Genomic DNA, 102,874 nt, shown 5'->3' with positions numbered 1-102,874 from the left:
CTGACCTACCACGTGGTGCCCGCCAAGGTTCCTGCCGCCAGCGTACCTGTGGGCAAAGCGATCACCTCCGTCCAGGGTGGCGTATTCAAGATCGAGTCGACCGGTGGCCTGAAGATCACCGATGGCCGCAATCGGGTGGCCAACATCACGGCCACCGACGTCGCTGCCAGCAACGGCGTGATTCACGTCATTGACAAAGTCATCCTGCCGGCCAACAAAGACATCGTGGCCACGGCGCAAAGCCTGCCGGACTTCAGCATCCTGGTGGAAGCGGTTGTCGCAGCGGGCCTGGTCTCCACGTTGCAAGGTACCGGCCCGTTCACCGTGTTCGCTCCCACCAATGCGGCCTTCGCGGCCTTGCTGGGCGAGCTGGGCGTGAGCAAAGAAGCGTTGCTGGCCAACAAGCCGCTGCTGACCAAGGTCCTGACCTACCACGTCGTTTCGGGCCGTGTGCTCAAGGCCGATGTGCCAGTGGGTGCCGCCATCCCGACCGTTCAGGGCGAGACCTTCACGGTCAACGCTTCGCTGAAGATCACCGATCGCCGTGGCCGCCAGGCGGGCATTGTTGCCACCGACGTCTTCACCAGCAACGGCGTGATCCACGTGATCGACAAGGTCATCTTGCCCGCAGCCTGAGCGTGCCGCGCGTCCAGAGTGCGCGCAAGCCTATGAGCCGGCCACTTTCCAGGAGTGGCCGGCGCCACTGCGTAAGGCAGCAGAAGCGGTTGCGCTCAAACCAACGGACTGACAGGGCTAAACTCGCGGCATCGACCATCGAAAAGGAGCCCCACCATGAAGATCCTTCTGGCTGTTGACGGAAGCAAGTACACAAAGAAAATGCTGGCCTACTTGACCGTGCACATCGAGTTGTTCGCAGCGGTCAATGACTATACGGTCTTCACAGCTCAGGCGCCGCTACCCCCGCGGGCCCGCGCCGCCGTTGGAAAGGACGTCGCCGATGGCTACCACGCCGAAGAGGCGGAGAAGATCCTGGCGCCGGTGTGCAAATTCCTGGCCCGCCATGGCATCAATGCAAAAAGCGCCTGGAAAGTCGGCCATGCGGGCGAGGCCATTGCCAAATTCGCGGATGCCGGGAAGTTCGACCTCGTGATCATGGGCTCGCACGGTCACAGCGCGCTGACCAACCTGGTGATGGGTTCGGTTGCCACGCAGGTGCTGGCGCATTGCAGCACGCCGGTGTTGCTGGTGCGCTGACGCATCGGGCCGCGATTGCGGCCACGTAACTGCTCCGGGGAGCCTTGCGAGCCACCTGTGGCTAGCGGGACCGCAAACCCTCGAAGCAAGTCGCCATCACCAGATCGACGATCTGCTCGTCGGTGTGAAGGCCAGCCATTTTCAAGAACTCCAGCACAGGGTCGCATGCGCGCGCAAAGAGTGTGTAAAGCACGACCAGCGGCGGCAGGCCGGGGTTCAAGCTGCCTTGGGCTTGCGCTGCTTCAATCCAGCCCCCGAGCTGGTCGCTGATCTCGATCAGCCCGTCCATGTAGTCCCGGCTCTTCATCAGGGTGGCGCGAAGGCTGGAGTTCTGGCTGGGCAAGGATGGCATTTCACCGGCCAGTTGAACCTGCATGGTCCAGCGCGCGACGGCGCGGATGTTGTCCAGCGGCGACGCATCGGCCGGCAGCGACTGCAGGAAGTCCTGGGCACGTCGCATCACCCGCACCATCGCCGCGCAGGCCAGGTCCTCCTTGCTGGGAAAATGCTTGTACAGACTGGCCTTGGCGATGCCCACGTCCGCGGCCACTTCATCGACGGTCATGGCATCGAAGCCTTTCTCGGCCAGCAAGCGGTTGACCGACTGGATGATGGCCGCTTCGCGGGCCTGCAGCATCTGGGCCTTGAATGACAGTTTGACGGGCGTGGGGGCGTTCATTCGCACATTTTATCCGTTTGAGTATTCAATGTGCACGTCAAGGTCAAATATAAACTGGTTCGTCTCAACACAGACTCCAGGTCCAACGCTGCGTCTGCCGCAGGCACTTCCCGTGGTCTCGCATTCGGGCCATCACCCCACGCAAGGGTGCACGGCGGCTGGACGGGCGGCAAACCCACACAGCGCCGTCAGGTGCCGAAACGTGAAGCGACCTCAGTCCGGCAGGTGTGAACCGATTTCAACGTGGAACGTCGCGCCCTGTTCGGGCACGGCCTCGGCCCAGATGCGCCCGCCGTGGCGCGCCACGATGCGCTGGACCGTGGCCAGGCCGATGCCGGTGCCCGGGAAATCATGGTCGCCATGCAGGCGTTCGAACGGCAGAAACAGACGACCCGCAAATTTCATGTCAAACCCCGCGCCGTTGTCCTGCACGAAAAAGGCTGCCGCCGGGCCGGTGGCCCCCGGCTCGCGCCCGATCCGGATCCGGGCCTGCGGCGTGCGGGATGTGAATTTCCAGGCATTGCCCAGCAGGTTGACCAACATCTGGCGCAGCAAGCCGGCATCTCCCGTGCACTGCAAGCCGTCCTCCAGTGACACGTCGACCTTGCGCTGCGGATCGGCCAGGCGCAAGCCTTCGATCACCTCGCGGCACAACGCCGTCAGGTCCACCGGGGCCATGACGAGCTGGGCCCGCGCCACCTGGGCCAGCGTCAGCAGGTCGTCGATCAGGCTCTCCATTCCCCGCACGCCCTGTTCGATACGGGCCAGGTACAGCCGCGCCTGCTCGTCCGCGGTGTCACCCAAATGCGCGGCCAGCATCTGTCCGAACATGCCCACCGCGCCCAGCGGGTTGCGCAGGTCATGCGAGACCGAATAGGAAAAGGCCTCCAGTTCGCGGATGGACAGCTGGAGTTCGCGCGTGCGCTCGGCCACTCGTTGCTCCAGCCGCTCTGCCCCCTCGCGCACCCGCGCCTCGCTGGCCAGACGATCGGTGACATCGGTGACCATCATCAGTTCGGCCGGCCAGCCTTCAAAGACCGTGGGCGAAGCGATCCGTTCCACCAGCCGGATATCGCCGTTCTTGTTCTGATGTCTGCGCGGGCCCGACACCGCGAGGTTCCGCTCGGTCGCAGCGCCGCCTGGACTCGGTTGCGGCGGTGCCTGAATGCCCGGCGGCTCGACATCCTGCAGCGCCATGTCGAGCATTTCCTCGCGGCTGTAGCCATAGAAAGCCAGCGCAGCTTCGTTGACGGCCAGAAAACGAAGCGAGCGGATCTCGTACACAAACATGACCTGCGGATTGGCCTTGAACAGTTCCCGGTAGCGCGCCTCGCGTTCACTCAAGGCCGCCAGCGCCTGGTCGCGTTCGAACCGTTGCGCGTCGAGTGCCATGGCGAGGCTGCCCAGCGAGCGCTGCAGTTCATCGAGTTCGCGCAGGGGCGAGGACGTCCGGTTCAACGCCTGGACATAGTCGCCTGCCTCGACATGGCGCAAGCCCGTGATCAGCCGCTCCACCGGACGCACCACCAGCCGGTAGCCGCCGACCCATACGGCAGCCGCAACGCCCAGCGCAATGGCCAGGATACCCGCCAGGCGCAGATGCAGGCGTCGCAGGCTCGGCGCGATGACCGTCTCCGCGGGCACCGCCACCGCCAGATACAGAGCCCGGCCAACGCCCGCCTTGACTGGACGCACGGCGCGCAATACCGCGGCTCCGCTCCCCTTTTCTTCGACCACCACGCCCACCTGGCGGCGCGCGACGGCCTGGCGCAAGGCGCTATCGGCGAGTGGCCGGCCCAAATGCGCCACGTCCCCGCCGCTGGACGCCAGAACGATGCCGCCCGCATCGACCAAAAGTACCGCGGCACCCGGCATGGCCCTGCCGGCACGCAGGTTGTCAGAGAGTGCCTGCAAGTCCAGGGCGGCATACACGACACCCTTGGCAACCCCGTTTTCCGTCATGACCGGGCGCGCAAACGCGATCGACGGGCGCCCGGTGACGCGTCCGACCTGGTAATCGCCGACCACGAGGCCACCGCCCTCCAGCGCCCTCTGGAAATAGCCCCGGTCCCCCAGATTGAAGCTGGCCGGATGGCCCGTGGCCTCGCACAGCAGACGACCGTCGGGCGCGATCACGCCGAAATTGAGATAGGTCGGCTGCAGGGCCAGGATGCGCTGCAGGTAGCGGGCACACGCCTGCAGGTCATTGCCTGCGATGACCGGTGACGCCGCGAGCGCCAGCAGGAACTGATCGACCCCTTCGACCAACCGGGTGTTGCTGACAGCGATGGCATCCGTCAGCGCATCGATGCTTTCGCGCGCCCGCCGCAATTCCACGTCCTGTTCGCGCTGGCTGCTGAGCAGTTCAATCACCATCAGCGGCACCGCCGCCATGAATACCAGCAGAACCAGCAGCTTGCGCAGAGTCATCCAGGAAAGCGGCCGCTGGGCTTCGACGGCATCCAGGGTGTAGGTCGGCTGAAACTGGGTAGATTCGTCGCTCATGGGGCGCTCATGCGGAAGTCGGATGGGCCATCAAGAAAGGGCGATCGGCGGGCGCGCGGACCACGGGGGCGACATGCGCTCAGTGCAGCGCGCGCGCGGCCGCTGTCGTGAGCGCTGCACTGAGCGCGTCCAGCACATCGGACTCCAGATTCCAGCAATGCCAATACAGCTGGATCGGAAGGACATGGCCCGGGGCCAGATCGACCAGCTGCCCCGCATGGATCAGGTCTTTCACGAGCAGGCCCGGCAGCACGCTGGCGCCCCAGCCCGCCAGCACGGCCCGCACCTGACCTTCCGAACTGGGCACGAACATCTGGCTCAGGGCCACCCGCTTCAGCCCGAAAGCCTTGCTGACGAATCCGCCCTGCATGTCGTCCTTGCGATTGAAGGCCATGAACGGAATGCGGCTGAAGTTGTGCGGCGTGAGCCCTTGGGGCGCTTGCGTCTGCGCATAGGCGGGCGAGGCGACTGCGATGTAGTCCATGGCACCCAGGGGCACCAGCTTGCAGCCACGCAAAGGCTGCTTCAATGTCGTCACGCAGCCCAGCACCTGGCCGGAACGAAGCCACTCGTGGGTGAAGTCCTGGTCGTCGGTGATGATCTCCAGTGGCAGGCCCTGGCGCACCAGGTCTCCCAGCGCGCCGAGCGCCCAGGTGGCAATGCTGTCGGCGTTGATGGCAATCGAGATTCGTTCTTCCTCGCGCCCCCCACCGGTGGAGCTGGGCGCCAGCTCGCGCAGGTCGCGCTCCAGATCGGCGCGCAGCAGGCGCAGCTGCTTGGTGTGTTTGAGCAGCAACAAGCCGGCCGCGGTGGCCTTGAGCGGGCGGCTGCGCACGATCAGCACGGTGCCCACCTGCGCCTCCAGCGCGCGCAGGCGTTGCGAGACGGCCGACTGGGTGATGTTCAGCCGTTGCGCCGCGCGCTCGAAACCGGTTTCCTCGACGATGGCCGCGAGGCACTCCAGGGCGTCGGGATCAAAGGTGCTCATCGATCAGTGGAGGTGATGAATAGTGCTGGAGTTTAGTTTTTCTTTATATTGGCGGCATGACCGACAACCGAAAATTTCTCTTCCTCGTCGCATCGACCCGCGAAGCCGGCCATGTGGGCAACACCGAATGGCTGGCGCGCCAGGCCGCGGCCACGTTGCCGCAGGGCACAACACAACAATGGATGCACCTTGCGCGCATGCACCTGCCGCCCTTTGTGGACCTGCGCCACACCACCGGCCAGTACCCGATGCCGGAGGGCGACCTGAAGACCTTGCTCGACGCCACACTGGCCGCGACCGACATCGTGCTGGTCGCGCCGGTGTACTGGTACAGCCTGCCCTCGACGATCAAGACCTGCATCGATCACTGGAGCGGCTGGCTGCGCATTCCCGGCGTGCCGTTCAAGGACCTGATGACCCGCAAGACCTTGCGCCTCATCACCACCAGCGGCGACCGCGCCAAGGCGCAGCCGATGATGGACTCGGTGCGCCTGTGCGCTGAATTCTTCCCGATGACCTGGGGCGGTGTTGCAGGCCCGGTGCTGTGGGGCAAAGGCGGCCCGCCCGGAGCGATCGAGGCGGACGCTCAAGCAGTTGCAGCGGCGGCCCGGTTTCTGCTTTAGTCGGCCGCGGCAAGCAGCCTGCCCCTGTTCACTTGCCGATGCAGAAGCTGGAAAAGATCACGCCGAGCAGGTCGTCGGACGTGAATTCGCCGGTGATTTCGTTCAGCGCGGTCTGCGCCAGGCGCAACTCTTCGGCCAGCAGGTCGAGCGTCGGCGACGCCGTCGAAAGGTGGGCCGTCGCCGACAGCAGGTGAGCGTCAACACGGCGCAAGGCTTGCACATGGCGCTCGCGCGCGATGAACACGCCCTCGGGCGCGGCCTGCCAGCCCACCGCTTCCAGCAGTTTATGCCGCAGCGCATCGAGCCCCTCGCCGGTCTTGGCCGACAACATCACGCCCGCGCGAGGCGCGGCGGGGAAGGCGGCGTCGCGTTTGTTCCAGACGTCGATCACCGGGATATTTTTCGGGAGTTTTTCGCCTAATCCCAGCGTGATCCGGTCTTCTTCTGCTATGTATTCAGGGGTATCCAGGCGGGTGAGGTCGTGCAGGAACAACACCGCGTCGGCGGTCTCGATATGGCCCCAGGCGCGTTCGATGCCGATCTTCTCGACCTCGTCCTCGCTGTGGCGCAGCCCGGCCGTGTCCATCACATGCAGCGGCACGCCTGCGATCTGAATGGTCTGCGCCACCACGTCCCGCGTGGTGCCCGCCACCGGCGTGACAATGGCGAGTTCCGCCCCCGCCAGCGCATTGAGCAGCGAGCTCTTGCCCGCATTGGGCTGTCCGGCGATCACCACCTTGATACCCTCGCGAAGCAGCGCGCCCTGGCGCGCGCGCGCCATCACCCGCGCCAGCGCCTGCTGCAGGCGCTCCAACTGACCCTTTGCGTCAGCCTTCTGCAGGAAGTCAATCTCTTCCTCGGGGAAGTCGAGCGTGGCCTCGACCAGCATGCGCAGGTGAATCAATGCGTCGCGCAGGGCGTGGATTTCCCGGGAGAACTCTCCCGACAGCGACCGGCTGGCGCTGCGCGCCGCCGCCTCGGTGCTGGCATCGATCAGGTCGGCAATCGCCTCGGCCTGCGCGAGGTCGATCTTGTCGTTGTGAAAGGCGCGCTCGGTGAACTCGCCAGGTCGCGCCACGCGCATGCCAGCCAGCCTTGGCTGGCTCGTGGTGGGGTCGGATTCTGCGCCAGCCGCCAGGCAGCGCGCCAGCAACAGTTGCAGTACCACGGGACCGCCATGGGCCTGCAGTTCCAGCACGTCTTCGCCGGTGAACGAATGCGGCGCGGGAAAGAACAGCGCCAGCCCGTGGTCGATGGGCGAGCCATCGGCATCGCGAAATGCCCCGTAGCTGGCTTCGCGCGGCTTCAGGCGACGGCCGGTCAGCGCCTCGGTCAGGCTGTCCAGCCCCCGACCCGAGACCCGTACGATCCCCACAGCGCCGCGCCCGGGCGCCGTCGCAATGGCAGCAATCGGATCGGACGAGCTCAGTGGCATGGTCTGAAGGCACAAGGGCCGCTTGCGCGGTCCTTGCAGGGATCCTTAGAACTTGGGCAAGTTGAACTGCGGTGGCACCCCCATCCGGGTGTTGATGACCCATTGCTGGGCAATCGACAGGATGTTGTTGGTCAGCCAGTACAGCACCAGGCCGGCCGGGAAGAAGAAGAACATCACGCTGAACACCAGCGGCATGATCCACATCATCTTGGCCTGCATCGGATCGGGCGGCGCAGGGTTGAGCGCGGTCTGCAGCATGCTGGTGACCGTCATCAGCAGGGGCAGGATGTAATAAGGGTCGGGCGTGGAGAGGTCCTTGATCCACAGGATCCAGGGCGCATTGCGCATCTCGACACTGGACAGCAGCACCCAGTACAGCGCGATGAACACAGGGATCTGCACCACGATCGGGAAACAGCCCCCCATCGGGTTCACCTTTTCCTCGCGGTAGATGCGCATCATCTCCTGCTGCATCTGCTGCGGGTTGTCCTTCAGGCGCTCGCGCATCTCCATGATCTTGGGGTTGATCGCCTTCATCTTGGCCATGCTGGCGTAGGCCTTGGCGTTGAGCCAGTAGAACGCCACTTTGAGCAGGAACACCAGTGCCACGATGGACCAGCCCCAGTTGGCGATGACCTTGTGCAACTGGTCGAGCAGCCAGTACAGCGGCTTGGCCAGGATGGTCAACCAGCCGTAGTCCTTCACCAGTTCCAGGCCGGGTGCCAGCGATTCGAGCACCTTTTCCTCCTGCGGACCGACAAAGAAGCGCGCCTCCACCGACTTCGAGCCTCCGGGGGCGATGTCCTTGACGGGGGTGATCATGCCCACGGCATAGAGGTTGGTATCCACCTTGCGCACGAAGTTTTCGCGAACCACACCGTCGGCCAGAAGCCAGGCGGACGCAAAGTAGTGCTGGACCATGGCGACGTAACCGTTGGGCGAATTCTTGTCGACCTCCTCGGTCTTGCCTTTTTCGATGTCGCTGAACTCGACCTTCTGGTACTTCTTGGCGTCGGTGAAGACCGCCGGGCCTGTGAAGGTGGAGTAGAAAGAAGACTCGCCCGGCGGCTTGTTGCCGTCGCGCACGAGTTGCAGGTACAGCTGGGGCGAGACCGGCGCGGAGCCGGTGTTGATCACGTCGTGCTTCACAGCGATGGCGTAGGAACCGCGCTTGAAGGTGTAGGTCTTGACCAGCTTGACGCCGCCGAGATCGGGCGACTCGAACTTCACCACCAACTCGTTGACGCCGTCTTTCAGGACCCGCTCGCCGGTTACGGTCATCGGGGTCTTGTGGGTCGGGAATGCGCCGCCGATCAGGCCGGTCTGCGCGACATAGAAGCGGTCCTTGCTTTCGTCCAGCAGCACGGTCGACTTCTGCGGGTCGGCCATGTCGGCATGCTTGACGAACTCCGACTTGACGATCGTGCCGCCCTCGGAATCCAGCGTCAGCTTGAGCACGTCGGTGGAAACGACCACGCGCTCGCGCGGCGCAGCCGCTTGTGCGGGCGCCGCAGCCGTCGTCGCTGGCAACTGGGCGGTGGCAGCGACAGCGTTCGACGAAGGCACCCCCGACGCAGCAGGCACCGCAGAAGCGCTTGCCGGCGCGGCGCTGGCTACGGTCTTGGCCGGTGAAGGGAAGAAGGTCGCCTTGTTGCCGTTATAGACCTGCCACTGGTCCCAAAGCATGACCATGGAGAAGCCAAAAATCACCCACAGGATGGTGCGCCGGATATCGTTCATGAAGACTTCTTTGTCGAGGAAGGGGAGAGCAACTGGGTAAACAGCCGGGGCCTGTCTGCAGGGACCGGGTCGTGCCCACCATCACACCAGGGCTGGCAGCGCGCAATGCGGCGCACGGCCAGATAGCTGCCGGCGGCGGCGCCGTGCTGCTCCAGCGCCTGAATTGCGTAAGTGGAACAGGTCGGCTCGAAACGACAGGAGGCGCCCAGCATCGGGCTGATCAGCAACTGGTAGGCCCGCACCAGCCGCATCAGCGCGCGCTGGACGATCATCATGCCGCTTGCTCCGCCAGCCCGGTATCGGCGACACGGCCGAACAACTGCTCGAGTTCCGCGCGAACGGCGCGTTTGAGCACGTCCGAGGTGGCGCTGATGAACTGGCTGCGATCAAAGGTGGCGCGCAGGCGCACCACATGGGCCGCCGCCGCCAGGCGCGGCTCGAAGGTCGCGCTCACCTGATAGATCTGACGCTTGATGGTGTTGCGGGTGACCGCGCGGCGGGCCCAGCGCTTGGGCACCATGGCGCCGACCCAGACATCCTGCACGCCAAAGAGCGGCCTGGCGTCGGGCCCCGCGTGATCCGGGCGACTGTCGCCGGCAGGCGAGCGGTCAAGCGGCGAGCGGTGCAGGGCGAAATGGGCCGTCCGGGAAACAATGCCACAGGCCAGCGTGACCTGGAATTGCGGACGCGTTTTCAGCCGCTGCACGATGGGCATCCAACGAAACACGTCACCAGCGAAGACTCGCCAGATCGAGCTCGCGGGCCCGGACTCAGACAGCCAGACGCTTGCGGCCCTTGGCGCGGCGGGCATTGATGACGGCGCGGCCACCGCGGGTCTTCATGCGAACCAGAAAGCCGTGGGTGCGGGCGCGACGCGTCTTGGAGGGTTGGTAAGTGCGTTTCATGATGGAGTCCTTGGGATGTTCAGTATCAGAATTGCCCTGAACACTTTCAGGGAAACCGGCGATTATCGCAAAGTTTCCAACCCCCGGCAATAGAAAGGAAACACCGACGCCGGTCAAACCCCGGGTCCATAAGGACTTTCCAGCATGTGGATAAGTCCTTGACAAAGTAGAATCCGGCGCTCGCCCAATAATAACTATCCACAGAAATCGACACCCATAATGACCGAGGGACACCACTCCGGATCCGATGCGCAGGCGGCGCAAGGACCGGGACACAGCCTCTGGCAGGCCTGCCTCGACCAGCTGGCACAGGAACTGCCCGAGCAGCAGTTCAACACCTGGATCAAGCCCCTGACCGCCCAGGTCGCCGACGACTTCTCCCGGGCCACGGTGTACGTGGCCAACCGCTTCAAGCTCGACTGGGTGCGCGCGCAATATGCCGGCCGGATTTCCGCCCTGCTGGAGAAGATCTACGGCCAGCCCGTGGCCATGGAGTTGGCGCTCACCCCCCGGGAAAGCGTTGCCAGGCCTTACGTATCTTCCGCCATCGCGGCATTTGACGCTGCACCCGACCCCGGCCTTGCGGCGGAAGAAGCCGCTGCCAACGGCCTGCGCAACCGGCTCAACACCGCGCTGACCTTCGACACCCTGGTCGAGGGCACAGCGAACCGCATGGCCCGCGCCGCGGCCATGCACGTGGCCACCATGCCCGGGCATCTGTACAACCCGCTGTTCATCTACGGCGGGGTCGGCCTGGGCAAGACCCACCTGATGCACGCGGTGGGCAACAAGCTGCTGGTCGACCGGCCGGACGCCAAAGTTCTCTACATCCACGCCGAGCAGTTCGTGTCGGATGTGGTCAAGGCCTACCAGCGCAAGACATTCGACGAGTTCAAGGAGCGATACCACTCGCTCGATCTGCTGTTGATCGACGATGTGCAGTTCTTCGCCAACAAGGACCGCACCCAGGAAGAGTTCTTCAACGCCTTCGAGGCGCTGCTGGCCAAAAAGAGCCACATCGTGATGACCTCGGACACCTACCCCAAGGGCCTGGCCGACATCCACGAGCGCCTGGTCTCACGCTTCGACTCCGGTCTGACGGTGGCGATCGAGCCGCCCGAGCTGGAAATGCGCGTGGCCATCCTGATCAACAAGGCGCGCGCGGAAAGCGTCGAAATGCCCGAGGAAGTGGCCTTCTTCGTCGCCAAGAACGTGCGCTCCAACGTGCGCGAACTCGAAGGCGCGCTGCGCAAGATCCTGGCGTACAGCCGCTTCAACCAGAAGGAAATCTCGATCCAGCTCGCCCGCGAGGCGCTGCGCGACCTGCTGTCGATCCAGAACCGACAGATTTCGGTGGAAAACATCCAGAAGACGGTGGCCGACTACTACAAGATCAAGGTCGCCGACATGTACAGCAAGAAGCGCCCGGCCAGCATTGCCCGGCCGCGGCAGATCGCGATGTACCTGGCCAAGGAGCTCACGCAGAAGAGCCTGCCCGAGATCGGCGAGCTGTTCGGCGGGCGCGATCACACCACCGTGCTGCATGCGGTGCGCAAGATTTCCGGCGAGCGCCAGCAGATGACCGAACTGAACCAGCAGCTGCACGTGCTGGAGCAGACGCTCAAGGGTTGACGGTGAGGCAGGCGCTGCACGAAAAAGGGGACAATGCCGGGTGGCGCGCCGGTGCCGGCGGCTCCCCGCTCGCGCGGCCGTTTGAATTCAAGAACAGAGAAGACAAGAGGTAGACATGATCGTCCTGAAAGCAACACAAGACAAAGTGCTGTCGGCGCTGCAGTCGGTCTGCGGCATCGTGGAGCGGCGCCACACGCTGCCGGTGCTGGCCAACGTGCTGATTCGCAAGACCGGCTCCAGCGTGCAGCTGACCACCAGCGACCTCGAAATCCAGATCCGCACCACCGCGGAGCTCGATGGCGACAGCGGCAGCTTCACCACCACGGTGGGTGCGCGCAAGCTGATCGACATCCTGCGCACCATGCCGGCGGACCAGACGGTCAGCCTGGAATCGTCGCAAGCCAAGCTCATCCTGAAGGGCGGCAAGAGCAAGTTCACGCTGCAGACCCTGCCGGCGGAAGACTTTCCGCTGGTCCAGGAAGCGGCCAACTTTGGCCCCGTCTTCAGCGTGCCGCAGAAGACGCTCAAAGACCTGCTGAGCCAGGTGTCGTTCGCGATGGCGGTGCACGACATCCGCTACTACCTCAACGGCATCCTGTTCGTGGCCGAGGGCAAGCAACTCAGCCTGGTGGCCACCGACGGCCACCGCCTGGCCTTCGCCAGCGCCACACTCGACGTCGAAGTGCCAAAGCAGGAGGTGATCCTCCCGCGCAAGACCGTGATCGAGCTGCAGCGCCTGCTGTCTGATGCCGGCGGCGACAACCAGCCCCAGATCGCGATGCAGTTCGCCAACAACCAGGCCAAATTCAGCTTCGGCGGCATGGAGTTCGTGACCAAGCTGGTCGAAGGCAAGTTCCCCGACTACAACCGCGTCATCCCCAAGAACCACAAGAACAGCATCACCCTGGGCCGCGCGCCGCTGCTGGCCAGCCTGCAGCGCACCGCCATCCTGACCAGCGACAAGTTCAAGGGCGTGCGCCTGAACATCGACCCCGGCACGCTGCGCGTGGCGTCCAACAACGCCGAGCAGGAAGAGGCGGTGGACGAGCTCGACATCGACTACGGCGGCGACAGCATCGAGATCGGCTTCAACGTCACCTACCTGATCGATGCGCTGAGCAACATGAGCCAGGACATGGTGCGAATCGACCTGGCCGACTCCAACAGCTCGGCCCTGATGACCATTCCCGACAACGCCACGTTCAAGTACGTGGTGATGCCGATGCGGATCTGATAGTCCTGAATTGATAGCAAACAATGACCAAAACCCGCCGGCACAGGCGGGTTTTGAGCATTAAAGAGAGTGAGAAGAGCCCCCATGACCGACGAAAACAAGCCCGACGACGCCGTGCACACCGGCGAGTCCACCGAGGACAGCTCCAATTTCCAGCCCACGATCGACGCCCACCAGGCGGGTGCTTCCGAAGGCTACGGCGAAGGGGCGATCCAGATCCTGGAAGGGCTTGAGGCGGTGCGCAAGCGCCCCGGCATGTACATCGGCGACACGTCCGACGGCACCGGCCTGCACCACCTGGTGTTCGAGGTGGTGGACAACTCGATCGACGAATCACTCGCCGGCCACTGCGACGACATCCTGGTCACCATCCACTCCGACAACTCGATCAGCGTGGTCGACAACGGCCGCGGCATCCCCACCGGCGTGAAGATGGACGACAAGCACGAGCCCAAGCGCTCGGCTGCCGAGATCGCCCTGACCGAGCTGCACGCCGGCGGCAAGTTCAACCAGAACAGCTACAAGGTCTCCGGCGGCCTGCACGGCGTCGGCGTGAGCTGCGTGAACGCGCTGTCCAAGATGCTGCGCCTGACCATCCGCCGCGAAGGCAAGGTCCACGTGATGGAGTTCAGCAAGGGCTTCGTGCAGAACCGCATCACCGAAGTGGTCAATGGCGTTGAAGTCTCGCCCATGAAGGTGATCGGTGAGACCGAGAAGCGCGGCACCGAGGTGCACTTCCTGCCCGACACCGAGATCTTCCAGCAGAACAACGACTTCCACTACGAAATCCTCAGCAAGCGCCTGCGCGAGCTGAGCTTCCTGAACAACGGCGTGCGCATCCGCCTGAAGGACGAGCGCACGGGCAAGGAAGACGACTTTGCCGGTGCCGGCGGCGTGCGCGGCTTCGTGAACTACGTCAACAAGGGCAAGACGGTGTTGCACCCCAACATCTTCCATGCCATTGGCGACCGCCAGAGCGACCAGGGCACCAACATCGGCGTCGAGGTCGCGATGCAGTGGAACAGCGGCTACAACGAGCAGGTGCTGTGCTTCACCAACAACATCCCGCAGCGCGACGGCGGCACCCACCTGACCGGCCTGCGCGCGGCCATGACCCGCGTCATCAACAAGTACATCGAGGAAACCGAACTGGCCAAGAAGGCCAAGGTCGAGGTCACCGGTGACGACATGCGCGAAGGCCTGTGCTGCGTGCTCAGCGTCAAGGTGCCCGAACCCAAGTTCTCCAGCCAGACCAAGGACAAGCTCGTGAGCTCCGAGGTGCGCGGCCCGGTCGAAGACATCGTCAGCAAGCTGCTCACCGACTACCTGCAGGAGCGCCCGGCCGACGCCAAGATCATCGTCGGCAAGATCATCGAGGCCGCCCGCGCCCGCGAGGCCGCCCGCAAGGCCCGCGACATGACCCGGCGCAAAGGCGTGCTCGACGGCATGGGCCTGCCCGGCAAGCTGGCCGACTGCCAGGAAAAAGACCCCGCACTGTGCGAGATCTATATCGTCGAGGGCGACTCCGCCGGCGGCTCCGCCAAGCAGGGTCGTGACCGGAAATTCCAGGCGATCCTGCCGCTGCGCGGCAAGATCCTGAACGTGGAAAAAGCCCGGTATGAAAAGCTGCTGACCAGCAATGAAATCCTCACGCTGATCACCGCCCTGGGCACCGGCATCGGCAAGGCCGGCGGCAGCACCGGCAACGACGACTTCAACGTCGCCAAGCTGCGCTACCACCGCATCATCATCATGACCGACGCCGACGTGGACGGCGCGCACATCCGCACCCTGCTGCTGACCTTCTTCTACCGCCAGATGCCCGAGCTGGTGGAACGCGGCCACATCTACATCGCGCAACCGCCGCTGTACAAGGTCAAGTCCGGCAAGGAAGAGCTCTACCTGCAGGGCCCGACCGACCTCGACAGCTACCTGCTGCGCATCGCCCTGGTGCACGCCAGCGTGTTCACCGGCGGCGCCGCCGGCACCACCATGGCCGGTGAAACGCTGGCCGAGCTGGCGCGCAAGCACCAGGTGGCCGAGGCGGTCATCGGCCGCGTCGGCGCGTTCATGGACGCCGAAGCCCTGCGCGCCATCGCCGACGGCGTGGCCATCAGCCTGGACACGGTGGCCGAGGCCGAAGCCAGCGCCGTGGCGCTGCAGCTCAAGCTGCGCGAGCTCAACACCACCGGCACGCCGGCCGAAGTGGCCAGCGAATTCGACGCCCGCACCGACAAGCCCATCCTGCGCATCAGCCGCCACCATCACGGCAACATCAAGAGCAGCGTCATCACGCAAGACTTCGTTCACGGCGCCGACTACGCCGCGCTGGCCGAAGCGGCCAACACCTTCCGCGGCCTGCTGGGCGAAGGCGCACGCGTCATGCGCGGCGAAGGCGAGCGCCAGAAGGAAGAAAAGGTCAGCGACTTCCGCCAGGCCATGCAATGGCTGATTTCGGAAGCCGAGCGCACCACCAGCCGCCAGCGCTACAAGGGCCTAGGCGAAATGAACCCCGAGCAGCTCTGGGAAACCACCATGGACCCCACCGTGCGCCGCCTGCTCAAGGTGCAGATTGACGACGCCATCGAGGCCGACCGCGTGTTCACCATGCTGATGGGTGACGAGGTGGAGCCGCGGCGTGACTTCATCGAGACCAACGCCCTGCGCGCCGGCAATATCGACGTCTGATCGCGCGGTCTTTTCGCGCGGCTATGCCCGTGCGCTCGGTGTTGCCAGGGGCAGGGCCGACTTGGACGCTTCGGGCTGAGGCGTCTAGATACTGCATATTCCGGTAATTTCATTTTACCGTCTTAGCCGGTTTTTGATATTTACCGGAAATACCGCTAAGATTCTCCTGCCGGAATAGGCGGTAACTATGCTCAATCGCACCCAACCCATCGTCACCTCAGCTCAGCTGGGCGCGCTCCTCGTGAACGTGCGCAAGAGCCGCAAGCTCACGCAGGCTCAACTGGGCACCCGCTTAGGACTGAGCCAGAAGCGCATTTCCGAACTGGAGCTCGCCCCGGGCACGCTGAGCGTCGACCAGCTCCTGGGGATGTGCGCCCAGCTCGGACTTCACTTCAGCCTGCAGCTGCGCGAGGACAACCCGCCTGCGCAGCCCCCGGAAACCGACTGGTAGCCATGGGAAGACGCGCGCATTCTCGCCCGCTTTCCATCTGGACCAACGGTGAGCTCGTCGGCTACTGGACCCCCGCTGGCAACCAGCCCATGAAGCTGGCCTATGCCGACAGGTGGCTCACATCCGCCGCCGCGCGGCCGCTGTCGCTTTCCCTGCCGCTGCCGCTGCTGGACAACCAGCCCCTGCGCGGCGAGCTGGTCGAGAACTTCTTCGAGAACCTGCTGCCTGAGAGCAGCGCCATCCGAAAGCGCCTGGCGCAACGCTACGCTGCGGGTTCCGAGGGCACATTCGACCTGCTCGCGGCCATCGGTCGCGATTGCGTGGGCGCCGTGCAACTGCTGGACGCGCACGAGGAGCCCACGGGCTTCGACCGCATCGAAGGCGAGCCCCTGGACGATGAAGCCGTTGCCGCCTTGCTCCGCCGCACGGTGACCGGGCTCCCGTTCGGCAAGCAGGAGCCCGAGCACGACTTTCGCATCTCCATTGCCGGTGCCCAGGAAAAGACGGCGTTGCTGCGGCACCAGGGCCAGTGGATGCGCCCACAGGGCGCCACCCCAACGACGCACATCATCAAGCTCCCACTTGGTCTCGTTGGCAATATGCAAGCCGACATGCGCACCTCGGTCTACAACGAGTGGCTGTGCCTGAAGCTGATGGCTGCGCTGGGGTTCGACGTGGCCCAGGCTGACATCGTCACGTTTGCGGACCATCCGCCAGTGCTGGTGGTCGAGAGATTCGACCGCAAGCTGCACCCGTCTGGGCAATGGATTGTTCGCCTTCCGCAAGAAGACTTTTGCCAGGCCCGCGGGGTGAACCCTGCCATCAAGTACGAAGCCGACGGCGGGCCAGGCATCGAGCAGCTGGCGCAGGTGCTGCACGGCTCGCAGGACGCGCGCGCCGACTTGCGCACGCTCCTGGCCAGCCAGATCACCTTCTGGCTGATGGCCGCCACCGATGGGCACGCGAAGAACTTCAGCATCCGGCTGCACGCCGCAGGCGCGTACACGCTGACCCCGTTGTACGACGTGCTCTCGGCCTGGCCCATCATCGGCCATGGCAAGAACCAGCTCGCCTGGAAGAACGCCAGGCTGGCCATGGCCGTCTCCGGAAAAAACCGCCACTACCACCTGTCTAACGTCATGCGGCGCCACTTCAACGTGACCGCCGCACGGTCCGGCTGGGGCGACAACGCCGAGGACATCATCGACGAGTTGCTTGCCAAGGTGGAGGACGCCATCGAAGCCGTCGCCCAGCAGCTGCCACCGGGCTTCCCGGAAGATGTCGCCAGCGCCATTTTCGAGGGGTTGCGAACCCAGGCGAGGCGCCTGCATGAACAGCCCGAAGCCTAATGGACCGCCCTACACCCTCCCACCCTTGCGGACGCACCTGACATGACCCCTCCGACCTCCACCCCCGTGACCCCCAATTCCCGGGTCGCCCTCGTCACCGGCGCCAACTCCGGCATCGGCCGCGTCACGGCGGTGGAGCTGGCGCTGCGCGGCTACCACGTGTTTCTGGCCTGCCGCGACGCGGGCAAGACCGCCGAGGTGCTTGACGAAATCGCCCAGCGCAGCGGCGGCAAGGCTAAAGCCGAATTCATCGCGCTGGACCTCGGCGACCTGGACAGCGTGCGCCAATGCGCACAGGCCTTCAACGCCCGCGAGCTGCCGCTGCACCTGCTGGTCAACAATGCCGGGCTGGCCGGCCAGAAGGGGTTCACGAAGTCCGGGTTCGAACTGGCCTTCGGCGTCTGCCATGTCGGCCACTTCCTGCTGACCCGGCTTTTGCTGGATCGCCTCAAGCAAGCAGCGCCGTCGCGCGTCGTGGTGGTGGCCAGCCGGGCGCACCGCCACGCCAAGGGCATCGACTTCGCCGCCGTGCGCCAACCCAGCCGCAGCCGCGGCGGCCTGATGGACTACAGCGTCGCCAAGCTGGCCAACATTCTGTTCGCGTCCGAATTGGGGCGCCGTCTGGCGGGCACCGGCGTGACCACCTACGCGCTGCACCCCGGCGTGGTGGGCACCAATGTGTGGCGCTCCGTGCCCTGGCCGCTGGATGCCCTGGTCAAGCTGTTCATGATCGACTCGGAAGAGGGCGCAAAGACCACGCTGTACTGCGCCACGTCCGATGCGGTGGCGCAGCAGACCGGCCTGTATTACGACCAGTGCGCCGTGGCCACTCCCACGCCCGTGGCCCGGGATGCCGCGCTGGCGCAGGCGCTCTGGACGGCCAGCGAAGGCTGGACCCAGGACTGAGCCCTGCCCGCCGGCGGCGCCCAGGGGCCCCGCCGAGCGTTCACTCGATCCGCGCCCCCGACGCCTTCACGATCACGGCCGCCTGGTCCCAATCCGCGCGCAGCAGCTTCTGGAAGTCGTCCGACGGCATCGTGCCGGCTTCCACGCCGAGGCGCACGAAACGCTCCTGCACCACCGGGTCGGCCATCACCTTGATGACGGCGGCGTTGATGCGGTCCACCTCGGCCTTGGGCGTGCCGGCAGGCGCCAGCAGGCCGATCCACGAGTCGAACTTGTAGCCCGGCACGCCCGCCTCGGCCACGGTGGGCAGCTCGGGCATGAATTTGGAGCGCTGCGAGCCGGTGTAGGCCAGGATCTTGATGCGCGGGTCGCCCTTGAAGGCCATGATGCCGATCAGCGAGCTGGTCACGCCCTGCACGCGGCCGGCCAGCACCTCGTTGACCGCGTCGCCGGTGGACTTCATCGGGATGTGCTGCATGTCGCCACCGGCCTTGGCCAGGAAGTAGGCCATGCCCATGTGGGTGGCGCTGCCGCTGCCGGCCGAGGCGTAGTTGAGCTGCCCCGGCTTGGACTTGATCAGCTTCACGTACTCGACCAGGTTGTTCACGCCCAGATTGCCCGGCGCGGCGATCGCATAGCCCGAATTGCCCAGATAGGACACGCCCACGAAGTCCTTGATCGGGTCGTAGGGCAGCTTGGCATACAGGTGGCCGGCCAGCGTGTGGCTGGCGGCGGCCAGCACCAGGGTGTTGCCGTCGGGCGGGGCCTTGGCCACCATCGCGGTGCCGATGGTGCCGCCCGCGCCGGCGCGGTTTTCCACGATGACCGACGCGCCCAGCACCTGGCCCAGCTCATTGTTGAAGGTGCGGGCGATGGTGTCCTGCACCGCGCCGGGGCCGAAGGGCACGATGATGCGGATGACGCGCTGCTGCGCCGTTGCCGAGGCGGCGGCCAGCAGGGCCAGGGTGGCGGCCACGGCGGCGCGGCGGGTCCAGTTCTTCTTGTGCATGAAAGCAAACTCCTTCAGGGTTGGGCCAGCCAGCGCTGGGCGAGTCGGACGAAATAGCTGGCGCCAACCGGAATGATGGCGTCGTTGAAATCAAAAGACGTGTTGTGGATGATGCACGGCCCCGGCCCGTGGTCGGGCAGGCGGTGCGCGCCGTCGCCATTGCCGATGAAGGCATAGCAGCCCGGGCGCACGCGCAGCATGTGGGCGAAGTCCTCCGCGCCCATCACCGCGGGAAAGGCATCGTCCACCGCCGCGTCGCCCACCACCTCGCGCATCACGCTGGCGGCAAAACGGGCCTCGGCCGCGTGGTTGACCACCGGTGGCGAGGCGCGGCGGAAGAAGATGTCGGCGGTGCACCCGTGCGCAGCCGCAATGCCGTCGGCCAGGCGGCGCAGGCCGGCCTCGATGGCGTCGGTGGCGCTCTCCGAAAACGTGCGCACCGTGCCGCCCACCCAGGCCTGGTCGGGGATGACGTTGGGGGCGTCCGAGCCCTGGAGCTGCGTGACGGCCAGCAGCGCGCGCTCGTTGGAGTCGATCACGCGCGGCACCAGCCCCTGCAGCTGCTGGCCCAAGTCGATCACCGCGCCCACCGGGTCCAGCCCGGTGTGCGGCAGCGAGGCGTGCGTACCGCGCCCCACCATGGTCACGCGCCAGGTGTTGCTCGATGCCATCAGCGCGCCCTCATTCAGCGCAAAGTCGCCCGGCTTGCCTTTGTCGCCCAGCGCGAAGTTGTGCAGCGCAAACACCGCCTGGCAGGGGAAGCGTTCGAACAGGCCGTCCTGGATCATCTTCAGCGCGCCGGCCTTGCCCATCTCCTCGGCCGGCTGGAAGATGAAGTTCACCGTGCCGCTGAAGTCGCGGGTCTGCGCCAGGTGCCAGGCCGCCGCCAGCAGCATGGTGGTGTGGCCGTCGTGCCCGCAGGCGTGCATGCGCCCGTCGTGGGTGGAGCGGTGGGGGAAATGGTTTTCCTCCTGCAGCGGCAGCGCGTCGAGGTCGGCGCGCAGGCCGATGGTCCTTGCCCCGTCGCCGCACTTCAGCACGCCCACCACGCCGGTGCCGGCCACACCGGTGTGCACCTCGATGCCCCACTCGCGCAGCAGGCCAGCGACGATCTCGGACGTTCGGTGTTCTTCAAAGCCCAGCTCGGGGTGCGCATGGATGTCGCGGCGCAGGCGCACGAAGCGCGATACATCGGCAAAACTATCAACCAGGTTCATCGGGGTTCCTTGCGTGCGGATCAGGCGCGCGCCTTTGGGTGGCGCGACGCGCGGCAACGGCCATTCTGACAAGAAACGCCGAACCAGGCGCCACCTGCGCGACAGTCCTGAAACCATAGCAATCAACGACCATTCCGCGCTGGGAAAGCAGGGTTTTTGTTCAGATTCTTGCCTCAACAGCCTTAGCAAGGCTCACCCGTGCCCGAACGGCAACCCCTCAAGCCGTCTCGCGCTGCTCAAAGCCGGCCAGTGCGGCCTCGGCCTCTGCGGCGATGACCTGCACCCCCTCGACCCGCGCCAGCTCGGGCCCACGATGTGCCCAGTCGATCAGCGCCTGCACCGCAGGGGCGGGGCCGTGCGCCAGCGCCTCCACGCTGCCGTCCAGCCGGTTTCGCACCCAGCCCGCCAGCCCCAGCGCACGCGCCTGGCGGGCCATGCTCCAGCGGTAGCCCACGCCCTGCACGCGGCCGGTGACGCGCAGGTGGCGGGTGAGGGTGGGCGGGGGCGGGGTGGACATGGACGCATCGTAAACCGCCGATTTCTCGCCGCTGTTGTTTAAGCTTGCGCGATGCCAACCAAGCCCTGCCCCTTCTGCCACCTGGGCCCCGAGCGCATCGCCGGCAGCAACGCCGCGGGCCTGATCGTGCGCGACGCCTACCCCGTGACACCCGGGCACACGCTCATCATCCCGCGCCGGCATGTGGGCAGCTTCTTCGACCTCACGCCCGAGGAGCGCACCGGCCTGCTGGCCCTGCTGGACGAAGCCCGCGCCGGCCTGGCGCGCAGCCACCAGCCCCAGGGCTACAACATCGGCATCAACGACGGCCCCGCCGCCGGCCAGACCGTGCCGCACCTGCACATCCACCTGATCCCGCGCTACGCGGGCGATGCGGAAGACCCGCGGGGCGGGGTGCGGTGGGTGATGCCGGGGAAGGCGCGGTATTGGTGAGCCATGAACGCCGACTACTCGTCTAGCCTTGCGGAGTTTCTGAATGGTGAAGTCATACGGCAGCACCGTCATCAGCCCTTGGTCATACGCGCGGTCGTGCAGCGCCGACAGGCACAGGCCATTTTGCGGGTTCAGGCGGTTGTGGGTGTCGTGGCTCCACGGGACGATGTGGCTGGCGATGACTGCTTGTCATGACGCAGGCCGCTCACGCAACAGGTGGCGTTGTAACTGGCCAGCACCGCCTTTCGAAAGCGCTCCTGGTTCACGCGCACCTGCACGAGGGAAGTCGGCCGTCTGTGCCCCTAAGGTATAACGATTAGAGCCGGATCATCAAAATTCCATGCCAAGGACTCAACGCCAGTGACCAACCGCGCCTACTACGATGATTCGATCAGAGACTTCTTGCCCCGCTCGTCTGACGAAATACTCGGTGCGCTCGTTCGAAGTAGCGCCTTCGCGGTGGAAGAGACGCAACGAACTGCATGGCTTGAGCAGATCGCGCTGCTAAAAGATTCGTTGAGCACCTACGGTGGCCGCGGCAAGGTTTACTTTGAATATGCAGTTCCCCGCCTCGGCAAGCGGATTGACGTTGTGGTGTTGCTGGACCATGTCATCTTCATATTGGAATTCAAGGTCGGTGAAAAGGAATTCCTGTCGTCCGCGCGAGACCAGGTTTGGGATTACGCGGTCGATCTGAAGAATTTTCACGAAACGACCCACGACAAGACGCTGGCGCCCGTCCTGCTCCCAACGCAAGCACCAGAACAGAATTTTCTGGTTGCGACAACAGCCCAAAACGACGGTGTGTTGCTTCCCATCAACGCCTCAACCCGGCAACTCAAAGACGTCTTGGAAACGGTCTTACGTTTTTGCGACGGCCCACGGATAGACGCTGAAATTTGGGAGGCTGGCGGCTACCACCCGACGCCCACCATCGTCGAGGCGGCGATGGCTCTCTACGGTGGTCACTCCGTCACCGACATCTCTCGCAGCGATGCCTCAGCGATCAACTTGAGTCGCACGTCTTCAGCTATTTCCGGAATCATTGCTTCATCTCGTGAACATTCGGTCAAATCAATCTGCCTGGTCACCGGCGTCCCCGGCGCCGGAAAGACCTTGGTCGGACTTGATATTGCCACGCAGCACACCGACAAGGACAGCGCCCTTCATTCCGTGTTTCTTTCTGGAAATGGACCGCTGGTGGCGATCTTGAGAGAAGCACTTGCGCGCGACAAGGTTCGCCGCGAAGCGGAGGCCGGGAGAAAGCAGAAAAAAGGTGAGGCGATGAGTGAAGTCAAGCTCTTCATTCAAAACGTCCATCACTTCCGTGACGAATGTCTGATCGACTTGACCCACCCGCCAATCGAACACGTTGCGATTTTTGACGAGGCACAACGCGCTTGGAATCTTGAACAGACCGCAGCGTTCATGCTTCGTAAAAAGCAGCGCCACGGATTTAATCAGTCCGAGCCGGAGTTCTTGATCTCGTGTCTCGACCGACATCAAGATTGGGCTGTAGTCATTTGTCTGGTCGGTGGCGGCCAAGAAATCAACACGGGTGAGGCAGGCATCGAAGAATGGGTTCAAGCGCTGCAGAAGTCTTTCCCTGACTGGCACATTCACATTTCACCGCGATTGCATGAAGAGGAATATGGGGCTGGCCGCGTGCTCGAAAAGCTGAAGGAGCGACCGAACGTAAATTTCAACTCGGATCTGCATCTTGGTGTGTCCATGCGTTCCTTTCGCGCGGAACACGTCTCAGCGTTGGTCAAACATATTCTTGACCTCAATGTCAACGAGGCCCGAGACGTTCTCGCGGAACTAATCACCCGATATCCTTTCGTGATTACGCGCGATTTGGGCCGCGCCAAGGCTTGGCTCAAGATGCAGGCCAGAGGCACTGAGCGGTTCGGGATGATCGTCTCGTCCCAAGCGCAGCGGCTAAAGCCCCATGCCATTGATGTGAAGTCCCCCATGGACCCGATTCACTGGTTCCTTGACGGCAAAGAAGACGTTCGATCGTCGTACTACCTTGAGGACGTCGCGACCGAGTTTCACGTTCAGGGTTTGGAAGTGGACTGGGCATGTGTTGTGTGGGACGGAGACTTTCGCTACGCCCACACTGAATGGCAGCATTTTTCGTTCGTTGGCGATCGCTGGCAGCACATCCGAAAAGCAGAACGTCAGGTCTATTTGAAGAACGCCTACCGCGTGCTGCTCACGCGGGCCCGTCAAGGCATGGTGGTCGTGATTCCGGAAGGCGATGCCAATGACCCGACACGTGCCAGCGCGCACTATGACCCGACTTTTGAATATATGAAAAGCATCGGGTTCGCCGTTCTTTGATCAAATGATGTGCTTGCGGTGGGCAAGTAAATCATTCACCCGCCGTGTTTCTCGAAACGTATCTGCAGGTCGTTCGCAGTCGTCTGATTTGACGTAGTAGACCGTCCAGTCTCCGTAGTACATACCGCCGAAGACCAATAAATCGTCATTCACCGCAATTACAAACTGCTCCTGCGCGACGCCGAAGTACTCCAAGGCGTCCGCGGCATCTTCAAATTCGATCTTGATGTCGAAAGCATAGGTGGTGTGGCACCACCGTAGTGGCCCGATTGTTGGGCCATTGAAGCCCCAGTCGTTCATCTGCTCACTCGGAAGGTGCCGGCCGTGGAACAGTCCGAGGTACAGACCCGGCTTCTTGGGCTTGCTGCCGTATTGCGGTAACGCCGAGTTGGCGGCTTCGGCTTGCGTTTCGTGGGTGATTTGCATGTTGGGCTCCTTGGTGAAATGGAGCCTCAGCGTAGGCGGCAGAATCGCTTTTGTGACCCAGGGCATAGCCTGGGGTGACAAGACGTCTGCCAACGGAGAAGATAGGGTGCCGGGCGGCGTTCAAATTGGTAAGCATGAGAGAAACTGGCCTCTTCCCAGCGTTAAATGGTCATAGTTTGCTATCGCTGCGATAGCAAATCGGCGGGCATCGTGGGCGCCAGATCAGCCCGTTTGCCGCACCTGCGCATCAAAGCCGGCGTCGGCCAGGGCGGTGGCGATGTCTTCGGCGGCGATCATGCCGCTGTGGCTCACCCAGGCGCTGCGCTCGGGCAGGTTGACGTCGGCCTGGTGGATGCAGGGCAGGTCGTGCAGCACGAACATCACGGCGTCGGCGGCGTCCTGGTCAGTGAGGCTGGGGATGTGGAAGGTGGTCTCAGGCATGGCGCGATGATGCCGGCGCACGGGTGTCCTTGGTGGTGGTGCGGGTTGGCGGGGGAGGGGCGGACGGATCCCAGGGGGTCGCCTCAGCGCTCCCCCACCGGCAGCGCCGACGCCGGCAGGCCGAAGATGCGGTCGAAGGTCCAGTTGAAGACGAAGGTGTAGACCAGGAAGAACAGCAGCAGGCCCAGGTCGAGCACAAAGGCCTGCCACAGCGTGATGTCCAGCCACCACGCGAAAAAGGGCACCAGCGTGACCACCAGTCCGCCCTCGAAGCCGATGGCGTGTGCCGCGCGCCGGGCCAGGCTGCGCCCGCGCACGGTCTGGCGCGCCTCCCAGCGCTCGAACAGGGTGTTGAACACCACGTTCCACACCACCGCCACCGCCGACGACACCACCGCCGCCACGCCGGCGCGCTGCAAGCCGCTGTCGGAAAACGCGGCCAGGCCGGCGCTGGTGGCGACGATGGCGATCAGCTCGTAGAGCGTGACGAAGACGATTCGGCGGCGGATGCCTTGCATGGGGTGGATGCGGTGAGTCAGAGCACTGATTGTGGGCGAGGCACTGGTAGGCACATTTTTCCTCACGGGTAGCTAAAATGTCGCCCAGAGGTATGACTCCATGAAGCTTTCGGTATCCCTGGAACCCCCGCTGGTGGCCTTCCTGACCACCTACCAGCAGCGCCACGGGCTGAAGAGCCGCTCGTCCGTGCTGGAGGCCGCGCTGCGCCTGCTGGCCGAGCGCGAGGCCGAGGCGGAGCTGGCCGCCGCCTACGCCGCCAGTGCCGAGCAGGACGCCGCCCTGGCCCGCGAGGCGCAGGGCACCTGGAACGACGGGCTGGCGCATGAGGCGTGGTGAGATCTATTTCGCCGCGCTCGACCCGACCGTCGGCGCCGAGGTGCAGAAAACCCGCCCGGTGGTGGTGGTGAGCAACAACGCGGCCAACCGCGCGTCGTCGGTGGTCACCGTGGTGCCGCTGACGTCGAACGTGGCGCGGGTGTTTCCGTTTGAGGTGCTGCTGCCCGCTGCCCGCACCGGCCTCACCAAAGACAGCAAGGCCATGGCCCAGCAGGTCCGCACGCTCGACAAGGCGCGGTTGAACGCCCGCGCCGCCGGGCAGCTGCAGCCCGCTGATGCGCAGGCGCTGGACGCCGCGCTGCGCCTGCACCTGGCGCTCTGAACCGCCACCCCATGCGCTCGTCCATCCGCATCGTCGATGTCGACAACCCCGGCACCTGGACGCGATACCGCGCCAGCTTGTGCGACAGCTGCCAGGCCAACTGCTGCACCATGCCGCTGGAGGTGCGCCTGCCGGATTTGGTGCGCCTGGGCCTGGTGGATGCCTTCGAGGCTGAGCACGAGGATGCCGGGCGCATTGCCAAACGGCTGCAGAAGGCGCGGCTGATCGAGCACTTCAACCACAAGCACGCCATCTTCACCATCGCCCGGCGCGCCGGCGGCGACTGCCACTTTCTGGACGCGGCCACGCGCCGCTGCACGGTGTACGACCAGCGCCCCGACACCTGCCGCCTGCACCCGCAGACCAAGAGCCCGCGGCCGGGCTGGTGCGCCTATGGGGCGAAGGCGCTGGGCCGCTGAAGGGCCTGGGCAGGGCATGAAGCGGCGGGCATCGCCCCGAGGGGGGATTTCAGGTGATTTTTGAGTCAAAATGGGCTCTTCCCAGCGTCAAATGGTCACAAGGCGCTATGAATTGTGAAGTTCAGCATGGCCCTCTTGTCAATCGCCCGCCAGCCGGCTGCACACCGCCCCGACAATCAAGCCTGCCGGCAAGCCGCCTCTTTGCCCGCTGAACCGCCATGAACCTGCCCAGCCCACCCTCTGTCGCCGCCCCCGCGCGCCTGTCGCGCAGCGCGGTGGCGGCCATGGCGCTGGGCGCGGCGGTGGATGGCGCGCTGACGCTGGCGCTGCTGGCCCAGGGCTGGACGCAGGGCGGGGCCCACATCGCCGGCTGGCTGGCGGGCTCGCTACTCTGGCTGCTGCTGGCCACTTGGGCGGGCCGGGGTGGGCCGGCTGCGGCGCTGCCCCGGGCCTCGCGCGCGGGCTGGCAGGTGGTGGCGGGGGTGCTGGCGCTGGGCCTGCGCGGCGGGGTGCTGGCCAGTGCGCTGGCCTGGGGGCTGCCGGCCTGGCTGGCCGTGACGCTGGGGCTGGCGCTGGCCTGGGGCCTGCGCGCGGCGGGCGAGTGGCGCATCCTGATGCGCCTCGCGGCGGCGCCGTCGGGCCTGCGCATGCCAGGGGCCGCCGGCACGCTGCTGCTGGCCATCGCACTGCTGCACCTGGCCTATCTGAAGGTGTTTCCGCTGCTGCCCGAGGAAGCCTATTACTGGAACTACGCCGCCCGCCCGGATTTCGGCTACCTGGACCACCCGCCGATGGTGGCCTGGCTGATCGCGCTGGCAGAGGCGCTGTTCGGCCACGGCGAGGCCGTGGTGCGCCTGCCGGCGCTGGCCTGCGGCGTGGTGGTGGCGGTGTTCGTCTGGCGGCTGGCGCGCCGGCTGGTAGACCCGGCCGGTGCCTGGATGGCGGCGGCGCTGTCGGTGACGTTGCCGTATGCCTTCTTCGTGGCCGGGCTGCTGATCACGCCCGACGCCCCGCTGGCCGCAGCCTGGGCGGCAGCGTTGTACTTTTTGCACCGCGCACTGGTCGGCGGTGAGGCGCGGGCCTGGGTGGGCGTGGGCGTGGCGCTGGGCGCGGGCATGCTGTCGAAGTACACGATCGCGCTGCTGGGGCCGGCGGCGCTGTTGTTCTGCCTGCTGGATGCGCGTGCGCGCGCCTGGTTTTTGCGCCCGCAGCCCTACGCGGCGGTGCTGCTGGCGGCGCTGCTGTTTGCGCCGGTGGTGGGGTGGAATTACTCGCACGACTGGGTGTCGTTCCGCTTCCAGGGCGGCGAGCGCTTTGTGGAGCCGGCGCGCTTTCAGCTCCATGTGATGCTGCAGAACATCCTGCTGGTGGCCACGCCGTTGCCCCTGCTGGTGCTGCCGCTGCTGTGGGCGCGGCGCTGGGCGGCCGAGCCCGCTGCGCAGCCCGCCCACGCCGAGGCGCGCAACCGCCTGTTCGTGGCCTGCGTCAGCGGCGTGCCACTGGCGGTGTTTGCCTGGAGCGCGCTGAAGCACGAGCCGCGCCTGAACTGGACCGGCCCGATCTGGCTGGCCACGCTGCCGATGCTGGGGTGGGCCATCGTGCACGCGCACACGCTCGCGCGCCCGTGGCTCGGCACCGCGCTGCGCAGGGCGGCGGGCCCCATCGTCGGGCTGCTGCTGGTGGCGTATTCGGCGGCCAGCTACCACCTGGTGCTGGGCGTTCCGGGCCTGCCCTACACCGGGGCTTTTGCCCGCTTCATGGGCTGGCAGCAGGCCACGGCCGAGCTGCAGGCGGTGCAGGCGCGGCTGCAGCAGGCCACCGGCCTGGCACCGGTGGTGGTGGGCCTGGACAAATACAACACGGCCAGCCAGATCGGCTTTTACGGCGCGGCGCCCTTTGTGGCGCCAGGGCAGGCCGCGCTGCAGGCGACCTCGCTGGAGACTTTCAACGGCAACGCGCTGATGTTCACCTACTGGCATCCGCCGGCCAGCCTGGCGGGCCGGCCAATGATCCTGGTGGCGCGCGAGCGCGAGGATCTGGCCACCGGCAAACTCGCCGCGAATTTCACGGCGCTGGACGAGGCGATCCACCCGCTGGCGCTGGGCAACACGGCGCCCGCCGGCAACCAGCGCCGCATCGATACCTACTACTACCGCATTGGCTACGGCTTCAAACCATAATCGGTGCTCGCATTCAACGGGGGTTCCGACATGGGCGTGCTGATTCTGGGTCTGGTTCTGTTTCTGGGCGTGCACTCGGTGCGCATCGTGGCCGATGACTGGCGCACGCAGGTGCTGGCGCAGCGCGGCGAGGGGGCCTGGAAGGGCCTGTATTCCGTGCTCTCCATCGTCGGTCTGGTTCTGGTGGTCTGGGGCTACGGCCTGGCGCGCCAGCAGCCGGTGGTGCTGTGGGTGCCGCCGGTGGCCACACGGCACGTCGCCGCGCTGCTGACGCTGGTCGCATTCATCCTGCTGACGGCGCCCTATGTGCCGCGCAACGGCATCAAGGCCCGGCTGCACCACCCGATGGTGCTGGGCGTGAAGGTCTGGGCCTTCGCCCATCTGCTGGCCAACGGCAACCTGGCCGACGTGGTGCTGTTCGGATCGTTCCTGCTCTGGGCCGCGCTGAGCTTTCGCGCCGCCCGTGCGCGCGATCGCGCCGCCGGCACCGTGTATGCGCCAGGCACCGCCAGCGCCACGGTCATCACCCTCGTCGTCGGCACCGTGGCCTGGGTGGTGTTCACGCTCTGGCTGCATGTGCTGCTGATCGGCGTGCGGCCATTCGGCGGCTGAGCGATGCGAGCCCCCACGCTCACCACTGCGTGTGTTTCGCTGCCCCCCGAAGGGGCTGGCCTTGCTTGGGGCGGCCCGGCGCGGCGGCCTGCATGACCCGCATCGCCGTCATCGACTTCGAGACCACCGGCATCTCGCCCGCGATGGGCGACCGGGCCACCGAGGTGGCGATCGTGATGATGGAAGGTGGCCGCGTGGTGGACCGGTTCCAGAGCCTGATGAACGCAGGGGTGCGCATCCCCTCGTTCATCACGCAGCTCACCGGCATCACCAACGCGATGGTGGCCAACGCGCCGCCGGCCGCACAGGTGATGGCCGAGGCCGGCCGCTTTGTGGGTGAGGTGCCCATGGTGGCGCACAACGCGGCGTTTGACCGCAAGTTCTGGGTGGAGGAGCTGGCCCGCGCCGGGCTGGACGCGCCGCAGCCTTTTGCCTGCACCGTGTTGCTGTCGCGCCGGCTGTACCCGCAGGCACCCAGCCACCGACTGGGCGCGCTGGCGGATTTCCACCGCCTGCCGCGCACCGGGCAGGCGCACCGGGCGCTGGCCGATGCCGAGATGGCCGCCGCGCTGCTGGCGCGCATCCAGGCCGATCTGCGGGAACGTTATGCGGTGCCCGAACCCACGCACGCGCTGCTGCGGGCGCTGCAGACCTGGCCGCGCGCGGCCGTGCCGAAGCGGCTCAGCGAGTACCTCTGCGAGGCGTGAGGACGGGGGTGCAGTCGGGGGAGCGCGCTCAGGTACGGCGCACCACGACGCTGCCGATGGAGTAGCCCGCGCCGAAGGAGCAGATCACGCCCAGGTCGCCGGCCTTGAAGTCCGCGTTGTGGCGGTGGAAGGCGATGATGGAGCCGGCCGAGGCGGTGTTGGCGAATTCGTCCAAGATCACCGGCGCCTCTTCGGGCGTGGCGTCGCGGCCCAGCATCTTGCGCACGATGAACTGGTTCATCGACAGGTTGGCCTGGTGCAGCCAGAAGCGGCGCACCTGCTCGGTCGTGAAGCCCAGGTCGGCCAGGTGGCTGGTCATGTGCTGCGCGGCCAACGGGCAGACTTCCTTGAAGACCCGGCGGCCTTCCTGGTAGAAGAGCTGGTCGCGGTCGTCAGGGTCGCGGTCTTCGGCGCGTGACATGAAGCCGGCGTTGTTGCGGATCGCGTTGGAGAAGGTGGTGAGCAGGCGCGTGCCCAGCACCTCGAAGGCGCCGGGGGGCGCGTTCTCCAGCCGCTCGACCAGGATGGCGGTGCAGACGTCGCCGAAGATGAAGTGACAGTCGCGGTCTTTCCAGGCCAGGTGGGCGGAGGTGATCTCGGGGTCGACCACCAGCACCGCGCGGGCCGCGCCGGACTTCACGGCGTTGACCGCCATCTCGATGCCGAAGGTGGCCGAGGAACAGGCCACGTTCATGTCGAAGCCGAAGCCCTGAATGCCCAGCGCGGTCTGGATCTCGACCGCCATGGCCGGGTAGGCGCGCTGCATGTTGGCGCTGGCGCAGATCACGCCGTCCACGTCGGCGGCGGTTTTGCCGGCGCGCCCCAGCGCCTGTTTGGCCGCCGCCACGGCGATCTCGGCCATCATGGAAATCTCGGTGTCCGGGCGCGGGGTGAAGCGCGGGCGCATGCGCTTGGGGTCCAGCACACCCTCTTTTTCCATCACGTAGCGGCGCTTGATGCCCGAGGCTTTTTCGATGAACTCGACGCTGGACATCGGGATCGCAGCGCGCGTGCCGGCGGCGATCTCGGCCGCGTGGGCGGTGTTTTCCTGCTCCGCGAAGGTGTTGAACGCAACCACCAGTTCTTCGTTGGTGATGACGTGCGGCGGGACGAACAGCCCGGTGCTGCTGATGGCAACTGAATACATGGCAAGCTTCCGAAAAGGTGGGGGACAACGATCCGACAATCCCGCGATTATCGGATCAAGCGTCCCGGCCTGCCACCGGGCCCGGCTTCAGGCGGCCACAGGGGCGGCCTTGGCGCGCGTGCGCCTGGACGCGGCTTTGGCGGGCGCGGCCTTTTTCGCGGGGGCGGCTCGCCGCGCGGGCTTGCGCGCAGGTGCCTGCATCTGCTTCGCCCGGGCCACCAGTGCCAGCTCACGCACGCGCTCGATGTCTTCGTCGCTGAACGGGCCGTTCACGCCGGAGATTTCGGCCAGCTTCATGCCGTGCTTGATGCCGAGCTTGTAGATCTCGCGCACTTTTTCCCATTCGATGGCACGGCCGACGGTGAAGTTCTCGAAGCGGCCTTCGAGCGCCAGCACGATGGTCTCGGCCAGGCAGGCGTAGGCCACGCCCTTGGGCAGGCCGATGTTCTTCATCTCCACGTTGCCGGGCAGCTGGATCTCGCCGGATTCGATCACCAGCACGTCGGGGCGCTTGGCGACTTCCTCGGCCGGCAGGTCCAGCGGGCGCGCCACATCGGTGATCACGCAGCCGGGCTTGACCTTCATGATGTCCAGCACCTTCTTGCCGGCGCCGGAGGTGGCGGTGACGATCATGTCCATGTCGGCGATGTCCTTGTCGGCCTGGGCGGACAGGAACAGCTTGGCGCCGGGCGACTCCTTGAGGATGGATTCCTTGAGCGCCAGCAGCTTGGCCGTCTCGGGCGAGACCATGTAGACCTCTTCGGCCGCCTTGGCCATCAGGCGCGCGCAGACCGAGCCGATGGCGCCCGTGGCGCCGACGATCATGGCCTTGAACTTGACGCGCTCCTTGCCCTTGGGCGGGGGCAGCAGGCGCATGCGCAAGAGCGCGTCGTGCGCGGCCCACAGCGCGCCCGAAGCGCTGTAGCTGTTGCCGGTGGTGATGGGCAGCGGTGCGCGCTTGGCCACGGTCAGGCCGGCGTCGCCGACCACCTTGGTGAACGCGCCCAGGCCCATGATCTGCGCGCCCAGGCGCCTGGCCATCGCGGCTGCGTCGAGCAGGCGGCGGTAGGTGAACTCGGGGCTGTGGGCCATGATCTCGCGCGGCGTGCCGCCGACCGAGATCAGCCAGCCCTCGGTCTCCACGCCGGTGGGCGACTGGATGCCGGTGACCTTCGAATACACGAAGGGCGGCGCGTAGGCCATGATCTTTTCCAGCGAGTTCATGAACATCGGCGGCGAGACGTGCGACAGCAGCTCGATCGGCTTGACCTTCTTGAAATACTCCTGCGACAGCGGATGGATCACGAAAGCAAAACGGTTCACACGCTTGAAGCCGTTGGGATAGATGATGCGCGGCTCCAGGCCCAGGCTGGTGATGATTTCGAGGTAGTCGTCTTCCAGGATCTCCTGCGGGAACTTGCCGGTGGCCGCGACGATCATCGCGTCGAGCAGGCTGGGGCTCAGCACGTGACCGAACAGCACGGGCGCGGCGTCGATCACCATATGCACGCCCTTGTCCTTGAGCTGGGCGATGCGCTCGTCGTTAACAGTGGTGGAGATGATGGTCTTGCCGGCCAGCTCCTCCAGCCCGAACTGGTCGAGCTCATGCGGCGCCGCCACGAGCACCGTGGCCTTCTGCACCGCCTTGCGCAACACGAAGCGGGTCCACTCCTTGATCGGGCCGGTAGCCAGGTCGACCGGAAGCGACCAGTCCTTCACATAGTGCGCGCCGGTGCTGTAGAGCTGAAGCGCCTCGATGGAGGTCAGGAACTTGGGCACGCCGAGCTGCAGCAGCGGGTCGGCGAACATCACGTTGTCGGTGTACTCGGCCATCGACATCGCCAGCTTGTAGTTCGTCATGCCCGACAGGAACACCACGCGTGCGTTGTTGAAGTAGTTGCCGAGCTGAATCTGAGCGTGGCGAACCGACCATTCCTGCAGGATGTCGCTGAGCCGCCCGCCGATGGTGGTGAGTGCCTGTTTGGCCACCGCCTTCAGCTTGGCGCTGTCTTTCTCGACGAAGCGGTGCGAGCCCGCACGGTAGCGGTCCTTCAGCACACCCAGGCCGATGGCGTCGGCTTTGCTGTCCCACTGGCGAACCAGGGCCACCGCGCGGGCGGTGCTGCCGTCCGTGCCCAGGCGCTGTACGTGAAGCTTTTCTCCGAGGAAGGTGGCCGTGAACGCGAAGTCCTGGGCGGCCGCGCCCAGGCTGATGCCGACAACTGATTTCATGATCGTTCCGATTGAAAAAGGGGACTGGTGAAATTATTCATTGACGAGGTCAAGACCGACCCCGATTAGCTCAAGAAAAATCGACAAAACCGGCCTCCTAAAGGCGCGCGGCCGCCTGGCGTTCCCACCGTAAATACTCCTGAATTCATAGCTCAATACGACCATTCGACGCTGGGATGATGCCAAAAAGACCGATAATCCGACCATGAACACCCATGTCCACGCCACGGCGACGCCGCCTTCCACCCACGACACCACCCGCATCGACGACACGCGCATCGGCGCGGTGCGCCCGCTCATCAACCCGGCCCTGCTGAACGAATGGCTGCCCACGCCGCCCGAGGCGCAGGCGCTGGTGGAACGCAGCCGCGCCGCGCTCTCGCGCGTGCTGCACGGCGCCGACGACCGGCTGATCGTGGTGGTGGGGCCGTGCTCCATCCACGACCACGACCAGGCGATGGAATACGCCCGCGCGCTGAAAGAGCAGGCCGACGCGCTGCAGGACGACCTGCTGATCGTGATGCGCGTGTACTTCGAGAAGCCCCGCACCACCGTGGGCTGGAAGGGCTACATCAACGACCCGCACCTGGACGGCAGTTTTGCCATCAACGAAGGGCTGGAGCTGGCGCGCAAGCTCTTGCTGGACGTGCTGGAAGTCGGCCTGCCGGTGGGCACCGAATTCCTGGACCTGCTCTCCCCGCAGTTCATCAGCGACCTGGTGAGCTGGGGCGCCATCGGCGCGCGCACCACCGAGAGCCAGAGCCACCGCCAGCTGGCCAGCGGCCTCTCCTGCCCAGTGGGCTTCAAGAACGGCACCGACGGCGGCGTGAAGGTCGCCTGCGACGCCATCCAGGCCGCGCAGGCCAGCCATGCCTTCATGGGCATGACCAAGATGGGCCAGGCAGCGATCTTCGAGACCCGCGGCAACGACGACTGCCACGTCATCCTGCGCGGCGGCAAGGCGCCCAACTATGCGCGCGCCGACGTGGACGCCGCCTGCAGCCTGCTGAAGGCCGCCGGCCTGCGTGAGCAGGTGATGATCGATGTCTCGCACGCCAACAGCAGCAAGCAGCACCAGCGCCAGATCAACGTAGCGGCTGAGGTGGCCGCCGAGATTGCCGCCGGCGACCGGCGCATCACCGGGCTGATGATCGAAAGCCACCTGGAAGAGGGCCGCCAGGACATCGTGCCGGGCCAGCCGTTGAAACGCGGCGTGTCGGTAACCGACGCCTGCATCAGCCTGGCGCAGACGGTGCCGGTGCTGCAGGGACTGGCGGCGGCGGTGCAACTGCGGCGCAGCCACGCCAACCCGCACACGGCAGCCTGAGAGGCTGGGCCCGTCAACGGGCGCGCGGCCCGCGGACCTCAGCCCAGCGGTGTGCAGCGCAGGCTGCGACGGGCGGCCTCCACCGCCTCGCGCTCGGCGGCGTAGTCGCCCACCAGCACGCGCATCAGCAGCAGGCCGCGTCCGCTGGGGGCGGTGACCACTTTCGCACCGGCCGGCAGCGCGCTCGCCTTGCCCGTCTCGGGGCCGACCAGCACCAGATCCACCGGCGCGCCGGCGGCCTGGCGGTCGTTGAGCACGAAGAAATTGTCGGAGTTGGCCGCGTACAAGGCAATCGACCAGTAGCCGGGCGGATGCGGGTCGGCCTGGATGCGAAACGGCTGCTGCCGCACATCGAAGGGGCACAAGGCGTACAGCAGGTCGGGGCTGGGCATGACCACGCGCCGGGAGGTGGCGTCGGTCATGGGCGGAAGCAGCGGCCCGGTGCCGCGTTCTTCGGCCGGGCGCGAGGCCGACAGCGCCGCCATGATGACATAGGGAATGGCCCAGACCACCAGCACATGGGTGAGCAGCGCCACGGCGGCCAGAACCTCCAGCCGGCAATACCAGGGGTTGCGGATCCGCAGGTAACGAAGGAGGTTCATTCGCAGCTCCCCAGTCGCTCGATCGTGGGCGCGGCCAGCGAGGCTGGCGCCGCGGACAGGCCCGCGGCCGGGTTGTACAGGCGCAGCGTGAAGCTCAGGCCCCGGTCGCCGGGTGTCGGCAGCCACGGCGCGGCTGGCGCCGCTCCCGCGGGCGCCGTCGGGCCGGTCTCGAAGGCGAAATGCCCGCGCCCATCCAGCGGAGCCGAGCCGCCGTTGATGCTGTAACGCCGTTCGGCGTTCGGAAACAGGAAGCGGTCTTCGGCGTAGGCCGTCACGCTCCACCAGCGCGCGGCCGGGGCCGCTCCGCTGATGCGGTAGCGGCAGCGCGAGCGCAGCACCTGGCCCGCGCTGTCCGTGGTGGCGACGTAGTACATCGTCTCGTCCCGGTTGAGCGCCAACAGCGCACCCACGGCGATCACCGCGCGGGTGTAGAGGTCGGCGTCGGTGCTGCCCGCCAGTGTGCTTGTGCGCCAGACACCAGCCGACACCCCGCCCGAGTCGAGCTGGCTGCGCACCGCCAGCCAGGCCGAGGCGGCACCGATTGTGATGGCGAGCAGGTACAGCGTCAGCACGCCGGTCCAACGGGGTCGAAAAGCCGGGTTCAGGTCATTGGCGGGAGACATGCGGTGTTCGGTCGCGAGGGTTCAGGAACTGAAATGGCCTCAGGCGCCGGCCTGGCGCTTGCGCCGCGCCAGGGCCGACAGCCAGGGCGCAACCCGCGTGGGCCAGAGGCGGTACAGCAGGTCTCCCAGTTTTGCATCCGCACCGATCAGCAGCCGCGTGCGCCCGCTTTGCAGCGCCTGCCCGATGGCCAGCGCGGCCTGCGGCGCGGTGGTGCGCGCGGCCTGGTCGAACTGCGCATGCAGCGCCTGCGGCGTGTCGGCCACGGCGGAAATATCGCCCAGGCGCGCCTGCTGCGCAATGCGGGTCTGGATGCCGCCGGGGTGCACGCACAGCACCCGCACGCCACTGGCGCGCAGCTCCTCGCGCAGCGCGTCGGAGAAACCGCGCACCGCGGCCTTGCTGGCGTTGTAGATGGATTGGGTGGGCATCGACACCATGGCGAAGATGCTGGAGATGTTCACGATCACGCTGCCGGGGCGAGCCTGCAGTTGCGGCGTGAAGGCGCGGCTGCCGTGCACCACGCCCCAGAAGTTGATGTTCATGAGCCAGTGCGCATCGGCCAGATCCAGGCTGTGCACCGGGGCCACCAGGCCCACGCCAGCGTTGTTGATGAGCACGTCGGCCCCGCCCCAGGCCTGCAACGCGGTGTCGGCCAACGCCTGCACGGCTGCGACATCGGCCACATCGCAGGGCTGCGCCAGGCAGTCGGCGCCGCCGGCACGCAGCTCGGCGACCACGGCGTCGAGCCGCCCGGTGTCCACGTCGGCCAGCAGCAGCCGAGCGCCTTGCGCGGCCAGGTTTCGCGCCAGTGCCTCACCGATGCCGGAGGCGGCCCCGGTGATCACCACGCCCTTGCTCTTGAAGGTGTTCATGGCGCGGATTGTGGCACCCCGGCGTCGCCGGCGCGCGCGATGGGTTCAGCGCGTGCGGCGCACCATCGGGCCGCGGCCCTCGATGTGGCGGAAGGTGATGCGGCCCTTGCTCAGGTCGTAAGGCGAGAGCTCCAGCGAGACGCGGTCGCCCGCGAGGATGCGGATGTGGTTCTTGCGCATCTTGCCGCCGGCGTAGGCGATCAGTTGATGGCCGTTGTCCAGGGTCACGCGGTAGCGCGAGTCAGGCAGCACCTCGTTGGCGATGCCCATCATCTCGATCAGTTCTTCCTTGGCCATGGCGGGGTTCTTTCGGTAGGGGAGTTCGGGGAAAGCTTCATTGCGTGCGGGTGGTCTCATGCACCCAGACGATGCCCTGCGCCAGCGCATAGTGGGCCGCCGCTTCGTGCGTGAGGAAGAGGTCGTGAAAGCGCATCACGCGGTCGGTGGTGCCGCGGCCGCTGCCGCTGGCGATCGACACCTGAGCGGCAAAGCGCCCGCAGTCCAGCGGACGGGGGCAGGCGGCGATGCGGTATTTGCCCATGGTGATGGGCGATGTGGAAGGGTTCGAAGTGGAAGTCGTCATGTCGTTGTAGTTATGAATCATTGATAAGAAAGGTCCAGGGCGCAGGGCCGGGCGCACGAGGGCACCGGGCCGAACAGAAAGGAAAAGCGCCCGAAAGCGGGGTCGTTGGCAGCCCAAAGCGCCGGGGTGCCCGCCTGAACCACCTGGCGAGCCTGCGAAGGCCGGGACCAGGGCACGCGCCACAGCAGGGGCCACGTGATCAGAAGGGAGAAGAGCCGCTGCGTCGTGAGAGAAGCCAGCCGGCTCGCATTTGAAGGGCTGGACTGGCGGCCCCTCTGCCGGGGGTTGTGGCCTCACTGCGGATTGCGGCGAGGCGGCCAGTCGCCAAAAGCGATGCGGGAATGTAGCACAGATACAACATTCGTGTGCGTGCGCTGGCGCACGCCCAGGCTTGCCGTGCCACTGGAATCACCTGGCCGGCAGGCGCCAGCCCCCCATTCCGGACAAGTTTCCCCAAAGTACATCATCGAATGGTCACTTGTTGCTATCAAAACAGGTTTGCCCTACGAGCGCGGCACAGGATGTTCCGGTCGTTGATTGCAGGCAAGCGTTCCCCGCATAATCACCGTCATGCACATCGCGCCAGCCCAGTTTTCGCGCATCGCCGACATCTGCAGGCGTTACCACGTGCGCAGCCTGCAGCTTTTTGGTTCGGCTGCAGTGGGGGCCGAGCGGGCCGACAGCGACGTGGACCTGCTGGTGGAATTCATCCCCGGCGAAGCGCCCAGCGGTTTCGGGTTGGTGGACATGCAGGACGAGCTTTCTGCTGCCTTCAATGGCCGCAAGATCGATCTGGCGTTTCCATCGGTGCTGAACAACCCCTATCGCCGCCGCGCGATCGAGCCGCAGCTTCGGACCTTGTATCAGTGACCGTAGATCGCACCCCTGCGCATCTGACAGACATGCTTCAGTTTGTGCGAGAGCTGCGTCAGCTGGCGACCGGGCAAACGGCCACCGAGTTCGCCAGCAACCGAATCCTTTGCCTGGCCGTCGAGAAGCTGTTCATCAACCTCGGCGAGGCAGCTTTCCGGGTCGGTGAGGTGCGCGCTGGGGCGATGCCTGATATTCCTTGGCGTCGAATCATCGGCCTGAGGAACCTTCTGGCGCACGGCTACGAACAAGTAGCACACGAGGTCCTGTTCAAGACCATTGCTGAAGACCTGCCTGCCCTGGAGAGCGCGCTTGTCCGTTGGGTCGACAGGCTGGAGACGACCTGAGACCTTTGCGCCAATACGTCGTTGGCCAACGCGTTCGATCGCCTTGCGTACTTGATGGGACTCACCCCACCCACAGAATCCACGGCGTGCCGACCACCAGGAACACCACGGTACAAAAGACCGTGGTGATCAGCCCCAGCCGGTACAGCTCGCGCTGCGTCAGGTAGCCGCTGGCGGCGAAGATAATGTTCTGGCTGCCGCCCTGCGGCGTGAGCGTGGAGAAGTAGCTGCTGGCAAACAACAGCGCAAAGCCCATCAGCGGCAGCGGCACGCCGGCCTGGATGCCGACATCGAGGAACACGCCCAGCAGTGCCAGCACCTGTGCCGACTGGCTGACAAACATGTAGTGCATCAGCACGTACAGCCCGAGCAGCGCCACATACGCCACCGGCCACGAGATGCCGCCCAGCATCGAGGCCAGGCGCTGGCCCACGTAGCCCATGAAGCCGAGCTCGTTGAGCTGCCCGCTTAGCGCGAACAGCACCGCCAGCCACAGGAAGGTGGCCAGCGTGCTGCCCTGCAGGTAGATATCCTCCAGCGTGAGCACGCGCAGCGCCAGCAGCGTGCCCAGGCCAGCGATGGCCACGGCGGTGAGGTTCAGCTTGAGGACACCAGCAAAGATCCACGCGCCGACCATGAGGGAAAAGGTCACGGCCGTGACCCACTCGTCGCGCGACAGCGGGCCCATCTCGAGCAGCTGCTGGCGCGCCGCCGCGGGCGCCGCGGGCGTGTCGGTGACGCCGGGCGGAAAAATCCAGAAGATCAGGCGCGGTAGCAGGGCGATGGTCACCAGCGCAGGGACGGACGCCACCAGGAGCCACTTGCCAAAATCGACCTTCAGCCCGTGTTCGGCCGCGAGCGACACGCCGATCGGGTTGGCCGACGTGGCGGTGAGCCACAGTGCCGACGAGACGGCCAGGCTGGCCATGCCGCAGAACATCAGGTAGCCGCCCAGGCGCCGCTTGGCGTCATCGTCGGGCACGGAGCCGCTGCTTTGCGACAGCGCCAGGATGATGGGGTAGAGCACGCCGCCGCGCGCCGTGTTGCTCGGAAAGCCGGGGGCGATCAGCGCGTCGGTGATGAAGATGCTGTAGGCCAGGCCCAGCGTGGACTTGCCGAACAGCGACACGACTTTCAAGCTGATGCGCTGGCCCAGCCCGCACTTGACCACGGCCTGCGCGACGAGAAAGGCCACCACCACCAGCAGCACGCTGGGGTTGGCAAAGCCGGCGAAGGCCTTGGCCGGGTCGAGCGTGTTGCTGAGCACCGCAATCGAGCCCGCCAGCAGGGCCGAGGTCAGCAAGGGATAGGCGTTGACGATGACGGCGAAGATCGCGGCGGCGAAGAGGGCAAACAGATGCCAGGCCTCGCGGGTCAACCCCTCGGGGATGGGCGTGAGCCAGATGCCGACGCCCAGCACAAACGGCGCCAGGCCTTTCAAGGCCGGGATCCAGCGGGATGGGGTGGCATTCATGGCCGTGCTCCTATGGCGCCCTGGCTTGAAGGCGGCGTCTCGGCCGGCGCATCGATGCGCGCCCAACCCTCAAGGTCCACCACGCGCCCGCTCACGCTGCCGTCCTCCGACTCCACCAGGGCTCGCCACTTGAAGGTGTATTGGCCGCTGACGCCGGCGTAGCGGCCGGTGCCGCCGACAAAGCGGCCCTCGATGGGATGGCCCGGTCCGCCCGCGCCGCCACGCAGCTCGCTGAAGACCTGATCGCCGCGCTCGTCGGTCCACACGCTGCGGGCTTGCATGCCGGTCTGGTTGTCGCGAAGGCCGATGATGTCCGAGCGGAAAGCCAGGCCAGGCCGGTGGTCGCCGGCCAGCATCAACGAGCCCCCCAGACGGAAGATCTCGGCACGGTGATCGGGGCCCATGTCGAGCGTCTGCCGGTTGCCGGTGATGGACCAGGTGCCCGTGAAATGGCGTTCCTGCGGCCCTTCAGCGCCACTGGACGCGGTAGGCGGTGGCGGCGAAGGCGTGCAGGCCACAAGGACCAGCAGGAGGGGCATCGCCAGGATCCACAAGCGGTGGCGCGCCGCGCGGGGATTGAAGCAATTTCGCATCGGATGACCCAAACAGACACTGCTAGGTGCCCATCACAGGCACGTTTCCATCATGCGCCAGCGGCGCCAGAAAAGAAAGCCACGCAAGGCCTGGCCGGCCGTCTGTTTGATCGAGGTCAGCCTCTCAGGACTTTGCCGCCCAGGCCTGGGGCTTGAGCGATCGCAGGTAGGCGATCAGCGCGGCCATGTCGGCGTCGTTGATGTTCTTGTAGAACGCAAAGGCCATCGGCGGCTTGTAGGGCTTGCCGTCGCGGTCCACCCCTTCGCGGATGGCCTTGGCGATCTGCGCGTCGGTCCAGTTCTTCAGGCCGCTCTCATGCGGCGTGAGGTTGCGCGAGACACTTTCTCCCCAGGGGCCCTTGAACGCCATGCCGCCAGCGCCGAGCTGCTTGGTCTTCGGCGCGCCCTTGTCGTCACGGGGGGTGTGGCACTCCATGCAGTGGCCGATCTGCGCCAGGTATTCGCCGTACTTGAGCTTGTCGGTGGCCGGCGGCGCCTTGACGTTCTTCACAGCGGGCCCGTAGCTGGGCGGCGAGGGGATGTTGTATTTGGATTTCGGCACGGCGTTGGCCACCGCGGGCTGGGCGCGCAGGTAGGCGATGATGGCCGCCAGGTCGGCGTCGGACAGGTGCCGGTAGAACTCGATCGGCATCGGCGGGCCGATGATGGATTTGTCCGGCCGCACGCCTTCGCGGATGGCTTTGGCCAGCTGGGCGTCGGTCCATTTGCCGATGCCGGTGGCCGCGTCGGGCGTGATGTTGGCGGCATAGGCCTTGAAAGGCGGCTCGTCGAACACCATGCCGCCCGACAACCCTTTGTCAAACAGCGGCTCGCCCTGCGCGCCCCGCTGCAGGTGGCAGTTGCCGCAGGCCACGATGCTGTCCATCAGGTACTTGCCGCGCTCCAGCGGGGTCTGCTTCTGGGCCAGGGAGGGGCCGGCGAGGGTCGTGAGCAAGGCACCAAGGGCAAGGGTCGGCAGAAAAGGCTTCATGGGCGGCTCCAGGGCAGGGTTGAGAGCGGTGACCGTGATACAAATTGACACAGATCAAGGGCGGATTATCAACATCAGCGGGTCTGTGGCAAGCCCTTCGCGGCGGTCGGTGCGCGAATCGGCGCGCGCCCCTTGAAGCCGGCGCCTTCGGGCGCACGTTCAGCCCTCGGGGTGCGCGCAGAAGGTCTGCGCGGCCATCGATTCCTGAAAGGCCTCCCGGCTGTGGCTCCCTTGTTCCTGGTTTCCGCGCTCCTGCATGCCTATGTCGGCTGGCGCTTGTTGCCGGCCCTGCCCGCCGACCCGGCCTGGGCGTTGGGCGTGCTGCTGGCGGCCTCCGCCTGGCTGACGCCAACGGCGCTGCTGGCACGCCGACGCCACCGACACCTTGGCCCCGCGCTGGTCTGGGCCGGCCTGCTGTGCATGGGGCTGTTTTCCTCGCTGTTCGTGCTGACACTGGCGCGAGACGCGGTGTGGCTGCTGGCCGGCCTGGCCGACGCGCTGATCAGCGTGCTGCCGGGTACCCAGGGCGCCGCACCCTGGCAAGGCGCCCCTTTGCAGCATGCCAGCGCGCTTGCGGTGCTGCTGGCGGCCACGCTGGTGACCGCGCTGGGCTTTCTGAACGCTCGGCGCACGGCAGCCGTCGTGCCCGTGGAGGTGCCGGTGGCCGGGCTGCCCCCGGCACTGCACGGCTTCACCGTGGCGCAGATCAGCGATGTCCACGTCGGGCCCACGATCCGCCACGGTTACCTGCAACGCATCGTGGACACCGTGAACCGCCTGGGTGCGGACATGGTGGCCGTGACCGGCGACCTGGTCGACGGCTCGGTGGCGCAGCTGGGCGCCCATGTGGCGCCGCTGGCCGGGCTGCGCTCGCGCCATGGCACTTTCTTTGTGACAGGCAACCACGAGTACTACTCCGGCGCACACGCCTGGATCGAGGCGCTGCGCCGCCTGGGGCTGACCGTTCTGATGAACGAACACGTGGTGCTGCACCACGACGGTGACGGACAGGCAGCGGCCTTGGTGGTGGCCGGTGTGACCGACTGGAGCGCGCACCATTTCGACGAGGCACATCGCAGCGATCCGCACGCCGCCATCGCCGGTGCGCCGCCCGACGCGGGCGTGCGCCTGCTGCTGGCCCACCAGCCGCGCAGCGCGGCAAAAGCCAGCGAGGCGGGCTTTGACGTGCAGTTGTCGGGCCACACCCATGGCGGACAGTTCTGGCCCTGGAACCTGTTCGTGCGCTTTCAGCAGCCCTTCACCGCCGGGCTGCACCGGCTGCAGGACCTGTGGGTCTACACCAGCCGTGGCACCGGCTACTGGGGCCCACCCAAACGCTTCGGTGCGCCGTCGGAGATCACGCTGCTGACGTTGGTGGCCGCGGCCTGACGCGGTTCTTTCGGCGCCCCAGCCGCCATAATGGCCGCTGTTTGACGGATCGCCGAACCATGGACTACGAGCACTTTGTTGTTGCGGCCGCGCGGGTGGTGGAACTCACCGGCGTGGTGGTGATGCTGGCCGGCGCGCTGGTCGCCTCGCTGGCCTATGGTCGACGCCTGATGCGCCGCACGCCGCACCAGGAGGCTTACCACGCGCTGCGGGCCGACCTGGGCCGGGCCATCCTGCTGGGGCTGGAGTTTCTGGTGATTGCCGACATCATCGGCACGGTGGCAATCGAGCCCACGCTGCAGAACCTGGGCGTGCTGGCCGTGATTGTGGCCATCCGCACGCTGCTGAGCTTTGCGCTCGAGCTGGAGGTCAGCGGACGCTGGCCCTGGCAGCGCCCGCCGCCGGCGCCATAGACCTCAGAAGATCACGCGCGCGATGGCCAGCCCGGTGAACACCGCCACCGAGGTCGCCACCAGGCCAGGGATCATGAACGAGTGATTCAGCACGTACTTGCCGATCTTCGTCGTGCCCGACAGGTCGAAGTTGATGGCCGCAATCAGCGAGCCATAGGTCGGAATGAAGAAGTAGCCGTTGACCGAGGGGAACATCGCGATCAGGAACTGCGGCGGGATGCCCAGCGCAATGCCCAGCGGCATCAGCGCGCGGGTGGTGGCCGCCTGGCTATACAGCAGCACGGACGCCAGGAACAGGCCGAAGGCGAAGGTCCAGGGCGCAACCTTGGCCCAGTCACCGATGGCCGGCACGATCACATCCTTGTTGGCGGCGATGAAGCTGTCACCCAGCCAGGCCAGGCCGAAGATGCCGATCACCGCCACCACGCCCGCGCGCAGGGTGGCCGTCTTGGGCACTTCGTCGACGGCCACTTTGGTCACCAGCAGCATGATCGCGGCCACCGACATCATCAGGATCTCGATCACGATTGGCATCGCCAGCGGGCTTTTCGCGCCAGGCAGCTGGCGCAGGCTGGGGAAGAAGCCGAACAGCACCACCAGCGCGACGCCGGCGAGGAAGATGAACGCGGACAGGCGCGCGCCGGGTTTGAGCGGGGTGCGGCTGGTGTCGGCTTGCGGCGCCGGGATCTGACCGGCGGCCAGCCGCGCCTGGTATTCCGGATCGTCCTTGAGGTCCTTGCCGACGAACATCGAAACGATGGCCGCGGCCACCACGCCGGTGAGTGTGGCCGGTACACAGACCATGAGGATCTGCGGCAGACCCCATTGGGTCATGCCCTTTTCAGCAAACAGCCCGATCATCGCGGCCGTGGCCGCGGCCACCGGGCTGGCCGTGATGGCCTGCTGCGAAGCGATGGTCGCCACCGCCATCGGGCGCTCGGGGCGGATGCCGCTGCGGTGCGCGGTCTCGTAGATCACCGGCAGCAGCGGATAGACGATGTGCCCGGTGCCCGCCACGAAGGTGAAGGTCCACGTCGTCAGCGGCGCGACGATGGTCACGTATTTCGGGTTGGCGCGGATGATGCGCTCGGCGATGCGCACCAGGAAGTCGATGCCGCCAGCGGCCTCCATCACCGACGCGGCCATGATGACGGCCAGGATGATGAGCATGACGTCGATCGGCGGCGACGTCGGATTGATGCCGAAGCCGGCCACCAGCACCATCAGGCCGACCGCGCCCCACAGGCCCAAACCGATGCCCGAGGAACGCGCGCCCATCCAGATGGCCGCCAGAACAACGAGAAATTGCAGAACGATGGCGAGTGTCATTTTTCTTCTCCTTTGATTGGGCGGCGCCCCGCCCGGCGAAAGTTCATTGCTCGAACTTCGGCGCGATCAGGTTTTCGAACGAGAACACCTCGTCCCAGTGTTGCTGCGTCATCAGCTTGCGCTCGACCACCACGATCTGGTGCAGCGACTTGCCGGTCTGGTAGCCCTCGCGTGCGATCTCAGCGCACTGCTTGTAGCCCAGCGAGGGCTTGAGCACCGTGACGATGCCCAGCGAGTTGAGCACCATGTCGCGCGAGCGCTCGGCATTGGCCGTGATGCCCTGGATGCAGTTGACGTTCAGGCTGTTGACGGCGTTCTCCATGGTGGCAATTGACGTGAACAGCGCGAAGGTGATCACCGGCTCCATCACATTGAGCTGCAGTTGCCCGGCGGAGGCGGCCAGCGTGACCGTCAGGTCCAGACCGATCACCAGGAAGCTGGTCTGGTTGACGACTTCAGGAATCACCGGGTTGACCTTGCCCGGCATGATCGAGCTGCCCGGTTGCATCTGCGGCAGGTTGATCTCGTTGAAGCCGCAACGCGGCCCCGACGCCAGCAGGCGGATGTCGTTGCAGATCTTGGTGAGCTTGGACGACGTGCGCTTGAGCACGCCGGAAAGCAGCACGTAGGCACCGGTGTCGGATGTGGCCTCGATCAGGTCGCCGGCCAGGATGAAGGTGGTGCCGGTCAGCTCGGACAGGTATTTCGTGGCCAGCTCCGGATAGCCCGGCGCAGCCGTCACCGTGGTGCCGATGGCAGTGGCGCCCAGGTTGATCTCGTGCAGGAACTGGCGCACCTCGGCGATGCGCTGCACCTCCTCGCCGATGGTGGTGCCCCAGCCGTGGAACTCCTGGCCCAGCGACATCGGCACCGCGTCCTGCAGGTGGGTGCGGCCCATCTTGAGCACCCGGTCGAACTCCCTGGCCTTGGCAAAGAATGCTTCCTGCAGGCGCCGCAGCGCGTCCATGTAGCTGCCCAGGCGCAGGATCAGCGCGAGCCGGAACGCCGTGGGATAGACGTCGTTGGTCGATTGGCCGAAGTTCACATGGTCGTTCGGGTTGACGTACTGGTATTCGCCCTTCTGGTGGCCAAGCTGCTCGAGTGCGAGGTTGGCGATGACCTCGTTGGCGTTCATGTTGGTCGAGGTGCCGGCGCCGCCCTGGATGAAGTCGGTGACGAACTGATCGGCCATCTCGCCTGCAATCAGCCGGTCGCAGGCGGCGGCGATGGCGTTGGCCACCGTCGCGTCCAGCACACCCAGATCCCGGTTGGCCAGCGCCGCCGCCTTCTTGACGTAGCCAAACGCCTTGACGAAGTAGGGCTCGGTGGACATCGGGATGCCGGTGATGTGGAAGTTCTCCTTGCCGCGTTGTGTCTGCACGCCGTAGTAGGCGTTGTCGGGCAGCTGCTTTTCGCCCAGGAAGTCTTTTTCGGTGCGGAAGCTCATCGTGATCTCCTTCGATGGAATGGGGTGGACGAACGGATGAAGCCCCGGGCCTCACCGGATCATTCGGGAAAAAGTGTCTTCCCCAAGAACGCTTTTGGCAAGCACGGAACGCAAACAAGCTGCAAACGCCCGCTGGGCCGGTGCTACGATGTCCGCCCAATTGCACGCCCCCGCAGCGGGGCCAGAGAGATCCACTTGACTTCACCAGAATCCTCCACCGTTCTGGCGGGCCTTTACCGCACCATGGTACGCATCCGGGCATTCGAGAATGCCGCCGAAATCGCCAGCCAGGGCGGCGTCAGCGCCTACGGCCAGAGCGCCGCCGGCACGGCCCGGGTGCGAGGGCCCCTGCACCTGTCCACCGGGCAGGAGGCGGTGGCCACCGGCGTCTGCGCGCACCTGCATCCCGCTGACTACCTCACCTCCACCCACCGAGGGCACGGCCACACGCTGGCCAAGGGCGCGGACCTGGGCCGCATGATGGCCGAGCTGTTCGGCAAGGCCACCGGCTTCAACGGCGGCAAGGGTGGTTCGATGCACATCGCGGATTTTTCCGTGGGCATGCTGGGCGCCAACGGCGTGGTGGCGGCCGGGCTGCCGATTGCGGTGGGTGCCGCCCACGCGCAGAAGCTGCAGCAGGACCAGGCCCGCGCCAGCAGCCAGGCGGTGGACGATGCCATCACCGTGTGCTTTTTCGGCGACGGCGCCATCAACCGCGGACCCTTTCTGGAAGCGCTGAACTGGGCGCGGGTCTATGCGTTGCCGGTGCTGTTTGTCTGCGAGGACAACCGCTGGAGCGCCACCACGGCCAGCGGCCCGATGACGGCCGGACCGGGCGCCTCGGCGCGCGCCATCAGCTTGGACATCGCCGCCACACAGGTGGACGGCAACGACGTGGTCGAGGTCCACGAGGCGGCGGCCGCCCTGGTCGCACAGGTTCGGGCAGGCCTGGGTCCGCGGCTGCTGCACGCGCTGACCTACCGTGTCAAAGGCCACGTGTCGGTGGATCCGGCGGCCTATCGCGATCCACAGGAGCTGGCCGCGGCCTTGCAGACCGACCCGATTGCGCGCCTGCGCAGCCGCTTCCAGTCGCAAGGGCACGACCTGGCCGTGCTGGACGCGCTGGAGAACGAAGCGACCGCCGAGGTGCAAGCTGCGTTGGACAGCGCTTTTGCCGCACCCTGGCCCGAGGCCAGCGCCGCCTTCACCGACATCCAGAGCACGGGAGCCGGCACATGGTTCTGAATGCCCAGCCCCAACGGCCGGCCCCCGCACCGGAAGCCCTCAGCTATGCGCAGGCGGCCGTGCGGGCGGTGCAGCGCGAGATGGATGCCGATCCGCGCGTCGTGGTGCTCGGCGAGGACGTCGGCCGCGGCGGCATCTTCGGCCAGTACGCGGGGCTGCAGCAGCAGTTCGGCTCCGCGCGCGTGATCGACACACCGATCAGCGAGGCCGCGATCATGGGCGCGGGCGTGGGCATGGCGCTGGCCGGCATGCGGCCCATCGTCGAGATGCGCGTGGTGGACTTTGCCCTGTGCGGCATGGACGAGATCGTCAACCAGGCCGCCAAGAACCGCTTCATGTTCGGCGGGCAGGGCCGCGTGCCCCTGGTGGCGCGCATGCCGGGCGGCATCTGGGATGCCTCGGCGGCACAGCATTCGCAGTCGCTCGAATCCTGGTTTGCTCATCTGCCGGGCCTGGTGGTGGTGTGCCCGTCCACGCCGCAGGACAACTATTCGCTGCTGCGTTCGGCCCTTCAGTCGGGCGATCCGGTGGCCTACATCGAGCACAAGACGCTCTGGGGCAGTCAGGGCACCGTCGACGAGGCGCTGCAGATCCCGCTCGGCCAGGCCGCGGTGCGCCGACGCGGCTCGGCGCTGACGATGGTGAGCTGGAGCCGCCAGGCGCTGCTGTGCGAGCAGGCCTGCGACGCATTGGCGGCCGAGGGCATTGATGTCGAACTGATCGATTTGCGCTCCATCTGGCCCTGGGATCGTGAGCAAGTGCTCACGTCCTGCGCCCGGACCGGAAAACTGCTGGTGGTGCACGAAGCCGTGCAGGCAGGCGGCTTTGGCGCCGAAATTGCCGCCACGGCCGCCGAAGCCACGGGCTGCCGGATCAGGCGCCTGGGCGCGCCGCGCATCCCGGTGGGCTACGCACCGGTGCTGGAGGCCCAGTCGCGCATCGGCTTGGAGGCCATCGCGGCCGCCGTGCGCGCCATGCTGGCCTAGTGGCTCAGGCCTTTCGTGCGGTATTTGCCGATACCGCGTACCGACCTTCTTCTTTAACCTGACACCGAACCCATGCACATCCACGAACCCCACCACCTGCCCGCCGAAGTGCCGGATCCGGCCGCGCAGGACGAAGTCACCGTCATTCCGCTGAAGATCGAGGACTGGCTGACCGTCATTGTCATGGGCCTGCTGGCGCTGATCACCTTCGCCAACGTGCTGGTACGCTATTTCACAAGCCAGTCCTTTGCCTGGACCGAGGAGTTCTCGGTGTTTCTGATGATCGTGCTGGCCCTGGTGGCGGGCTCGGCCTCGGTGGCGCGCAACCGCCAGATCCGCATCGAGTTCTTTGCCGACAGCGGATCGGCCGCGCGCCAGCGCGCGCTGGCCCGCTTTGGCGCGCTCATGATGTTCCTGCTGTTTGCGCTGATCGCCGTGCTCAGCACGCGGGTCGTGTACGACGACATCCGCTTTGGCGAGACCTCGCCGGGCATCGGCGTGCCGCAGTGGTGGTACACCATCTGGCTGCCGGTGATGTCGGTGGCCATCTCGGGCCGGGCGCTGGGCCTGTTCATCCGCCGCGGCCGGCGGGCGTGAGGGCACCGGCATGATCCCCACCCTGCTGTTTGTCGCCTTTCTCGTGATGATGCTGATGGGCGTGCCCATCGGCGCGGCGCTCGGCCTGGCCGGCGCCGCCTGCATCGCGCTGGCCAATTCCGACGCGCAATGGTTCGGCCTTCTGGCCGTGCCACAGAATTTCTACGCCGGTCTGGGCAAGTACCCGTTGCTGGCGATCCCGATGTTCGTGCTGGTCGGCTCGATCTTCGACCGCTCCGGGGTGGCGCTGCGACTGGTGAACTTCGCGGTGGCCATCGTCGGGCGCGGCCCCGGCATGCTTCCTTTGGTGGCCATCGTGGTGGCGATGTTCCTCGGCGGCATCTCGGGCTCGGGTCCGGCCAATGCAGCGGCGGTGGGCGCGGTCATGATTGCCGCCATGTCGCGCGCCGGCTACCCGGCCGCGTTTTCCGCCAGCGTGGTGGGCGCCGCGGCGGCCACCGACATCCTGATCCCGCCCTCGGTGGCCTTCATCGTGTACTCGGTGCTGGTGCCGGGCGCCTCGGTGCCGGCGCTGTTTGCCGCCGGCATGATTCCCGGCATCCTGGCCGGCGTGGCCCTGATCATTCCGACCGTGCTGCTGGCGCGCAAGCACAAGATGGGCGCACTGGAGTCGAGCCTGCCGCGTCCGCCCCTCTGGAAAAGCTTCAAGGAGGCCACTTGGGGGCTGGCGGCCCCGGTGCTGATTCTGGGCGGCATGCGCGCCGGCTGGTTCACGCCGACCGAAGCCGCCGTGGTGGCAGTCTTCTATGGCCTGTTCGTGGGCATGGTGATCCACCGCACGATCAAGTGGCCTGACCTGTTCGTGATCCTGCGTGAATCCGGGGAGCTGTCGGCCATCATCCTGCTGGTGGTGTCACTGGCGGGCATCTTTGCTTTCTCGCTGTCCACCCTTGGCGTCATCGACCCGGTCACCAACGCGATTGTGAATTCAGGGCTGGGCGAATACGGCGTTTTGTCTCTGCTGATCCTGATGCTGATCACCGTGGGTATGTTCCTCGACGGGGTGTCGATCTTCCTGATCTTCGTGCCGCTGCTGTGGCCCATCGTGCAGTTCTACAAATGGGACCCGGTCTGGTTCGGCGTGATCCTCACGCTGAAGGTGGCGCTGGGCCAGTTCACCCCGCCGCTGGCCGTGAACCTGATGGTGTCGTGCCGCATCGCCGGCGTGCGCATGGAGGAGACCGTGCGCTGGGTCGGCTGGATGCTGTTTTCGATGTTCCTGGTGATGGTCGCGGTGATCGTCTGGCCGGAACTGGCACTCTGGCTGCCGCGTTACCTGGGCTACTGAGCCTGGCGTACAGTTTGTTTTTTTACAGGAGAACCCAAGCATGAAGATCCGCAGAACCCTCATCGGGCTGGCCGCCGTGGCCGCCGCCCTCGGCACGTTCACCACCGCCGCGACCGCGCAGGCCGCCTACAAGGCCGAATACCGCATGTCGCTGGTCCTCGGTCCGCCCACGCCTTGGGGACAGGCCGGCAAGGTCTGGTCCGACCTGGTGAAGGAGCGCACGCAGGGCCGCATCAACATGAAACTCTATCCCGGCGTGTCGCTGATCCAGGGCGACCAGACGCGCGAATTCAGCGCGCTGCGCCAGGGTGTGATCGACATGGCGGTGGGCTCGACCATCAACTGGTCGCCGCAGGTCAAGGAACTCAACCTGTTCTCGCTGCCCTTCCTGATGCCCGACTACGCGGCCATCGACGCCCTGACCCAGGGCGAAGTCGGCAAGAAGATTTTTGCCACGCTGGACAAGGGCGGCGTGGTGCCGCTGGCCTGGGGCGAGAACGGCTACCGCGAGCTGACCAACTCCAAGCGGCCGATCAAGTCTCCGGAAGACCTCAAGGGCATGAAGATTCGCGTGGTGGGCTCGCCCATCTTCTCCGACATGTTCACCGCACTGGGCGCCAACCCGACCCAGATGAGCTGGGCGGACGCACAACCGGCTTTGTCCAGCGGCGCGGTCGACGGCCAGGAGAACCCGCTGTTCCTGTTCACGATCCTCAAGATGCACACCGTGGGCCAGAAGTACGTCACCACCTGGGGCTACGTGGCCGATCCGCTGATCTTCGTGGTCAACAAGGACATCTGGAACTCATGGACACCGGCCGACCAGAAGATCGTGCGCGAGGCGGCGATCGAAGCGGGCAAGCAGGAGATCGCCATTGCCCGCAAAGGCCTGGTCGAGGCCGACAAGCCCTTGCTGAAGGACATTGCCGCCATGGGCGTGACCGTGACCGCGCTGACCCCCGCCGAGCGTGAAGCCTTCGTCAAGGCCACGCGCCCGGTGTACGACAAGTGGAAAGCCACCATCGGCCCCGATCTGGTGAAGACGGCCGAAGCCGCCATCGCGGCGCGCAAGAAGTAAGGCACGGCTCGCCCAGGCGTCGCATGCCGGTCGTGCTGCGGGTCGTGGATTCGATCACCGAACTGGGGCCCGCGGATGCGGGCTGCCTGGCTGTGAGCGGCTCGCACGGCGGCATCAGCTCGGCGCGTTACGCGCTGGCGGCGCGCCCTTGGCTGAGCGTGTTCAACGACGCGGGGGTCGGCAAGGACGCTGCCGGCATGGCCGCGCTGCCCTTCCTGCAGGCGCAGGGCCTGGCCGCCTGCACCGTGAGCCATGACAGCGCGCGCATCGGCGAGGCCGCCAGCACGCTGGCTGACGGCGTCATCAGCCACGCGAACCCGCTGGCGGTCTCGGTGGGCGTGCGGCCGGGCCAGCGCTGTCTGGATCTTGTCGAGGGCCTGCACAGGCGTGCCTGACGCCGCCCCGGCACGCGCCAGGGCCGGTGGAAACGGGTTTTTGAATGAAATATGCCCCTTCCCAGCGCAGGAAGGTCATATGCAGCTATTATTTTCGCAGCATCTTTCGGGCTGCCGGTGGCCGCTCCTGCCGGCTGCGCCGTCGTTCAGCGGGCGTCGGGCAGCTCGATCTTCACTTCCAGCACTTCCAGGTTGTCCTGGCGCTCGAGGTTGACCTTGATGTCCTCGGGATTGATCTTGATGTACTTCGAAATCACGGCCACCAGGTCGCGCTGCAAGGCGGGCAGGTAGTCGGGCTCCGCTGCGTTGCGGCCACTGCGCTCGTGCGCCAGGATGATCTGCAGCCGCTCCTTGGCGACACTGGCGGTCTTCTTCTTTTCGCCCAGCAGAAAGGACAGGAAGGACATGCTCACTTCCTCCCGAACAGGCGCTTGAGCAGGCCGGGTTTTTCCGCGTCGATGAAGCGCAGGGGTTTGTCTTCGCCCAGGAAGCGGTCGATCACGTCCTTGTAGGCCTCGGACACATCGCTGCCGGCCATGTGCACCGCCGGCACGCCCTGGTTGGACGCTTGCAGCACGCTCTCGCTCTCTGGGATCACGCCGATCAGCTTGATCCGCAGGATGTCCTGGATGTCCTCCAGTGAAAGCATCTGGCCTTCCTGCACCCGGTTGGGGTTGTAGCGTGTGATCAGCAGGTGTTCCTTGATCGGCTCGCGGCCCTCGATGGCGCGCCTGGTCTTGCTGCCCAGCATGCCCAGGATGCGGTCGGAGTCGCGCACGCTGGAGACTTCGGGGTTGGTCACCACCAGCGCCTCGTCGGCGAAGTGCATGGCCATCAGCGCGCCCGTCTCGATGCCGGCCGGCGAGTCGCAGACGATGTACTCGAAGCCCATCGCGGCCAGGTCGGTCAGCACCTTCTCGACGCCGTCCTGCGTCAGCGCGTCCTTGTCGCGCGTCTGGCTGGCGGCCAGCACGAACAGGTTGTCGCACTGCTTGTCCTTGATCAGCGCCTGGTTCAGGTTGGCTTCGCCGTGGATGACGTTGATCAGGTCGTACACCACACGGCGCTCGCAACCCATGATGAGGTCGAGGTTGCGCAGACCCACGTCGAAGTCGATGACGGCGGTCTTGTGGCCGCGCAGGGCCAGGCCGGCGGAAAAGCTGGCGCTGGTGGTGGTCTTGCCCACCCCACCCTTGCCGGAAGTCACCACGATGATCTTGGTCATGAAAGAAGGTTTCCTTGTGAATTGAGGCGGTCCGCCATACCGTGGCGGGCCCGGGAATCAGGATGAAAGCGGCTCCATCACCAGGCGCTCGCCCTCGGGTCCGGCCACCAGGCGCACCTGGGTGGCACGGCCCCAGACTTCCGGGGGCAAGGCGTTCTCGGTGGTGCGGTAGATGCCGGCGATGGAGATCAGCTCCGGCTCCAGACTGAGCGCAAAGATGCGGGCATCGGCATTGCCACGCGCGCCGGCAATCGCCTTGCCCCGCAGGGGCGCATAGACATGGATGTGGCCGTCCGCAATGACCTCGGCGCCGGCGTTCACCATGGCCATCACCACCAGATCACGTCCTCGCGCATAGACTTGCTGGCCGGAGCGCAGCGGCTTGTCGATGACCAAGGCGGGAAGCTGCGCGCCTGCCAGTGGGGGCTCTGCCGGCGCTGCTGGCGGGCTCTGGCCGATGGCCTGCTGCGCGGTGGTGGCGGTTTTGACCGTTGCCGCGTCGGGCGCGCCGACCAGGCCGGCCGCCAGCGCGGCGGCAGCCTGCTGCGCAGTGCCGCCTTTGAAGGCCAGGGGCGCCAGCCGGTGGAAACGCAACAAGGCGATCAGGGCCACGAAATCGGGGCCGGGCGCATCGGCGGGCAAGGGGCTCAGATCAACCACCAGCGGATCGTTGTCAAAAAAATCCGGGATATCGCCGTACTGGCGGGACAGTTCGGCCGCGAGGGCGTCCAGATCGGTGGACTTCAGGCGCAATGCCACCAGAGGAAGATTCGCGCTCTTGATCTCGAACGTGGCAGGCGCGTTTCCTGCAATGGCAACGGACATGGGGGATGGAATGCTCGACGGAAAAGAGCCCGAATCTTACCAGTCGGGCCTGCGGCACCCGCAGGTAAGACCCGGTCACCAGCCATCCGCCCGTTGCCCCTCCCATCGATTCAGGGTATCTGCTTCGATCCGGTGGTGGAAAACTGGATTTTTTCTTTGAAAAACAAGAACTTGAAACTCAAGTCAAGCTGTGCATCAGGTGTTGAGATTGCCCATCGGGTGGCCACAAGACGGCTAGGGAACGGCGGTCTTGTCAACTACTTGTGCACAGCTGATCCACAGCTTGTTGTTTACAGCGGGTGGGTCACCAGCCGGAAGTCCGGATCGTCCGGATAGGCCTTGATGCTGTAACCCAGGCTCTTCATCAGCTTGAGCATGCCGGGGTTGTTGGTCAGCACCAGACCGACGATCTCGGTCAGGCCCTTTTCGCGCGCCACATCCATGATGCTCAGCATCAGTCGCGAGCCCAGGCCGCGGCCGCCGAAATCATCGGCCACCACCAGCGAGAACTCGCAGCTAGAGCTGTCAGGGTTGGTGATGTAGCGCGAGACGCCCACGATGCGGGAGGTCTCGACCATCTCGCCGTCCTCGCCGGCCTTTCGCTCGGTATAGACCGCGACCAGCGCCATCTCGCGGTCGTAGTCGATCAGCGTGAAGCGCGACAGCATCTGCGGCGGCAGTTCGTGCATCGACGAAACAAAGCGGAAATAGCGGCTCTCCGAGGACAGGCTGCGCACCAGGGTCTGCAGCATGTCGGCATCGTCCGGATGGATCGGGCGGATGGTGTATTGCTCGCCGCCGCGCATCGGCCAGACCTGCTCATGCTGCGCCGGGTAGGGCAGGATGGCCAGATGGTTGTAATTGTGGGTACGCCCGCCATGGGCCTGCTGGGCGTTGTCGATGACGATGCGCGCGTCCACCGCCACCGCGCCGGATTCGTCGACGATGATGGGGTTGATGTCCATCTCCCGCAGCTGGGGCAATTCGCAGACCATTTCCGAGACGCGCAGCAGCACGTGCTCCAGCGCGTCCATGTCCACGGCCGTGGCACCCCGCCACTCGCCAAGCGTCTCGCTCACGCGCGCGCGGTCGATCAGGCTGCGCGCCAGGAACTGGTTCAACGGGGGCAGCTCCATGGCCCGGTCGTTCATGAGTTCGATCATGGTGCCGCCGGCGCCGAAGGCGATCACCGGGCCGAACGGATCGTCGGTGACCAGGCCGATGTAGATCTCGCGGCCACGCTTGTGGCGCGCCATGTTCTGGATGGTCACACCGTTGATGCGCGCATTCGGCTGGTTGCGCTTCACCGCCTGCATCATGTCGTTGTAGGTGTCGCGCACACCGACCGCGTTCATGACGTTGAGCGCCACACCGTTGACATCGGATTTGTGGGTGATGTCGGGCGAGTCGATCTTCAGAGCCACCGGGAAACCCAGCTGCGTGGCGATCATCATGGCTTCGTTCGCGTTGCGCGCCAGGATGGTCTTGGTCACGGGAATGTGGAAGGCCGACAACAGCGCCTTCGACTCCATCTCGGTCAGCACGTTGCGGCGCTCGGCCAACACGCTTTCGATCAGCAGCCGGGCGCCCTCGATGTCGGGTTTGGCCAGGGTGGACAGCGGCGGCGGCGTCTGCTGCAGCAGCTGCTGGTTCTGGTAGAAGGAGGCGATGTTGCCGAAGGCGCCCACCGCCGCCTCAGGGGTGCGGAAGGTCGGGATCATGGCGGTGTTGAGCACCGTGCGCGCTTCGCCGACCGAGGCATCGCCCATCCAGCAGGTCAACAAGGGCTTGCTGATGCGGGCCTTGAAATCCGCCAGCGCAGCGGCCACTGCCGCGGCATCGCAGCCGGTCTTCGGCGAGTGGATGACGAGGATCCCGTCGATCTCCTTTTCCTTGCTGGCGGCGTCCAGCGCCAGCCGGTAATGTTCGGGCGAGGCGTCCTCGGACAGGTCGATCAGGTCGCACAGCGATGCCTGCGCAGGCAGGACGGCCTTGAGCGCCTCGGCGCTGGCCGCACTGAGCTGGCCGAGCTGCAGGTTGATCTCGCTGATCCAGTCGGCTGCCAGCACGCCCGGACCGCCCCCGTTGGTGATGATCGCCAGGCGACGACCGACTGCGCGGTAGCGGGACGCCAGGCACTTGGCGGCCGAAAACAGCGCCACGAACGAGCGCACCCGCACCGCACCCGCGCGCCGCAAGGCCGCATCGAACACGTCGTCGCTGCCCACAATGGCGCCGGAGTGGGTTCGCGCGGCCTTGTTGCCGGCGGTCTTGCGACCCGCCTTGAGCACCACCACCGGTTTGGCATTGGCAGCCGCCCGCAGCGCGCTCATGAAGCGGCGCGAGTTGGAGATGCCTTCGAGGTAGACCACGATGCTGTGGGTCTGCTGGTCGGAGGCCAGGAAATCCAGCACCTGCGCGATATCGACCGAGGTGTTCGGGCCGAGCGAGACCACGGTCGAGAATCCGACGGCGTTCTGGCTCGCCCAGTCCAGGATGGAAGAGGTCAGCGCCCCCGACTGCGACACCAGCGCCAGCGGACCGGGCGTGGCCATGGGTCCGGCCACACTGGCATTGAGGCCGGCACGCGGTCGCTGGAAGCCCAGGCAATTCGGGCCAAGGAGGTACATGCCGTGGTGACGTGCCAGCTGGTTGAGCTCACTGGCCAGCGTGGCGTTGATCCCGGTTGAAATGACGACCGCCGCGCGGCACTTGATGCGACCGGCAATATCGAGGGCCGCCGCCACGTCCTCATGGGGCAGTGCAATGATGGCAAGGTCGGCGCGGGTCTGCGCCAGGTCGGCCAGGGTGCCGGTGGTATGGATATCAAGAAACGTGAGGGTGCCGGAAAAGCGCTGCGCCCGCAGAAAGGTCAACAAGGTCTGGGCCTGGGGCGTCTGTGTGGTGGGATCGTCCCACTGGCCGGCAAAGACGGCGATGGATTCGGGAGAAAAAAGCGGGTGGAGGTAGTGCTTGTCCATGGAGGGTATTTCGGGCTTTCTGCGAATCTGGTCAGCATGAGCCCGTGAGTTTGAAAATCAGTCTGCGCCGATCAGGACCTTGACGTGGGCACCCACGCTGCGCGCCAGCGGGCTCAGCACGTAGCCGCCCTCCAGGCAGGAAATGATGCGGCCTTTGCAGTGCCGGTTGGCCACCTGCATGAGTTGTTTGGTGACCCATTCGTAATCGGCCTCGACCAGGCCCAGGTTGCCCATGTCGTCTTCACGATGGGCATCGAAACCGGCCGAGATGTAGATCAGCTCCGGGCGGAATGCGTCGAGCGCGGGCATCCAGTAGTCGGTGACGGCTTCACGGAACTTGTCGCCGCCGGAGCGGCTGGGCAGGCCGACGTTGACCATGTTCAGCCCTTTGGCCTCTTCCCCGTTGAAGGGGTACAGGCCCTTTTCGAAGATCGAGCACATGAGGACGCGCTCGTCCCCCTTGAAGATGTCTTCGCTGCCATTGCCGTGGTGAACGTCGAAGTCGATCAACGCCACCCGGCTCAGGCCATGCACGTCCAGCGCATGGCGGATGCCGACCGCCGTGTTGTTGAAGAAACAGAAGCCCATGCCAGCCGCATGCTCGGCATGGTGGCCAGGCGGGCGCACGCTACAGAACGCCGTGGGTACTTCGCCGGAGAGGACCAGGTCGGTGGCTTTCACCGCGGCCCCTGCTGCGCGCAAGGCGGCCTTCAGCGTCCAGGGGTTCATGTTGGTGTCGGGATCGACGTGAAAGTAGCCCTCGGTCGGCGCGTTCGCAAAGAGTTCACGCACATACAGCGAGGAATGCGCGCGACCCAATTGCTCCTCGGTGGCCAGCGGCGCATCGTAGGTGTGCATGTAATCCAGCAGGCCCTTGACCAGCAGGTGGTCGTTGATCGCTCCAAGGCGCTCGGGGCATTCAGGGTGATGGGGTCCCATTTCGTGGCGGGCGCAATCGGCGTGGGTAATGAAAGCGGACAGCAAACCAGTCTCCTCGTGTTTTATTGCTCGTAAACCCTGACATTGTTCATCCGCAAATCAGCCTTCGTCTTGATTTGAAGCAATTTTGCGCATATCCAGGGGTTTCAGGTGCATTTCAAGGGGTCTTTTTTCGGTCCGGGTTGTCCTTGCTTGTTCTTCTATAGGTATTACTTCTACATAGTCGTAGTAGTAAAGCACCCCCTTTTCTGTGGACAAGGCGCTTTTCCTGCCTGTTTTCAAGCACTTGCACGCTGTAAGCCCCTGTGGGCGGAGGGCTGTTGCGGGTGTAACGTCAAAAGGAACAACCTCGCGGGACGGGCCCGTCTTGTGGATAAGTCATGGCTTGTGCCAGAACTGTCCACAGCTTTGTGCTTTGACGGCGTTGAGCCAGGCCGATAGAGTCCGGCTCCATGAAGTTGCTTTACAAGTCGGCCTGGCTGCTGCTGGGTGCTGTGGTGTTCTTTGGCGGGGCGGGCCTGGTGGCCACGTGGGCGCCTGACAAGCCAGTGAGCGAGCTCACCGCGCGCTGGGCCCAGCCGCCATCGAAGTTCATCGAGGTGCAGGGCCAGCAGGTGCATCTGCGCGACGAAGGGCCCCGTGATCCGGGCGCACCCGGCGCGCCGCTGTCCTCGTTGCCATTGGTGCTGCTGCATGGCACTTCGGCCAGTCTGCACACCTGGGAGGGATGGGCGCGCGAACTGCGCACCGATCGGCGGGTGGTGCGGTTCGACTTGCCAGGCTTTGCCTTGACCGGGCCGAATGTCCAGAACGATTATTCGATTGCCTCCTATGTGAAATTCGTGACCGCAGTGGTGGACCAGCTGGGCATCCAGCGTTTTGTGCTGGGCGGCAATTCTCTTGGCGGCCAGATTGCCTGGGCTACGGCGGCGGCAGTGCCGCAGCGTGTGGCCGGCCTGATTCTGGTGGACGCCAGCGGCTATGGGGTGGACCCGCGCAACGCACCGATTGGTTTTCAGCTGGCGGGCATGCCGGTGGTGCGAGATCTGATGGCCTACACCTTGCCGCGTGGCGTGGTGGAGAATACCGCGCGCTATGTGTATGGGCAGCCCGAGAAGGTCACGCCCGAGCTAGTGGACCTGTATGTGGACATGACACTGCGTGCCGGCAATCGGCGGGCGCTGGCGCGCCGCATCGAGCAGGGCTACACCGGCGATCCGGCGGCGATCCGCAGCCTGAAGCAGCCCACGCTGATCCTCTGGGGTGGCCGAGACCGCCTGTTGCCCCCGGAGAATGGCCAGCGTTTTGCGAAAGACATCGCCAGCTCGCGTCTGGTGGTGTTCGACGACCTGGGACATGTGCCGCAGGAGGAGGATCCGGCGCGCACGGTGGCCGAGGTCAGGGGCTTTCTGAAGCAGCCGTGACGCGGGTGCTTTCAAGGCGTTCGCCCAGGAAATCCAGAAAACACCGTACGGCGGGCGCCAGGCCCCGGCGCGACGCAAAAACAGCGTGCATCAGACCCGGTCTCGGGTTCCAGCCTGGCAGCACCGACACCAGCCTGCCAGCCAGAAGATCCGGGTGGCACATGTAGTCGGGCAACAGGCCTACGCCCACCCCGCCGAGAATGGCCAGCTTGAGGGTCAGGAGGTCATCGGCGACCAGGCGCGGCTGATGCGTCCAGTCATGGGTTGCACCGTTCGGCCCCTGCATCAGCCAACTCGAGCGCCCGTCGGATGCCGACATCGCAACGGTGTCAAGGCGGTCCAGGTCGCCAACAGAGGTTGGCCAGCCCTGATGGTCGAGCTGGCCGGGTGTGCCGACAAGCAGGGTCTGGCTGTTGCCCAGGCGCTTGACGACCAGGCTGCCGCTGTCGTCCAGCGTGGGCCGTACGCGCAGCGCGACGTCGATGCCCTCTTCCACCAGATTCACGACGCGATTGGTGACGGCGATGTCCACGCGGACTTCCGGGTACCGCGCCATGAACGGCGCAACCACTTCGCCGACGATCGTCTGGGCCAAGGTGACCGGGCAGCTTACCCGCAGCACACCACGCGGCTCGGTGTGCACCTGGGCCACCACATCGGCAGCGGCTTGGGCTTCCTCGCGCAAGGCCACGCAGTGGCGAAGGTACTGAGCGCCCACGTCGGTCAGGGCGATCCGTCGGGTGGTGCGCTGGAGCAGCCGCACACCCAGGCGCCCTTCCAGTTCGGCGACCCGGCGCGACAGCCGGGAGGTTGGGAGGCCGAGCGCACGGCCTGCAGCGGCAAAGCCGCCACGTTCGGCGACTTCGGCGAAAAACAGCATGTCGTTGAGATCCTGCATCGGGCCTGATCGGGTTGATTGTTCTATTCTTAGAACAATCTATCGCAAATTTGCCATCTTATCAATCAAACAAACCATCCGCATACTTAGTATATGGTCGCCCTGTGCGGCTTCACCGGACCAAAGGACTTCATCATGAAACTGCTTCACATCGATTCCAGCATCCTCGGCGCCCACTCCGTTTCGCGCCAGCTCACCCGCGACATCGTCAGCCAGTGGCGCGCCAGTCATCCCGGGACCGTGGTCGACTATCTCGATCTGGCGGTGGACACGCCGAACCACCTGTCGGCTGACTCCATCGGTTTTCGCGCAGCGCCTGGTGCGGCACCGCTGACGGAAGTGCAAGAACGTGAAAACGCCGTGTCCGAGGCCCTGGTTTCCCAGTTGCTGGCCGCCGATGTCATCGTGCTGGGCGCACCGCTCTACAACTTCTCGATCCCCAGCCAGCTCAAGGCCTGGATCGACCGCATTGCGCAGCCTGGGCGCACCTTCACCTACACCGACAAGGGCCCTAAAGGTCTGGCCACCGGCAAGACGGTGATCATTGCGTCCAGCCGCGGCGGCAGCTATTCGACCACCGAAGCCGGCCGGGCCCTGGAGCACCAGGAGAGCTACCTGCAGACCGTGCTGGGCTTCATCGGCATCACCGATGTGCGCTTCGTGCGTGCCGAAGGCTTGGCCATGGGCGAAACTGCACGGTCACAGGCCTTGGCGTCAGCCCAGAGCGCGATCCGCGTCCACACGGGGGTTGCGGCCAACGAGTCCCAGGCGGCTGAAGCGGCCTGATGTCCCGAGGGAACCGCCCGGGCCCTGGCCTGGGCAGGCAGAACCGCCATCAACAGGCACTTTTTGTGCAATTCCCAGCGTCGGATGGACGCCAGACGCTACGAATAAGATAGCTAATGAAGGCGTTTCGATTGTTCCGACAGGGATCAGGCGGCGGGAGGCGTCGCCTGCGCGGGCGTGGCCCCCAGTTTCTTCCAGGCCTGGAAGCCGCCAGCGACCGACAAGGCTTTGGGGTAGCCGAGCGAACGCAGCAGCGAGGCGGCGGTCAGGCTGCGCCGGCCGCTGTTGCAGATGCACAGCAAGAGGTGGTCGCGCGCATGGTGCAGCTGGTTGATCATCCTGAAGAAGCTTTGTGCGTCCAGTTCCTTGGGCTCGCCAGCGTCCAGGATGTCCTGTTCGTCCTCGGTCAGGGTATGGCCGAGCATCAGCTTGACCTCGAACATCGGGATGTGAACGGTGTCGGGAATTGCGCCCTTCATCTCGATCTCGAAGGACTGGCGGATGTCGATCATCGTGGCCAGGCCGAGGCGGCACAGCTCCATCGCGGTGGGCAGGGAGATCTCCAGCGCGGCGCGCTCGTCGGCAGACATGTCTTTTTCGTCGGTCATCGGTGGGTCCGTTGGCAGGGCGGCTCGGGAAAGACGGCCGCACCGTGCATTGTCCCATTGCTGGTGATAGAAGAGGAGCGGTGTGGCCGGACGGTGATGTCTTGCCAGGGGACTGCCCGCTGTGCGTCGGAGCCCAGACGACGCGGGAAATCTGGCCGACCCTGGCCAGCTATTGTGGTCGAGTGTCAACCGCCACCGGTCAGCGAGGCCGCAATCAGGCGCTTGAACGGGGTGAAGCGCTCGCCCACGTGCAAGGCCAGGGTGCGCAGGGCGCGGGCGGGCGGGTTGTCGCGGGTGTAGAGCTGGGTGACGAGCTGCGTGGCCAGGTACAGCGGAAGGGTCGCGCGGCGCTGGGTCTGCTCGTAGCGCGCCAAGCCATCCGGTGCGGCGATGTCCGCCCCGCGGGCGTGCGCGGCCCGCACGGTGCCGGCCAGGTTGTCGATGCTGAGCAGGCCGAAATTGAAGCCATGGGCGGTGACCGGGTGCATGCCGACCGCGGCGTCGCCCACGCAGGCAAAGCGCTGCCCGACCAGCCGGCGCGGATACACGGCCACCAGCGGGTAGGCGTGGCGGGTGCTGGCCAGCGTCATGCGGCCCAGGCGCTGATCGAAGCGACGCGCCATCTCCTGGTTGAAAGTTGCCGGCTCCAGCGTGACCAGTGGGTCGATGTCCTGGCTGGGCAGAGTCAACACCACGGAGGAGCGGTGTTCGCCGGTTGCCGGATCGTCGTTCATGGGCAGCAGCGCCAAGGTCTGGCCGTAGCCAAACCACTCCCAGGCGGCATGGTGGTGGGGCTCGTCGTGGGTCATGCAGCACACCAGCATGCTGCGGCCGAAGTCGTGCAGGTCGGCGGCAATGCCCATCGCCCGCCGGGTGGTCGAGAACCGGCTGTCGGCTGCTACCAGCATCCTGGCTTTCAGCAGGACGCCGCTGGCCAGTGTGACGTGGGCCGCTTCGGCATCGGTGCGCACGCCGCTGACGGATTCGCTGGCCATCAGCGTGATGTCGGCATGCTCCTGGCGGGACTGCTGGACGCATTCGAACGCGGCGCGGCGGATCAGGTGGTTGGACACCAACCAGCCGAGTTCACTGCGCTTGCCCAGGGCATGGTCGATCACCATCGCGAAGGGCGAGGGCCCGTTCATGACACGGGCGTCGCGCAGCGGCGACAGCGCATGGGGCTCAATGCGTTCCCACAGGCCGAGCGTGCGCATGAGCTGCGCCGAGTGCTGGGTGAGGGCGATTTCGCGACCGTCAAAGGCCGGATCTTCAAGGGCCGCCAGCGGCTGTTGCTCCACCACGGCCAGGCGCAGGCCGTGCCCCGAGAGGGCACGCGCCAGGCACAGACCGGCCGGGCCCGCACCCGAAATGATGAGGTCGTAGTCCATGGCGGGCAGGGTAGCGGGCGGTTGGTGTGCGCAGGTTGACCGGGGTCAAGCTATGGCGCGAAGCCAGGCTATTTCTCCATGTACCACTGGATGATGTATTTGGCGACGAAGCCGACCATGCCGAATGCCAGCCCCAGGAAGAGCACGAAGGTGCCGAACTTGCCGGCCTTGGACTCCCAGGCCAGCTGCGCGATGATGAACAGCATGTAGAGCATGAACGCTCCCACGCCGAAACTCAGGCCGAAGGCGGCGATCTGCTCTTCCGTGAAGCCGAACATCAGGCCGTCTCCCCGGGCGCAAGGCGTTCGGGCAGCGACGAGGCGTCGACCAGATCGCGGTAGGCATGCCAGCTGGCATGCCCGAGCATGGGGATGACGAAGACCAGGCCGATCAGCAGCGAGCCCAGTCCGAGCAGGGTGAATCCCATGATCAGCGCCGCCCAAAGGGCCATCGGCGCGGGATTGACGAGCACCGCCTGCCAGCTGGTCAACACAGCCTGCATCATGTTGGCGCGGCGGTCCAGCAGCAGTGGCATGGCCACCACGCTGGAGGCGAACATGGGTGCGGCCATGACCCCTCCCATGGCAAGCCAGAGCTCGAACAGGTAGCTGTGGGGCGCAAGCACCACGTACCGGATGAAGTCCATGGGGCCCTGGATGGGCTGCGGCGCCAGCAGCGTGATCAGCGCGGCCGAGGTCAGCACCCATCCGGTCCCGGCCAGGGCCAAAAGGATGCCGAAACGCACCAGACACCAGTAGCCGCCGGCTTCGCTGCGCCGGGCGTGCTGCCAGCTGGTCCAGGTGCGCACCAGCAACGCGACGCCGACAGGCTCGTTGCGTTCCAGCGCGCGGCTCATGGCATACAGACTGGTGGCCAGCACAGGCGCGATCACCAGAAACCCCGAGAATGCGCCGGCCAGCAACCAGAACCGGTCGCGGGCGATCAGAACCAGTGCAGCGCCGAACAGGGCCAGAACGGCGCCGTGGGCAAAGCTCAGCCAGCCACAGCGCGCTATGTCTCGCCACGCCAGGGCCAGCCAATGAAGGGGCTGGCCGAAAGCGATCTCGCGAACAGCGGGCAAGGCCAGCGACAAGGATGTTGGGGGTGGGGTGGGATGGGGCACGGCACCGCGGAGCTTAGCGGCGCCAACCCGCCGGGTACTTGATCTGCATCAAGTTCCCGGCCGCCCGGTGGGCTGGGGGCACGTGGCCCTAGGTCGCTCAGTTCTTGGCAGGGCCCGGGCCATAGCCCATGCCGGGGCCCATACCCATACCTGGGCCCATACCAGGGCCGTGTCCCCGGCCCGGGCCGTACCCGCCACGTCCGCCGTGCATGCCGGCCCGCATCATGTGCAGGGTTTCGGTGTCGAACGTCTTTTTCTGCTCGGACGAAAGCACCGCATAGAAGGCCTTGGTGGCGTCGCCACGCTTGGTCATTTCGGCATTGCGCTGGGCTTTGAAGGCCTGCATCTTGTCGATTCGCTCGGGCGTGGTGAGCTTTTCCATTTCGGCGCGGAACTGTGCGCGATCGGCAGCGATCCGCGCCGGGGGTTGCATGGCCGCGGCAAAGGTGGTCCAGGCGCTTTCCTGAGCGGCACTCAGCTGCAGCTTGGCCTTCAGTGCTGCCATGACCTTGCCTTGGCGTTCGGCGCGATAGGCCTCGAACTTGGCGGGGTCGCCCTGTGCCATGCGACCCATGCCGGGGCCGCCCGGGCCGGGTGCGGGCGCGCCAGCCGGCGCTTGCGCGTAGGCTGTGGCGCCAAAAGCGGTGATCAGGCTGGCGATCAACAGGTGTTTGTAAGCGTGTTTCATTTGGGCTTCCTTTCTGAGAAGACGCCTGAGGAACGAGTTGTCGATCAGGTTGGAAGCCAGTGTGCGCCGGTCATGTATCGCAAGCATTGCGCTGCGATAAGAGTATGTAAAGTTGGGATGTCCCCGTCCGTCCGGCGCCGGCGACCGGACGGGGTTGCGCTCAGGGGCGGCGGGCGGTCGGCACGAAAGGTGCGCGACCCGCGATGTGGCGGAAGATGATGCGGCCCTTGGTGAGGTCGTAGGGCGAGAGTTCCAGCGACACCTTGTCACCGGCGAGGATGCGGATGTGGTTCTTGCGCATCTTGCCCGCGGTGTAGGCGATCAGCTGGTGACCGTTGTCCAGCGTGACGCGAAAACGCGAGTCCGGCAGCACTTCGTTCACCAGACCGCTCATCTCAATCAGTTCTTCCTTGGCCATCGCCATTACTCCTGCAAGCTGTGAATACGAACACCAGGGATGCCGGAGCGGGCGTGGCGCACGGGCGGCTCTCGCAGCGGCCATGCAGACCGGGGCGCAACGGCCCCCACCATCCGGCACCTTCTGGGGTGCACGGTTCACACTGGGCAATCCGGGCTTTGGACTGTGCTGCGCCTGGCGTCCAGGCGAGAAAGAATGAAAACTTCTTGTTGAAGGCGAAGTGTGAACGCAACCGACAATTATAGCGAGGCATGACCTCTGCAGTAGGGCTGCGCCCCTATGCCGTGGCCCGGATCAGACGAAACGACCGGCCTGGAAGTCCTCCACCGCCTGCATGAGTTCGTGTCGGGTGTTCATGACGAACGGGCCATACTGGGCGATCGGTTCGCGCAGCGGCCGCCCGGCAATCAGCACGGCGCGGGCCGCAGCGCTGGCGCGAAGCGTCACGCCGTCGCCCTCGTTGGCGAGGATGGCCATGCGGTGCAGGGGCACCTGGGTGCCCCTGCCTTGGGCGTCACCCACCTCGACCGTGCCGCGATAAACGTAGATGAAGGCGTTGTGGTCGGCAGCGAGGTGCTGGCTGAAGCTGGCGGTACCCGCGTGGAAATGAAGATCGAGGTACAGCGGATCGGTCGGCCAGGCGCTGGCCGCGCGGCGCATCGAGCCCGCCACCGGGCCCTGCGGGCCCACGCTATCTCCGGCGATCACGCGCACGGTGACGCCCTCGGCGGTCTGGAACTCGGGGATGTCGGCGCTCTGGATGTCGCGGTACCACGGCGCGCAGAGTTTGTCTTTGCCAGGCAGGTTCAGCCAGAGCTGAAAGCCCTCCATCACACCTTCTTCCTGCTCGGGCATTTCGCTGTGGACCAGGCCGCGCCCGGCGGTCATCCACTGCACGCCGCCGTTCTGCAGCAGGCCTTCGTGGCCGGCACTGTCCTTGTGGCGCATGCGCCCAGCGATCATGTAGGTCACGGTCTCGAAACCGCGATGCGGGTGGTCCGGGAAGCCGGCCCCATAGTCCTTGGGGTCGTCGCTGCCGAAGTGGTCCAGCATCAGGAAGGGGTCCAGCCGCTGCTGCAGGTCATGGGTGAGCACGCGGGTGAGCTTGACGCCCGCGCCATCGCGCGTGAGCTGGCCAGTGATGAGCCGTTCGACACGGCGCGGCTGGGTGACTGGGGCGGTGGACGGGTTCATGTCCGGATTACACCGCAGCGCGACAGCCCCTGCCGCGCTGCGGGTTTCGCTGCCCCGTCAGGTCTTGTTCTTCATCGCGCAGGTGTTGAAACCGAAGATGGCGTAAGGCGGGCACCAGCCAAGGGCACCGGTGGCCAGCAGCACGACGCCGAGCCAGCCCCACCAGCCGACGGTGCCGGTGGCGGCCAGACCGATCAGCACCAGGCCGACCACGATGCGCAGGATGCGGTCAATGCCGCCGACGTTCTGGGTCATGAAAAACTCCTTCAAGCAAATGGAAGAATGGATTGAACCGCAGGCAGGCTACTCCAGTCTGTGACACAAGTCACGCAGCCGCCTGGCGCGCGGGCATCAGGCCTGCAAGGCCGCGGCCATGGTGCGCAAGGCCGCACTGTCAATGATGTGGATGTGTTCACGCGCCAGTTCCACCCAGCCCTCACGCTCGAACCGGCGCAGCAACCGCGTGACGATTTCGCGCACGGTACCCAGCTCGTCGGCAAGCTGCTGGTGCGTGATGCCGATGTCCTGGCCACGGCCGAGCAGGGCGGCCGCCAACCGCTGGTCCAGCTTGCGGAAGGCCACTGCGTCGATCAGCCCGGTCAGGTCGGCCATGCGCTCGGCAAACAGGCCGAGCACCTCGTTGCGGAAGGCGGGCGCCTCCAGCCACTGGTTGAAGACGGGCGGTGGAATCAGCAACAGCGTGCTGGGGCGGGTCGCGACACCACTGGCGGAAAGCGGTTGGCTGCGGAACAGGCAGGCGCTGGAGACGAGGCACAGCTCGCCGGGCACCACCCGGTACAGCTCGAGCGAGCGCCCGTCGCCGGAGTGGCGCGAAACCTTGACCTCGCCTTCAAGGACCAGCGGAAAGCCCCGGCAAGGCGCGTTCTCGCTGAACAGTTCGGTGCCGGCGGGCACCTGGATCGGCGCGATGCCGCTGCCCGGCGCGTCGGGATGCGGGCTGCAATGCGCCAGGGCCGGATACAGGTCGGCGTAGCGAGGAGGCGCGGCGTTCATGGCGCGAGTCTAGCGCCGCGGCTCAATGGCAGTGTGGTCCCGGCGTGCCTGCCAGGTCGTCCAGGATCGGGCAGTCGGGCCGGCTGTCGCCGTGGCAGCTGGCCAGCAGGGCCTGCAGCGAGCGCTGCATGGCCTGCATGGACTCGATGCGCTGAGCCAGTTCGTCCACGTGGCGCTGGGCGATGCGCTTGACGTTGGCGCTGGCGCGGCGGCGGTTGCGCCACAGGTCGACCAGCTCGGCGATCTCGGCCATGGAAAAGCCCAGGTCACGGGCGCGCTTGATGAAGCGCAGCGTGTGCACGTCGGCCTCGGTGTACTGCCGGTAGCCGCTGTCGGTGCGCGCCACGCGGCCCAGCAGATCGAGCGACTCGTAGTGGCGCAGCATCTTGGCCGAAATGCCGGACAGCGCAGCGGCCTGGCCGATGTTCACCGGAAATGCGGTGCCTTCCAGATCGGGCGGGGCCATCCGCGGCGCCGGTCGGCGGGCCTCATGCGGCGACGGCATAGCCCTCTTCGGCAATTGCGTGGGCCAGGGCCTCGCGTGGCTGGGCGGACTCGACCTGCACCCGGTTCTGGGTGCGGTCGATGGCAACTTCGGCTTGCGGGTCCAGCTGCTTGATTGCGCGCTTGACAGCCATCTCGCAGTGGCCGCAGGTCATACCGGTGACGGTGAAAGTCTGGTTCATGAGGAATGCTCCTGGTTGCAATGAAAGCCACAGTCTGAACCTTTCCACGGTGGCAAGGTCAAGCGGTGAAATGGTCGACGGAGGTCAGGGGCCGGCGCGAAGGGTGTATTTTTGGCATTTTTGGGCCCTTCCCATCGTGAAATGGTCATGATGCGCTATGGTTTTGAAAGTGCTCTGACAGGCACTTGACCTTGCCATGGTGGGAAGGACTACGCTTCGCACCATGAACACGCCTGAAACCACTTCGCCCTCGATCGATATCGGCATCGGCGGCATGACCTGTGCCTCGTGCTCGTCCCGGGTCGAGCGCGCGCTGAAGAAAGTGCCCGGCGTGCAGGAGGCCACCGTCAACCTGGCCACCGAGTCCGCGCGCATCACCTTCGCCGCGGGCGAGCAGATGGAGGCGCGCCTGCGCCGGGCGGTGCGCGATGCCGGCTACGAGCCGCGCACGCCGGCGCAGATGGACGCGGCGGACGACGCTTCGCCCTGGGCCGGATTCGCCCCGGTGGCCATCGGACTGGTGTTGTCGGCGCCGCTCGTGCTGCCGATGCTCGGCGACCTGTTCGGCCAGCACTGGATGCTGCCTGCGTGGGTGCAGTTCATGCTGGCCACGCCGGTGCAGTTCATCCTGGGTGCGCGCTTTTACAAGGCCGGCTGGCACGCGCTGCTGGCCCTGACCGGCAACATGGACCTGCTGGTGGCGATCGGCACCACGGCCGGCTGGGCGCTGTCGATGTGGCTCTGGCTGACGGCCGCGCCAGGCACTTCGCCGCACCTGTACTTCGAGGGCTCGGCAGTGGTGGTGACGCTGGTGCTGCTGGGCAAGTTCCTGGAGGCCCGCGCCAAGCGCCAGACCACCACGGCGATCCGCGCGCTGCATGCGCTGCGGCCCGATGTGGCGCACCTGATCGGCCTGGATGGAGAAATGGAGGTGCCAGTGGCCGAAGTGATGGTCGGCGACCGCATCGTCGTCAAGCCAGGCGAGCGCTTTCCTGTGGACGGCGCGCTGCTCGAAGGCCAGACGCAGGTGGACGAGTCCATGCTGACCGGCGAGCCGCTGCCTGTGCCGCGCGAGCCAGGTGACAAGTTGACCGGTGGCTCGATCAACGGCGAGGGCCGCGTCGTGCTGCAGGTGACGGCGGTGGGCAGCGAGACCGTGTTGTCGCGCATCATCCGGCTGGTGGAGGACGCGCAGGCGGCCAAGGCGCCGATCCAACGCCTGGTGGACCAGGTGGCGGCGGTGTTCGTGCCGGTGGTGCTGGTGGTGTCGCTGGTGACCTTGTTGACCTGGCTGTGGTGGGCGGGCGCGCCATTCGAGACGGCGGTGATCCACGCGGTGGCCGTGCTGGTGATTGCGTGCCCGTGCGCGCTGGGGCTGGCGACACCGGCGGCCATCATGGCCGGCACCGGGGTGGCCGCCAAGTACGGCATCCTGATCAAGGACGCGCAGGCGCTGGAACTGGCGCACAAGGTGGACATCGTGGCCTTCGACAAGACCGGCACCCTGACGCTGGGCCGACCGATCCTGACGGCGCTGGTTCCTGTTGAGGGCGCGGATGAGGCTGAGCTTCTGATGGCCGCAGCGAGCCTGCAGAGCGGCAGCGAACACCCGCTGGCCCGCGCCGTGGTGGCGGCCGCGAAAGCCAAAGAAATGACGTTCGGCGCACCCGACAACGTGCGTGCCGTGCCGGGGCGCGGCAGCGAAGGCGAGGTCGACGGGCGCAGCTTCCTGATCGGCAGCCTGCGCTGGATGGAGGAGCTCGGCGTGGCGCTGAGGCCGCTGGCCGCGCGCGCCACCGAACTGCAGCAGCAGGGCGCGACGGTGTCGGCCATGGCCGAACGCACCACGGATGGGCTCGTGCTCCGGGCGTTGATGGCCTTTGGCGACGAACCCAAGCCCGGTGCGCAGGCGGCGCTGGCGGCGCTGCGTGCGCGGGGCATCAAGCCCATGATGATTTCCGGCGACAACCGGGGCGCCGCTGAAGCGATGGCGCGCCGGCTTGGCCTGCGGCCCGAGGACGGCGAGGTGATGGCCGAGGTGTTGCCCGGCGACAAGGCCGCGCTGGTGGCAAAGCTGAAGCAGGGGGGAAAGACGGTTGCGATGGTCGGGGATGGCGTGAACGATGCGCCGGCGCTGGCCGCCGCCGACGTCGGCCTGGCCATGGGCAACGGGACCGATGTGGCCATGCACGCGGCGGGCATCACGCTCATGCGCGGCGACGTGGGGCTGGTGGCGGCGGCGCTGGACATCTCGGACCGCACCGTGGCCAAGATCCGCCAGAACCTGTTCTGGGCCTTTGCCTACAACGTGGCCGGCATTCCGCTGGCCGCGCTGGGCTACCTGAACCCGGTGGTCGCTGGTGCCGCGATGGCGCTGAGTTCGGTCAGCGTGATGAGCAATGCCTTGCTGCTCAAGCGTTGGCGGCCGCCGGTGTGCGCGGACCGGCAGCTGCCGGGAGCGGGCTAGAACCGAAGTTCTTGACCTGAATCATGGCGGTTGGGCGGATTGACAGGCATTCTGAATACACTCGGCACCAGATATTGAGGAGACCGCCATGAAACACACCAGCCTTCAGATCATCCGGGACGAGCATGCATCTCTCGCGGCCATGTTGCAATCGATGCGGATGATGGTGGATCGTGGTCCGGCCGACAACGCCGAGAATTTCTTTGACGTGATGCGCGCGATGCTGTTCTACATCGACGAGTTTCCCGAGCGTCTGCACCATCCGAAAGAGTCCAACCTGCTGTTCCCGCGCGTCGCGAAGGCGGTGCCGCATGTGATGGGCACGGTGGACCGCCTGGAGCGGGACCACATGCACAGCGAGAAGTCGGTGCGCGACGTGCAGCGCCTGCTGCTGTCGTGGGAATTGCTGGGCGACTCGCGACGGCAGGCGTTCACCGATGCGTTCAAACAGTATGTCGACGCCTACCTTGAGCACATGCGGCTCGAAGAAGAGGTGATCCTGCCCGAGGCAGAGAAAGTGCTGACCGAGGCCGACTGGAAAGAACTGGACGCCGCGTTCGAGACCAACTGCGATCCGCTGACCGGCAAATACCCGCCCGACCCGGCCTACGACCGCCTGTTCACGCGCATCGTGATGCGCGCGCCGGCGCCGATCGGCCTGGGCAGCTAGCAGCCTGCGCTCAGTCGGCCAGCGTCGGGTAGTCGGTGTAGCCCTTTTCGCCGCCGCCATAGAAGGTGGCGCGGTCGGGCTTGTTGAACGGCCCGCCGCGCCGCAGGCGCAGCACCAGATCCGGATTGGCGATGAAGGGCCTGCCAAAGGCCACCAGATCGGCGCCGTTCTCCAGAGCTTGTTCGGCCATCGGGCCGTCGTAACCGTTGTTGACCATCCAGGCCCCGTTGCCGCCGGCTTTGCGCCACGCCTGGCGCAGGGCTGCGTAGTCGAAAGGCCGGTCCTCGATGTCGCGCGGACCGCCGGTGGAGCCCTCGATGACATGCAGGTAGGCCAGGTTCAGCGGGGCCAGATGCCGCACCACGTATTCGAACAGCGGCTGCGGGTGGGCGTCGATGACGTCGTTGGCGGGCGTGACCGGTGACAGGCGGATGCCGGTGCGATCGCCGCCGATGGTGTCCGCCACGCCGCGCGTGACTTCCAGCAACAGGCGGGCCCGGTTGGGGATGCTGCCGCCGTAGTCGTCGCTGCGGTGGTTGGAGCCGGTCTTCAGGAACTGGTCGATCAGGTAACCGTTCGCGGCATGGATTTCCACCCCGTCGAAGCCGGCCGCAATCGCGTTGCGCGCCGCATGGCGGTAGTCCTGCACGATGCCGGGGATTTCTCCCGCGTCCAGGGCGCGCGGCTCGGACGTGTCGGTGAAGGTGGGCACACCGTCCGTGATCAGCACGGTCTTGGTCCTGGCCCGAATCGCCGAGGGCGCGACCGGCGCCTGCCCGTGGGGCTGCAGCGAGGTGTGGGAGACGCGCCCGACGTGCCAGAGCTGGACCACGATCTTGCCGTCGGCCTCATGCACGGCATCGGTGATGCGTTTCCAGCCGTCGAGCTGCTCGGTGCCGTACAAGCCGGGCACATCGGCATAGCCCTGGCCCTGCGGGCTGATGGCGGCCGCCTCGGTGATCAGCAGGCCGGCGCTGGCGCGCTGGCGATAGTAGGTGGCCATCAGGGGCGTGGGGATGGCATCGGGGGCGCGGTTGCGCGTCAGGGGCGCCATCACGATGCGGTTGGCCAGCGACAGCGCGCCGGCAGTGAATGGGGTGAAGAGTGCGGACATCTTGGGGACCAGGGTTCGAAACGGGACCGAAACGTTGAGGGTACACAGTTTTTTCGTGCAGGCGGCAGAATGGGCGTCACATGACGGACTCGACACGGCTTTCCCTGGATCCCGGACCGGACCGCACGTGGTCGCTGCGGGGCCTGGCGCTGGCGCTTTCTCTGGGTGCTGCGGTGTCGCTCGGCATCACCCGGTTTGCCTATGGGCTGCTGTTGCCGGCGATGCGCGCCGACCTGGGCTGGAGCTACACGTTGGCCGGCGCGATGAACACGGTGAACGCGCTGGGCTACCTGGGCGGCGCCCTGCTGGTGCCGCGGCTGTTGCGCCGCGTCAAGCCGGCGGCACTGTTGCTGTGGGGCGCGCTGGCGGCCAGCGTGTTCATGGGCCTGAGCGGGTTTTTTGTCGAGGCCGCCCCCTTGCTGGCGCAGCGGCTGCTGGCAGGGTTTGCGAGCGCGCTGGTGTTTGTGTCCGGCGGGTTGCTGGCGGCGCGGCTGGCAGCGCTGGAGCCCTCGCGCGCAGGTTTGCTGATCGGGCTGTACTACAGCGGCACAGGGTGGGGGATTCTGGTGTCAGCCTTGCTGGTGCCCGCGGCGCTGCAAGCCGCGATAGGCGTGCCGCACGGCTGGTCCTGGGCCTGGTGGGCACTGGCGGGCGTGTGCCTGCTGGCCAGCTTCGTGCTCGGCCGCTCGGCCAGATTGCTACAGCAACAGGAGCATAAAACGGCCACTGGACGCTGGGATCATACGATTTCAGGCTTGAAACCGGTGTTCCGGTGGCGTCCGCTGGGTTTCGCGCTGGCCGGATACGGCCTGTTCGGGGTCGGCTACATCGGGTACATGACCTTTGTAGTGGCGTTGCTGCGCGAGCAAGGCGTCGGCGGTGGCGCCGTGACCTTCTTCTATGCATTGCTGGGCCTTGCCGTGGTGGCCTCGTCGCGCATCTGGGCGGCTCTGCTGGACCGTGCGCGCGGCGGTGGGGCGTTGGCCGCGCTCAACGCCTTACTGGGCGTCGCCACCCTCGCTCCGGCCCTGACCTCGGCATGGCCGGTGGTGCTGGGCTCCGGCGTGTTGTTCGGTGCGGTGTTTCTGTCGGTGGTGGCGTCGACCACGGCATTGGTGCGCCACAACCTGCCCGCGGCACTGTGGCCGGCTGGCATCAGCGCCTTCACGATCGTGTTTGCGGGCGGCCAGATCGTCGGGCCGACGTTGGTGGGCTGGATCGCCGATGGTCCGGGCGGACTGGGCCGCGGGCTGGTGTTTTCAGCCGGTGCCCTGTGGCTGGGGGCGGCGCTGGCCGCGCTTCAGAAGCCGCTGGCGCGTTCGGACTCCGCGCACTGAGCCGGATGCCGGCGGTCAGGTTCAGCGAACCACGAGCACCGGGCGGGTGGACAAGGCCACCACCTTGCCGGCGACGCTTCCGAGCATCAGTTTCTGCACGCCGCTGCGGCCGTGCGAGCCAATGACGATCAGGTCCACCGCAAGTTCATCGGCCAGTTCGACGATGCCACGCGCGGGCTGCATGTTTTCCACCAGTTGGGCCTGGAACTGCACGCCCACGGCGGCGGCCTGGTCGCCCAGTGCGATGAAGACCTTGGTCGAGGCCTCCTGCGCCGCGCTCATGTAGGACTGGAAGGCCATCGGGTTGACCTCACCGATGCCAATGTACGGATACGGGTCCACCACGTAGGCCGCGGTGACATGGGCCCCATGGACGCGGGCGAGTTCCAAGGCCTTCTTGGCGGCGTGTTCGGCGCTGGCGGAGCCATCGGTTGCCAGAAGGATGTGCTTGAACATGGAGATACCTCTTTCGACAAGGACTGTTGAATGGGGAGGATTCTGCGCCGATGGTCGGCGGCGGTCTTGATTTGGGTCAAGTGACAGGCCGGGTGGGGCCTTTGCTCTGGGGCGTCAGGTCTTGTAGCTGGCGTCGGTGCGGTCCAGTTTTCGGATCAGCGAGGGCCAGACGAAGGCGCCGCCGAGACCGCCGGTCTGCACCCGCATGGCCTCGGCCACGCCTTGGACGATGGCCGGGTTGACCGCCGTCAGGCTGTCCATGCCGTTCTGTCCGGCCAGCGCGTCGACCTGGATGCGGCAGGTGTTCTCGAACGTGAACATGCTCAGGAAGGTGTCGGCAATCGTGCGGCCCACGGTCAGCAGCCCGTGGTTGCGCAGGACCAGGAAGTTGGCGCTGCCCAGGTCGGCCTGCAGGCGCGGTTTTTCGTCGTCGCGGAAGGCCACGCCTTCGTAGTCGTGGTAGGCCAGCGAGCCCAGCACGAAGGTGCTTTGCTGGCTGATCGGCAGAATGCCGTGCTTCTGCGCGCTGACGGCCACGCCGGCACGGGTGTGGGTGTGCAGCACGCAGCCGGCCTCGGGCCGGGCCTCGTGCACCGCGCTGTGGATCACGAAGCCGGCCGGGTTGACCGGGAAGGGTGTGTCGTGCAGCTTGTTGCAGGCCATGTCGACCTTCACCAGGCTCGACGCCGTGATCTCGTCGAACATCAGGCCATAGGGGTTGATCAGGAAATGATGGTCGTCGCCGGAGACCGACTCGGGCAGCTTGGCGCTGATGTGGGTGAAGACCAGATCGCTCCAGCCATACAGGGCCACCAGCCGGTAGCAGGCCGCGAGGTCGCAGCGCAATGCCCACTCTTCAGGGCTGACGATGTCTTTCAGGGACGGGATGTGCATGGATTCTCCGAGGACAAAACGGGCATCAGACCCGCGTTTCAGTGGACGGCCCGTCGCATCTGCGACGCCGTGCGGTACTCGCTGGGGCTGACGCCCGTGTGCTCGCGGAACACCCGGCTGAAGTGCGACAGGTTGTTGAAGCCCCAGGACAAGGCGATGTCGGTGATGGCGCGGGCGTCCTGCGCGTCGTGGCGCAGGTCGCGGATGCAGGCGTCCAGGCGCTGGCGAAGAATGGTGCTGGCCAAGGTTTCGTCGCCAGCGGCGAAGGCGTTGTGCAGGTGGCGTTTGCTGCAGTTGAGCGCCTGCGCGATGCGGTCGATGGAGAGCAGGGGGTCGCGCAGGTTGCGGGCCACGTAGGTGAGGATGCGGTCTTTCAGGGCCTCGCGCTGGGTCACGGCCGTGGCCTGTCCGGCCAGTTCCAGCAGCGACAGGCGAACCAGCTGCATGATGAGCTCGCCCGCGCCACGCGCCGCGTCCTCGCTCATGTTGGGCAGTTCCTGCCAGGTGCTGCGCATGGTGTCCAGCGCCACGCGCGAAATGCCGCGTGCGGCGCCAACCTGGCGCGCCATCAATTCGTCGAGCTTCACGCCGCGTTCGACCATCTGCTCCTTGGGCAGCATGACGATCAGGTGCTCCACGTGCTCCGGGTTGGCGATGGCGTAACTGCCGGTGGTGTCGTAGATCACCCAGCCGCCTGATCGCGCGCCGGCCTGGCGGCTGTGCTGCTCCACACTGGCCGAGCCCTGCCAGGGCGCCACGATCTTCAGGTAGCCGGTTTCACTGCCGCGCGCCATATGGGGCGTGCGCAGCACGCGGTGCCGGTTGGCTTCGAGCCGCGTCAGGATCACGTCGCCCGCGCGCGAAGAGGCCATGTGGCCGTCGAAATCGGTGTCGCCGTAGAGGTCGGAGTCCAGTCCGCCGAAATGCCGGTACACCCATTCGCGCCACTGCGGCGCGCGGTCGCGTGGCGTGAGATCGTCGGTGCTGAGGACCGTGGACGCAGTCATGAGGGCTCCGTGGCGTGGGGGACTGTGGGCGGATTATGGGCGTGGCGCGCGCCGCGTGCCGATCAATGGATTTAGGGATAACCCGCAACGCAGTGCGCGCGCAGTCAAGCATTCTGTGCACGGGAAACACAGCGCCGAGCGAGGGCACTGCCTAGCATGGGGGCACCAGAGATCGCCATTGGCGCAACACCAGGAGACACGAGATGGTTCATCCGACACGACGGCAATTGATCAAGGGCGCGGCTGCCACGGTGGGCGCGATGTCCATCGCGCCCGGGCTGATGGCGCAGGCCGCGCCGGTGCGCGTGGGCTATGCGATTGCCCGCACCGGGCCCTGGACGGGCGGCGCCCAGGTGAGTCAGGAGCCGAATTACCTGCTGTGGGCCGAACAGCAGAATGCTGCGGGCGGTTTGAGCGTCAAGGGCGTCAAGCGGCCGATTGAACTGATCAGTTCGGACGACCGAAGCGACGTCGAAACCTGCGTGCGTTCCTACGAGAAGCTCATGGGCTCGGACAAGGTGGATCTGGTCCTGCCGCCCTGGGGCAGCAATGCCAACTTTGCGGTGGCGCCGCTGGCGAACCGTTTCCAGTACCCCCTGCTGGCACCCACCGCGTTGTCACGGCGTCTGGTCGAGATGAAGCTGCCCTATTTCTTCCTGCTGCTGCAGCAACCCAAGGCGATGTGCGATGCATTGGTGGACATGCTCAAGGCCAACAAGGTCAAGAGCGTGGCGCTGATCTATGTGGATGACCTGTTTGGCCTGGAGAACTTCGCGGCATTCAAGGTCGCGCTGCAGGGTTCGGGGATCAGCCTGGTCGAAGACAAGAGCTACCCCGGCGGCGTGAAGGACCTGTCTCCGGTACTGCGCTCGATGAAGGACAAGAACCCGGACGCCTTTGTCGGCTTCACCTACCCGCCGGACACGATCCTGGCCAGCAAGCAGGCCAAGGAAGTCGGATTCAACCCGAAGTTCTTCTACGCGTCGGTGGGCACGGCCTTCCAGCTTTACAAGAACGTCATGACGCCGGCCGGCGCCGAAGGCGTGCTCGGCATGGGGTCGTGGAACAGCAAGACCAGCCCGGGCGCCAAGGCGTATTTCGATGCGCACACCAAGAAGTTCGGCGGCAAGGAGCCGGATCGCTGGGCCAGCGGCGCCTGCTGGGCGGGGCTGGAGATTCTGACGGCAGCGGTGGCGAAGCATGGCCTGGACCGCAAGGCCATCCGTGATTTCGTGGCCGACACCACGCACAAGACCATCATCGGCGATATCCGTTTCACGGGCAGCGAGAACACTGCCACGCTGGGAACGGTGAGCCAATGGCAAAACGGCGAGTTTGAAGTGGTCTGGCCGGAGAAACTGGCCACGGCGAAACTGAACCCGACCAAACCGGCCTGGAAATAGGCAAGCCCTCGCCAAACGTCGCCTTGAAGGCCGGGCGTTGCGGCCATGAGCTGGAGTGCCTGGCTTGGGGCTTGTACCCCGGGCGGGATTCCTGAGGCTGGCTCAAGGGCGCAATGGCATCCAGGAACCTCGTGCAGGGCTCTTTCGTATCTCACACCATGTCCATCACCGCCTGGCTCGAACTCGTCGCCTCCGGGCTGATTACTGGGGGCATCTACGCACTGGTGGCGCTGGGCCTGAACCTGCAGTACGGGCTGATGCGCATTCTGAACATCGCGCACGGCGAATTCCTGATGGTCGGCGCCTACCTGACGTGGATGGTGCAGACCTCGTTCGGGCTGTCCCCGCTGTGGATGGTGCCGGTCTCCTTCGGGCTGCTGATGGCGCTCGGCCTGGCGGTGCACTGGCTGTGCTTTCGTCGCCTGACGGCGACCTCGCCCAACCTGGACGTCTTCGAGGCGCGCGGCCTGATGGTGTCGTTTGGCCTGATGTTCTTGGTACAGAACTTTGTCTCAATGGTCTGGGGCGGCGATCTGCGCGGCTACGATTTCCTGACGGATCCGGTGAAGCTGGGTGAGATGCAATTCGCCAGCAACAAGCTGCTGGTATTTGGTCTGGCGGTGGTGTTCAGCGGCGCCCTGATCGCCCTGCTGAGGATGACCCTGCTCGGCAAGGGAGTGCGGGCACTGATGCAGTCACCCGTGGGTGCGCAACTGGTGGGCATCGACACGAAGCGGCTGCACCCGCTGATGTTCGGCATCGGTTTGGGCCTGTCGGGCGTGGCCGGGTGCCTGCTGTCGATGGCCTACACGATCAGTCCGTCAATGGGCGAGCCCTACACCGTGACGGCGCTGATCGTCATCACGCTCGGGGGCTTCGGCAGCATGAGCGGGGCGCTCGCGGGCGGGTTATTGCTGGGGGTCATCGAGGCGCTGGGCATGCATTTCACCAATCCCTCGCTCAAGGCCTTGTTGTCGTACAGCGTGTTCATCGCGGTATTGCTGTTGCGCCCGAAAGGGCTTTTCGCCAAATGAACAACCGACAAGGGCTCGTTCGCGATCTGCTGGTCCTGTTCGGCCTGACTGGATGGGCCATGGCCCTGCCGCACTACGGCAGCGAATTCGTCGTCTCGATGGTGCTGACCTGCCTGATGTATGTCGCGCTGTCGTCGAGCTGGGCGCTGTTCTGCGGCAGTTCGCGCTACCTGTCGTTGGCGACGTCCGCGTTCTTCGGCATTGGCGCCTACACCAGTGCGCTGGTGCTGGAGCCGCTGGGCTGGGGGGCTGCCATTGCCCTGGGTGCCGGCCTTGCCACGGTGGTCGCGGTGGTGATGGGGGCGGCCGTGCTGCATCTGCGTGGGACCTATTTCGCGGTGCTGACCTTCGGCATGACCGAGCTGATCCGTCATGCCATCAGCTATTTCGAAAAGCAGGTAACGGGCACCGTGGGCCGTGTGTTGACGGTGGTTCCCGATCGCGACACCATCTACCTCACGGTCCTTGGCCTGGCGGTGCTGGCGGTGGCCGTTTCCATCGGCGTGCGGCGGCATCGCTTTGGCCTGGCGTTGCTGGGTATCGGCGCGGACGAGCAGCGCGCCCAGACCCTGGGGGTGAATACACGGCTCGTGAAAATCGCCGGCTTTGCCCTGACGGCGGCGTTTGCCGGCGCGGTGGGTGCCGCCATGTCCGTGCGCTGGACCTACATCGACCCGCACACGGTGTTCAACCCCTTCATCGGGTTTCAGACGGTGCTGATCGCCCTGATCGGCGGGGCGACGACGCTGTGGGGCCCGCTGATTGCCGCCATTGTGTTCAGCGTGCTGGCCGAAACCCTGCGCCTTCAGGTGCCGCAGCTGTACATGATGAGCCTGGGCTTACTGCTGATCCTCTCGGTGCTGTACCTGCCGGGCGGTCTGGCCTCGCTGCGCTGGACCACGTTTGGCGACTGGGGCCGCGATCTGCGCAGACGCTGGCGTCTGCTGCTGGCACGGGAGGACGAACCCCGTGGCTGAGGCGCTTCCCATCCTGCTTGACGCCCGCGATGTCACCGTGCGCTTCGGTGGGCTGACCGCTGTGGACGCAGTGAGTGCACGCTTCCATGCGGGCGAGCTGGTCGGCATCATCGGCCCCAACGGTGCGGGCAAGACGACATTTTTCAATGCCATCTCGGGTGTGACGCCGGTGACTTCGGGCCAGTTGATCGCAAATGGACAGGATCTGACGGGCAAGGGGCCGCATCATTTTGCCGCCAGCGGCCTGGCGCGCACCTTCCAGACGCCCCGTGTCTTTGCCGACATGAGCGTGGCGGCCAACATCGACTTTGGCCTGCAGTTTGCGGGCCGTCGCCGCAAGGCACCCTGGCTGCTGCGTGATGAGGCCAGCATCCTGGCGCTGATCGGCCTGTCGGCCCAGGCGGACCTGCCGGCCGGCGCGACGACGCCCTCGCAGCAGCGGTTGCTGGAGATCGGCATGGCGCTGGCCACGCGACCGCGACTGCTCCTGCTCGACGAGGTGGCAGCCGGACTGACCGAGGCCGAGGTCGAAACCATGGCGCATCTGATCCGCCGCATGCGCGACGAGCTCGACCTGACGGTGGTCTGGATCGAGCACGCCGTGACCACCTTGTTGCGCCACGTGGAGCGCGTGATTGTGCTGCACCAGGGACGCAAGATCGCCGATGGGCCTCCGGCCGAGGTCGTGCGCAATGCCGAAGTGATCGAGGCCTACCTGGGCGACGAGATGGCCGAACCGGGGGGGGGCTCCACATGATGTGGTACGACCCGCAGCCCTTCACGCTGGGCGGGGACCCGCGTGCGAATCTGAAGATCACCGGTCTGAGCGCCGGTTATGGCCCGTTTCTGGTGCTGCGTGATCTTGCGCTGGAGGTCCGGCCCGGCCTCACCGTGATCCTGGGCCCCAATGGTGCGGGCAAGACCACGCTGCTCAAGGCGCTCGCAGGGCTGATCCCGCGCCAGGGCGAGGTGCTGCTCAACGGCGAGGTGCTGCCCACGCAGACGAACGAGATTGTCCAGCGCGGCATGGCCCTCGTGCCCGAAGGGCGCCAGCTGTTTGCACAGATGACGGTGACGGAAAACCTGGAGCTGGGCGGCTGGCTGGTGCCCAAAGCCGAGCGCGCCCGGCGGCTGGAAGAGGCGTTCGCCGATTTCCCCAAGCTGCGCGAGCGGGCCCATCAACTGGCGGGCACCATGAGCGGCGGCGAGCAGCAGATGGTGGCGGTGGCGCGCGCCATGATGAGCGGGCCGCGCCTGCTGATGCTCGATGAGCCCTCGCTGGGTTTGGCACCGAAGATGGTCGCCGAGCTGCTGGGCATGGCCCGGCGCATCGCCGATGCCGGCACCACCGTGCTGATGGTCGAGCAGAACGTCAAGAAGGCAATGGCCGTGGCCGACCGCGGCTATGTGCTCGAGCGCGGCACGCTGGTGGCCAGTGGCCCGGCCACGCTGCTGGCACGCTCGACGGTGATCCGTGAAGCCTATCTCGGGGTGGACGCCGCGGTCAGGACGGCCGCGGTTTCCCGCACAGCCTCATCCGCCCTTCCGGCCTGAACCCAGGATCTTTTTCTCACCCAAGGAGTTTCACCATGTCCGATCTGTCCATGCTTATCAACGGCCTCAAGGTTTCGGCCGAAGGCGGCACGACTTTCGAGCGCCGCAACCCGCTCGACGGCAGTGTCGCCACGCGCGCGCCGGCCGCCTCGCCCGCGGACGCCGTGCTGGCGGTGGAGGCCGCCGCCGAGGCCTTCAAGTCCTGGAGCCAGACCGGCCCCGGCGCACGCCGCGCGCTGCTGCTGAAGGCGGCCGACGCGCTGGAGGCGAAGACCCCGCAGTTCATCGACGCGGTGTCCGCCGAGACCGGGGCCACCGGCATGTGGGCCGGCTTCAACGTGATGCTGGCCGCCGGCATGATCCGCGAGGCCGCGTCGCTGACGACCCAGGTGGCGGGCGAGGTGATTCCGTCCGACGTGCCGGGCAGCCTGGCGATGGGCATCCGGCAGCCGGCCGGGGTGGTGCTGGGGATTGCGCCGTGGAACGCGCCGGTCATCCTCGGCGTGCGCGCGATTGCCACGCCGCTGGCTTGCGGCAACACCGTGATCCTCAAGGGCTCCGAGAACTGTCCGCGCACGCACCAGCTCATCGTTGAAGCCTTTCAGGACGCGGGCTTCCCGCCCGGCGTGGTGAACTACCTCACCAATGCGCCGGCGGACGCGGGCGCCGTGGTCGAGGCCATGGTGGCGCACCCGGCTGTGCGGCGGGTCAACTTCACCGGCTCGACGAAGGTGGGCCGGATCATCGCCATGACCTGCGCCAGATACCTCAAGCCGGTGGTGCTGGAGCTCGGCGGCAAGGCGCCGATGGTGATCCTGGACGACGCCAATATCGAGGATGCCGTCAACGGCGCGGCTTTCGGCTGCTTTGCCAACAGCGGGCAGATCTGCATGAGCACCGAACGCATCATCGTGGACCAGAAGATTGCCGACGATTTCGTGAAGAAGTTCGCCGCCAAGGCCGGCGCGCTGCCCCTGGGCGACCCGCGCAAGCCCGACCCGGTGGTGCTGGGCTCGGTCATCGGCATGAGCACGGTGGAGCACTGCAACGCGCTGATAGACGACGCGCTGGCCAAGGGCGCCGGACTGTTGTGCGGCGGCAAGGCCGACAGCACGCTCATGCCCGCGACCGTGCTGGATCATGTGACCCCCGCGATGCGCATCTACCGCGAGGAAACCTTTGGTCCGGTGAAGTGCATCGTGCGGGTGAACGGCGTGGAAGAGGCCGTGGCCTGCGCGAACGACAACGAATACGGCCTGTCTGCCGCGGTGTTCGGCGGGGATATTGCGCGCGCCTTCAACGTGGCGCGGCGCATCGACTCGGGCATCTGCCATGTCAACGGCCCGACGGTGCACGACGAGGCGCAGATGCCCTTCGGCGGTGTCAAGGGCAGCGGCATCGGCCGCTTCGGCGGCAAGGCCGGCATCGCGGAGTTCACCGAGTTGCGCTGGATCACGGTGCAGACCACGCCGCGGCATTACCCGTTTTGAGTGGCTGGGGTGTCCGTTAGATGCGCGGACATCCTGCCCCTGTTTCCCCTGTCATCCGGGCATGCGGGTGTCAGGTCACCGGGGCGGGCCGGGTGTCGATCTCCAGTTTTGTCAGCCAGATCAGTGCTTCGGCGGTGCTGGTGCCGCACATCTCCTGCGACGGCATGAGCTGACCGCAGACGCTGGGGCGCTGCGGCTGGCCAAAGATGCGGCAGCGGTTGGCCGGGTCGAGCTGCACGCAGCGTACGCCGGCTGCCTTGCCGGCGGGCATGCCGGGGTTCCCTGGAATGGGCGAACTGATGGAGGGCGCGATGCAGCAGGCGCCGCAGCCGGGACGACAGATCATTCGGAATCGGCCCGAGGGCGAAGGTACGGAAGGAGCCGCCGTAACATCAAAAACAATAGCGAAAGGTGACCAGTTGGCGCTGGGATGGAAGACATTTTGTCATATTTCTTCCGACAGGAGCCTCTGGAGCCGCATGGCGGGTGCGCTTGACCCTCAGGCGCCCTGCAGCCGCCGGCTGGCCCACAGCACCTGTTCGACCACGGCGCGGACCCGGCCGCGGCTGGCGTCGCTCATGAGCTGGCCCTCGGCGTCGAACGCTTCGGCGGCTCGGGAGAGGGCAAACTGGTTTGGCGCCACCCAGCACTGGAGCAAGGACAGCAGCGGCGCCAGATGGCTCAATGAGCGCAGGCCGCCCAGGGCGCCGGGCGAGGCGCTGAGCAGGCCGACCACCTTGCCTTCAAAGGGCAGGGTGCCGTTGGACCATTGCGGATGTCCCTTGACCGGGCTGGAGACCCAGTCGATCGTGTTCTTCAGCAGCGCGGTGTAGCTGCCGTTGTATTCCGGCGAGCAGAGGATCCAGGCCGGATGGGCGTGGAACAGCGCCTTCAGCCGGAGGGCGGCCTCGGGGGTGCCGCGGGCCTCAAGGTCGGCGTTGTAGATCGGGAGTTCGAAGTCCGCCAGCTCGATGTGGGTGACCTCTGCGCCAGCGGCGCGCGCCAGGTCGGCTACCACATGGGCGAGCTTTCGGTTCCAGGAGCCGGCGCGGGTGCTACCGGCCAGGACGAGCAGTTTGTTTGAAGGGACCATGCGGGGCATTGTGCCTCCCAGGGTCCAGCCCCTCTCGTCGACAGGATTACGGGTACAGGCCGCGCAGTTCACGCGCCTGCAGGATGCGCTTGCAGGCGACGATGAAGGTGGCGGTGCGCAGGCTCACTTTGTTCTCCTCGGCGACCTGCCAGATGGCGGCGAAGGCGTCTTTCATGATGCGGACCAGGCGAGCATTGATCTCGTCCTCGCTCCAGAAAAAGCTGGAGAAGTCCTGTACCCACTCGAAGTAGCTCACTGTGACGCCGCCGGCGTTGGCGATCACGTCCGGCAACACCAGCACATTGCGCTCATGCAGGATGTCGTCGGCCTCGGGCGTGGTGGGGCCGTTGGCGCCTTCGATCACCATGCGCGCGGCGATCTGGCCGGCATTGACAGCCGTGATCTGGCTCTCCAGTGCCGCGGGTATCAGGATCTCGCAGGGTACGCTCCAGAAGGCGTCATCGGCCATCGTCTCGGCGGCGGCGAAACCGGCCACGCTGCCGTTGAGGCGGACGTGCTCCAGCAGGGCGGGCACGTCCAGACCGGCTTCACGGCAGATGGTGCCGCCATGGTCCTGCACGGCGACGATGCGGGCGCCGGCCTCGGCAAACAAACGGGCCGCGATGCCGCCCACGTTGCCAAAACCCTGCACCGCGATGCGGGCGCCCCGGATGTCCATGCCGATGCGCTGCGCGGCTTCCATGCCGATCGTGAAGACACCGCGGCCGGTGGCCTCGCGTCGGCCGAGCGAGCCGCCCAGGATCACCGGCTTGCCGGTCACCACGCCGGTGGCCGTGGCGCCTTCGTTCATCGAATAGGTGTCCATCATCCAGGCCATGGTCTGCTCGTTGGTGTTCACGTCCGGCGCCGGAATGTCCTTGTTGGGTCCGATGATGATGCCGATCTCGCTGGTGTAGCGGCGGGTGACGCGTTCAAGCTCGCCCAGTGACAGCTTTCGCGGGTCGACGCGGATGCCGCCCTTGGCGCCGCCGTAGGGCACGTTGACGGCCGCGTTCTTGACCGACATCCAGGCCGACAGCGCCATCACCTCGGACAGCGTCACATCCTGGTGAAAACGCACGCCGCCCTTGCCGGGTCCGCGCGAGGTGTTGTGCTGCACCCGGTAGCCCTCGAAGTGAGACACGCTGCCATCGTCCATGTGGATCGGCACATCGACGATCAGGATGCGTTTGGGGCGCTTGAGTGTCTCGACCCAACGCGCCAGGTGGCCGAGGTAGGGTGTCACGCGGTCGACCTGTTTGAGGTAGTTACCCCAAGGGCCGAGATGGTCGGCCTGCAGGTAGGACGGAAGGGCGTGGGTGGCGGGGGGGTTGGCCTGGGCCATGGCGGGTCTCCTTGGTTGTTTTCGATGAGACGCAAGCTTAGACCGGCCTGCGCGGCTTGTCCAAGGCTGGAAATTGGACGGCGTATGCAAAGAACGTATAAGGCATCCGTCGCTGCAATGACGACGGGCCAGTCCTTCAGCGCTCGCCGGCGCTGCGGTAGCCGTGGCGCTCGAGCATGCGGTAGGCGGTGCGCTCGGAGACGCCCAGGGCCTCGGCCACCTGGCGGCGGTTGCCGCCGTACTTGGCCAGCAGGCGACCCAGGTATTCGCGCTCGATGGCTTCCAGCGTGGGTTCGCCGGTGAGCACCAGGCTGTCCGGTGGCGCTGCCTGGCTGGCGTCGGGCGACGCGCCTTTCTGGTACCGGCGGTCCAGCGCACGCTGCACCACGCGTTCCAGCTCTTCCAGATCCACCGGCTTGACGAGATAGTCTGCAGCGCCCAGGCGCATCGCCTCCACCGCCTGCGTGACGTTGCCATAGGCGGTGAGCATCACCACCGGCATCCGGGCGGCGAGTTCGGTCAAGGGCAGGAAATCGGCCGAGTCCGGCAGCTTCATGTCCAGCAGCACCAGGTCGGGCTGCAAGATCGGCAGGCGCTGGCGGGCGCCGGCCCAGGTGTCGGCGCTGCCCACCGCATGGCCGGCCTTGGCGAGCTGGCGGGTCAGCAGGCGGTTGAGCACCGGGTCGTCTTCGACCACGAGCACAGTGCTTTGGGTGTCGGCGGGCTTCTCTGGGGTCATGGCGGGGGCGCCGGCGGTTGCGCGGGCTGGGGCTCGGGTGAGTTGCCGGATGGGGTGTCTGCCGCGGATTCTGCCTTGCGCAGGCGCAGTGTGAACGTGGTGCCCTGACCGGCTTGGCTGCTGACGCTGATCTGCCCCCCGAAGTGCTCGACCAGGCTCTTGCAGATGGACAGGCCGAGACCCATGCCGTGCTGGCCGTCGGCGCGCCGGCTGAAGAAGGGCAGGAAGATGCGCGGCAGGTCTGCGGGGGCGATTCCGGTGCCGGTGTCGCTCACGGTGACGCGAAGGTGCTGGTCGTCCAGCGGCTCGGCGGCGATGTGAATGCGGCCGCCCTGGGGCATCGCATGCAAGGCATTGTGGACGAGGTTGACGAACACCTGCCGCAGTTCGGCCCGGTCGCCCAGCACCAGACCACCGGGCGGCTTGACATCAACCGACGCGGTCACGCCGCGCTGGCGGCATTCTTCACCGAGCAGGGCGAGCACATCGTCGATGGCCGCCGCGAGCGACACCGGCTCCGGGTTGTCGCCCGGCGGGTGACTCATCTGCATGAGGCGATCGGTGGCCAGCACAGCGCGGTCGATCTGGTCGTCCACGAGCTCAAGGTATTCGACCAGCTCCTCATGGCTGATGTTTTTCGCGTTCAAGCCGCGCAGGCTGGCCTGCAAGGCCAGGCGGATGGACGCCAGCGGGTTGTGGATCTCATGGGCCACGCCGTTGGCCAGCAGGCCGATGGTGGCCAGGCGCTGCTCCTGCGAGAAACGGATGGAACGCTCCAGCGGTCGCAGCACCTCGACGGTGAGCCATTCGCCGCCGGCGGAGAGGGGCGCGGCCTCGATCTCGACCGGTATTTCGCTGCCGTCGCGGTGGCGCAGGCTCATGACGGTGCGCAAGGTGTGCGGCGAATTGCGCAGTTCGGCGACCGGGCAGCTGACCAGCGTGGGCGGGCAGGGTTCTGTCTGGCCGCGACCCATCTGGTGGCAGCAAGCCTGGACGATGTCGGCGTGGGCCTGGCCGATGAGCTGGCCGTAGGCCGCGTTGGCAATGCGGATGCGGTAGTCCGGGCCCACGACGAGCACCGGGTCGGGGATGGCGTCCACCAGTTGCTGCAGGAATCCCTGCTGGGCGCGCAGCGAACCGACGGTGGCGTCGATGCGCTCGGCCATGGCGTCGAAGTGGCGCCCGAGGCGCGCGAACTCGTCGTTGCCCGACATCGCGGCGCGGGCGCTGATGTCGCCGCAGGCGATGCGGTCGGCAGCCGCGGTCAACTGTTGCAGCGGCTGATTGATTTGTCTGCGCAGGGTCCATGCGGTCATCCCGCCAAACAGGGCGAGGGCTGCCAGACCCAGCACCAGCAGCGCGCTGTGCGTGTGCAAGCCGGTGCCGGCGGGCAGGGGCTCCAGGTCGACCAGCAACACGCCGTTGACCGGTCGTTCGGCCGGGCTGCGGTGGCACTGGATGCAACGTGCCTGATTGGCGATCGGGTAGGCCACGCGCAGCGCGGCGCCATCGGGTGTTTCGGTCCAGTCATACCGGGGGCCGGGCAACTTGCAGCCCGCTTGCAGGCACAGGCCCTCCAGGGCGCCGCTCGGGTGTTCATCCAGCAGCGCGGGGTCGGAGGCAAAACGCACCTGGCCGCGCACATCGAGCAGCCGGGCGCGAGCCACCCCGGGGGCCTGGCCCAGCGCTTCCAGAATATGCCCCAGGCCCGCCAGGTCGCGGCGCAACATGGCGTTGTGCAGGCTGGCCTCGAACACGGTGGCGAGCCGTTTGGCGGCGACCTCCTGCTCGCTGCGCAGGCTGCGTTGCCCCATCGACAGGGCCAAAGCGGTGAGCACGACGCCCGAGGTGGCCAGCGCGATCAGCAGTCCGGCCAGCAGCCGGCGCGTGACGGAAGAGGTCAGCCAGTGGCGCAGACCCCGCGTCGGGGCCTGTGCCGGGGTAGCTGGCGAGGCGCTCGCGGGGCGCACTTCGCCCTGAGGGGCTGCGGTGTGAGCGCCTTCGGGCGGCCGGGCGGTGCTCATACCCCGTTGCCTCCAGGCTCCGATGAGGTCTGGACCAGGCGGTCCGGTCGGGCAGGACGTCCACGACGGCAGGTCGGGCAGGGGCCGGGTTCGTCGGTGCTGGCGCCGCCGGGTGAGGCTTGGCGGTGGTAGGACACCCGACAGACCGGACAGGTCTGGCGCACGAGCTCAAACACCTGCTGCGCCGGCGGATGGGGCTGGCCGGGGCCGGCGAGGGACAGCGCCTGGCTGTCGCAGACGTCCAGACACAAACCGCAGCCGGTGCAGCGGGCCATCTCGCTGGTCAGGCGGTCGACGGGTCCGTCGGGATCGGCGATCTGGGTCAGGGCCCGCTCGGGACATAGGTTGGCGCAGGCCATGCACCAGGTGCACCGGTCGGGATCCAGACGGACCTGCCACAGGGGGCTGGCGGCGCCGCCGCGCGGGCCGGGTGCCGCCAGCGTGCGCACCAGGCGCTGCCGGCCGCTGGTGAGTGGGGCCAGGGTGGACGGTTGGGAGCGGTCCCGGGCTTGAGGCGCGGGGCCTTGCAACAGCTGCCCGAGGAAGCGCCGGCGCCGGGGGTCGGGCTGCTCGGTACGGCTGGCGCGGGCCTGCCATTGCCGGGCGTCGATGCGGGTCAGGGCCGGCGCAGGCTGGCCGGCCCGCGCCAGGCGCTCGGCCACCGGTTGCCAGCGGGCCTGAAGGGTCTGGGCAGGGCGGCGGTCGCAGGTGTTGCAGTCCCCGCTGGCCAGGCGCACCTGGGTGATCCGATGGCGCTGGTGCCATTGCAAGAGCCAATCCGGCGTGAGCGCATGCAGGCAGGCGGTGAGGCCGGCGGAGCTGGAGCCGGCATCGGTCTTGACGATTCCGGCGCGCTCGCAGGCGAGCCACAACTCGCGACCTGTGTCGGTTGTGAGGATGGGTGTCGGGGAGGGAACCTCCAGGGCCTCGTGAGGACAGGCCGCCACGCACAGGCCGCAGCCGTCGCAGAGCGCTGCGTCAAAGGCGAGTCCGGAGTCCAGCAGCTGCCAGGCCTGGCGCGGACAGGCAGCGACACACGCCTGGCAGGTGGCGCTGGCAACCCGCTGGTGCGCGCAGCGCTGCGCGTGGATGGTCAGCGTGGGGGGCTCGGGGGTGGTCCGGTTCATGGGCCGGTCGATGGTAATGCGGTCGGTTCCTGCTGTCGATGGCAGGAACCGGCGCTGTGCAACCGGTCCGTCAGGCGCCGCAACCGGGGGGAACGTTCGCGTCGGTTTCGACCGTCACGCGGGGCATGACGGCCACCTTGGGCAGCCAGCGCTGGCATTGCTCGCACGCCGCCAGGGTGAGGGCGGCCAGCGCCGCGTAGAAGGGCGTTTCGGCGCGTTGGCCGACGCGTTGGGCGAAATCGGGCAGCCAGGCCATGAGATGCTGCTTGAGAAAGCGCGCCGCCTCGCGCTCTTCGCCGCGTTCCAGCAGCAGCGCCACGAACTGCAACTCGTGGGTGATGTGGTCATCGGACATGGCGCGCCAATCGGGCGCCTGGACGTCGTGGCGCTGGTAGAACTCGCGCACCGCAAAAGTGGGCCCCTGCATCACCAGATGGTCTTCGTCAAGCCAGACCGACTCGCACGGCGAGGCGCGCAGGGCGTAGGTGAGGTAAATGGCGGCATAGTCGGCCGCCAGGTCGTCCGGCGAACTGCCCGGGACGCTGCCGTCGCCGTGCCCGGCCAGGGCCTGCAACGCCGCGTCCATCGCGCGGCTCGCCGGATGCTCGGCCGCGACAAGCGCGAGCGTGGCCGGAAAGCCGTTGGCGTTCAGCGACACCAGCACGTCCGGCGCGTGCTCCTTCAGATGCAGCCATGCCAGGGCGTTGAGGTCTTCGGCGGCCGGACGTTGCCAGCCGGGCGGCGCCGGGCGATCTTCCCCGCTGGCTTGCGGGGACTGCGCTTGTTCGGCGCTCACGCGTCGACCTTGCCCTTGGGATGGGCAATGAAGACGATCGAGGGGTTGGTCAGCTCGGGGTTGGCCATGTGCTTGACCTGGCGCACCGGCTGCTCGCCCTTGACCATGGCCTTGGTGGGATAGGTTCCCTTGAGCAACTGGTCGATCGGGCCGATGTCAAGCACCCGCATCATGCAGGCCGATACGCAGTAAGGCTTGCGCCCGGCCTCCAGCTCGTCGATGCACATGTTGCATTTCTTGACCGTGTTGTCCGAGACATCGTACTGCGGTGCTCCGAAGGGGCAGGTGGCCTCGCAACGGCGGCAGCCGATGCACAGGGTGGAGTCGATGTCGACCACCCCGTTGTCCTTGCGTTTCCAGATCGCGCCGGTCGGGCAGGCGGGCAGGCAGGCGGGTTCCGCGCAGTGGTTGCAGGACATGTTCACCTTGTAGGCGAACACGTCCGGGTAGCTGCCGCCCTCGACGTACATGACGCGACGGAAGCGCGGGCCGGGGGCGAGGCCGTTCTTGTCCTTGCAGGCGATCTCGCAGGCGCGGCAACCGATGCAGTCCATGTTGTTGTGGATGAACCCGAACTGCTTGTTGGGCACCACCGGCGTGTAGGTCGTGGCGTCGCGCAGCTTCTGGGCTTCGGGCACGCGGGCTTTCTCGGCGTTGCCGAGTTTGCGGATGACGATTTTCTCGGTCATGGCAGCGTTCCTGTGTTTACATGTCGCGGCGGAACACGGACGAGCGGGCGGCGGCCAGCTCGTCCCACACCGGGCGATGGACCAGATCGGTCTTCTTGATCTGAACCATCGCGTTGTTGTAGGCGAAGGCGCCCGCAGGGCTGGGCTCGTCCAGGGTCAGGAAATCGGGGTTGCCGGCGCGGTCCACGCCATTCTTGTCGAGGTCCATCCACGCGCCTTCGAACAGCACCACCACACCGGGCATGAGGCGCTCGGTGACATAGACCGGCACCACGCACTTGCCGCGATCGTTCCAGACTTCGACCGTGTCGCCGGTCTTGACGCCGAGCTTGGCGGCGTCGGAGGCGTTGATCGTGACCTCCTGTTCGTAGGTTTCGCGCAACCAGGCGATGTTGTTGAAAATTGAATGGGTGCGCCAGCGCGGGTGCGGGCTGATCAGGTGGTAGGGGTATTTCTGCGCGATCGGGTGATTGAGGGATTCGAAGGGTTCGATCCACTTGGGCAGATAGGGGATTTCGTAGCCGAACTGGGTTTTCTTCCAGTCCTTGATGCCGGCCAGGTAGGTCGAAAAGATCTCGATCTTGCCCGATGCGGTCTCGAACGGGACTCCTTCGGTCACCTGTTCACGGAAGGCAATATGCGGCTCCTTCAGGATGAACTTGTAGGTGCCGTGTTTCTTGAAATCCTCCCACGACATCGTGACGTGCTGGTGTTTTTTCACGCTGTTGTTCCACCAGTGGGAGAGGTAGGCCTCGTCCACCGCGTCCGGATTCTGGAAGTAGCTGCGGTCGGCACGCGGGTTGTAGCGCTTGCCCAGATCCTTCAGGGTCGGATCCAGCGCTTCCAGGCGGTAGCACAACTCGGTGAAGACCTGGAAATCGGTCTTGGATTCGCCCAAGGGTTCGATCACCTTGGGCCGGTGGATGTAGTAGTGCCCCTTGTACCAGGGCAGGGCGGCATCGTGGCGTTCGAAATGGGTGGCGATCGGCAGCAGCACGTCGGCCCAGATGCCCGAGGGCGTGATGGTCGAATCCAGACAGACCACGAGCTCCAGCTTCTCGATGGCCTTGATTTCCTTGTTGATGTTCGTGAGCTGGTTGAACCAGTCCGAACCCTGCCAGAAGATGCCCTTGATGTTCGGGATGACACCATCAAGGTTGTCATTCCGCGGCCACAGGCCGATTTCCTCGCGCTTGACGTTGGGGTAGTTGAGCACACAGTGTGCCCAGCGGTCGGACTTGATCGAGCCCCACCAGAGGTTGGCGTTTTCGTCGTAGGGGTAGGCCACGCTTTCGGCATGCCAGGCTTTGCCCACGCCCTCGGCGCAGCCGCCGAGCACGCCGATGTTGCCGGTCATGGCTTGCAAGGCGGCCGCCATGCGGTTGTACTGTTCGCCGTAGGATGCCCGGCCGGGCGCCCAGGAGGCCTTCAGCGCTGCGGGCTTGGTCTTGGCGTACAGGTCGGCCAGCTTGCGGATGTCCGCGGCCTTGACGCCACAGATCGGCTCGGCCCACTCGGGCGTCTTGGGCGTCTTGTCGTAGGTGCCCAGGATGTAGTCCTTGAAGTTCTCCTTGTCGGCGTATTCCTTGGGCAAGGTGCCCTTGTCCATGCCGAGGCAGAACTTGTCGATGAACTTCTGGTCCTGCAGGTTGTTGGTGAAGATGTGGTGCGCCATCGCGGCCATCATGGCCGCGTCGGTGTTGGGCTTGATCGGAATCCACCAGGCGTCGTAGCTGGCGGCCGAGTCGGTGTGTGCGGGATCGACCAGCACGAACTTGCAGCCGCGCTGCTTGGCCATGCGCATGTAGTAGAAGGTGTTGCCGCCGTGGAAGGTGTAGGCGGGGTTCCAGCCCCACATGATGATCAGCTTGCTGTGGGCGAAGGTGTCGTCCTCGTTGCCGTCCTGGATGGTGCCGAAGGTCATGCGGCTGGAGAACGTGGTGGCCTGGTAGCTCGGCACCGACCACGAATTGGTGCGGCACCCGAACATGCCCAGGAAGCGGCCAAGCAGGCCCTCGATCTGGTCGGACTTGTGCAGCACGCCGTAAGAGGCGCCGGCGTAGCTCTGGTCGAGCAGGGCGGTCGGGCCGTATTGCTTCTTGAGTTCGACCATCTTCTTCGCGACGGTGTCCAAGGCCTCGTCCCAGGACACGCGCTTGAATTTGCCTTCACCACGTTTGCCGACGCGCACCATCGGGTACAGCAGCCGCTCGGGCGAATACAGGCGTGCGCGGTAGGAGCGTCCGCGCAGGCAGGCGCGCAACTGAGGTTCCTCGAAGGTGTCCTTGCCATAGGCGCCGCTGGCCTGGTATTCCCCGTTGTCGGTGGACAGGCGAACGATCACGTCGCCCTTCTTGTGGGCCACCAGCACATGGCGCGAACCGCAGTTGTGGGCGCATGAGGTGACGACCGTGGTCAACTGGTCGTCGGTGTAGTAGGGCGCGTAGGGGAACGCGGTGGCTTCTTTCGGGGCCAGCGAGACACCGGCGCTGACCAGACCAGCAGCACCGGCGGAGGCGCCGACAATCTTCAGGAAGTCGCGCCGCTGGTAGCCCTGACCGTCAGGATGGACGGTGTCGTTGACACCCGGGAAGCGGACGGTGGCTCCGGTGGAAGGAGGCTGCAGGGTTTCGTTCGTCATGGCTTGGTTCCTTGGGCTACGGCCGCTGGAAGAAAGCGGGCTTCGGAGGTGGTGGGACGGTTCTTGGCCCAGTCGGGTACGGTGGCCGACATGCCTTGCCAGGCATTGCGCGGATAAGGATAGTGCAGGCGGTACCAGGAGCGGCCACCATGGCAACCATAACAGGTGTCACTGTTCTTGGAACCGGCTTCTTCGATCGCCTTGGCATTGAGGTAGTTCACCTGGTGGCGCGTGGTGCGAATCGCGGCATGGCACAGCGTGCAGTTGTTCTGGAAGGTGGTCTTGGATTGCTCCCAGGGCTGCGGCAGCCCCATGACCTGCCAGTTCATCTTGCCGTGGCATTTCAGGCAGACCGCTTCGGTGCTGACCGACTTGCGCAACGGCTGGGTCTGGTCCTGGTTGCTGGCCGACGTGCCGGGCGCTTCGTCGCGCGGATCATGGCCCTGGTGACAGGTGTTGCAACGCAGGTTCATGAGTTCCTTGGCCAGCGGGGTTTCAAGGTGGCGCCGGTGCATCGTGTCCTGCTCACCCGTGTAGGTCGATGTCAGCTGGTACCACGCCTTGACGTCGGCAGAGGCGAGACCGGCCGGGGAATGTTTTCTCACCGAAGGCTTGAGCACTTCCTGATGACAGGCCAGGCATTCGGCGTCGGTGGCCTTTTCGATGGCTGGCTTGAAATGAATCTTGTCGTAGCGCGCGGCGTGGTAGTTCGGCTCCGCTTTGGGGGCTGGCTCGGAAATCTTCGCAGCGGGTTCAGCGCTGGTTTTGGCGGGTTCCGGCTTCGGCCCATCGCAGGCAACCAGCAGGGCGCTGGTCAGCAAGGCGGCGACGGTGGTGACTGCCTGGGCCCACCAAGGCCTGGGGATTTGCATGCTTGGTACTCCACACGGGGTTGTGGTCAGGGAAAACAAGAAGCCCCGGATCGGGCGTATGGCCCGGCCCGGGGCGGTGCGGGAGGGGGCTCGCCGTTGGATCCAGCCCCAAGAGGCAGATTACTTCTTGCCTTCCATGCCGCTCATGCCCTTCTGGCCAGACATCCCGCTCATGCCGGACATGCCCTTCTGATCACCGGACATTCCAGACATTCCGGACATGCCCTTCTGGTCGCCAGACATGCCGCTCATGCCGGACATGCCCTTCTGGCCTTGCATGCCGCTCATGCCAGACATGCCCTTCTGGTCACCGGACATGCCGGACATGCCGCTCATGCCTTCCTGCTTGTCCGACTTCTTGGCCGGCTTCTTGGCGTCCTTCTTGCCTTCCATGCCGCTCATACCGGCCATGCCCTTCTGGTCGCCGGACATACCCGACATGCCGGACATGCCCTTTTGGCCTTGCATGCCGCTCATGCCGGACATGCCCTTCTGGTCGCCCGACATGCCCGACATGCCGCTCATGCCCTTCTGGTCACCGGACATGCCGCTCATGCCGGACATGCCAGCCTGTTGGGCATAGGCAGAGGTTGCCAGGGCGGCTGCGATGACGGTCAGGCCGAAGGCGGTGCGAATGGATTTCATAGATTTCTCCTTGATCAAGTGAAGTTGTGGAAAAGTGTTGGGGACAGTTCCCCCTGCCCGTCGGCAGTTCGTGCCGGCAGCGTGATCGGCTGCAAACTCGACTCGGTGCGGCACCGCGATCCTGCGGACTGTGGCGCCAGAAAAAATGTCCGCTGCTTCATCGGGGTGACGAGGCGGCTGGTGTCGCGGGAGCGGGGGTGGCATGCCACCCGCGGAGGTCATAGGGAGGTGTGGCGCCAGGGTGCCGCATGGGCACAAACCACTGGCCGGTGGCGACGATGGTGGTCACGTTGCCTGGGGGCGTACCTTCAATGCCGCGCAGGAACTGCGCCATCTGCTCGGGCGTGAAGGACGCTTCGGTCTTGACCGGGGCGCCAGGCGGGCGGCGATCGGGTTGCAGGCCCGCAACAAAGCTGGGCTGCGCCCATGCGGCAGAAACCCAGAACAGTGTGGCGAAGCCCGCGCCTTTCAATACCTGCGATGTACGCATGCCTTAGTCCTTTGTTGACATATGGATATTCTCGAATTCGCAGAGATCTCCATGGCGCGCTGTTTGATCAGCTTTTGATCTTGATCAAACTTACCGAGGGCCAAATGCGGCCACCGAGGGAGGCGAAAGGACCGCTCTGACAAGTTGGCAGGGACCGAAGCGTGTCGGGCCGCTGTCCCTGGGAGGGCGTGTGGCGCCGTCAGGACCGGCGCGAAAGTGCCGCTGCAAGCATCGCTGGGCGGGGTGGTGGGACAATCGGTCCTTTTCGCCACCAAGGCGGCGCCCGGCAGTAAGCGGGGTCGCAGAAAGCAATGCCAGGCATCCGGATGCCTGGCGCCGGAGTCTCGCGAATGTTGTACCCACAGGAATTTGATGTCATCGTGGTCGGAGGCGGTCATTCCGGCACGGAAGCCGCGCTGGCCGCGGCCCGCATGGGCTGCAAGACGCTGCTGCTGTCGCACAACATCGAGACGCTGGGGCAGATGAGCTGCAACCCGTCCATCGGGGGCATCGGCAAAGGGCATCTGGTCAAGGAGGTGGACGCCTTGGGCGGCGCGATGGCGTTGGCCACCGATGAGGGCGGCATCCAGTTCCGCATCCTCAACAGTTCCAAAGGCCCGGCGGTGCGCGCCACCCGGGCGCAGGCCGACCGCATCCTGTACAAGGCGGCGATCCGGCGGATGCTGGAGACCCAGCCGAATCTCTGGCTGTTCCAGCAGGCGGTGGACGACCTCATGGTGGAGGGCGACCGGGTGGTGGGTGCGGTCACGCAGGTCGGCATCAAGTTTCGCGGTTGTACCGTGGTGTTGACGGCCGGCACCTTCCTGGACGGCAAGATTCACGTCGGCCTGAACAACTACGCCGCCGGCCGTGCGGGCGACCCGCCGGCCGTGAGCCTGTCCGCCCGGCTCAAGGAACTCAAGCTCCCGCAAGGCCGGCTCAAGACCGGCACGCCGCCGCGCATCGACGGCCGCAGCATCGATTTCAGCCGATGCACCGAACAACCCGGCGACGGCATGCCCGGCGGGGTGAACGAAGGTTCGGTACCGGTGTTCAGCTTCATGGGCAGCGTGGCCATGCACCCCCGGCAGCTGCCATGCTGGATCACCCACACCAACGCGCGCACGCACGAGATCATCCGCAGCGGCTTTGACCGCAGCCCGATGTTCACCGGCAAGATCGAAGGGGTGGGGCCGCGCTACTGCCCAAGTGTCGAGGACAAGATCAACCGCTTTGCCGACAAGGACAGCCACCAGATCTTCCTGGAACCCGAGGGCCTGACCACGAACGAGTTCTACCCGAACGGCATCTCGACCAGTCTGCCGTTCGACATCCAGTACGACCTGGTGCGCAGCATGAAAGGACTGGAGAACGCCCACATCCTGCGCCCCGGTTACGCCATCGAATACGACTATTTCGATCCGCGTTCGCTCAAAAGCAGTTTCGAAACCCGTCAGATCCAGGGCCTGTTTTTTGCCGGCCAGATCAACGGCACGACGGGTTATGAAGAGGCGGCGGCCCAGGGCCTGTTCGCCGGCATCAACGCCGCGCTGCAATGCCGGGGTGACGATCCGTGGCTGCCGGCCCGCGACGAAGCGTACCTGGGGGTTCTGGTGGACGACCTGGTCACCCAGGGCGTGACCGAGCCCTACCGCATGTTCACCAGCCGTGCCGAGTTCCGCCTGCAGCTGCGCGAGGACAACGCCGACATGCGCCTGACCGAAACCGGCCGCCGCCTAGGGCTGGTCGACGACGCCCGCTGGGATGCGTTCAGCCGCAAGCGCGATGCTGTTTCACGTGAAACAGAGCGCCTCAAGTCGACCTGGGTGAACCCGCGCAACCTGCCGGCGGACGAGTCCGAGCGGGTGCTGGGCAAGGCCATCGATCACGAGTACAACCTGTTCGAGTTGCTCCGTCGCCCGAATGTGACCTACGGCGCGCTGATGTCGATGGATGGCGGTGCCCATGCGTCGGTTGAGGTGTTGCCAGACGTGCTTGGCGGGCTGAGCGCGCCGGTGATCGAGCAGGTGGAGATTGCGGCCAAGTACGCCGGTTATATCGATCGCCAGAAAGACGAGGTTCAGCGGGCGGCCCACTTCGAGGGGTTGCGTCTGCCCGCCGATCTGGACTACATGCAGGTGACGGCCTTGTCGATCGAGGCGCGCCAGAAGCTCGCGCGCCACCGGCCGGAAACCCTGGGCATGGCAAGCCGCATTTCCGGCATCACCCCGGCGAGCATTTCGCTGTTGCTGATTCATCTGAAAAAGAGTGGAATCCGGGTGCGGGACACGGCGTTGGCGGGCCCGGCTGGTCAGGCGCCGCCGTAAAGCAGGGGTGTTGCGCGCAACCGCCAGCCGTTGACCACAAACCAACGCAGCCGGTTGCAGGAGGGGGTTGCATGGCGACGAGGTTTGGACAGTTCGGTGCTTTCATGATGGCGCGGGCGCTTCTGGTCGTCGGCATCCTGGTGCTTATGCTGGTCGTTCCCGTGTACCTGAAAAAGGAACGGGAAAACCGGGAATCGGAAGTGCACCGGAAGGAATTGGAAATGAGCCGCGGCCCTTCGACGAACACCGCATCGGCGCCTGCCGTCACGACCGCCACGCCCCGCCCCATCGGCCACGGCCTGAGCCTTGCCTTGCTTGGAGATGGCAGGATGCCATCGGATGTGGCGCATCTGGGCTGCCACGGCGAGCCCGCCCCGCAGGATCGACCTCACCGGGGTGGCTGCAACCCGCTTCAGGGCGACACCAGTTGCCGCACGGTACTGCCCGTTTTGTGCGTGCGGGCGACGGAGGCGCCGATGCCCGGTGGGCTTGACGCCGCACGCGGTGTCTGGGCGGGTGGCGCGCTGGGGGCGACGCAGCCGGTGATGGGCGCGGTGATCGAGTCTGAGGCTGCGGGGTCTGCACGCTGCGAGCAGGAATTGGGCGCGGGCTGGCGAATGGCCGGGCTGCAGGCTGGCGGCTCGGGTGCCTGGGCGCTTCAGGGCCAGCGTGGGCCGGGCTTGACCGGGCATACCCGCTATTGGGTCCACGCCGCCGATCAGAAGGGGAATTGCTGGGACAGCGGCGGGTGAAGTCGCGGAACCTGTTTCACGTGGAACACCCGGCGCGGCAGGCGACAATCCGCGATGTAACCTGCCTTGCCCGATCATGACCGAAACCACCGCGGAACTCCGCAAAACGCTGATTCGCTCGACCGAGGTGATCCGCCTGTCTTTGTCGCCAGGCGAGGTCGATCTGTTGATCGCCTATCTGGACCTGGTCCACAAATGGAACAAGGTCTACAACCTCACTGCCGTGCGTGAGCCTGCCGACATGCTGACGCACCACCTGCTGGACAGCCTCGCCGTCATCGCGCCGCTGCGCCAGAAGCTCACTGCCCTGCGTCCGAATGGATCGGCCGATGCGTCCGCGCGCGTGCTTGACGTGGGATCTGGAGCGGGGCTCCCCGGTGTGGTGATTGCGATCTGTTGTCCCGAACTGGACGTGACCTGCGTGGACACGGTGGGCAAGAAGGCGGCCTTTGTGCAGCAGGTGGCCGCCACATTGCGCCTGCCCAATCTGCGAGGCCTGCATGCGCGGGTGGAAAGCCTGAACGGACCGTTTGACCTGATCTGTTCCCGCGCCTTTGCTTCGCTGGCGGACTTCGTGACCTGGTCCCGAGCGGCGCTGGCGCCGGGCGGCATCTGGCTGGCCATGAAGGGCAAACACCCGGCCGCAGAAATCGCGGTGCTGCCGCCCGGGGTGGACGTGTTTCACGTGGAACCGTTGCGGGTGCCGGGGCTTGAAGCCGAGCGTTGCATCGTCTGGCTGCGCGAAGCCGCCACGCCGGCGCCAGCCGTGACGTAAACTCTTCCATCCACCACCACCCGGGAACGTCCGATGTTCGGCATCTCCGATTACGGCGCATTTGTCGCCGCCATGATTGTGTTCCTGCTGATTCCAGGGCCGGGCAATCTGGCGCTCATCACCTCCACCAGCAAAGGGGGCGTGTCCGGCGGGCTGGGCGCAACCCTGGGGGTGGTTGCGGGCGATCAGGTTCTGATGTGGATGGCCGTGGCTGGCGTGGCTGCATTGCTGGCGGCCTACCCGCCAGCCTTTGTGGCGGTGCAATGGGTGGGTGCAGCCTATCTGGCTTGGCTCGGTTTCAGGATGATCGTGGCCAAACCGGGCAGTGCGCCGGTGCTGAACATCAGGCCTCGGCTTTATTTCCAGCAGGCTTTCACGATCACGCTGCTCAATCCAAAAGCCATTGTTTTCTATATGGCGTTCTTTCCGCTGTTCATCGATCCTGCCCGCCACCAGGGGCTGGTGACTTTCGGCGTCATGGCGACCACCATTGCCGTGCTGGCTTTTCTGTACGGACTCACCGTCGTGCTGCTGACGCATTTTCTGGCCGAGCGGCTGCGGGCAAGCCCCGTGATCGGCCGGGTTCTGGAGAAGATCGCCGGCGTGTTCCTGATCGGCTTTGGCGTGCGGCTGGCGCTGTCCCGTTAAGCCCTTTTTCACCCCTCCACCCGAAGGCACCCATGGCCAGGATTTTTTGTGTTGCCAACCAGAAGGGCGGCGTCGGCAAGACCACCACCACCGTGAATCTCGCCGCGGGGCTGGCCAAGGTGGGGCAGCGGGTGCTTTTGATCGACCTGGACCCGCAAGGCAACGCGACCATGGGATCGGGCGTTGACAAGCGCAAACTGACGTTGAGCGTGTACGACGTGCTGCTGGAGTCCGCCTCGATCCGTGAAGCCGCCGTGCTGTCGGAGAAATGCGGCTACCGCGTGCTGGGTGCCAACCGTGAACTGGCGGGCGCCGAGGTCGAGCTGGTGGGCCTGGAGCGCCGCGAAAAACGGCTGAAGTCCGCACTGGCCGAGGTGGCGGACGACCACGACTTCGTGCTGATCGACTGCCCGCCCAGCCTGTCGCTGCTCACCCTCAACGGTCTTTGCGCGGCGCACGGCGTCGTGGTGCCGATGCAGTGCGAATATTTCGCGCTCGAAGGCCTCAGCGATCTGGTCAATACCATCCGGCGGGTGCATGCCAACCTGAACCGTGAGCTGGAGATCATCGGCCTGCTGCGCGTGATGTTTGATCCGCGCATCACGCTGCAGCAGCAGGTCAGCGACCAACTCAAGGCGCACTTCGGCGACAAGGTGTTCAACACCCTCATCCCGCGCAACGTGCGCCTGGCCGAGGCGCCCAGCTATGGCCTGCCAGGCGTGGTATTCGACCCGTCGGCCAAGGGCAGCCAGGCCTATGTGGAGTTCGCCCGAGAGATGGTGACCCGTTTGGGCCGTCCGGAAGACCTCCCGGCATCAAAAAATCAAGCAGAAGCGGCTGACCCCGGCGCAAACCGGTCGTAGGGAGCTATAAATTGTATAGCGCATTGACAACTTTTCTGCATGGATAGCCGCGGCGTTCTCATCCTTCCAGGCTGGCTCAACAGCGAAGCCGCGCACTGGCAGAGTCGCTGGCAGCTTCGGCACGGCTACACGCGGGTGGAGCAACACGACTGGATTCGCCCGCTGCGGGGCGACTGGACGGTGCAGCTGGAGGAGGCCGTTCTGGCCGCCCCCGGGCCGGTGGTGCTGGTGGCGCACAGCCTCGGCTGCATCCTCGCCGCCTGGTGGGCCGCCCACTCGCGCCACACCGCGCAGGTTCGCGGCGCGTTGCTGGTGGCGCCGCCGGAGGTGGAGCGTGAAGACCTGCGCCAGCAACTGCCGGGCTGGGCGCCGGTGATGCGCCGGCCGTTGCCGTTTCGCTCGATCGTGGCGGCGAGCACCGACGACCCATACGGCGCTTTTGAGCAGGCTGCCGGCCTGGCTGGCCAGTGGAACAGCGAGCTGAGGAACGTCGGCCCGCTGGGCCACATCAACGCCGATTCCGGCCTGGGCGACTGGCCCGAGGGCCACGCGTGGCTGCAATCATTGATGAAGGACTGAAACCATGGTCACCAGAAAACCCAAGGGGCTGCAACGCGGGCTCGACATTTTGCTGGGCCCGGCGGTCCAGGAAAACGCCGCCGGCGACCGCGGTGCCGATGCCCAAGGCGCCCAGCCCACCGCGCTGCACCTCGACGATCTGGTGCCCGGCATCTACCAGCCACGCACCCGCATGGACGAAGGCGCGCTGTACGAGCTGGCCGAGTCGATCAAAGCACAGGGCATCATGCAGCCGATCCTCGTGCGCCAGCTCGCACAGGGCGCCAACGCCGGCAAGTACGAGATCATCGCGGGCGAACGCCGCTTCCGCGCCGCGCGGCTGGCCGGGCTGGACAGCGTTCCGGTGCTGGTGCGCGACGTGAGCGACCAGGCCGCCGCCGCCATGGCGCTGATCGAAAACATGCAGCGCGAAGACCTCAATCCGCTGGAAGAGGCGCAGGGCCTGCAGCGGCTGATCCGGGAGTTCGGCCTCACGCACGAACAGGCGGCGCAAGCCGTCGGGCGCTCGCGCAGCGCGGCCAGCAACCTGCTGCGCCTGCTCAATCTGGCCGATCCGGTGCAGACCATGTTGATGGCCGGCGACATCGACATGGGCCACGCGCGCGCGCTGCTGGCGCTGGACAAGGCGGCGCAGATCACCGCTGGCAACCAGATCAGCGCGAAAAAGATGTCGGTGCGCGAAGCCGAGAGTCTGGTGAAGAAGCTCGGCGCCGAATTCAATCTGGTGCCGCAGAAGCCGAAGAAGGAAAAGTCGCGCGATCTGCGCCGGGTCGAGGAGGAACTGTCCGACCTGCTGACGGCCGCCGTCGAGGTGCGTGTAAAAAAACGTGTCAAACGCCATGGCCGCGTGGAGGAACTGGGTGAACTCGTCATAAACTTTGGATCGCTCGACGAACTCAATGGCTTGATCGAGCGGCTGCGCGCGGTCTGACACCAGCGCGCAGAGGGAGGCTGATCCTGCGGCCATTGCTGATGGAGCGACACATGAAACATTCCCTGCTTCCCTTGGGCGCCGCGTTGCTCGCGCTCGGCTTCGGCACGCTGCCGGCGGCCCAGGCCCAGAACGTCAAGCCGCCCAAAGCCCAGCTCTGGATGGATGTCTCCACCGGTGGCATGGCCGGCATGCCCGACATGGACAGCGGCGTGGGCGCGATGCTCGGCGGCATGATGGGCGGCGGCAACAACACCACCTACGGCATGGCGCGCGGCATGAGCTTCATGCCGCCGCGCGTGCTCGACATCGCCCTGTACAACCGGCTCAAACCCGGTGTCGAAGCCGCGCAGCTCATTCCGCCCGGCGCGCGCATGGGCGACAAGCTGCCGCTGTTGCCGCCGCCACCGGCGCAGCCGGTCAAGGAGACCGAGCCGTCCGAGGTGCCGGAGGAGTACAAGCGCGAGACGCCCAAGGGTCGCATCCTGATCTACTGGGGCTGCGGCGCCGAGGTTCGACCCGGGCAGCCCCGCATCATCGACCTGGCGCGGGCCAATCCGGCTGATTTCGGTACCGCCTTTGCCGGACGTTTCGCGCCCGACCGGGGCGCGCGTGTCGGCCCGGGCTTTGTGCTGTTTCCCAATGAGCGCAACCGGGTCAGCCTGAGCCGCGAGAGCTCGCTGGTCGGCGATCACCAGATCCAGGGAGACGGCGTGCCGCCATCGTTCAAGTTCACGCTCGGTGCGGCGCAGGACGTGATGCCGGCCATCGAGCTGCAAAGCAGCGGCACGCCCAAGGACAGCATCGCGCTGAACTGGCGCAGCGTGAACCAGGCGCGCGCCTATTTCCTGCACGCGATGGGAACCGTCGGCGAGAACGACATGGTGATGTGGTCCAGCTCCGACACGCCCGACAGCGGCATGGGCCTGTTTGACTACCTGCCCAATGCCACGATCGACCGCTGGATCAAGGACAAGGTCCTGCTGACGCCGGAGACCACGCAGTGCGCCATCCCGCGCGGCATCTTCGCGGCCAAGGATGCAGGCGCTGGCCGGCGCGGTGACAGCGGCGGCATGTTGCGCATGATCGCCTACGGCAGCGAAAGCAATTTCGCCTATCCCCCACGCCCGGCCGACCCCAAGGCCGTCTGGGAGCCCGACTGGGCCGTTCGCGTACGGGTGAAGTCCAGCACCATGGCCATGCTGGGTGAGGAAAGCACCGGCGGGCGCACCAGCCGCGGCAGCCGCTCCACCGG

107 protein-coding genes and 1 pseudogene are annotated in these 102,874 nt (G+C 66.1%); 47 read left to right on the top strand and 61 right to left on the bottom strand.

What is annotated here, in order from left to right; translation table 11 throughout:
- Both ACMUOY_RS02245 and ACMUOY_RS02240 read left to right on the top strand, forming a co-directional pair.
- Positions 1-636: fasciclin domain-containing protein (locus tag ACMUOY_RS02245; RefSeq protein ID WP_413890643.1), on the top strand; the 636-nt coding region annotated here is incomplete at its 5' end.
- Between the two features lie 156 nt (positions 637-792).
- The gene (locus ACMUOY_RS02240) at positions 793-1,215 is read left to right on the top strand and encodes a universal stress protein (RefSeq protein ID WP_413890641.1); all 423 of its coding nucleotides are present in this window, start codon (positions 793-795) and stop codon (positions 1,213-1,215) included.
- Between the two features lie 61 nt (positions 1,216-1,276).
- Here the strand turns inward: ACMUOY_RS02240 and ACMUOY_RS02235 are convergent, their stop codons facing one another.
- The 3 genes from ACMUOY_RS02235 to ACMUOY_RS02225 all read right to left on the bottom strand — a co-directional run bounded on the left by ACMUOY_RS02235 (position 1,277) and on the right by ACMUOY_RS02225 (position 5,387).
- The gene (locus tag ACMUOY_RS02235) at positions 1,277-1,894 is read right to left on the bottom strand and encodes a TetR/AcrR family transcriptional regulator (RefSeq protein WP_413890639.1); all 618 of its coding nucleotides are present in this window, start codon (positions 1,892-1,894) and stop codon (positions 1,277-1,279) included.
- A gap of 213 nt (positions 1,895-2,107) precedes the next feature.
- Complete coding sequence (locus tag ACMUOY_RS02230) at positions 2,108-4,399, bottom strand: ATP-binding protein (RefSeq protein WP_413890637.1); 2,292 nt, start codon at positions 4,397-4,399, stop codon at positions 2,108-2,110.
- Positions 4,400-4,478: 79 nt separating this feature from the next.
- A complete protein-coding gene (locus tag ACMUOY_RS02225) occupies positions 4,479-5,387 on the bottom strand; it encodes a LysR family transcriptional regulator ArgP (RefSeq protein ID WP_413890635.1) in 909 nt (302 codons plus the stop codon).
- A gap of 56 nt (positions 5,388-5,443) precedes the next feature.
- On the opposite strand from ACMUOY_RS02225, the gene ACMUOY_RS02220 reads away from it, so the two are divergent.
- On the top strand, positions 5,444-6,010 hold the full coding sequence (locus ACMUOY_RS02220) for a flavodoxin family protein (protein ID WP_413890633.1): 567 nt from the start codon (positions 5,444-5,446) through the stop codon (positions 6,008-6,010).
- Positions 6,011-6,038: 28 nt separating this feature from the next.
- On the opposite strand, the gene mnmE is transcribed toward ACMUOY_RS02220, so the two are convergent.
- The 5 genes from mnmE to rpmH form a co-directional block, all read right to left on the bottom strand.
- The gene (gene mnmE, locus ACMUOY_RS02215) at positions 6,039-7,445 is read right to left on the bottom strand and encodes a tRNA uridine-5-carboxymethylaminomethyl(34) synthesis GTPase MnmE (protein ID WP_413890631.1); all 1,407 of its coding nucleotides are present in this window, start codon (positions 7,443-7,445) and stop codon (positions 6,039-6,041) included.
- Between the two features lie 45 nt (positions 7,446-7,490).
- Positions 7,491-9,185, bottom strand: a complete 1,695-nt coding sequence (gene yidC, locus ACMUOY_RS02210) for a membrane protein insertase YidC (RefSeq protein ID WP_413890629.1) — start codon at positions 9,183-9,185, stop codon at positions 7,491-7,493.
- Positions 9,182-9,454: a membrane protein insertion efficiency factor YidD gene (gene yidD / locus ACMUOY_RS02205; protein WP_413890659.1), complete on the bottom strand. Its 273-nt coding sequence runs from the start codon at positions 9,452-9,454 to the stop codon at positions 9,182-9,184. Before yidD ends, yidC begins: the two co-directional genes overlap by 4 nt.
- 2 nt (positions 9,455-9,456) lie before the next feature.
- Entirely contained in the window at positions 9,457-9,891 is a 435-nt protein-coding gene (locus ACMUOY_RS02200; protein ID WP_413890627.1) for a ribonuclease P protein component, read from the bottom strand.
- A 64-nt stretch (positions 9,892-9,955) separates the two neighbouring features.
- The gene (gene rpmH, locus ACMUOY_RS02195; RefSeq protein WP_005798102.1) at positions 9,956-10,090 is read right to left on the bottom strand and encodes a 50S ribosomal protein L34; all 135 of its coding nucleotides are present in this window, start codon (positions 10,088-10,090) and stop codon (positions 9,956-9,958) included.
- A 219-nt stretch (positions 10,091-10,309) separates the two neighbouring features.
- On the opposite strand from rpmH, the gene dnaA reads away from it, so the two are divergent.
- From dnaA to ACMUOY_RS02165, 6 genes are all read left to right on the top strand, one after another.
- Positions 10,310-11,722: a chromosomal replication initiator protein DnaA gene (gene dnaA, locus ACMUOY_RS02190; RefSeq protein WP_413890619.1), complete on the top strand. Its 1,413-nt coding sequence runs from the start codon at positions 10,310-10,312 to the stop codon at positions 11,720-11,722.
- 115 nt (positions 11,723-11,837) lie between these two features.
- Positions 11,838-12,956 carry a DNA polymerase III subunit beta gene (gene dnaN, locus ACMUOY_RS02185; RefSeq protein ID WP_413890617.1) on the top strand — a complete coding sequence of 373 codons (1,119 nt, stop codon included), beginning with the start codon at positions 11,838-11,840 and terminating at the stop codon, positions 12,954-12,956.
- An 84-nt stretch (positions 12,957-13,040) separates the two neighbouring features.
- Positions 13,041-15,644: a DNA topoisomerase (ATP-hydrolyzing) subunit B gene (gyrB, locus tag ACMUOY_RS02180; RefSeq protein WP_413890615.1), complete on the top strand. Its 2,604-nt coding sequence runs from the start codon at positions 13,041-13,043 to the stop codon at positions 15,642-15,644.
- A gap of 187 nt (positions 15,645-15,831) precedes the next feature.
- Positions 15,832-16,095, top strand: coding sequence for a helix-turn-helix domain-containing protein (locus ACMUOY_RS02175; RefSeq protein WP_413890613.1), 264 nt, complete (start codon positions 15,832-15,834; stop codon positions 16,093-16,095).
- A gap of 2 nt (positions 16,096-16,097) precedes the next feature.
- Complete coding sequence (locus tag ACMUOY_RS02170; protein WP_413890611.1) at positions 16,098-17,444, top strand: type II toxin-antitoxin system HipA family toxin; 1,347 nt, start codon at positions 16,098-16,100, stop codon at positions 17,442-17,444.
- Between the two features lie 42 nt (positions 17,445-17,486).
- Positions 17,487-18,350, top strand: coding sequence for an SDR family oxidoreductase (locus ACMUOY_RS02165; RefSeq protein ID WP_413890609.1), 864 nt, complete (start codon positions 17,487-17,489; stop codon positions 18,348-18,350).
- A 40-nt stretch (positions 18,351-18,390) separates the two neighbouring features.
- Here the strand turns inward: ACMUOY_RS02165 and ACMUOY_RS02160 are convergent, their stop codons facing one another.
- The 3 genes from ACMUOY_RS02160 to ACMUOY_RS02150 all read right to left on the bottom strand — a co-directional run bounded on the left by ACMUOY_RS02160 (position 18,391) and on the right by ACMUOY_RS02150 (position 21,093).
- Positions 18,391-19,359 carry a tripartite tricarboxylate transporter substrate binding protein gene (locus ACMUOY_RS02160; protein ID WP_413890607.1) on the bottom strand — a complete coding sequence of 323 codons (969 nt, stop codon included), beginning with the start codon at positions 19,357-19,359 and terminating at the stop codon, positions 18,391-18,393.
- 14 nt (positions 19,360-19,373) lie between these two features.
- Complete coding sequence (locus tag ACMUOY_RS02155; protein ID WP_413890605.1) at positions 19,374-20,576, bottom strand: M20 aminoacylase family protein; 1,203 nt, start codon at positions 20,574-20,576, stop codon at positions 19,374-19,376.
- 217 nt (positions 20,577-20,793) lie between these two features.
- Positions 20,794-21,093 (bottom strand): acylphosphatase, encoded by a 300-nt coding sequence (locus ACMUOY_RS02150; RefSeq protein WP_413890603.1) that lies wholly within the window; start codon positions 21,091-21,093, stop codon positions 20,794-20,796.
- Between the two features lie 51 nt (positions 21,094-21,144).
- On the opposite strand from ACMUOY_RS02150, the gene ACMUOY_RS02145 reads away from it, so the two are divergent.
- A complete protein-coding gene (locus ACMUOY_RS02145) occupies positions 21,145-21,525 on the top strand; it encodes an HIT family protein (RefSeq protein ID WP_413890601.1) in 381 nt (126 codons plus the stop codon).
- Positions 21,526-21,600: 75 nt separating this feature from the next.
- Here ACMUOY_RS02145 and ACMUOY_RS02140 read toward each other — a convergent pair.
- Positions 21,601-21,705 (bottom strand): annotated as a pseudogene (locus ACMUOY_RS02140) (HNH endonuclease); the annotation flags it as partial.
- Between the two features lie 180 nt (positions 21,706-21,885).
- Between ACMUOY_RS02140 and ACMUOY_RS02135 the strand changes: the two are divergent.
- Positions 21,886-23,871 (top strand): DUF2075 domain-containing protein, encoded by a 1,986-nt coding sequence (locus tag ACMUOY_RS02135; RefSeq protein WP_413890599.1) that lies wholly within the window; start codon positions 21,886-21,888, stop codon positions 23,869-23,871.
- Here ACMUOY_RS02135 and ACMUOY_RS02130 read toward each other — a convergent pair whose 3' ends face one another.
- From ACMUOY_RS02130 to ACMUOY_RS02120, 3 genes are all read right to left on the bottom strand, one after another.
- Positions 23,872-24,297 (bottom strand): hypothetical protein, encoded by a 426-nt coding sequence (locus tag ACMUOY_RS02130; protein ID WP_413890597.1) that lies wholly within the window; start codon positions 24,295-24,297, stop codon positions 23,872-23,874.
- A gap of 222 nt (positions 24,298-24,519) precedes the next feature.
- Positions 24,520-24,738, bottom strand: a complete 219-nt coding sequence (locus ACMUOY_RS02125; protein ID WP_413890595.1) for a heavy-metal-associated domain-containing protein — start codon at positions 24,736-24,738, stop codon at positions 24,520-24,522.
- A gap of 83 nt (positions 24,739-24,821) precedes the next feature.
- Entirely contained in the window at positions 24,822-25,256 is a 435-nt protein-coding gene (locus tag ACMUOY_RS02120; protein WP_413890593.1) for a PACE efflux transporter, read from the bottom strand.
- A gap of 100 nt (positions 25,257-25,356) precedes the next feature.
- On the opposite strand from ACMUOY_RS02120, the gene ACMUOY_RS02115 reads away from it, so the two are divergent.
- The 6 genes from ACMUOY_RS02115 to ACMUOY_RS02090 all read left to right on the top strand — a co-directional run bounded on the left by ACMUOY_RS02115 (position 25,357) and on the right by ACMUOY_RS02090 (position 29,833).
- Positions 25,357-25,593, top strand: coding sequence for a hypothetical protein (locus tag ACMUOY_RS02115; protein ID WP_413890591.1), 237 nt, complete (start codon positions 25,357-25,359; stop codon positions 25,591-25,593).
- A complete protein-coding gene (locus ACMUOY_RS02110; protein WP_413890589.1) occupies positions 25,580-25,915 on the top strand; it encodes a type II toxin-antitoxin system PemK/MazF family toxin in 336 nt (111 codons plus the stop codon). The genes ACMUOY_RS02115 and ACMUOY_RS02110 overlap by 14 nt, the downstream gene beginning before the upstream one ends.
- A gap of 11 nt (positions 25,916-25,926) precedes the next feature.
- Entirely contained in the window at positions 25,927-26,334 is a 408-nt protein-coding gene (locus tag ACMUOY_RS02105; protein ID WP_413890587.1) for a YkgJ family cysteine cluster protein, read from the top strand.
- A gap of 218 nt (positions 26,335-26,552) precedes the next feature.
- On the top strand, positions 26,553-28,514 hold the full coding sequence (locus ACMUOY_RS02100; protein ID WP_413890585.1) for a glycosyltransferase family 39 protein: 1,962 nt from the start codon (positions 26,553-26,555) through the stop codon (positions 28,512-28,514).
- 30 nt (positions 28,515-28,544) lie between these two features.
- The gene (locus ACMUOY_RS02095) at positions 28,545-29,126 is read left to right on the top strand and encodes an NnrU family protein (RefSeq protein ID WP_413890657.1); all 582 of its coding nucleotides are present in this window, start codon (positions 28,545-28,547) and stop codon (positions 29,124-29,126) included.
- Positions 29,127-29,218: 92 nt separating this feature from the next.
- Positions 29,219-29,833, top strand: a complete 615-nt coding sequence (locus ACMUOY_RS02090; protein WP_413890583.1) for a PolC-type DNA polymerase III — start codon at positions 29,219-29,221, stop codon at positions 29,831-29,833.
- A 28-nt stretch (positions 29,834-29,861) separates the two neighbouring features.
- Here the strand turns inward: ACMUOY_RS02090 and ACMUOY_RS02085 are convergent, their stop codons facing one another.
- Both ACMUOY_RS02085 and ACMUOY_RS02080 read right to left on the bottom strand, forming a co-directional pair.
- Positions 29,862-30,980, bottom strand: coding sequence for a beta-ketoacyl-ACP synthase III (locus ACMUOY_RS02085; RefSeq protein WP_413890581.1), 1,119 nt, complete (start codon positions 30,978-30,980; stop codon positions 29,862-29,864).
- 87 nt (positions 30,981-31,067) lie between these two features.
- Positions 31,068-33,212, bottom strand: a complete 2,145-nt coding sequence (locus ACMUOY_RS02080; RefSeq protein WP_413890579.1) for a dehydrogenase — start codon at positions 33,210-33,212, stop codon at positions 31,068-31,070.
- Between the two features lie 205 nt (positions 33,213-33,417).
- On the opposite strand from ACMUOY_RS02080, the gene ACMUOY_RS02075 reads away from it, so the two are divergent.
- A complete protein-coding gene (locus ACMUOY_RS02075; RefSeq protein ID WP_413890577.1) occupies positions 33,418-34,539 on the top strand; it encodes a 3-deoxy-7-phosphoheptulonate synthase in 1,122 nt (373 codons plus the stop codon).
- Positions 34,540-34,577: 38 nt separating this feature from the next.
- Here ACMUOY_RS02075 and ACMUOY_RS02070 read toward each other — a convergent pair whose 3' ends face one another.
- The 5 genes from ACMUOY_RS02070 to ACMUOY_RS02050 are packed head-to-tail and all read right to left on the bottom strand — an operon-like array spanning position 34,578 to position 37,220.
- Complete coding sequence (locus ACMUOY_RS02070; RefSeq protein WP_413890575.1) at positions 34,578-35,141, bottom strand: DUF1254 domain-containing protein; 564 nt, start codon at positions 35,139-35,141, stop codon at positions 34,578-34,580.
- Positions 35,138-35,764, bottom strand: coding sequence for a DUF1214 domain-containing protein (locus ACMUOY_RS02065; protein ID WP_413890573.1), 627 nt, complete (start codon positions 35,762-35,764; stop codon positions 35,138-35,140). Before ACMUOY_RS02065 ends, ACMUOY_RS02070 begins: the two co-directional genes overlap by 4 nt.
- Positions 35,765-35,803: 39 nt before the next feature.
- Complete coding sequence (locus ACMUOY_RS02060) at positions 35,804-36,637, bottom strand: SDR family NAD(P)-dependent oxidoreductase (protein ID WP_413890571.1); 834 nt, start codon at positions 36,635-36,637, stop codon at positions 35,804-35,806.
- 45 nt (positions 36,638-36,682) lie between these two features.
- Positions 36,683-36,934 (bottom strand): translation initiation factor IF-1, encoded by a 252-nt coding sequence (infA, locus tag ACMUOY_RS02055; protein ID WP_413890569.1) that lies wholly within the window; start codon positions 36,932-36,934, stop codon positions 36,683-36,685.
- Positions 36,935-36,971: 37 nt separating this feature from the next.
- Complete coding sequence (locus ACMUOY_RS02050) at positions 36,972-37,220, bottom strand: hypothetical protein (protein WP_413890567.1); 249 nt, start codon at positions 37,218-37,220, stop codon at positions 36,972-36,974.
- 570 nt (positions 37,221-37,790) lie between these two features.
- On the opposite strand from ACMUOY_RS02050, the gene ACMUOY_RS02045 reads away from it, so the two are divergent.
- Both ACMUOY_RS02045 and ACMUOY_RS02040 read left to right on the top strand, forming a co-directional pair.
- A complete protein-coding gene (locus ACMUOY_RS02045) occupies positions 37,791-38,090 on the top strand; it encodes a nucleotidyltransferase family protein (RefSeq protein ID WP_413890565.1) in 300 nt (99 codons plus the stop codon).
- A gap of 32 nt (positions 38,091-38,122) precedes the next feature.
- Positions 38,123-38,437 carry a DUF86 domain-containing protein gene (locus ACMUOY_RS02040; RefSeq protein WP_413890563.1) on the top strand — a complete coding sequence of 105 codons (315 nt, stop codon included), beginning with the start codon at positions 38,123-38,125 and terminating at the stop codon, positions 38,435-38,437.
- A 61-nt stretch (positions 38,438-38,498) separates the two neighbouring features.
- On the opposite strand, the gene ACMUOY_RS02035 is transcribed toward ACMUOY_RS02040, so the two are convergent.
- The 3 genes from ACMUOY_RS02035 to ACMUOY_RS02025 all read right to left on the bottom strand — a co-directional run bounded on the left by ACMUOY_RS02035 (position 38,499) and on the right by ACMUOY_RS02025 (position 41,495).
- On the bottom strand, positions 38,499-39,911 hold the full coding sequence (locus ACMUOY_RS02035) for a DASS family sodium-coupled anion symporter (RefSeq protein ID WP_413890561.1): 1,413 nt from the start codon (positions 39,909-39,911) through the stop codon (positions 38,499-38,501).
- On the bottom strand, positions 39,908-40,450 hold the full coding sequence (locus tag ACMUOY_RS02030; protein WP_413890559.1) for a hypothetical protein: 543 nt from the start codon (positions 40,448-40,450) through the stop codon (positions 39,908-39,910). The genes ACMUOY_RS02035 and ACMUOY_RS02030 overlap by 4 nt, the downstream gene beginning before the upstream one ends.
- 178 nt (positions 40,451-40,628) lie before the next feature.
- The gene (locus ACMUOY_RS02025) at positions 40,629-41,495 is read right to left on the bottom strand and encodes a c-type cytochrome (RefSeq protein ID WP_413890557.1); all 867 of its coding nucleotides are present in this window, start codon (positions 41,493-41,495) and stop codon (positions 40,629-40,631) included.
- 186 nt (positions 41,496-41,681) lie between these two features.
- Here ACMUOY_RS02025 and ACMUOY_RS02020 point away from each other — a divergent pair, with 186 nt between their 5' ends.
- Both ACMUOY_RS02020 and ACMUOY_RS02015 read left to right on the top strand, forming a co-directional pair.
- Positions 41,682-42,884, top strand: coding sequence for a metallophosphoesterase (locus tag ACMUOY_RS02020; RefSeq protein WP_413890655.1), 1,203 nt, complete (start codon positions 41,682-41,684; stop codon positions 42,882-42,884).
- Between the two features lie 59 nt (positions 42,885-42,943).
- A complete protein-coding gene (locus ACMUOY_RS02015; protein WP_413890555.1) occupies positions 42,944-43,297 on the top strand; it encodes a DUF1622 domain-containing protein in 354 nt (117 codons plus the stop codon).
- Positions 43,298-43,300: 3 nt separating this feature from the next.
- Here the strand turns inward: ACMUOY_RS02015 and ACMUOY_RS02010 are convergent, their stop codons facing one another.
- Both ACMUOY_RS02010 and ACMUOY_RS02005 read right to left on the bottom strand, forming a co-directional pair.
- Positions 43,301-44,626 carry an anaerobic C4-dicarboxylate transporter family protein gene (locus tag ACMUOY_RS02010; protein ID WP_413890553.1) on the bottom strand — a complete coding sequence of 442 codons (1,326 nt, stop codon included), beginning with the start codon at positions 44,624-44,626 and terminating at the stop codon, positions 43,301-43,303.
- A 43-nt stretch (positions 44,627-44,669) separates the two neighbouring features.
- Complete coding sequence (locus tag ACMUOY_RS02005; protein ID WP_413890551.1) at positions 44,670-46,073, bottom strand: aspartate ammonia-lyase; 1,404 nt, start codon at positions 46,071-46,073, stop codon at positions 44,670-44,672.
- Positions 46,074-46,316: 243 nt separating this feature from the next.
- Here ACMUOY_RS02005 and ACMUOY_RS02000 point away from each other — a divergent pair, with 243 nt between their 5' ends.
- The 6 genes from ACMUOY_RS02000 (at position 46,317) to ACMUOY_RS01975 (ending at position 51,683) form a co-directional block, all read left to right on the top strand.
- On the top strand, positions 46,317-47,318 hold the full coding sequence (locus ACMUOY_RS02000; protein ID WP_413890653.1) for a thiamine pyrophosphate-dependent dehydrogenase E1 component subunit alpha: 1,002 nt from the start codon (positions 46,317-46,319) through the stop codon (positions 47,316-47,318).
- Positions 47,309-48,304 (top strand): alpha-ketoacid dehydrogenase subunit beta, encoded by a 996-nt coding sequence (locus ACMUOY_RS01995; RefSeq protein ID WP_413890549.1) that lies wholly within the window; start codon positions 47,309-47,311, stop codon positions 48,302-48,304. The genes ACMUOY_RS02000 and ACMUOY_RS01995 overlap by 10 nt, the downstream gene beginning before the upstream one ends.
- 72 nt (positions 48,305-48,376) lie before the next feature.
- Positions 48,377-48,901 (top strand): TRAP transporter small permease, encoded by a 525-nt coding sequence (locus ACMUOY_RS01990; RefSeq protein WP_413890547.1) that lies wholly within the window; start codon positions 48,377-48,379, stop codon positions 48,899-48,901.
- Positions 48,902-48,911: 10 nt separating this feature from the next.
- Positions 48,912-50,210: a TRAP transporter large permease gene (locus tag ACMUOY_RS01985; RefSeq protein ID WP_413890545.1), complete on the top strand. Its 1,299-nt coding sequence runs from the start codon at positions 48,912-48,914 to the stop codon at positions 50,208-50,210.
- Between the two features lie 40 nt (positions 50,211-50,250).
- Positions 50,251-51,288 (top strand): DctP family TRAP transporter solute-binding subunit, encoded by a 1,038-nt coding sequence (locus ACMUOY_RS01980; protein WP_413890543.1) that lies wholly within the window; start codon positions 50,251-50,253, stop codon positions 51,286-51,288.
- A 23-nt stretch (positions 51,289-51,311) separates the two neighbouring features.
- Complete coding sequence (locus tag ACMUOY_RS01975; RefSeq protein ID WP_413890541.1) at positions 51,312-51,683, top strand: hypothetical protein; 372 nt, start codon at positions 51,312-51,314, stop codon at positions 51,681-51,683.
- Positions 51,684-51,829: 146 nt separating this feature from the next.
- Here the strand turns inward: ACMUOY_RS01975 and minE are convergent, their stop codons facing one another.
- The 6 genes from minE to ACMUOY_RS01945 all read right to left on the bottom strand — a co-directional run bounded on the left by minE (position 51,830) and on the right by ACMUOY_RS01945 (position 57,911).
- On the bottom strand, positions 51,830-52,090 hold the full coding sequence (gene minE, locus ACMUOY_RS01970) for a cell division topological specificity factor MinE (protein ID WP_413890539.1): 261 nt from the start codon (positions 52,088-52,090) through the stop codon (positions 51,830-51,832).
- Positions 52,091-52,092: 2 nt separating this feature from the next.
- Positions 52,093-52,908 carry a septum site-determining protein MinD gene (gene minD / locus ACMUOY_RS01965; protein WP_413890537.1) on the bottom strand — a complete coding sequence of 272 codons (816 nt, stop codon included), beginning with the start codon at positions 52,906-52,908 and terminating at the stop codon, positions 52,093-52,095.
- A gap of 57 nt (positions 52,909-52,965) precedes the next feature.
- On the bottom strand, positions 52,966-53,733 hold the full coding sequence (gene minC / locus ACMUOY_RS01960; RefSeq protein WP_413890535.1) for a septum site-determining protein MinC: 768 nt from the start codon (positions 53,731-53,733) through the stop codon (positions 52,966-52,968).
- Between the two features lie 290 nt (positions 53,734-54,023).
- Complete coding sequence (locus ACMUOY_RS01955; protein WP_413890533.1) at positions 54,024-56,714, bottom strand: GNAT family N-acetyltransferase; 2,691 nt, start codon at positions 56,712-56,714, stop codon at positions 54,024-54,026.
- 57 nt (positions 56,715-56,771) lie between these two features.
- Positions 56,772-57,698 (bottom strand): histone deacetylase family protein, encoded by a 927-nt coding sequence (locus tag ACMUOY_RS01950; protein WP_413890531.1) that lies wholly within the window; start codon positions 57,696-57,698, stop codon positions 56,772-56,774.
- A 54-nt stretch (positions 57,699-57,752) separates the two neighbouring features.
- Positions 57,753-57,911, bottom strand: a complete 159-nt coding sequence (locus ACMUOY_RS01945; protein WP_413890529.1) for a hypothetical protein — start codon at positions 57,909-57,911, stop codon at positions 57,753-57,755.
- Positions 57,912-58,105: 194 nt separating this feature from the next.
- On the opposite strand from ACMUOY_RS01945, the gene ACMUOY_RS01940 reads away from it, so the two are divergent.
- Entirely contained in the window at positions 58,106-59,077 is a 972-nt protein-coding gene (locus ACMUOY_RS01940; RefSeq protein ID WP_290732998.1) for an alpha/beta fold hydrolase, read from the top strand.
- On the opposite strand, the gene ACMUOY_RS01935 is transcribed toward ACMUOY_RS01940, so the two are convergent.
- Positions 59,052-59,975 carry a LysR family transcriptional regulator gene (locus tag ACMUOY_RS01935; RefSeq protein WP_290732996.1) on the bottom strand — a complete coding sequence of 308 codons (924 nt, stop codon included), beginning with the start codon at positions 59,973-59,975 and terminating at the stop codon, positions 59,052-59,054. The genes ACMUOY_RS01940 and ACMUOY_RS01935 overlap by 26 nt on opposite strands.
- A 135-nt stretch (positions 59,976-60,110) precedes the next feature.
- On the opposite strand from ACMUOY_RS01935, the gene ACMUOY_RS01930 reads away from it, so the two are divergent.
- Positions 60,111-60,761: an FMN-dependent NADH-azoreductase gene (locus tag ACMUOY_RS01930; protein ID WP_290732994.1), complete on the top strand. Its 651-nt coding sequence runs from the start codon at positions 60,111-60,113 to the stop codon at positions 60,759-60,761.
- A gap of 146 nt (positions 60,762-60,907) precedes the next feature.
- On the opposite strand, the gene ACMUOY_RS01925 is transcribed toward ACMUOY_RS01930, so the two are convergent.
- The 11 genes from ACMUOY_RS01925 to ACMUOY_RS01875 all read right to left on the bottom strand — a co-directional run bounded on the left by ACMUOY_RS01925 (position 60,908) and on the right by ACMUOY_RS01875 (position 67,880).
- The gene (locus ACMUOY_RS01925; protein WP_290732992.1) at positions 60,908-61,369 is read right to left on the bottom strand and encodes a rhodanese-like domain-containing protein; all 462 of its coding nucleotides are present in this window, start codon (positions 61,367-61,369) and stop codon (positions 60,908-60,910) included.
- A 185-nt stretch (positions 61,370-61,554) separates the two neighbouring features.
- The gene (ubiM, locus tag ACMUOY_RS01920) at positions 61,555-62,757 is read right to left on the bottom strand and encodes a 5-demethoxyubiquinol-8 5-hydroxylase UbiM (protein ID WP_413890525.1); all 1,203 of its coding nucleotides are present in this window, start codon (positions 62,755-62,757) and stop codon (positions 61,555-61,557) included.
- Positions 62,758-62,825: 68 nt separating this feature from the next.
- The gene (locus ACMUOY_RS01915; RefSeq protein ID WP_413890651.1) at positions 62,826-63,038 is read right to left on the bottom strand and encodes a DUF2788 domain-containing protein; all 213 of its coding nucleotides are present in this window, start codon (positions 63,036-63,038) and stop codon (positions 62,826-62,828) included.
- Positions 63,035-63,880, bottom strand: coding sequence for a DUF2189 domain-containing protein (locus ACMUOY_RS01910; protein ID WP_413890523.1), 846 nt, complete (start codon positions 63,878-63,880; stop codon positions 63,035-63,037). Before ACMUOY_RS01910 ends, ACMUOY_RS01915 begins: the two co-directional genes overlap by 4 nt.
- A gap of 97 nt (positions 63,881-63,977) precedes the next feature.
- Complete coding sequence (locus ACMUOY_RS01905; RefSeq protein WP_413890521.1) at positions 63,978-64,568, bottom strand: Spy/CpxP family protein refolding chaperone; 591 nt, start codon at positions 64,566-64,568, stop codon at positions 63,978-63,980.
- Between the two features lie 160 nt (positions 64,569-64,728).
- Positions 64,729-64,986 (bottom strand): translation initiation factor IF-1, encoded by a 258-nt coding sequence (gene infA / locus ACMUOY_RS01900; RefSeq protein ID WP_413890519.1) that lies wholly within the window; start codon positions 64,984-64,986, stop codon positions 64,729-64,731.
- 294 nt (positions 64,987-65,280) lie between these two features.
- Complete coding sequence (locus tag ACMUOY_RS01895) at positions 65,281-66,180, bottom strand: pirin family protein (protein WP_413890517.1); 900 nt, start codon at positions 66,178-66,180, stop codon at positions 65,281-65,283.
- Between the two features lie 57 nt (positions 66,181-66,237).
- A complete protein-coding gene (locus ACMUOY_RS01890) occupies positions 66,238-66,435 on the bottom strand; it encodes a DUF2892 domain-containing protein (protein WP_413890515.1) in 198 nt (65 codons plus the stop codon).
- A 96-nt stretch (positions 66,436-66,531) separates the two neighbouring features.
- A complete protein-coding gene (locus ACMUOY_RS01885) occupies positions 66,532-67,194 on the bottom strand; it encodes a Crp/Fnr family transcriptional regulator (RefSeq protein ID WP_413890513.1) in 663 nt (220 codons plus the stop codon).
- 22 nt (positions 67,195-67,216) lie between these two features.
- Positions 67,217-67,660, bottom strand: coding sequence for a Cu(I)-responsive transcriptional regulator (gene cueR / locus ACMUOY_RS01880; RefSeq protein ID WP_413890511.1), 444 nt, complete (start codon positions 67,658-67,660; stop codon positions 67,217-67,219).
- Between the two features lie 22 nt (positions 67,661-67,682).
- A complete protein-coding gene (locus ACMUOY_RS01875; RefSeq protein WP_413890509.1) occupies positions 67,683-67,880 on the bottom strand; it encodes a heavy-metal-associated domain-containing protein in 198 nt (65 codons plus the stop codon).
- Between the two features lie 223 nt (positions 67,881-68,103).
- Here ACMUOY_RS01875 and ACMUOY_RS01870 point away from each other — a divergent pair, with 223 nt between their 5' ends.
- Positions 68,104-70,347, top strand: a complete 2,244-nt coding sequence (locus ACMUOY_RS01870) for a heavy metal translocating P-type ATPase (protein WP_413890507.1) — start codon at positions 68,104-68,106, stop codon at positions 70,345-70,347.
- Positions 70,348-70,435: 88 nt separating this feature from the next.
- Positions 70,436-71,017, top strand: coding sequence for a hemerythrin domain-containing protein (locus ACMUOY_RS01865; RefSeq protein WP_413890505.1), 582 nt, complete (start codon positions 70,436-70,438; stop codon positions 71,015-71,017).
- Between the two features lie 10 nt (positions 71,018-71,027).
- On the opposite strand, the gene ACMUOY_RS01860 is transcribed toward ACMUOY_RS01865, so the two are convergent.
- Positions 71,028-72,131, bottom strand: a complete 1,104-nt coding sequence (locus tag ACMUOY_RS01860; RefSeq protein ID WP_413890503.1) for an alkene reductase — start codon at positions 72,129-72,131, stop codon at positions 71,028-71,030.
- 80 nt (positions 72,132-72,211) lie between these two features.
- On the opposite strand from ACMUOY_RS01860, the gene ACMUOY_RS01855 reads away from it, so the two are divergent.
- On the top strand, positions 72,212-73,468 hold the full coding sequence (locus tag ACMUOY_RS01855) for a YbfB/YjiJ family MFS transporter (protein ID WP_413890501.1): 1,257 nt from the start codon (positions 72,212-72,214) through the stop codon (positions 73,466-73,468).
- A 21-nt stretch (positions 73,469-73,489) separates the two neighbouring features.
- Here the strand turns inward: ACMUOY_RS01855 and ACMUOY_RS01850 are convergent, their stop codons facing one another.
- The 3 genes from ACMUOY_RS01850 to ACMUOY_RS01840 all read right to left on the bottom strand — a co-directional run bounded on the left by ACMUOY_RS01850 (position 73,490) and on the right by ACMUOY_RS01840 (position 75,825).
- Positions 73,490-73,924 (bottom strand): universal stress protein, encoded by a 435-nt coding sequence (locus tag ACMUOY_RS01850; RefSeq protein WP_413890499.1) that lies wholly within the window; start codon positions 73,922-73,924, stop codon positions 73,490-73,492.
- A gap of 114 nt (positions 73,925-74,038) precedes the next feature.
- Complete coding sequence (locus ACMUOY_RS01845; RefSeq protein WP_413890497.1) at positions 74,039-74,818, bottom strand: class II aldolase/adducin family protein; 780 nt, start codon at positions 74,816-74,818, stop codon at positions 74,039-74,041.
- 38 nt (positions 74,819-74,856) lie between these two features.
- Positions 74,857-75,825 (bottom strand): helix-turn-helix domain-containing protein, encoded by a 969-nt coding sequence (locus tag ACMUOY_RS01840; RefSeq protein WP_413890495.1) that lies wholly within the window; start codon positions 75,823-75,825, stop codon positions 74,857-74,859.
- Between the two features lie 203 nt (positions 75,826-76,028).
- Here ACMUOY_RS01840 and ACMUOY_RS01835 point away from each other — a divergent pair, with 203 nt between their 5' ends.
- The 6 genes from ACMUOY_RS01835 (at position 76,029) to ACMUOY_RS01810 (ending at position 82,283) form a co-directional block, all read left to right on the top strand.
- Positions 76,029-77,228, top strand: a complete 1,200-nt coding sequence (locus tag ACMUOY_RS01835; protein ID WP_413890493.1) for an amino acid ABC transporter substrate-binding protein — start codon at positions 76,029-76,031, stop codon at positions 77,226-77,228.
- A 158-nt stretch (positions 77,229-77,386) separates the two neighbouring features.
- Positions 77,387-78,262, top strand: a complete 876-nt coding sequence (locus ACMUOY_RS01830; protein ID WP_413890491.1) for a branched-chain amino acid ABC transporter permease — start codon at positions 77,387-77,389, stop codon at positions 78,260-78,262.
- Positions 78,259-79,239, top strand: a complete 981-nt coding sequence (locus ACMUOY_RS01825; protein ID WP_413890489.1) for a branched-chain amino acid ABC transporter permease — start codon at positions 78,259-78,261, stop codon at positions 79,237-79,239. The genes ACMUOY_RS01830 and ACMUOY_RS01825 overlap by 4 nt, the downstream gene beginning before the upstream one ends.
- Positions 79,232-79,996: an ABC transporter ATP-binding protein gene (locus tag ACMUOY_RS01820; RefSeq protein ID WP_413890487.1), complete on the top strand. Its 765-nt coding sequence runs from the start codon at positions 79,232-79,234 to the stop codon at positions 79,994-79,996. Before ACMUOY_RS01825 ends, ACMUOY_RS01820 begins: the two co-directional genes overlap by 8 nt.
- The gene (locus ACMUOY_RS01815; protein WP_413890485.1) at positions 79,993-80,793 is read left to right on the top strand and encodes an ABC transporter ATP-binding protein; all 801 of its coding nucleotides are present in this window, start codon (positions 79,993-79,995) and stop codon (positions 80,791-80,793) included. The genes ACMUOY_RS01820 and ACMUOY_RS01815 overlap by 4 nt, the downstream gene beginning before the upstream one ends.
- Positions 80,794-80,828: 35 nt before the next feature.
- Positions 80,829-82,283, top strand: a complete 1,455-nt coding sequence (locus ACMUOY_RS01810; RefSeq protein WP_413890483.1) for an aldehyde dehydrogenase — start codon at positions 80,829-80,831, stop codon at positions 82,281-82,283.
- A 70-nt stretch (positions 82,284-82,353) separates the two neighbouring features.
- On the opposite strand, the gene ACMUOY_RS01805 is transcribed toward ACMUOY_RS01810, so the two are convergent.
- From ACMUOY_RS01805 to ACMUOY_RS01750, 12 genes are all read right to left on the bottom strand, one after another.
- Positions 82,354-82,629, bottom strand: a complete 276-nt coding sequence (locus tag ACMUOY_RS01805) for a YkgJ family cysteine cluster protein (protein WP_413890481.1) — start codon at positions 82,627-82,629, stop codon at positions 82,354-82,356.
- 153 nt (positions 82,630-82,782) lie between these two features.
- Positions 82,783-83,376: an NADPH-dependent FMN reductase gene (locus ACMUOY_RS01800; RefSeq protein ID WP_413890479.1), complete on the bottom strand. Its 594-nt coding sequence runs from the start codon at positions 83,374-83,376 to the stop codon at positions 82,783-82,785.
- A 46-nt stretch (positions 83,377-83,422) separates the two neighbouring features.
- Entirely contained in the window at positions 83,423-84,721 is a 1,299-nt protein-coding gene (locus ACMUOY_RS01795; RefSeq protein ID WP_413890477.1) for a Glu/Leu/Phe/Val family dehydrogenase, read from the bottom strand.
- Positions 84,722-84,857: 136 nt separating this feature from the next.
- A complete protein-coding gene (locus ACMUOY_RS01790; protein ID WP_413890475.1) occupies positions 84,858-85,460 on the bottom strand; it encodes a response regulator transcription factor in 603 nt (200 codons plus the stop codon).
- Positions 85,457-87,484 carry a sensor histidine kinase gene (locus tag ACMUOY_RS01785; RefSeq protein ID WP_413890473.1) on the bottom strand — a complete coding sequence of 676 codons (2,028 nt, stop codon included), beginning with the start codon at positions 87,482-87,484 and terminating at the stop codon, positions 85,457-85,459. The genes ACMUOY_RS01790 and ACMUOY_RS01785 overlap by 4 nt, the downstream gene beginning before the upstream one ends.
- Entirely contained in the window at positions 87,481-88,611 is a 1,131-nt protein-coding gene (locus ACMUOY_RS01780; RefSeq protein ID WP_413890471.1) for a 4Fe-4S binding protein, read from the bottom strand. Before ACMUOY_RS01780 ends, ACMUOY_RS01785 begins: the two co-directional genes overlap by 4 nt.
- Before the next feature lie 70 nt (positions 88,612-88,681).
- Positions 88,682-89,407 (bottom strand): molecular chaperone, encoded by a 726-nt coding sequence (locus ACMUOY_RS01775; RefSeq protein WP_413890469.1) that lies wholly within the window; start codon positions 89,405-89,407, stop codon positions 88,682-88,684.
- Positions 89,404-90,096: a 4Fe-4S dicluster domain-containing protein gene (locus ACMUOY_RS01770; RefSeq protein WP_413890467.1), complete on the bottom strand. Its 693-nt coding sequence runs from the start codon at positions 90,094-90,096 to the stop codon at positions 89,404-89,406. Before ACMUOY_RS01770 ends, ACMUOY_RS01775 begins: the two co-directional genes overlap by 4 nt.
- A gap of 16 nt (positions 90,097-90,112) precedes the next feature.
- Entirely contained in the window at positions 90,113-92,737 is a 2,625-nt protein-coding gene (locus tag ACMUOY_RS01765) for a molybdopterin-dependent oxidoreductase (RefSeq protein ID WP_413890465.1), read from the bottom strand.
- Positions 92,734-93,609: a hypothetical protein gene (locus tag ACMUOY_RS01760; protein WP_413890463.1), complete on the bottom strand. Its 876-nt coding sequence runs from the start codon at positions 93,607-93,609 to the stop codon at positions 92,734-92,736. Before ACMUOY_RS01760 ends, ACMUOY_RS01765 begins: the two co-directional genes overlap by 4 nt.
- Before the next feature lie 120 nt (positions 93,610-93,729).
- Entirely contained in the window at positions 93,730-94,254 is a 525-nt protein-coding gene (locus ACMUOY_RS01755; RefSeq protein ID WP_413890461.1) for a hypothetical protein, read from the bottom strand.
- A 157-nt stretch (positions 94,255-94,411) separates the two neighbouring features.
- Entirely contained in the window at positions 94,412-94,744 is a 333-nt protein-coding gene (locus tag ACMUOY_RS01750) for a hypothetical protein (protein WP_413890459.1), read from the bottom strand.
- A gap of 350 nt (positions 94,745-95,094) precedes the next feature.
- Here ACMUOY_RS01750 and mnmG point away from each other — a divergent pair, with 350 nt between their 5' ends.
- From mnmG to ACMUOY_RS01710, 8 genes are all read left to right on the top strand, one after another.
- On the top strand, positions 95,095-97,071 hold the full coding sequence (mnmG, locus tag ACMUOY_RS01745; RefSeq protein WP_413890457.1) for a tRNA uridine-5-carboxymethylaminomethyl(34) synthesis enzyme MnmG: 1,977 nt from the start codon (positions 95,095-95,097) through the stop codon (positions 97,069-97,071).
- A 71-nt stretch (positions 97,072-97,142) separates the two neighbouring features.
- Positions 97,143-97,823 (top strand): hypothetical protein, encoded by a 681-nt coding sequence (locus ACMUOY_RS01740; RefSeq protein WP_413890455.1) that lies wholly within the window; start codon positions 97,143-97,145, stop codon positions 97,821-97,823.
- 76 nt (positions 97,824-97,899) lie between these two features.
- Positions 97,900-98,598, top strand: coding sequence for a 16S rRNA (guanine(527)-N(7))-methyltransferase RsmG (gene rsmG, locus ACMUOY_RS01735; RefSeq protein ID WP_413890453.1), 699 nt, complete (start codon positions 97,900-97,902; stop codon positions 98,596-98,598).
- Between the two features lie 33 nt (positions 98,599-98,631).
- Positions 98,632-99,246 carry a LysE family transporter gene (locus ACMUOY_RS01730; RefSeq protein ID WP_413890451.1) on the top strand — a complete coding sequence of 205 codons (615 nt, stop codon included), beginning with the start codon at positions 98,632-98,634 and terminating at the stop codon, positions 99,244-99,246.
- 32 nt (positions 99,247-99,278) lie between these two features.
- Positions 99,279-100,109, top strand: coding sequence for a ParA family protein (locus ACMUOY_RS01725; RefSeq protein ID WP_413890449.1), 831 nt, complete (start codon positions 99,279-99,281; stop codon positions 100,107-100,109).
- A 39-nt stretch (positions 100,110-100,148) separates the two neighbouring features.
- Positions 100,149-100,688 (top strand): RBBP9/YdeN family alpha/beta hydrolase, encoded by a 540-nt coding sequence (locus ACMUOY_RS01720; RefSeq protein ID WP_413890447.1) that lies wholly within the window; start codon positions 100,149-100,151, stop codon positions 100,686-100,688.
- Positions 100,689-100,692: 4 nt separating this feature from the next.
- Entirely contained in the window at positions 100,693-101,619 is a 927-nt protein-coding gene (locus ACMUOY_RS01715) for a ParB/RepB/Spo0J family partition protein (RefSeq protein ID WP_413890445.1), read from the top strand.
- Between the two features lie 53 nt (positions 101,620-101,672).
- Positions 101,673-102,874 (top strand): hypothetical protein (locus ACMUOY_RS01710; RefSeq protein ID WP_413890443.1); only part of this gene is annotated, 1,202 nt, incomplete at its 3' end.

Origin of the sequence: Candidatus Skiveiella danica (assembly GCF_022705245.1) — a bacterium.
GTDB lineage: Bacteria > Pseudomonadota > Gammaproteobacteria > Burkholderiales > Burkholderiaceae_C > Skiveiella > Skiveiella danica.
This window is presented reverse-complemented; position numbering and strand designations above follow the sequence as displayed.

Bases quoted from the DNA above. Each gene is read 5' to 3' on its own strand.
- ACMUOY_RS02240 (WP_413890641.1), top strand. From the start codon at position 793: ATGAAGATCCTTCTGGCTGTTGACGGAAGCAAGTACACAAAGAAAATG.
- ACMUOY_RS02235 (WP_413890639.1), bottom strand. From the start codon at position 1,894: ATGAACGCCCCCACGCCCGTCAAACTGTCATTCAAGGCCCAGATGCTG.
- ACMUOY_RS02230 (WP_413890637.1), bottom strand. From the start codon at position 4,399: ATGAGCGACGAATCTACCCAGTTTCAGCCGACCTACACCCTGGATGCC.
- ACMUOY_RS02225 (WP_413890635.1), bottom strand. From the start codon at position 5,387: ATGAGCACCTTTGATCCCGACGCCCTGGAGTGCCTCGCGGCCATCGTC.
- ACMUOY_RS02220 (WP_413890633.1), top strand. From the start codon at position 5,444: ATGACCGACAACCGAAAATTTCTCTTCCTCGTCGCATCGACCCGCGAA.
- mnmE (WP_413890631.1), bottom strand. From the start codon at position 7,445: ATGCCACTGAGCTCGTCCGATCCGATTGCTGCCATTGCGACGGCGCCC.
- yidC (WP_413890629.1), bottom strand. From the start codon at position 9,185: ATGAACGATATCCGGCGCACCATCCTGTGGGTGATTTTTGGCTTCTCC.
- rpmH (WP_005798102.1), bottom strand. From the start codon at position 10,090: ATGAAACGCACTTACCAACCCTCCAAGACGCGTCGCGCCCGCACCCAC.
- dnaA (WP_413890619.1), top strand. From the start codon at position 10,310: ATGACCGAGGGACACCACTCCGGATCCGATGCGCAGGCGGCGCAAGGA.
- dnaN (WP_413890617.1), top strand. From the start codon at position 11,838: ATGATCGTCCTGAAAGCAACACAAGACAAAGTGCTGTCGGCGCTGCAG.
- gyrB (WP_413890615.1), top strand. From the start codon at position 13,041: ATGACCGACGAAAACAAGCCCGACGACGCCGTGCACACCGGCGAGTCC.
- ACMUOY_RS02175 (WP_413890613.1), top strand. From the start codon at position 15,832: ATGCTCAATCGCACCCAACCCATCGTCACCTCAGCTCAGCTGGGCGCG.
- ACMUOY_RS02170 (WP_413890611.1), top strand. From the start codon at position 16,098: ATGGGAAGACGCGCGCATTCTCGCCCGCTTTCCATCTGGACCAACGGT.
- ACMUOY_RS02165 (WP_413890609.1), top strand. From the start codon at position 17,487: ATGACCCCTCCGACCTCCACCCCCGTGACCCCCAATTCCCGGGTCGCC.
- ACMUOY_RS02160 (WP_413890607.1), bottom strand. From the start codon at position 19,359: ATGCACAAGAAGAACTGGACCCGCCGCGCCGCCGTGGCCGCCACCCTG.
- ACMUOY_RS02155 (WP_413890605.1), bottom strand. From the start codon at position 20,576: ATGAACCTGGTTGATAGTTTTGCCGATGTATCGCGCTTCGTGCGCCTG.
- ACMUOY_RS02150 (WP_413890603.1), bottom strand. From the start codon at position 21,093: ATGTCCACCCCGCCCCCGCCCACCCTCACCCGCCACCTGCGCGTCACC.
- ACMUOY_RS02145 (WP_413890601.1), top strand. From the start codon at position 21,145: ATGCCAACCAAGCCCTGCCCCTTCTGCCACCTGGGCCCCGAGCGCATC.
- ACMUOY_RS02130 (WP_413890597.1), bottom strand. From the start codon at position 24,297: ATGCAAATCACCCACGAAACGCAAGCCGAAGCCGCCAACTCGGCGTTA.
- ACMUOY_RS02125 (WP_413890595.1), bottom strand. From the start codon at position 24,738: ATGCCTGAGACCACCTTCCACATCCCCAGCCTCACTGACCAGGACGCC.
- ACMUOY_RS02120 (WP_413890593.1), bottom strand. From the start codon at position 25,256: ATGCAAGGCATCCGCCGCCGAATCGTCTTCGTCACGCTCTACGAGCTG.
- ACMUOY_RS02115 (WP_413890591.1), top strand. From the start codon at position 25,357: ATGAAGCTTTCGGTATCCCTGGAACCCCCGCTGGTGGCCTTCCTGACC.
- ACMUOY_RS02110 (WP_413890589.1), top strand. From the start codon at position 25,580: ATGAGGCGTGGTGAGATCTATTTCGCCGCGCTCGACCCGACCGTCGGC.
- ACMUOY_RS02105 (WP_413890587.1), top strand. From the start codon at position 25,927: ATGCGCTCGTCCATCCGCATCGTCGATGTCGACAACCCCGGCACCTGG.
- ACMUOY_RS02100 (WP_413890585.1), top strand. From the start codon at position 26,553: ATGAACCTGCCCAGCCCACCCTCTGTCGCCGCCCCCGCGCGCCTGTCG.
- ACMUOY_RS02095 (WP_413890657.1), top strand. From the start codon at position 28,545: ATGGGCGTGCTGATTCTGGGTCTGGTTCTGTTTCTGGGCGTGCACTCG.
- ACMUOY_RS02090 (WP_413890583.1), top strand. From the start codon at position 29,219: ATGACCCGCATCGCCGTCATCGACTTCGAGACCACCGGCATCTCGCCC.
- ACMUOY_RS02085 (WP_413890581.1), bottom strand. From the start codon at position 30,980: ATGTATTCAGTTGCCATCAGCAGCACCGGGCTGTTCGTCCCGCCGCAC.
- ACMUOY_RS02080 (WP_413890579.1), bottom strand. From the start codon at position 33,212: ATGAAATCAGTTGTCGGCATCAGCCTGGGCGCGGCCGCCCAGGACTTC.
- ACMUOY_RS02075 (WP_413890577.1), top strand. From the start codon at position 33,418: ATGAACACCCATGTCCACGCCACGGCGACGCCGCCTTCCACCCACGAC.
- ACMUOY_RS02070 (WP_413890575.1), bottom strand. From the start codon at position 35,141: ATGAACCTCCTTCGTTACCTGCGGATCCGCAACCCCTGGTATTGCCGG.
- ACMUOY_RS02065 (WP_413890573.1), bottom strand. From the start codon at position 35,764: ATGTCTCCCGCCAATGACCTGAACCCGGCTTTTCGACCCCGTTGGACC.
- ACMUOY_RS02060 (WP_413890571.1), bottom strand. From the start codon at position 36,637: ATGAACACCTTCAAGAGCAAGGGCGTGGTGATCACCGGGGCCGCCTCC.
- infA (WP_413890569.1), bottom strand. From the start codon at position 36,934: ATGGCCAAGGAAGAACTGATCGAGATGATGGGCATCGCCAACGAGGTG.
- ACMUOY_RS02050 (WP_413890567.1), bottom strand. From the start codon at position 37,220: ATGACGACTTCCACTTCGAACCCTTCCACATCGCCCATCACCATGGGC.
- ACMUOY_RS02045 (WP_413890565.1), top strand. From the start codon at position 37,791: ATGCACATCGCGCCAGCCCAGTTTTCGCGCATCGCCGACATCTGCAGG.
- ACMUOY_RS02040 (WP_413890563.1), top strand. From the start codon at position 38,123: ATGCTTCAGTTTGTGCGAGAGCTGCGTCAGCTGGCGACCGGGCAAACG.
- ACMUOY_RS02035 (WP_413890561.1), bottom strand. From the start codon at position 39,911: ATGAATGCCACCCCATCCCGCTGGATCCCGGCCTTGAAAGGCCTGGCG.
- ACMUOY_RS02030 (WP_413890559.1), bottom strand. From the start codon at position 40,450: ATGCCCCTCCTGCTGGTCCTTGTGGCCTGCACGCCTTCGCCGCCACCG.
- ACMUOY_RS02025 (WP_413890557.1), bottom strand. From the start codon at position 41,495: ATGAAGCCTTTTCTGCCGACCCTTGCCCTTGGTGCCTTGCTCACGACC.
- ACMUOY_RS02015 (WP_413890555.1), top strand. From the start codon at position 42,944: ATGGACTACGAGCACTTTGTTGTTGCGGCCGCGCGGGTGGTGGAACTC.
- ACMUOY_RS02010 (WP_413890553.1), bottom strand. From the start codon at position 44,626: ATGACACTCGCCATCGTTCTGCAATTTCTCGTTGTTCTGGCGGCCATC.
- ACMUOY_RS02005 (WP_413890551.1), bottom strand. From the start codon at position 46,073: ATGAGCTTCCGCACCGAAAAAGACTTCCTGGGCGAAAAGCAGCTGCCC.
- ACMUOY_RS02000 (WP_413890653.1), top strand. From the start codon at position 46,317: ATGGTACGCATCCGGGCATTCGAGAATGCCGCCGAAATCGCCAGCCAG.
- ACMUOY_RS01995 (WP_413890549.1), top strand. From the start codon at position 47,309: ATGGTTCTGAATGCCCAGCCCCAACGGCCGGCCCCCGCACCGGAAGCC.
- ACMUOY_RS01990 (WP_413890547.1), top strand. From the start codon at position 48,377: ATGCACATCCACGAACCCCACCACCTGCCCGCCGAAGTGCCGGATCCG.
- ACMUOY_RS01985 (WP_413890545.1), top strand. From the start codon at position 48,912: ATGATCCCCACCCTGCTGTTTGTCGCCTTTCTCGTGATGATGCTGATG.
- ACMUOY_RS01980 (WP_413890543.1), top strand. From the start codon at position 50,251: ATGAAGATCCGCAGAACCCTCATCGGGCTGGCCGCCGTGGCCGCCGCC.
- ACMUOY_RS01975 (WP_413890541.1), top strand. From the start codon at position 51,312: ATGCCGGTCGTGCTGCGGGTCGTGGATTCGATCACCGAACTGGGGCCC.
- minE (WP_413890539.1), bottom strand. From the start codon at position 52,090: ATGTCCTTCCTGTCCTTTCTGCTGGGCGAAAAGAAGAAGACCGCCAGT.
- minD (WP_413890537.1), bottom strand. From the start codon at position 52,908: ATGACCAAGATCATCGTGGTGACTTCCGGCAAGGGTGGGGTGGGCAAG.
- minC (WP_413890535.1), bottom strand. From the start codon at position 53,733: ATGTCCGTTGCCATTGCAGGAAACGCGCCTGCCACGTTCGAGATCAAG.
- ACMUOY_RS01955 (WP_413890533.1), bottom strand. From the start codon at position 56,714: ATGGACAAGCACTACCTCCACCCGCTTTTTTCTCCCGAATCCATCGCC.
- ACMUOY_RS01940 (WP_290732998.1), top strand. From the start codon at position 58,106: ATGAAGTTGCTTTACAAGTCGGCCTGGCTGCTGCTGGGTGCTGTGGTG.
- ACMUOY_RS01935 (WP_290732996.1), bottom strand. From the start codon at position 59,975: ATGCAGGATCTCAACGACATGCTGTTTTTCGCCGAAGTCGCCGAACGT.
- ACMUOY_RS01930 (WP_290732994.1), top strand. From the start codon at position 60,111: ATGAAACTGCTTCACATCGATTCCAGCATCCTCGGCGCCCACTCCGTT.
- ACMUOY_RS01925 (WP_290732992.1), bottom strand. From the start codon at position 61,369: ATGACCGACGAAAAAGACATGTCTGCCGACGAGCGCGCCGCGCTGGAG.
- ubiM (WP_413890525.1), bottom strand. From the start codon at position 62,757: ATGGACTACGACCTCATCATTTCGGGTGCGGGCCCGGCCGGTCTGTGC.
- ACMUOY_RS01905 (WP_413890521.1), bottom strand. From the start codon at position 64,568: ATGAAACACGCTTACAAACACCTGTTGATCGCCAGCCTGATCACCGCT.
- infA (WP_413890519.1), bottom strand. From the start codon at position 64,986: ATGGCCAAGGAAGAACTGATTGAGATGAGCGGTCTGGTGAACGAAGTG.
- ACMUOY_RS01895 (WP_413890517.1), bottom strand. From the start codon at position 66,180: ATGAACCCGTCCACCGCCCCAGTCACCCAGCCGCGCCGTGTCGAACGG.
- ACMUOY_RS01890 (WP_413890515.1), bottom strand. From the start codon at position 66,435: ATGACCCAGAACGTCGGCGGCATTGACCGCATCCTGCGCATCGTGGTC.
- ACMUOY_RS01885 (WP_413890513.1), bottom strand. From the start codon at position 67,194: ATGAACGCCGCGCCTCCTCGCTACGCCGACCTGTATCCGGCCCTGGCG.
- cueR (WP_413890511.1), bottom strand. From the start codon at position 67,660: ATGGCCCCGCCCGATCTGGAAGGCACCGCATTTCCGGTGAACATCGGC.
- ACMUOY_RS01875 (WP_413890509.1), bottom strand. From the start codon at position 67,880: ATGAACCAGACTTTCACCGTCACCGGTATGACCTGCGGCCACTGCGAG.
- ACMUOY_RS01870 (WP_413890507.1), top strand. From the start codon at position 68,104: ATGAACACGCCTGAAACCACTTCGCCCTCGATCGATATCGGCATCGGC.
- ACMUOY_RS01865 (WP_413890505.1), top strand. From the start codon at position 70,436: ATGAAACACACCAGCCTTCAGATCATCCGGGACGAGCATGCATCTCTC.
- ACMUOY_RS01860 (WP_413890503.1), bottom strand. From the start codon at position 72,131: ATGTCCGCACTCTTCACCCCATTCACTGCCGGCGCGCTGTCGCTGGCC.
- ACMUOY_RS01855 (WP_413890501.1), top strand. From the start codon at position 72,212: ATGACGGACTCGACACGGCTTTCCCTGGATCCCGGACCGGACCGCACG.
- ACMUOY_RS01850 (WP_413890499.1), bottom strand. From the start codon at position 73,924: ATGTTCAAGCACATCCTTCTGGCAACCGATGGCTCCGCCAGCGCCGAA.
- ACMUOY_RS01845 (WP_413890497.1), bottom strand. From the start codon at position 74,818: ATGCACATCCCGTCCCTGAAAGACATCGTCAGCCCTGAAGAGTGGGCA.
- ACMUOY_RS01840 (WP_413890495.1), bottom strand. From the start codon at position 75,825: ATGACTGCGTCCACGGTCCTCAGCACCGACGATCTCACGCCACGCGAC.
- ACMUOY_RS01835 (WP_413890493.1), top strand. From the start codon at position 76,029: ATGGTTCATCCGACACGACGGCAATTGATCAAGGGCGCGGCTGCCACG.
- ACMUOY_RS01830 (WP_413890491.1), top strand. From the start codon at position 77,387: ATGTCCATCACCGCCTGGCTCGAACTCGTCGCCTCCGGGCTGATTACT.
- ACMUOY_RS01825 (WP_413890489.1), top strand. From the start codon at position 78,259: ATGAACAACCGACAAGGGCTCGTTCGCGATCTGCTGGTCCTGTTCGGC.
- ACMUOY_RS01815 (WP_413890485.1), top strand. From the start codon at position 79,993: ATGATGTGGTACGACCCGCAGCCCTTCACGCTGGGCGGGGACCCGCGT.
- ACMUOY_RS01810 (WP_413890483.1), top strand. From the start codon at position 80,829: ATGTCCGATCTGTCCATGCTTATCAACGGCCTCAAGGTTTCGGCCGAA.
- ACMUOY_RS01805 (WP_413890481.1), bottom strand. From the start codon at position 82,629: ATGATCTGTCGTCCCGGCTGCGGCGCCTGCTGCATCGCGCCCTCCATC.
- ACMUOY_RS01800 (WP_413890479.1), bottom strand. From the start codon at position 83,376: ATGGTCCCTTCAAACAAACTGCTCGTCCTGGCCGGTAGCACCCGCGCC.
- ACMUOY_RS01795 (WP_413890477.1), bottom strand. From the start codon at position 84,721: ATGGCCCAGGCCAACCCCCCCGCCACCCACGCCCTTCCGTCCTACCTG.
- ACMUOY_RS01790 (WP_413890475.1), bottom strand. From the start codon at position 85,460: ATGACCCCAGAGAAGCCCGCCGACACCCAAAGCACTGTGCTCGTGGTC.
- ACMUOY_RS01785 (WP_413890473.1), bottom strand. From the start codon at position 87,484: ATGAGCACCGCCCGGCCGCCCGAAGGCGCTCACACCGCAGCCCCTCAG.
- ACMUOY_RS01780 (WP_413890471.1), bottom strand. From the start codon at position 88,611: ATGAACCGGACCACCCCCGAGCCCCCCACGCTGACCATCCACGCGCAG.
- ACMUOY_RS01770 (WP_413890467.1), bottom strand. From the start codon at position 90,096: ATGACCGAGAAAATCGTCATCCGCAAACTCGGCAACGCCGAGAAAGCC.
- ACMUOY_RS01765 (WP_413890465.1), bottom strand. From the start codon at position 92,737: ATGACGAACGAAACCCTGCAGCCTCCTTCCACCGGAGCCACCGTCCGC.
- ACMUOY_RS01760 (WP_413890463.1), bottom strand. From the start codon at position 93,609: ATGCAAATCCCCAGGCCTTGGTGGGCCCAGGCAGTCACCACCGTCGCC.
- ACMUOY_RS01755 (WP_413890461.1), bottom strand. From the start codon at position 94,254: ATGAAATCCATTCGCACCGCCTTCGGCCTGACCGTCATCGCAGCCGCC.
- ACMUOY_RS01750 (WP_413890459.1), bottom strand. From the start codon at position 94,744: ATGCGTACATCGCAGGTATTGAAAGGCGCGGGCTTCGCCACACTGTTC.
- mnmG (WP_413890457.1), top strand. From the start codon at position 95,095: ATGTTGTACCCACAGGAATTTGATGTCATCGTGGTCGGAGGCGGTCAT.
- ACMUOY_RS01740 (WP_413890455.1), top strand. From the start codon at position 97,143: ATGGCGACGAGGTTTGGACAGTTCGGTGCTTTCATGATGGCGCGGGCG.
- rsmG (WP_413890453.1), top strand. From the start codon at position 97,900: ATGACCGAAACCACCGCGGAACTCCGCAAAACGCTGATTCGCTCGACC.
- ACMUOY_RS01730 (WP_413890451.1), top strand. From the start codon at position 98,632: ATGTTCGGCATCTCCGATTACGGCGCATTTGTCGCCGCCATGATTGTG.
- ACMUOY_RS01725 (WP_413890449.1), top strand. From the start codon at position 99,279: ATGGCCAGGATTTTTTGTGTTGCCAACCAGAAGGGCGGCGTCGGCAAG.
- ACMUOY_RS01720 (WP_413890447.1), top strand. From the start codon at position 100,149: ATGGATAGCCGCGGCGTTCTCATCCTTCCAGGCTGGCTCAACAGCGAA.
- ACMUOY_RS01715 (WP_413890445.1), top strand. From the start codon at position 100,693: ATGGTCACCAGAAAACCCAAGGGGCTGCAACGCGGGCTCGACATTTTG.